General features: G+C 37.5%; 126 protein-coding genes, 1 pseudogene and 1 riboswitch (2 of these 128 only partly in view). Of the genes and pseudogenes, 99 read left to right on the top strand and 28 right to left on the bottom strand.

All coding sequences use genetic code 11. The features are described from left to right. Together LIS78_RS11940 and LIS78_RS11945 are read left to right on the top strand one after the other, a co-directional pair. Positions 1-517 carry the 3' portion of a DUF6449 domain-containing protein gene (locus tag LIS78_RS11940; protein ID WP_195780111.1) on the top strand. The gene continues 1,496 nt to the left of window position 1, outside the view, so 517 of the gene's 2,013 nt are visible here — the last part of the coding sequence; the start codon falls outside the window, past its left edge; it ends in the stop codon at positions 515-517. A 16-nt stretch (positions 518-533) separates the two neighbouring features. After that, positions 534-1,013 carry an RNA polymerase sigma factor gene (locus tag LIS78_RS11945; RefSeq protein WP_098314916.1) on the top strand — a complete coding sequence of 160 codons (480 nt, stop codon included), beginning with the start codon at positions 534-536 and terminating at the stop codon, positions 1,011-1,013. Between the two features lie 48 nt (positions 1,014-1,061). On the opposite strand, the gene LIS78_RS11950 is transcribed toward LIS78_RS11945, so the two are convergent. Next, positions 1,062-1,640 carry a DedA family protein gene (locus LIS78_RS11950; protein ID WP_016764043.1) on the bottom strand — a complete coding sequence of 193 codons (579 nt, stop codon included), beginning with the start codon at positions 1,638-1,640 and terminating at the stop codon, positions 1,062-1,064. 164 nt (positions 1,641-1,804) lie between these two features. Here LIS78_RS11950 and LIS78_RS11955 point away from each other — a divergent pair, with 164 nt between their 5' ends. Together LIS78_RS11955 and LIS78_RS11960 are read left to right on the top strand one after the other, a co-directional pair. Further along, positions 1,805-3,013: a DNA polymerase IV gene (locus tag LIS78_RS11955; RefSeq protein WP_098314917.1), complete on the top strand. Its 1,209-nt coding sequence runs from the start codon at positions 1,805-1,807 to the stop codon at positions 3,011-3,013. Between the two features lie 156 nt (positions 3,014-3,169). Next, positions 3,170-3,589, top strand: a complete 420-nt coding sequence (locus LIS78_RS11960) for an organic hydroperoxide resistance protein (RefSeq protein ID WP_098314918.1) — start codon at positions 3,170-3,172, stop codon at positions 3,587-3,589. Positions 3,590-3,650: 61 nt separating this feature from the next. Here LIS78_RS11960 and LIS78_RS11965 read toward each other — a convergent pair whose 3' ends face one another. Beyond that, entirely contained in the window at positions 3,651-4,100 is a 450-nt protein-coding gene (locus LIS78_RS11965; protein ID WP_098314919.1) for a MarR family winged helix-turn-helix transcriptional regulator, read from the bottom strand. Between the two features lie 144 nt (positions 4,101-4,244). On the opposite strand from LIS78_RS11965, the gene LIS78_RS11970 reads away from it, so the two are divergent. After that, the gene (locus LIS78_RS11970) at positions 4,245-4,454 is read left to right on the top strand and encodes a cold-shock protein (protein ID WP_013056977.1); all 210 of its coding nucleotides are present in this window, start codon (positions 4,245-4,247) and stop codon (positions 4,452-4,454) included. Positions 4,455-4,746: 292 nt separating this feature from the next. Further along, positions 4,747-5,568 carry an MBL fold metallo-hydrolase gene (locus LIS78_RS11975; RefSeq protein ID WP_252285228.1) on the top strand — a complete coding sequence of 274 codons (822 nt, stop codon included), beginning with the start codon at positions 4,747-4,749 and terminating at the stop codon, positions 5,566-5,568. 117 nt (positions 5,569-5,685) lie between these two features. Here the strand turns inward: LIS78_RS11975 and LIS78_RS31370 are convergent, their stop codons facing one another. Continuing rightward, positions 5,686-5,820 carry a hypothetical protein gene (locus LIS78_RS31370; protein WP_268241064.1) on the bottom strand — a complete coding sequence of 45 codons (135 nt, stop codon included), beginning with the start codon at positions 5,818-5,820 and terminating at the stop codon, positions 5,686-5,688. A 226-nt stretch (positions 5,821-6,046) separates the two neighbouring features. On the opposite strand from LIS78_RS31370, the gene LIS78_RS11980 reads away from it, so the two are divergent. Both LIS78_RS11980 and LIS78_RS11985 read left to right on the top strand, forming a co-directional pair. Then, complete coding sequence (locus tag LIS78_RS11980; protein WP_045290305.1) at positions 6,047-6,253, top strand: zinc ribbon domain-containing protein; 207 nt, start codon at positions 6,047-6,049, stop codon at positions 6,251-6,253. A 2-nt stretch (positions 6,254-6,255) separates the two neighbouring features. Continuing rightward, positions 6,256-6,732: a GNAT family N-acetyltransferase gene (locus LIS78_RS11985; protein ID WP_195780109.1), complete on the top strand. Its 477-nt coding sequence runs from the start codon at positions 6,256-6,258 to the stop codon at positions 6,730-6,732. Between the two features lie 20 nt (positions 6,733-6,752). On the opposite strand, the gene LIS78_RS11990 is transcribed toward LIS78_RS11985, so the two are convergent. Next, the gene (locus LIS78_RS11990; protein ID WP_164798088.1) at positions 6,753-7,775 is read right to left on the bottom strand and encodes a LysM peptidoglycan-binding and 3D domain-containing protein; all 1,023 of its coding nucleotides are present in this window, start codon (positions 7,773-7,775) and stop codon (positions 6,753-6,755) included. 301 nt (positions 7,776-8,076) lie between these two features. Here LIS78_RS11990 and LIS78_RS11995 point away from each other — a divergent pair, with 301 nt between their 5' ends. The 3 genes from LIS78_RS11995 to LIS78_RS12005 all read left to right on the top strand — a co-directional run bounded on the left by LIS78_RS11995 (position 8,077) and on the right by LIS78_RS12005 (position 11,929). After that, positions 8,077-10,440: an AAA domain-containing protein gene (locus LIS78_RS11995; protein ID WP_252285229.1), complete on the top strand. Its 2,364-nt coding sequence runs from the start codon at positions 8,077-8,079 to the stop codon at positions 10,438-10,440. Positions 10,441-10,634: 194 nt separating this feature from the next. After that, entirely contained in the window at positions 10,635-11,312 is a 678-nt protein-coding gene (locus tag LIS78_RS12000) for a cobalamin B12-binding domain-containing protein (protein ID WP_286676969.1), read from the top strand. Next, positions 11,309-11,929 (top strand): hypothetical protein, encoded by a 621-nt coding sequence (locus LIS78_RS12005; RefSeq protein WP_252285231.1) that lies wholly within the window; start codon positions 11,309-11,311, stop codon positions 11,927-11,929. Before LIS78_RS12000 ends, LIS78_RS12005 begins: the two co-directional genes overlap by 4 nt. On the opposite strand, the gene LIS78_RS12010 is transcribed toward LIS78_RS12005, so the two are convergent. Beyond that, positions 11,926-15,486 (bottom strand): CheR family methyltransferase, encoded by a 3,561-nt coding sequence (locus LIS78_RS12010; RefSeq protein ID WP_252285232.1) that lies wholly within the window; start codon positions 15,484-15,486, stop codon positions 11,926-11,928. The genes LIS78_RS12005 and LIS78_RS12010 overlap by 4 nt on opposite strands. Before the next feature lie 452 nt (positions 15,487-15,938). Between LIS78_RS12010 and proC the strand changes: the two genes are divergently transcribed. From proC to LIS78_RS12035, 5 genes are all read left to right on the top strand, one after another. Next, entirely contained in the window at positions 15,939-16,781 is an 843-nt protein-coding gene (gene proC, locus LIS78_RS12015) for a pyrroline-5-carboxylate reductase (protein WP_013056987.1), read from the top strand. 86 nt (positions 16,782-16,867) lie between these two features. Then, a complete protein-coding gene (gene proB, locus LIS78_RS12020) occupies positions 16,868-17,974 on the top strand; it encodes a glutamate 5-kinase (RefSeq protein WP_195780102.1) in 1,107 nt (368 codons plus the stop codon). 114 nt (positions 17,975-18,088) lie between these two features. Beyond that, entirely contained in the window at positions 18,089-19,351 is a 1,263-nt protein-coding gene (locus tag LIS78_RS12025; protein WP_195780101.1) for a glutamate-5-semialdehyde dehydrogenase, read from the top strand. Between the two features lie 359 nt (positions 19,352-19,710). Next, positions 19,711-19,908: a cold-shock protein gene (locus LIS78_RS12030; RefSeq protein WP_013056990.1), complete on the top strand. Its 198-nt coding sequence runs from the start codon at positions 19,711-19,713 to the stop codon at positions 19,906-19,908. 38 nt (positions 19,909-19,946) lie between these two features. Beyond that, positions 19,947-20,309: a VOC family protein gene (locus LIS78_RS12035; RefSeq protein WP_195780100.1), complete on the top strand. Its 363-nt coding sequence runs from the start codon at positions 19,947-19,949 to the stop codon at positions 20,307-20,309. Positions 20,310-20,331: 22 nt separating this feature from the next. On the opposite strand, the gene LIS78_RS12040 is transcribed toward LIS78_RS12035, so the two are convergent. Continuing rightward, positions 20,332-20,937: an RraA family protein gene (locus LIS78_RS12040; protein WP_252285233.1), complete on the bottom strand. Its 606-nt coding sequence runs from the start codon at positions 20,935-20,937 to the stop codon at positions 20,332-20,334. Between the two features lie 577 nt (positions 20,938-21,514). Here LIS78_RS12040 and LIS78_RS12045 point away from each other — a divergent pair. After that, positions 21,515-21,970: a hypothetical protein gene (locus LIS78_RS12045; protein ID WP_013056993.1), complete on the top strand. Its 456-nt coding sequence runs from the start codon at positions 21,515-21,517 to the stop codon at positions 21,968-21,970. Continuing rightward, positions 21,958-22,257, top strand: coding sequence for a YxcD family protein (locus LIS78_RS12050; RefSeq protein ID WP_013056994.1), 300 nt, complete (start codon positions 21,958-21,960; stop codon positions 22,255-22,257). Before LIS78_RS12045 ends, LIS78_RS12050 begins: the two co-directional genes overlap by 13 nt. Before the next feature lie 45 nt (positions 22,258-22,302). On the opposite strand, the gene LIS78_RS12055 is transcribed toward LIS78_RS12050, so the two are convergent. Beyond that, the gene (locus LIS78_RS12055) at positions 22,303-24,474 is read right to left on the bottom strand and encodes an MMPL family transporter (RefSeq protein WP_252285234.1); all 2,172 of its coding nucleotides are present in this window, start codon (positions 24,472-24,474) and stop codon (positions 22,303-22,305) included. Between the two features lie 205 nt (positions 24,475-24,679). Between LIS78_RS12055 and LIS78_RS12060 the strand changes: the two genes are divergently transcribed. The 3 genes from LIS78_RS12060 to LIS78_RS12070 all read left to right on the top strand — a co-directional run bounded on the left by LIS78_RS12060 (position 24,680) and on the right by LIS78_RS12070 (position 26,906). After that, positions 24,680-25,540: a dimethylarginine dimethylaminohydrolase family protein gene (locus LIS78_RS12060; RefSeq protein WP_252285235.1), complete on the top strand. Its 861-nt coding sequence runs from the start codon at positions 24,680-24,682 to the stop codon at positions 25,538-25,540. 125 nt (positions 25,541-25,665) lie between these two features. Beyond that, positions 25,666-25,869, top strand: a complete 204-nt coding sequence (locus tag LIS78_RS12065; RefSeq protein WP_013056997.1) for an alpha/beta-type small acid-soluble spore protein — start codon at positions 25,666-25,668, stop codon at positions 25,867-25,869. A 188-nt stretch (positions 25,870-26,057) separates the two neighbouring features. Then, positions 26,058-26,906 carry a YihY/virulence factor BrkB family protein gene (locus LIS78_RS12070; RefSeq protein ID WP_116072339.1) on the top strand — a complete coding sequence of 283 codons (849 nt, stop codon included), beginning with the start codon at positions 26,058-26,060 and terminating at the stop codon, positions 26,904-26,906. A gap of 32 nt (positions 26,907-26,938) precedes the next feature. On the opposite strand, the gene LIS78_RS12075 is transcribed toward LIS78_RS12070, so the two are convergent. Beyond that, on the bottom strand, positions 26,939-27,214 hold the full coding sequence (locus LIS78_RS12075) for a hypothetical protein (RefSeq protein WP_025752355.1): 276 nt from the start codon (positions 27,212-27,214) through the stop codon (positions 26,939-26,941). Between the two features lie 200 nt (positions 27,215-27,414). Between LIS78_RS12075 and lipP1 the strand changes: the two genes are divergently transcribed. From lipP1 to LIS78_RS12105, 6 genes are all read left to right on the top strand, one after another. Continuing rightward, positions 27,415-28,347 (top strand): LipP1 family hormone-sensitive lipase, encoded by a 933-nt coding sequence (lipP1, locus tag LIS78_RS12080; protein WP_252285236.1) that lies wholly within the window; start codon positions 27,415-27,417, stop codon positions 28,345-28,347. Between the two features lie 403 nt (positions 28,348-28,750). Beyond that, entirely contained in the window at positions 28,751-29,752 is a 1,002-nt protein-coding gene (locus LIS78_RS12085) for a tyrosine-type recombinase/integrase (RefSeq protein ID WP_252285237.1), read from the top strand. Positions 29,753-29,935: 183 nt separating this feature from the next. Beyond that, complete coding sequence (locus LIS78_RS12090) at positions 29,936-30,700, top strand: hypothetical protein (protein WP_209151649.1); 765 nt, start codon at positions 29,936-29,938, stop codon at positions 30,698-30,700. A 132-nt stretch (positions 30,701-30,832) separates the two neighbouring features. Further along, positions 30,833-31,384, top strand: a complete 552-nt coding sequence (locus LIS78_RS12095; protein ID WP_195780093.1) for a hypothetical protein — start codon at positions 30,833-30,835, stop codon at positions 31,382-31,384. Between the two features lie 196 nt (positions 31,385-31,580). After that, entirely contained in the window at positions 31,581-31,874 is a 294-nt protein-coding gene (locus tag LIS78_RS12100) for a hypothetical protein (protein ID WP_252285238.1), read from the top strand. A 328-nt stretch (positions 31,875-32,202) separates the two neighbouring features. Then, a complete protein-coding gene (locus tag LIS78_RS12105) occupies positions 32,203-32,385 on the top strand; it encodes a hypothetical protein (RefSeq protein WP_195780091.1) in 183 nt (60 codons plus the stop codon). A gap of 58 nt (positions 32,386-32,443) precedes the next feature. Here the strand turns inward: LIS78_RS12105 and LIS78_RS12110 are convergent, their stop codons facing one another. After that, a complete protein-coding gene (locus LIS78_RS12110; protein WP_252285240.1) occupies positions 32,444-33,079 on the bottom strand; it encodes a hypothetical protein in 636 nt (211 codons plus the stop codon). A 30-nt stretch (positions 33,080-33,109) separates the two neighbouring features. Continuing rightward, positions 33,110-33,856 carry a GIY-YIG nuclease family protein gene (locus LIS78_RS12115; protein WP_252285241.1) on the bottom strand — a complete coding sequence of 249 codons (747 nt, stop codon included), beginning with the start codon at positions 33,854-33,856 and terminating at the stop codon, positions 33,110-33,112. A gap of 177 nt (positions 33,857-34,033) precedes the next feature. Between LIS78_RS12115 and LIS78_RS12120 the strand changes: the two genes are divergently transcribed. Both LIS78_RS12120 and LIS78_RS12125 read left to right on the top strand, forming a co-directional pair. Continuing rightward, positions 34,034-34,885 (top strand): hypothetical protein, encoded by an 852-nt coding sequence (locus LIS78_RS12120; protein WP_195780089.1) that lies wholly within the window; start codon positions 34,034-34,036, stop codon positions 34,883-34,885. A gap of 304 nt (positions 34,886-35,189) precedes the next feature. After that, positions 35,190-35,777 carry a DUF2845 domain-containing protein gene (locus LIS78_RS12125; protein WP_252285242.1) on the top strand — a complete coding sequence of 196 codons (588 nt, stop codon included), beginning with the start codon at positions 35,190-35,192 and terminating at the stop codon, positions 35,775-35,777. 90 nt (positions 35,778-35,867) lie between these two features. Here LIS78_RS12125 and LIS78_RS12130 read toward each other — a convergent pair whose 3' ends face one another. From LIS78_RS12130 to LIS78_RS12140, 3 genes are all read right to left on the bottom strand, one after another. Next, positions 35,868-36,359 (bottom strand): hypothetical protein, encoded by a 492-nt coding sequence (locus tag LIS78_RS12130; protein WP_195780087.1) that lies wholly within the window; start codon positions 36,357-36,359, stop codon positions 35,868-35,870. Next, on the bottom strand, positions 36,349-36,639 hold the full coding sequence (locus tag LIS78_RS12135) for a hypothetical protein (protein ID WP_195780086.1): 291 nt from the start codon (positions 36,637-36,639) through the stop codon (positions 36,349-36,351). Before LIS78_RS12135 ends, LIS78_RS12130 begins: the two co-directional genes overlap by 11 nt. A gap of 381 nt (positions 36,640-37,020) precedes the next feature. Further along, entirely contained in the window at positions 37,021-37,266 is a 246-nt protein-coding gene (locus LIS78_RS12140; protein WP_252285244.1) for a hypothetical protein, read from the bottom strand. Between the two features lie 238 nt (positions 37,267-37,504). Here LIS78_RS12140 and LIS78_RS12145 point away from each other — a divergent pair, with 238 nt between their 5' ends. From LIS78_RS12145 to LIS78_RS12180, 8 genes are all read left to right on the top strand, one after another. Beyond that, positions 37,505-37,894 (top strand): hypothetical protein, encoded by a 390-nt coding sequence (locus LIS78_RS12145; RefSeq protein ID WP_195780084.1) that lies wholly within the window; start codon positions 37,505-37,507, stop codon positions 37,892-37,894. A 108-nt stretch (positions 37,895-38,002) separates the two neighbouring features. Then, on the top strand, positions 38,003-38,170 hold the full coding sequence (locus tag LIS78_RS12150; RefSeq protein ID WP_170943798.1) for a hypothetical protein: 168 nt from the start codon (positions 38,003-38,005) through the stop codon (positions 38,168-38,170). A gap of 91 nt (positions 38,171-38,261) precedes the next feature. Next, entirely contained in the window at positions 38,262-38,498 is a 237-nt protein-coding gene (locus tag LIS78_RS12155; protein WP_252285245.1) for a hypothetical protein, read from the top strand. 652 nt (positions 38,499-39,150) lie between these two features. Then, the gene (locus LIS78_RS12160; protein ID WP_209151652.1) at positions 39,151-39,408 is read left to right on the top strand and encodes a hypothetical protein; all 258 of its coding nucleotides are present in this window, start codon (positions 39,151-39,153) and stop codon (positions 39,406-39,408) included. Positions 39,409-39,866: 458 nt separating this feature from the next. After that, entirely contained in the window at positions 39,867-40,031 is a 165-nt protein-coding gene (locus LIS78_RS12165) for a hypothetical protein (RefSeq protein ID WP_195780082.1), read from the top strand. A 52-nt stretch (positions 40,032-40,083) separates the two neighbouring features. Then, complete coding sequence (locus LIS78_RS12170; protein WP_195780081.1) at positions 40,084-40,236, top strand: hypothetical protein; 153 nt, start codon at positions 40,084-40,086, stop codon at positions 40,234-40,236. A 40-nt stretch (positions 40,237-40,276) separates the two neighbouring features. Continuing rightward, positions 40,277-40,921 carry a hypothetical protein gene (locus tag LIS78_RS12175; protein WP_252285246.1) on the top strand — a complete coding sequence of 215 codons (645 nt, stop codon included), beginning with the start codon at positions 40,277-40,279 and terminating at the stop codon, positions 40,919-40,921. 145 nt (positions 40,922-41,066) lie between these two features. Further along, the gene (locus LIS78_RS12180; protein ID WP_195780079.1) at positions 41,067-41,960 is read left to right on the top strand and encodes a helix-turn-helix domain-containing protein; all 894 of its coding nucleotides are present in this window, start codon (positions 41,067-41,069) and stop codon (positions 41,958-41,960) included. 368 nt (positions 41,961-42,328) lie between these two features. On the opposite strand, the gene LIS78_RS12185 is transcribed toward LIS78_RS12180, so the two are convergent. Continuing rightward, positions 42,329-42,862, bottom strand: coding sequence for a PIN domain-containing protein (locus tag LIS78_RS12185; RefSeq protein WP_252285247.1), 534 nt, complete (start codon positions 42,860-42,862; stop codon positions 42,329-42,331). 7 nt (positions 42,863-42,869) lie between these two features. Then, entirely contained in the window at positions 42,870-43,226 is a 357-nt protein-coding gene (locus tag LIS78_RS12190) for a hypothetical protein (protein ID WP_195780056.1), read from the bottom strand. A gap of 237 nt (positions 43,227-43,463) precedes the next feature. On the opposite strand from LIS78_RS12190, the gene LIS78_RS12195 reads away from it, so the two are divergent. Beyond that, a complete protein-coding gene (locus LIS78_RS12195; RefSeq protein WP_252285249.1) occupies positions 43,464-44,024 on the top strand; it encodes a maltose acetyltransferase domain-containing protein in 561 nt (186 codons plus the stop codon). 246 nt (positions 44,025-44,270) lie between these two features. Further along, positions 44,271-45,248: a ring-cleaving dioxygenase gene (locus LIS78_RS12200; RefSeq protein ID WP_116072311.1), complete on the top strand. Its 978-nt coding sequence runs from the start codon at positions 44,271-44,273 to the stop codon at positions 45,246-45,248. A 149-nt stretch (positions 45,249-45,397) separates the two neighbouring features. Here LIS78_RS12200 and LIS78_RS12205 read toward each other — a convergent pair whose 3' ends face one another. Next, positions 45,398-45,904, bottom strand: coding sequence for a PCYCGC motif-containing (lipo)protein (locus tag LIS78_RS12205; RefSeq protein WP_252285250.1), 507 nt, complete (start codon positions 45,902-45,904; stop codon positions 45,398-45,400). 234 nt (positions 45,905-46,138) lie between these two features. Between LIS78_RS12205 and LIS78_RS12210 the strand changes: the two genes are divergently transcribed. From LIS78_RS12210 to LIS78_RS12225, 4 genes are all read left to right on the top strand, one after another. Then, positions 46,139-46,993 (top strand): STAS domain-containing protein, encoded by an 855-nt coding sequence (locus tag LIS78_RS12210; protein WP_098325346.1) that lies wholly within the window; start codon positions 46,139-46,141, stop codon positions 46,991-46,993. A 296-nt stretch (positions 46,994-47,289) separates the two neighbouring features. Further along, complete coding sequence (locus tag LIS78_RS12215; RefSeq protein ID WP_013083119.1) at positions 47,290-47,487, top strand: DUF3311 domain-containing protein; 198 nt, start codon at positions 47,290-47,292, stop codon at positions 47,485-47,487. Beyond that, entirely contained in the window at positions 47,487-48,980 is a 1,494-nt protein-coding gene (locus tag LIS78_RS12220) for a sodium:solute symporter family protein (protein WP_252285252.1), read from the top strand. Before LIS78_RS12215 ends, LIS78_RS12220 begins: the two co-directional genes overlap by 1 nt. Positions 48,981-49,211: 231 nt before the next feature. Continuing rightward, on the top strand, positions 49,212-49,379 hold the full coding sequence (locus tag LIS78_RS12225) for a Fur-regulated basic protein FbpA (protein ID WP_013057013.1): 168 nt from the start codon (positions 49,212-49,214) through the stop codon (positions 49,377-49,379). A 220-nt stretch (positions 49,380-49,599) separates the two neighbouring features. Here LIS78_RS12225 and LIS78_RS12230 read toward each other — a convergent pair whose 3' ends face one another. Beyond that, complete coding sequence (locus LIS78_RS12230; protein WP_013057015.1) at positions 49,600-50,193, bottom strand: exonuclease domain-containing protein; 594 nt, start codon at positions 50,191-50,193, stop codon at positions 49,600-49,602. Between the two features lie 233 nt (positions 50,194-50,426). Between LIS78_RS12230 and LIS78_RS12235 the strand changes: the two genes are divergently transcribed. The 14 genes and pseudogenes from LIS78_RS12235 (at position 50,427) to LIS78_RS12300 (ending at position 64,712) form a co-directional block, all read left to right on the top strand. Further along, positions 50,427-50,723 (top strand): hypothetical protein, encoded by a 297-nt coding sequence (locus LIS78_RS12235; protein ID WP_252285253.1) that lies wholly within the window; start codon positions 50,427-50,429, stop codon positions 50,721-50,723. A gap of 370 nt (positions 50,724-51,093) precedes the next feature. Then, positions 51,094-53,445 carry an immune inhibitor A domain-containing protein gene (locus LIS78_RS12240; RefSeq protein WP_286676958.1) on the top strand — a complete coding sequence of 784 codons (2,352 nt, stop codon included), beginning with the start codon at positions 51,094-51,096 and terminating at the stop codon, positions 53,443-53,445. 223 nt (positions 53,446-53,668) lie between these two features. Continuing rightward, positions 53,669-55,048: a class II fumarate hydratase gene (gene fumC / locus LIS78_RS12245; protein ID WP_195780051.1), complete on the top strand. Its 1,380-nt coding sequence runs from the start codon at positions 53,669-53,671 to the stop codon at positions 55,046-55,048. A 172-nt stretch (positions 55,049-55,220) separates the two neighbouring features. Next, a complete protein-coding gene (locus LIS78_RS12250; protein ID WP_013057019.1) occupies positions 55,221-55,460 on the top strand; it encodes a hypothetical protein in 240 nt (79 codons plus the stop codon). Positions 55,461-55,486: 26 nt separating this feature from the next. Then, positions 55,487-56,383, top strand: a complete 897-nt coding sequence (locus LIS78_RS12255) for a GH25 family lysozyme (RefSeq protein ID WP_252285255.1) — start codon at positions 55,487-55,489, stop codon at positions 56,381-56,383. Positions 56,384-56,444: 61 nt separating this feature from the next. Beyond that, complete coding sequence (locus LIS78_RS12260) at positions 56,445-56,711, top strand: YbyB family protein (protein WP_014460133.1); 267 nt, start codon at positions 56,445-56,447, stop codon at positions 56,709-56,711. 134 nt (positions 56,712-56,845) lie between these two features. Next, positions 56,846-58,933: a PAS domain S-box protein gene (locus tag LIS78_RS12265; protein WP_252285256.1), complete on the top strand. Its 2,088-nt coding sequence runs from the start codon at positions 56,846-56,848 to the stop codon at positions 58,931-58,933. Between the two features lie 89 nt (positions 58,934-59,022). Then, on the top strand, positions 59,023-59,235 hold the full coding sequence (locus tag LIS78_RS12270; protein WP_013057022.1) for a hypothetical protein: 213 nt from the start codon (positions 59,023-59,025) through the stop codon (positions 59,233-59,235). A gap of 359 nt (positions 59,236-59,594) precedes the next feature. Beyond that, on the top strand, positions 59,595-59,726 hold the full coding sequence (locus LIS78_RS12275; RefSeq protein ID WP_016764087.1) for a YjcZ family sporulation protein: 132 nt from the start codon (positions 59,595-59,597) through the stop codon (positions 59,724-59,726). 604 nt (positions 59,727-60,330) lie between these two features. After that, positions 60,331-61,929 (top strand): annotated as a pseudogene (locus LIS78_RS12280) (M4 family metallopeptidase); the annotation flags it as partial. 307 nt (positions 61,930-62,236) lie between these two features. Then, a complete protein-coding gene (locus LIS78_RS12285; protein WP_195780047.1) occupies positions 62,237-62,977 on the top strand; it encodes a metallophosphoesterase family protein in 741 nt (246 codons plus the stop codon). 276 nt (positions 62,978-63,253) lie between these two features. After that, complete coding sequence (fsa, locus tag LIS78_RS12290) at positions 63,254-63,922, top strand: fructose-6-phosphate aldolase (protein ID WP_013057026.1); 669 nt, start codon at positions 63,254-63,256, stop codon at positions 63,920-63,922. Between the two features lie 164 nt (positions 63,923-64,086). Continuing rightward, positions 64,087-64,305 (top strand): spore germination protein, encoded by a 219-nt coding sequence (locus LIS78_RS12295; RefSeq protein ID WP_028413367.1) that lies wholly within the window; start codon positions 64,087-64,089, stop codon positions 64,303-64,305. Between the two features lie 119 nt (positions 64,306-64,424). Further along, positions 64,425-64,712 carry a 3-isopropylmalate dehydratase gene (locus LIS78_RS12300; protein ID WP_252285258.1) on the top strand — a complete coding sequence of 96 codons (288 nt, stop codon included), beginning with the start codon at positions 64,425-64,427 and terminating at the stop codon, positions 64,710-64,712. Between the two features lie 29 nt (positions 64,713-64,741). Here the strand turns inward: LIS78_RS12300 and LIS78_RS12305 are convergent, their stop codons facing one another. The 3 genes from LIS78_RS12305 to LIS78_RS12315 form a co-directional block, all read right to left on the bottom strand. After that, positions 64,742-65,413: an NAD(P)H-dependent oxidoreductase gene (locus LIS78_RS12305; RefSeq protein ID WP_252285259.1), complete on the bottom strand. Its 672-nt coding sequence runs from the start codon at positions 65,411-65,413 to the stop codon at positions 64,742-64,744. Between the two features lie 301 nt (positions 65,414-65,714). Further along, positions 65,715-65,855 carry a small, acid-soluble spore protein L gene (gene sspL / locus LIS78_RS12310; protein ID WP_013057030.1) on the bottom strand — a complete coding sequence of 47 codons (141 nt, stop codon included), beginning with the start codon at positions 65,853-65,855 and terminating at the stop codon, positions 65,715-65,717. Positions 65,856-65,966: 111 nt separating this feature from the next. Continuing rightward, complete coding sequence (locus LIS78_RS12315) at positions 65,967-66,737, bottom strand: SDR family NAD(P)-dependent oxidoreductase (RefSeq protein WP_252285260.1); 771 nt, start codon at positions 66,735-66,737, stop codon at positions 65,967-65,969. A gap of 306 nt (positions 66,738-67,043) precedes the next feature. Between LIS78_RS12315 and LIS78_RS12320 the strand changes: the two genes are divergently transcribed. The 3 genes from LIS78_RS12320 to LIS78_RS12330 all read left to right on the top strand — a co-directional run bounded on the left by LIS78_RS12320 (position 67,044) and on the right by LIS78_RS12330 (position 70,753). Then, the gene (locus LIS78_RS12320; RefSeq protein ID WP_252285261.1) at positions 67,044-68,540 is read left to right on the top strand and encodes an ATP-binding protein; all 1,497 of its coding nucleotides are present in this window, start codon (positions 67,044-67,046) and stop codon (positions 68,538-68,540) included. After that, positions 68,537-69,244 (top strand): response regulator, encoded by a 708-nt coding sequence (locus tag LIS78_RS12325; protein WP_195780043.1) that lies wholly within the window; start codon positions 68,537-68,539, stop codon positions 69,242-69,244. The genes LIS78_RS12320 and LIS78_RS12325 overlap by 4 nt, the downstream gene beginning before the upstream one ends. A 198-nt stretch (positions 69,245-69,442) precedes the next feature. Next, the gene (locus LIS78_RS12330) at positions 69,443-70,753 is read left to right on the top strand and encodes a CitMHS family transporter (RefSeq protein WP_195780042.1); all 1,311 of its coding nucleotides are present in this window, start codon (positions 69,443-69,445) and stop codon (positions 70,751-70,753) included. A 32-nt stretch (positions 70,754-70,785) separates the two neighbouring features. On the opposite strand, the gene LIS78_RS12335 is transcribed toward LIS78_RS12330, so the two are convergent. Continuing rightward, on the bottom strand, positions 70,786-71,385 hold the full coding sequence (locus LIS78_RS12335) for a DedA family protein (protein WP_098287501.1): 600 nt from the start codon (positions 71,383-71,385) through the stop codon (positions 70,786-70,788). A 336-nt stretch (positions 71,386-71,721) separates the two neighbouring features. Here LIS78_RS12335 and LIS78_RS12340 point away from each other — a divergent pair, with 336 nt between their 5' ends. From LIS78_RS12340 to LIS78_RS12375, 8 genes are all read left to right on the top strand, one after another. Continuing rightward, entirely contained in the window at positions 71,722-73,002 is a 1,281-nt protein-coding gene (locus tag LIS78_RS12340; RefSeq protein WP_252285262.1) for a GntP family permease, read from the top strand. 19 nt (positions 73,003-73,021) lie between these two features. Continuing rightward, a complete protein-coding gene (locus LIS78_RS12345; protein WP_252285263.1) occupies positions 73,022-73,798 on the top strand; it encodes a 3-hydroxybutyrate dehydrogenase in 777 nt (258 codons plus the stop codon). A gap of 195 nt (positions 73,799-73,993) precedes the next feature. After that, the gene (locus LIS78_RS12350; RefSeq protein ID WP_252285264.1) at positions 73,994-75,454 is read left to right on the top strand and encodes an aminoacyl-histidine dipeptidase; all 1,461 of its coding nucleotides are present in this window, start codon (positions 73,994-73,996) and stop codon (positions 75,452-75,454) included. Positions 75,455-75,944: 490 nt separating this feature from the next. Beyond that, positions 75,945-76,418, top strand: coding sequence for a hypothetical protein (locus tag LIS78_RS12355; RefSeq protein WP_098598380.1), 474 nt, complete (start codon positions 75,945-75,947; stop codon positions 76,416-76,418). A gap of 174 nt (positions 76,419-76,592) precedes the next feature. After that, entirely contained in the window at positions 76,593-77,168 is a 576-nt protein-coding gene (locus LIS78_RS12360; RefSeq protein WP_195780040.1) for a GNAT family N-acetyltransferase, read from the top strand. A gap of 162 nt (positions 77,169-77,330) precedes the next feature. Beyond that, the gene (locus LIS78_RS12365; protein ID WP_013057038.1) at positions 77,331-77,660 is read left to right on the top strand and encodes a PadR family transcriptional regulator; all 330 of its coding nucleotides are present in this window, start codon (positions 77,331-77,333) and stop codon (positions 77,658-77,660) included. Positions 77,661-77,678: 18 nt separating this feature from the next. Beyond that, the gene (locus tag LIS78_RS12370; RefSeq protein ID WP_252285265.1) at positions 77,679-78,398 is read left to right on the top strand and encodes a pentapeptide repeat-containing protein; all 720 of its coding nucleotides are present in this window, start codon (positions 77,679-77,681) and stop codon (positions 78,396-78,398) included. Positions 78,399-78,581: 183 nt separating this feature from the next. Then, the gene (locus LIS78_RS12375; RefSeq protein ID WP_195780038.1) at positions 78,582-79,268 is read left to right on the top strand and encodes an O-methyltransferase; all 687 of its coding nucleotides are present in this window, start codon (positions 78,582-78,584) and stop codon (positions 79,266-79,268) included. A 99-nt stretch (positions 79,269-79,367) separates the two neighbouring features. Here the strand turns inward: LIS78_RS12375 and LIS78_RS31375 are convergent, their stop codons facing one another. From LIS78_RS31375 to LIS78_RS12400, 7 genes are all read right to left on the bottom strand, one after another. Then, positions 79,368-79,502 carry a hypothetical protein gene (locus tag LIS78_RS31375; protein ID WP_268241062.1) on the bottom strand — a complete coding sequence of 45 codons (135 nt, stop codon included), beginning with the start codon at positions 79,500-79,502 and terminating at the stop codon, positions 79,368-79,370. Positions 79,503-79,632: 130 nt separating this feature from the next. After that, complete coding sequence (locus LIS78_RS12380) at positions 79,633-80,544, bottom strand: LysR family transcriptional regulator (RefSeq protein ID WP_195780037.1); 912 nt, start codon at positions 80,542-80,544, stop codon at positions 79,633-79,635. A 135-nt stretch (positions 80,545-80,679) separates the two neighbouring features. Next, positions 80,680-80,865 (bottom strand): hypothetical protein, encoded by a 186-nt coding sequence (locus LIS78_RS12385; RefSeq protein ID WP_195780036.1) that lies wholly within the window; start codon positions 80,863-80,865, stop codon positions 80,680-80,682. Positions 80,866-81,019: 154 nt separating this feature from the next. Then, positions 81,020-81,154 (bottom strand): hypothetical protein, encoded by a 135-nt coding sequence (locus tag LIS78_RS31380; RefSeq protein WP_013057043.1) that lies wholly within the window; start codon positions 81,152-81,154, stop codon positions 81,020-81,022. A gap of 138 nt (positions 81,155-81,292) precedes the next feature. Further along, positions 81,293-82,555: a dicarboxylate/amino acid:cation symporter gene (locus tag LIS78_RS12390; protein ID WP_252285266.1), complete on the bottom strand. Its 1,263-nt coding sequence runs from the start codon at positions 82,553-82,555 to the stop codon at positions 81,293-81,295. A gap of 52 nt (positions 82,556-82,607) precedes the next feature. After that, positions 82,608-83,936 (bottom strand): diaminopimelate decarboxylase, encoded by a 1,329-nt coding sequence (lysA, locus tag LIS78_RS12395; protein WP_195780035.1) that lies wholly within the window; start codon positions 83,934-83,936, stop codon positions 82,608-82,610. Positions 83,937-84,074: 138 nt separating this feature from the next. Beyond that, a riboswitch (Lysine riboswitch) is annotated at positions 84,075-84,257 on the bottom strand. 66 nt (positions 84,258-84,323) lie between these two features. Beyond that, the gene (locus LIS78_RS12400) at positions 84,324-84,836 is read right to left on the bottom strand and encodes a CBO0543 family protein (RefSeq protein ID WP_014460105.1); all 513 of its coding nucleotides are present in this window, start codon (positions 84,834-84,836) and stop codon (positions 84,324-84,326) included. A gap of 307 nt (positions 84,837-85,143) precedes the next feature. Here LIS78_RS12400 and LIS78_RS12405 point away from each other — a divergent pair, with 307 nt between their 5' ends. From LIS78_RS12405 to LIS78_RS12555, 31 genes are all read left to right on the top strand, one after another. Then, positions 85,144-86,262, top strand: coding sequence for an NAD(P)/FAD-dependent oxidoreductase (locus LIS78_RS12405; RefSeq protein ID WP_252285267.1), 1,119 nt, complete (start codon positions 85,144-85,146; stop codon positions 86,260-86,262). A gap of 73 nt (positions 86,263-86,335) precedes the next feature. After that, positions 86,336-86,650: a YckD family protein gene (locus LIS78_RS12410; protein WP_116072259.1), complete on the top strand. Its 315-nt coding sequence runs from the start codon at positions 86,336-86,338 to the stop codon at positions 86,648-86,650. Between the two features lie 162 nt (positions 86,651-86,812). Beyond that, positions 86,813-88,537, top strand: a complete 1,725-nt coding sequence (locus LIS78_RS12415; protein ID WP_252285268.1) for a PAS domain-containing sensor histidine kinase — start codon at positions 86,813-86,815, stop codon at positions 88,535-88,537. Between the two features lie 86 nt (positions 88,538-88,623). Further along, positions 88,624-88,887, top strand: a complete 264-nt coding sequence (locus LIS78_RS12420) for a DUF1292 domain-containing protein (protein ID WP_013057050.1) — start codon at positions 88,624-88,626, stop codon at positions 88,885-88,887. Positions 88,888-89,038: 151 nt separating this feature from the next. Continuing rightward, on the top strand, positions 89,039-90,283 hold the full coding sequence (locus tag LIS78_RS12425) for an acyl-CoA dehydrogenase (RefSeq protein ID WP_252285269.1): 1,245 nt from the start codon (positions 89,039-89,041) through the stop codon (positions 90,281-90,283). Then, the gene (locus LIS78_RS12430) at positions 90,261-91,034 is read left to right on the top strand and encodes an SDR family oxidoreductase (RefSeq protein ID WP_252285270.1); all 774 of its coding nucleotides are present in this window, start codon (positions 90,261-90,263) and stop codon (positions 91,032-91,034) included. Before LIS78_RS12425 ends, LIS78_RS12430 begins: the two co-directional genes overlap by 23 nt. 19 nt (positions 91,035-91,053) lie before the next feature. After that, on the top strand, positions 91,054-92,670 hold the full coding sequence (locus LIS78_RS12435) for a long-chain-fatty-acid--CoA ligase (protein WP_252285271.1): 1,617 nt from the start codon (positions 91,054-91,056) through the stop codon (positions 92,668-92,670). Between the two features lie 90 nt (positions 92,671-92,760). Next, positions 92,761-93,324, top strand: coding sequence for a TetR/AcrR family transcriptional regulator (locus tag LIS78_RS12440; RefSeq protein WP_195780029.1), 564 nt, complete (start codon positions 92,761-92,763; stop codon positions 93,322-93,324). Between the two features lie 83 nt (positions 93,325-93,407). Beyond that, positions 93,408-94,289, top strand: a complete 882-nt coding sequence (locus LIS78_RS12445; RefSeq protein WP_195780028.1) for a 3-hydroxyacyl-CoA dehydrogenase family protein — start codon at positions 93,408-93,410, stop codon at positions 94,287-94,289. Further along, positions 94,289-95,071, top strand: coding sequence for an enoyl-CoA hydratase (locus LIS78_RS12450; RefSeq protein ID WP_014460096.1), 783 nt, complete (start codon positions 94,289-94,291; stop codon positions 95,069-95,071). Before LIS78_RS12445 ends, LIS78_RS12450 begins: the two co-directional genes overlap by 1 nt. A 14-nt stretch (positions 95,072-95,085) precedes the next feature. Beyond that, positions 95,086-95,487: an acyl-CoA thioesterase gene (locus LIS78_RS12455; protein WP_116072243.1), complete on the top strand. Its 402-nt coding sequence runs from the start codon at positions 95,086-95,088 to the stop codon at positions 95,485-95,487. Between the two features lie 25 nt (positions 95,488-95,512). Then, complete coding sequence (locus LIS78_RS12460) at positions 95,513-96,571, top strand: phosphotransferase family protein (RefSeq protein ID WP_252285272.1); 1,059 nt, start codon at positions 95,513-95,515, stop codon at positions 96,569-96,571. Beyond that, positions 96,568-97,311 carry a 2-phosphosulfolactate phosphatase gene (locus LIS78_RS12465; RefSeq protein ID WP_252285273.1) on the top strand — a complete coding sequence of 248 codons (744 nt, stop codon included), beginning with the start codon at positions 96,568-96,570 and terminating at the stop codon, positions 97,309-97,311. Before LIS78_RS12460 ends, LIS78_RS12465 begins: the two co-directional genes overlap by 4 nt. Continuing rightward, entirely contained in the window at positions 97,299-99,077 is a 1,779-nt protein-coding gene (locus tag LIS78_RS12470; protein ID WP_252285274.1) for an acyl-CoA dehydrogenase FadE, read from the top strand. The genes LIS78_RS12465 and LIS78_RS12470 overlap by 13 nt, the downstream gene beginning before the upstream one ends. Before the next feature lie 11 nt (positions 99,078-99,088). Further along, positions 99,089-99,850 (top strand): SDR family NAD(P)-dependent oxidoreductase, encoded by a 762-nt coding sequence (locus LIS78_RS12475; RefSeq protein WP_195783192.1) that lies wholly within the window; start codon positions 99,089-99,091, stop codon positions 99,848-99,850. Positions 99,851-99,879: 29 nt separating this feature from the next. Next, positions 99,880-100,653 carry an enoyl-CoA hydratase/isomerase family protein gene (locus LIS78_RS12480; protein ID WP_286676959.1) on the top strand — a complete coding sequence of 258 codons (774 nt, stop codon included), beginning with the start codon at positions 99,880-99,882 and terminating at the stop codon, positions 100,651-100,653. A 14-nt stretch (positions 100,654-100,667) separates the two neighbouring features. Next, positions 100,668-101,651 (top strand): quinone oxidoreductase family protein, encoded by a 984-nt coding sequence (locus LIS78_RS12485; RefSeq protein ID WP_195783190.1) that lies wholly within the window; start codon positions 100,668-100,670, stop codon positions 101,649-101,651. A 193-nt stretch (positions 101,652-101,844) separates the two neighbouring features. Further along, positions 101,845-102,729: a pyridoxal 5'-phosphate synthase lyase subunit PdxS gene (gene pdxS / locus LIS78_RS12490; RefSeq protein ID WP_195783189.1), complete on the top strand. Its 885-nt coding sequence runs from the start codon at positions 101,845-101,847 to the stop codon at positions 102,727-102,729. A gap of 37 nt (positions 102,730-102,766) precedes the next feature. Beyond that, a complete protein-coding gene (locus LIS78_RS12495) occupies positions 102,767-103,015 on the top strand; it encodes a ferredoxin (RefSeq protein ID WP_013057065.1) in 249 nt (82 codons plus the stop codon). 214 nt (positions 103,016-103,229) lie between these two features. Continuing rightward, entirely contained in the window at positions 103,230-103,559 is a 330-nt protein-coding gene (locus LIS78_RS12500) for a DUF3870 domain-containing protein (protein WP_013057066.1), read from the top strand. 179 nt (positions 103,560-103,738) lie between these two features. Then, entirely contained in the window at positions 103,739-104,395 is a 657-nt protein-coding gene (locus LIS78_RS12505) for a CoA transferase subunit A (protein WP_195783188.1), read from the top strand. 1 nt (position 104,396) lies between these two features. Beyond that, complete coding sequence (locus tag LIS78_RS12510; protein ID WP_195783187.1) at positions 104,397-105,059, top strand: 3-oxoacid CoA-transferase subunit B; 663 nt, start codon at positions 104,397-104,399, stop codon at positions 105,057-105,059. Further along, the gene (locus LIS78_RS12515) at positions 105,059-106,249 is read left to right on the top strand and encodes a thiolase family protein (RefSeq protein ID WP_195783186.1); all 1,191 of its coding nucleotides are present in this window, start codon (positions 105,059-105,061) and stop codon (positions 106,247-106,249) included. Before LIS78_RS12510 ends, LIS78_RS12515 begins: the two co-directional genes overlap by 1 nt. Continuing rightward, positions 106,237-107,622, top strand: a complete 1,386-nt coding sequence (locus tag LIS78_RS12520) for an aminotransferase family protein (protein WP_195783185.1) — start codon at positions 106,237-106,239, stop codon at positions 107,620-107,622. The genes LIS78_RS12515 and LIS78_RS12520 overlap by 13 nt, the downstream gene beginning before the upstream one ends. Then, positions 107,606-108,901 carry an aminotransferase class III-fold pyridoxal phosphate-dependent enzyme gene (locus tag LIS78_RS12525; RefSeq protein ID WP_195783184.1) on the top strand — a complete coding sequence of 432 codons (1,296 nt, stop codon included), beginning with the start codon at positions 107,606-107,608 and terminating at the stop codon, positions 108,899-108,901. The genes LIS78_RS12520 and LIS78_RS12525 overlap by 17 nt, the downstream gene beginning before the upstream one ends. A gap of 28 nt (positions 108,902-108,929) precedes the next feature. Next, positions 108,930-110,387 (top strand): aldehyde dehydrogenase family protein, encoded by a 1,458-nt coding sequence (locus LIS78_RS12530; RefSeq protein WP_252285276.1) that lies wholly within the window; start codon positions 108,930-108,932, stop codon positions 110,385-110,387. A 29-nt stretch (positions 110,388-110,416) separates the two neighbouring features. Then, positions 110,417-111,937 (top strand): M81 family metallopeptidase, encoded by a 1,521-nt coding sequence (locus LIS78_RS12535; protein WP_195783182.1) that lies wholly within the window; start codon positions 110,417-110,419, stop codon positions 111,935-111,937. Beyond that, positions 111,925-112,404 (top strand): GNAT family N-acetyltransferase, encoded by a 480-nt coding sequence (locus LIS78_RS12540; RefSeq protein ID WP_195783181.1) that lies wholly within the window; start codon positions 111,925-111,927, stop codon positions 112,402-112,404. Before LIS78_RS12535 ends, LIS78_RS12540 begins: the two co-directional genes overlap by 13 nt. 42 nt (positions 112,405-112,446) lie before the next feature. Then, positions 112,447-113,856 carry a lysine 2,3-aminomutase gene (gene kamA, locus LIS78_RS12545; protein WP_029714300.1) on the top strand — a complete coding sequence of 470 codons (1,410 nt, stop codon included), beginning with the start codon at positions 112,447-112,449 and terminating at the stop codon, positions 113,854-113,856. A 2-nt stretch (positions 113,857-113,858) separates the two neighbouring features. Continuing rightward, positions 113,859-114,137 (top strand): YokU family protein, encoded by a 279-nt coding sequence (locus tag LIS78_RS12550; protein WP_013057076.1) that lies wholly within the window; start codon positions 113,859-113,861, stop codon positions 114,135-114,137. Positions 114,138-114,238: 101 nt separating this feature from the next. Then, positions 114,239-114,991, top strand: partial view of an amino acid permease gene (locus LIS78_RS12555; protein ID WP_116072215.1) — the 5' portion only. 729 nt of this gene lie beyond the right edge of the window; 753 of the gene's 1,482 nt are visible here — the first part of the coding sequence; its start codon is at positions 114,239-114,241; its stop codon lies beyond the right edge, outside the window.

The raw sequence follows: 114,991 nt of genomic DNA on the forward strand, positions 1-114,991 counted from the left end.
GTACAAAAGGTCCGAACCTATTACAATTAAAGATCCAAACAAAATTGAAGATTTAAAAGAGTCAATAAGAAAATCAATACAAAATCAAACGTATGGAGATAGCAAGAGCCACCAACAAAGCTGGTCTAGCATTAATTTTATGGACGAAAACGGACAAATTGTGGATTCCATACCTTTTGAAAAATCATATAAAGAAGTTGAAAAGTGGCTCAAGCACGAAAAAATGTTTGAAGATGCTCGAGTCATGCCAGAAGACGTTTCAAATGTTGTTGTTTTAAAAAATAAAGATCACGAAATTCTTCAGAGTGCATGGATAAACAATCCGTCTATTCTTACTAAAAGAAAAGGTGCATTAACTATTAAAGATTCCAATCAAATAAATTATTTTCTTTCGCATACAACCATTCAAGAACAAGGGGATTATATAGTTGTCTTTCGTTACAAAAATTCAAGTCCTGAAGTTCAAATGTTTGATGCTAACATGATTCCAACAGAACTAAAAGAAAAACTAAAATAACGAAGGAGAACTTATTATGTGCGGCGAGGAATTGCAAGATTATTTAAATCAGGTGCTGGCTTATTTATTAAAAAATGGCGTGAATAGACAAGACGCCGAAGATATTACGCAAGAAGTAGCATTAAAATATTTAGAAAAACAAGAAATGGTCGATCCTGAAAAAATAAAAGCTTGGATGTTTCGCGTCGCATTAAATAAACGGTGTGATTTAGGAAGGCGTAAAATAGTGAAAGACCGCTATACGTCTTCTTACAAAGAAGAGCCTGTTATGTATACGCCTATCCAGCAGGTGCTTAGAAATGAAGAAGCGGCTGAATGTCAGGCGATTTTAAATAAATTGAATCCTAAGTATCGCAATTTGCTTCTATTAAAATATGGATTTGGATTTAAATATGAAGAAATTGCCGATTTATTAAATATGCAGATGACTACGTTAAAATCAGCTCTTTACCGTGCGCGCAAATACTTTGTAAAGGGATATAATGAAGTCATTTAATATAAATGAAACAGCAGTAGTTTGTGAAAAAGAACTTTTTTACACAAACTACTGCTGTTTTTTTCGTATTTTTCTTCTTTGGACGGCATAGATAATCAAACTGATCGCACAAAAAGCTAAAGTGATCTCAATCACATCAGTATAAGAAGATGTCGTATTAAAAAAGGAACCGAAAATAAATAAAGCGAGCGTCCAAATAAAACCGAAAGAAAATGAGACTTTAATATAATGCCGATGCTTCATTCCACTTGCTCCGAGAAAAAAAGGCATCACATGTCGCATTCCTGGTAAAAAGTAGCTTGCGATGATGGCATGAGATCCATATTCTTGAATCGTTCGCTCGACTTTCATCACATTTTTTTCCCATCGCGGGCGTTTTAATAGCGCAAGCGCCTGAGTTGAAAAAAGACTGGCTATCAAAAACTTAAGATATAAGCTAATCATCATGCCGCTATACGTAAGTATAAAAGCTGGAATATACTGAACGGATGGAGATGTAGCCTGACTGCCCGCAAGCATAATATATACTGGGTCAGGAATAGGAGTAAGGTTGGCTCCGACTAAAATGATAAAAAAGAAATATCCGTAGCCTAATTGGTTAATGGCTCCGATAAGCTGATCAATCACGTTTTCTTCCTCCTTTCTTCATTAGAATACGAGAGAGTGACGCACAGTGTTCGCTCAAAATAAAAATAAAGTATAGGTACGCACAACTTAGAAAAAAAGAGTTATAATAAATAAGAATGTACGTTCTTCTTTCGGGGATTAATTATACAAGAAGAGGTGATAGTATGAAAATGATGTACCCTAAAAACGGCAAAGTTATTCTTCATATTGATGCCAATGCTTTTTATGCATCTGTTGAAACCGCACATGATCATACGCTCAAAGATAAGCCTCTTGCTATTGCTGGCAATCCAAAGGAACGAAGAGGAATTGTTGTAACCTGTAACTATATTGCTCGTAAACGCGGAGTATATGCGCCAATGCCTCTTTGGGAAGCGAAAAGAAAATGCCCTGAGCTGGTTGTTATAAAACCTAATTTTCCATTATATCGCCAAGTGTCCAAAAACATGTTTGATTATTTAGTAACCATTTCACCTCTTTTAGAGCCTGCTTCAATTGATGAAGGCTATTTGGATATTACAAACTGTGCTGAATTAGGCTCTCCTCTTGACATAGCAAAGTCAATTCAGCAGCATTTAATACAGACGCTGCAAATTCCTGTGTCAATTGGAATTGCGCCGAATAAATTTTTAGCCAAAACGGCAAGTGATATGCAAAAACCTTTAGGGATTACCGTCCTTCGAAAAAGAGATGTCCAAACAGTTCTTTGGCCAAAAGCTGTAGAGGAAATGCACGGAATCGGTAAAAAAACAGCTGAGAAGCTAAATGCGATTAAGATCGTGACCATCGGTGATCTAGCAAAAGCCGCTCCCGGTCTTCTTAAACAAACTCTTGGAGTAAAAGGAGAAGCTATGAGAGAACGAGCATGGGGCCAAGATGATCGACAGGTGAACCCTGATCGCCAATCACAGTTTAAATCTATTGGAAACTCTACGACGTTATCTCAAAATGCAGTAGATGAACATGAAGTTCTCCCTATTTTAAATAAACTATCGCATTCTGTAAGCTCTCGCATGAAAGCGAAAAAAGTTGTAAGCAAAACGATTCAATTAACGATACGATACAGTGATTTTAAAACCATTACTCGAAGCCAAACCATTTCAAAAGCAATTAGCAAGCCAAACGATCTTTTTCATTACAGTGCGGTATTATTTCAAAAGCATTGGAACGGAGAACCGATTCGTTTATTAGGCGTAGCTGCTCTTCAAGTGAGCCACCATCTCCAGGAAGAAGAACAGTTAGATTTGTTTACATATGGAGAGCAAGCAAAAAAAGAGCCTTTATACAAAGCGGTCGAAAGTTTACGTGAAAAATATGGAGATAACATTATTCAAAGCGGTTTAAAAAAACACAGAGGAAAAAAAGAGAGGTAACTCTCTTTTTTTGTATAAAATAATAGGTTTACACTCATTATAGAAGGGGAAGTACATTACTATCACGGTAATCAAAGTGATTACAAAATGAATTTGATTGCGACTTTTTTGATTGTCTGCAATGAAATTACATAAAATAATCTATGAGGTGATCTTATGTCAGACGTACTATTTACATCTAAAGCAACAGCGGTAGGAGGCCGAGATGGTCGAGTTAAATCAGATGATGGTATTATTGATTTAACCCTTGTAAATCCTTCTCCAAATAACAAAAAAGAAGGAACAAATCCCGAGCAGCTGTTTGCAGCAGGATATTCTGCTTGTTTTGACGGTGCTTTAAATTTAATTGCTAAAAAACAAAAAAAAGACATTGATTCGTCTATTACTGCAGAAGTAAGTCTACTAAAAGACCACACTGATGATGGCTTTAAAATTGGAGTGGTGTTAAACGCTCATATTAAAGGCGTTTCACAAGAAGTAGCTGAGAAGCTAGTAGAAGATGCACATCAATTCTGCCCGTATTCTAAAGCAACGCGTGGAAATGTTAACGTAACGTTAAATACAACGGCTGAGTAAATAAAAAACGCTTGGATTTTTCTTAAATCCAGGCGTTTTTTTATGTGCAATTTTATATGGTCTATTTTTGATTGTACGTATGCAATGATTGCAATAACTCCTGCAGGATTTCTTTTAGCTTTTCTAATTCTCCTTGTGACTTATTCGTCATACTAAAAACTTCTTCTGGAATATGACAAGCTTTATCACGTAATTTTTTTCCTTTTTCGGTTAAACTAATAAAAACAACGCGTTCATCTTCATGAGAACGCTGGCGAATCACTAATTCTTGATCCTGCATTCTTTTTAGCATAGGAGTAAGGGTACCTGAATCCAAATACAGAAGTTCGCCCATTTTTTTCACGCTGAGTGTTTCATGTTCCCATAAAACAAGAAGGGCTAAATACTGCGGATAGGTTACTCCTAATTTATCCAGCAGCGGCTTGTACACCTTTGTAATTTCTCGAGACGTGGCGTAAATTGAGAAACAAAGCTGATTTTCTAGCTGCAGCTGCTTATAAAGTTGTTCCATTCATGTTGCCTCCAGTCTATTGTTTTTTATTTAATTATACACAATTAAATAGTGGTGTCCAATAACGCTGGATGAAAAAGTAATCAAGCTGTAAATAAAAAATGGGAATTTTACATATACTAAGAAAAAAAGGGAGCTGTGCACATGTATTTTGCAAAAAAAGCCGTAGAAGAAGAAGTAGATCAAATGATGGATACGACTGTATATGCGTGTCAATCTGAATCATGTAATGGGTGGATGAGAGAAGATTTTGTTACGGTTGATTATAACTGTCCGATGTGCGGAACGGAAATGTCGCAGGAAGTACGCGAGCTGCCGAAAATTAAGTACGATCACCAATTTTATAATAAATAAAAAAAGAAGCAACTGCTTCTTTTTTTATTTTTCACTAAAATTTCATTAAGCTGCGCTAGACTAAGAACCAACATACTATGAAGGTGAGGAATATCAGAATGAATCAAGGGAACTTTTTGAAAGGTTTATTTTGGGGAACCTTATTTAGTATTCCTATTTGGATTTCATTGTTTGGCTGGTTCCGCATTTTATCACATCTTGCATAGTTTCGTTTTATAAACCGTCATACGCGCCCTTATCTTTCTATTTCCGCTATAATAAAGGTGATAGAAAAAATAAGGAGCTGTTCTCTATGATTCAATATAAAACGGAGCAAATGACGGTTTTTGAAAGCGCGCTATTTCAAACAACATCTGCAGTGATTGAAACAAAAGACTTTGTCATTGTTGTTGATCCAACATGGCTTCCTCACGAAATTAATGAAATTAAACAGCATGTTCAAGAGATCTTAAATCATCGCAAACTGTATGTGTTTTTTACTCACGGAGATTTTGATCACGTCATTGGGTATGGGGCTTTCTTAGAATTAAATGCCACCTTTATCGGCAGCAAATTTTTAGAACATCACCCGGACAAAGAAGAAAAAGTTCAAATGATTAAGCAGTTTGATCATGACTATTATATAAAAAGATCCCATGATATTATATTCCCAGAGTTAGATATTGTTGTAACCGAAAATGAACAGCATATTACTTTAGGTGAAACATCCATTACCTGTTATTTTGCAAAAGGTCATACAAATGATGGCCTATTTATGATTGTCGATGATTCGATATGGATTGCGGGGGATTATTTATCGGATTTTGAATATCCGTACATATATGAAAGTGTAAACGATTACCGCGACACGCTTGCTACTGCGCGACACATTTTAGCTAAGCACCAAAATCTAACGCTAGTTCCCGGGCACGGGAAAACGACACATCACCGAGCTGAAATTCAAAGACGAGTGGAGATGGCCAGCTCTTATTTAGATGAACTGCAAGCTGCAGTGAAAGAAAATAGTAAAGAAGCGCTTGGTAAGCTAAATGATAAACTGGCGTTTCCCTCTGATTTCACCGCACAATGTCACCAAAAAAACGTTGAAATTATGAAAAGAGAACTACTGTCATAGAAACTAAGTGTACAGTTAGAACGTTGATATTAAAAGTAAGAAGAGATTGAGATATAACTAAGTCAATCCCATCTAAAGAAGAATAAATTGGATACATGAGCTAGTACGAATAGCTTGTTACATCGCTGTTGATTTCCATGCAAGGCTTCGCTTTCCGCGAGCGACCGCTGAGCCTCCTCGTCGCTTGCGCTCCTGCGGGGTCTCACCTGTTCCGCTTTTCCCGCAGGAGTCTTCGCCTTGCCCTCCAATCAACAGCTAGAAGCAACGAAACACATGGAACCTACGTTCACCATGACAACGTAAAAATCCAAATTATTAATCGAGAATTTCGATTAATAATTTGGATTTTTCTTCAACTAAACTACTTTTGTCCCAGCCTCTTTTCTTGGTTCCTTTATTTATCAATTAAATGAAACTTTTTCCTTTTATATCCGTTTATATAAATAAGAAATTATTTTATTTATAAAGGAGTATGACAGTGGGGAAAAACGGTTGTGTAAAATGCGGACATACAGAAGCAAAAACAAAAGAAATTGCTACAACGGGAACGGGACTGTCTAGATACTTAGATGTTCAGCACAATCACTTTACAGTGGTATATTGCACGAGCTGCGGGTATTCAGAGCTATATAATAAATCATCTTCAAGAGGCAGCAATATTATTGACTTATTTTTTGGAGGATAAAGATGAGTATGGACCTTATTGAAATTGATAAAGACAGGCGCGCTTCCTATTTAAACCTGCTATTAATAGGGGATGAAGACGAAAAAGTGGTGAATTCGTATATAAATGAAGGTTCCTTATTTACCATTGTGTATGAAAAGAAGGAGATAGGAGTTGTGCAGTGCCTCATCGATGAAAAGGAATCGGCAGTAGAAGTAAAGAATATCGGTTTAAAAAAAGCATACAGAGGAAGAGGAATCGGCAGCAAAGTCATTAAAAAGTTAGAAACATTGTATGAGTGTAACCATTATTCTAAAATGATTGTAGGAACAGCGGACTCCAGTCTTGAAAACATAGCATTTTATAAAAAGGCAGGCTTTTATCAAACTGGTGTCAAAAAGAATTTCTTTTTGCAGTACGTTCCACCGATTTACGAGAATGGCTTGCAAGCTATCGATATGATTATGTTTGAAAAAAAATTAAAAAGCAGAAGCGACTAACACGCTTCTGCTTTTAGTGATTAATCTAAAATTTGAAGTTTTACCGTTTTGCGTCCCCAATTTAAAGCTGAGCTTTGAGATGCCATAAATAAATCAACGCGAGTACCTTTAATGGCACCGCCAGTATCTCCAGCAATTGCTTCTCCGTAACCTTCTACGTATACGCGAGAACCTAATGGAATCACGCGAGGATCCACTGCAATTACTTTTCGATTAGGATTTGACCTTAGGTCGATGCCTGTAGCAGTGATTCCGCTGCAGCCCGCACAGTAAGCAGTATAAGCTGTTGCTTCAACCGTAATCTCTTTCGAAACCGACTTGCTTTCTTGCGCTGGAGCAGGTGCCGGCGTTGAAGTCGACGGTGTTGAAGGAGCAGCAGGTGATGGCGTTGATGGTTTCGCCTGAGCTGCAGCTTGTCCGCCTACTTGTAGCACTTGATTAATGTAAATCGTATTAGACGATAAGTTATTCCACTGTTTTAATTGAGAAATTGAAATGCCGTGTCGCTGTGCTACGCTCCACATTGTATCTCCAGGCTGAACTTTGTAACTTTTACTGTTGCTAGGAGCCGGGGATGCTTGCGTTTCGTTTGTTTTTTCTTGTACAGGTGCTGAAGGTGATGATGAAACAGTTCCTGTTCCGCTTATTTTTAATACTTGATTCACATAAATTAAATGACTAGATAAGTTATTCCACTCTTTTAGCTGCTGTACAGAAGTACCGTTGTTTTTAGCGATACGATAAAGCGTGTCACCTGATTTTACTGTATATGTATGATTTGAAGATGTCGTAGTTGGAGTTGAACTAGATGAAGAGTCAGTAGATGTAGATCCAATTTGTAATGTTTGGTTTGCATAAATTAATGTGGAAGAAAGACCGTTCCACTTTTTTAAGTCTTCAACTGTTACATTATGCTGCTGTGAGATGCTGAATAACGTTTCTCCAGCTTTTACTTTATGCGTGTCTGTGTCAGCTGATGCTGCGTCTGCAATTCCAATTGATACTAAAGCTGTGGCCCCTAATGTAAAAATGTGTTTTTTCATCTAATATTTCTCCTTTATTTCCAATAGTTGTCTCTTATTCTATCAGCAATATGTAACAAACTCATGACAAAATAGTGGGTTTTATATTACAAGTTTGTAACAATACGTCTAAAGTTATAGAAAAAACGCGGTTTTTTTACGATTATGATGAAAAAACTCTTAATTTGTCTGTAGAGATAGAATAGTAAAAAAGATGTTCTGCTTTTATAAAAACGAAGAAGAAAGAAGCTATGCTATATTCAAATGACATGATAGAATAGACAAGTTAGAAATGAACGGATAAAAAGGGAGTTAGACATCTATGGAAAAACGCTCTATCTCTTCATATTTAAAAGCATGGGTGCGCGCACTTTCAATTGAGATTAATTATATGAAGAAACACGGCGGAGAAAAGTATACGGTAGGAAAAGGAGAGTACTTAGGGCAGCAGGAGGATGCGTATCTTTACCGGTTTGAACGCACAGTTGATTTATACCTTTTCGATGGAGCTCAGGTACGCCTTGTCCACCAGCATAAAGAAAGTAAAGGAGAAGTTATCGGAACAGAAGGGTTTGATTTGTACCTTAAAATAGATGCGTTTATTGGACAAGAAGTAGACGAACTCGATATATATAACGAACCATGGGAATTATTGCAGGCTCTCATTGATAGACTCACGGAAGCAAAAGATTACAAGCAAAAAATAGTGAGAATCAAACGTCTTATGACAGGCGATAGTCCTGTTCGTCATAAGGAGTATACGTCTAAGAACGCTCTTCATGAAGTGTTGCTGCGAGCGCGTTATAACCGTACTACTTATATTTGGGGACCTCCTGGAACTGGAAAGACATATACGCTGTCCAAAATCGCGGCAAGCTATTACCGGAAATCAAAGCGGATCCTTTTATTATCTCACAGTAATGCAGCGGTGGATGGTTTGCTGCAAGAAACTGCACGTCAGTTAAAAAAGAAAGAAGCTTGGAAAAATGGAAAACTTATTCGATACGGAGCAACAAAAAGCAGCGGCTTAGAAAATATAAAAGTAGAAGAAGTCATTGGAGAAGATGATCCGGATTTAGCTCAGGAGATGCGTGAGCTACAAGAAGAACGAGTTTACTTAAGCAGGTATCCCAATAGAGCTCACCAGCTTCAGCAAGTTAACAAAAAGTTAAACGCCCTTCGTAACAAGTGGATTGAAGCGGAGAAAAATGTTTTTGATCAAGCGTATATTGTAGGCACTACTTTATCAAAAGCGGCTATTGACCGATTACTTTATCAAAGTGAATTTGATATGGTTGTGGTAGATGAAATTAGCATGGCATATGCACCGCAAATTGCTTTTGCAGCTACGTTAGGAAAACGAATTGTCGTATGCGGCGATTTTAAACAGCTTCCCCCGGTATCCCAATCTTCTCATGCTGAAGTGAAGAAGTGGCTGCAGCGAGATTTATTTGAGCAGACGGGTCTTGTAGAGCAAGTAGAAAGCGGTGAGATACACCCGCATCTTTTTATGTTGACGAAGCAAAGAAGAATGCATAAAGATATCTCAGCTTTTACAAATCGCTATATTTACAGCAATCGAGTAGCAGATCATCCATCTGTCACAACAAGTCGAGAAGTAGTAGCAAGCAGCCGGCCGTTTGCTCATGAAGCAGCGCTTATGCTTAACATTGGTCATTTGCATTCTTCCGCTATGCGAGATGTCGCTTCCGGCTCACGCTACAATGTGATAACGGCTGTTTTGGCGGTAAGTTTGATGCTGCGGGCACGCAAAGCTTCTTCGGCTACTCTTGGCTATGTGACTCCTTATAAGTCTCAAGCTAAATTGATCAATGCATTTCTTCAAGATATTGAACCGGCTAGCGCTATAATTGCAGCAACCGTACACAAATTTCAAGGCGCGGAACGAGATATCATGATTTTTGATACGGTCGATACACAGCCGCAGTCAAAACCGGGTTTACTTTTGACAAATGAAAATAGCGACCGATTGGTAAATGTAGCGGTGACGCGTTCAAAAGGAAAATTTATTATGCTTTCAGACGAGGCGTTTGCCCAACAACGTGTACCAAAGGGGCGGGCGTTATGGAAGTTGGTCAACCACTTTAATGAAAATCAAAAAGTATGCCAACCTCAACAATTTTTAAAAGAAGTCATTCAGCATCCTAAATTGATTTGGTACCATCCATCGAACAGCAGTCAGTTAAAAAAAGACTTATATCAAGCTCGGCAGCAGATTTTATTGTGTATTCCTTATGCTTCCCTTGTCTCTCAAGAAATACGGGATATGTTAAATTCTTTTAATGGTGAAGTGACCGTTCTTACTCGTGAACCAAAAGAAGTTCGAATTGACGGCGCTCATGTCATTTCATCTGCTGTTCCGATGTCACTGCTTATCATCGATGAGTCCACTATATGGATTAATATGCCTTATGGGGGAAAGAATGAAGCGTTTATGACAGCTAGAATTGAGTCAAAGCTAGGCGCTAAACAGCTTATTCGGTCAATTGACTTTACTGAAGATAAAACAAGAAATCAAGAAACGAAAAAGTATATAGAAACAAATAAACCACAATATTCTTTGAGCAATTACCTTCGCAGCTGGGATCGCTGTGAATCTTGTCAGCATATGCGAGAGGTAGAGATAACAAAAAAAGGAAAAGTAAGGTTTATTTGCTATTATTGAGGGAAAACAAGTGGGGCAACACGTTTATTAGTGGAAAAATATTTAAACTACGTACATGCTGTATGTAAAGCATGCAAGCAGCCGATGAACGTAGATTATGATGAAAATAAAGGCGTCTACGCATGTTGTCCATCGTGCAAAAAGGAAGTTTTGCCTAGAGATTTATTGTAACTTTAGGAAAAGGGCGTGATCTTATCGTTTACTCTCGTGATGTAGCGGCTTTAGCTGATTGGTTGCTAGAAGGAGACGTTCAAAAAAGCTGGCTGCTCATTGCTCTATATATAGAAGAAGGCCATTCTTCAACTAGCGTATATACGTTTCTGACAGAAGCGATGTATGAGATAGGGAAAAGGTGGCAAGAAAATAAAATTTCAGTCGCGGACGAGCATTTGGCTACTGCAACCTGTGACTATGTGTTAACTCGCTTTCAGCTATCACAGCATCAATTGCTTCAGCGCCATCGAGCACTTCTTTTTTGCATTGAAGGAGAAGAGCATTACTTAGGCATTAAAATGATTGCAGGACTTATGAGAGAACATGGATGGGAAGTTAAAAACTTAGGAGCAAACTTGCCGCTGCCGTTTGCTCTAAAAAGCATTGAAAGATGGGACCCTGATGTAGTGTGCTTGTCTGTCTCGCAAGTACACCTCTTGCCGGATTTACAAAAGTATATTGCTGTGATTGAAAGCATGTCGCAACACCCACTTGTATTGGTAGGCAGCAGGCTTCTCAACACGCACGATTTGTGGGCTTCAGGATCCTCAAGAACCATATTCATTAATCATATTCAAGCTTTTAAAGACTGGCTTCTAATCAATAATAAAGAAAGTTCGATGCAAGATAAAATGTTAGCAATGGGGGAAGAAATATGATCAGTTTGCCGATTCAACACATTCCGGTTCCAATGTTTTTACTCAATAAAGACAACGAAATAATTGAATTTACACCAAGCGTCACAAAAAATTTTCCGCCTGTTCAGAACTTTTTAGATCTAGTTGATGAAGACAGCCAAGAAAAAGTAAAAAGAGCACTCCAGGGAAAGGAAGAAGTGCAAATCGAAGTAAATATGCGCACGTTTTCTAACCCGGTTGCTCTTTTTGATTTTCATTTTAAGCCTGATGCCTATCATTTGCTGCACGCTGTTTTCTGCTATCCTATTCATGAGCATATGACGAGTGTTCAATCAACTCTTCAACAGTTTCGCTCTATGCTTCTGCAAGACTCATCACAAGTAAACCAAGATTTTTCAGTCAGGGAAACAGATGTAGAAACGGCGAAAAAAATGCAGCTAGTTGATCTTCAGCGTCATTTTCGAGAAATGAAAACAAATGTGCTAACCATTCAAGACCTCCTAAGTATTATCCGCTCCGACGTAATTGAAGCAGGAAAAGGAGAATATATTGAATTGGTCTCTACACATTTGTTTGACATTCAAGATGTAATTAATCAGGAGCTTGAATGTTTAAGGCAGAAGAACAAAGTACATTAAGAAAGCGGCAATCGGATTTCTACCGTTGTGCCTTTTCCTTCTTCACTATCATACGAAATGCTTCCTTTATGATTACTAATGATTTTGTGACTCACCATCAATCCTAATCCTGTTCCTTTTTCTTTTGTTGTATAGAAAGGCTCGCTAATTCGTGTTAATCGATCTTTCGGCATGCCTTTTCCTTCATCTATCACTTGGATGACTACTTGATTTGTATCTGGATCAAATTTAGATACCACTAGAATAGACCCGGGGTCATCCATCGCTTCAATAGAATTTTTCACCATGTTGATAAATACTTGTTTCATATCTTTTTCAATACAATGAACAACAGGTAATTTTTCTTCAAAATCTGTTGAAATAGTAATGTTTTTAAGAATGGCCTGTGTATGCAGTAGTGTACATACGTCTTGAAGAATTAAATTTATCTGTTTATTTTCATATTTTACGACTTCGGGTTTGGCTAGAATGAGCAGTTCGCTAATAATCAGTTCTAAGCGGTTAAACTCGGACATCATGACATCCATATATTCTTTTTTATACGTTTCTTCTTGCATCATAAGCTGTAAAAAGCCCTTTAATGATGTAAGAGGGTTTCGTATTTCATGGGCAATGCCAGCAGCCAGCTGGCCAAGTGCTGACAGCATCTCTGAATTTTTGAGCATCATTTCCGACTGTTTGCGCTGTGAAATGTCTTCGCTTAACCCAATATAATGGATGATTTCATCCTGATCATTTTTAACAGGCATTAAGGCTAACTGTTCCCAAACGGTTTCTCCGTCTTCTTGAACGTAGGAAATTTCTCCGTTCCATTTTTCTCCTCTGTATACTTCATTCCAAATTTTAGGAAATCTTTTAACGCCCAGCTTTTTTGTATACAAGTCATAGAGATGTAGTCCAAATACTTCCTGTGGCGCATGCTTTTGCTCCATGAATTTTTGATTAATGTACTTAATTTTACCTTGATGATCGGTAATAAAAATGCCCGTAGGACTATGAGCTACTGCAAATGATGTAATAGCCAATTCTTCATTTGATCGTTTAATTTCTGTAATATTAATAAACGTAATAACTACACCGTTAATTAAATTCTCATTCGTACGATAAGGCATCATTTTCATGCTGTACCATTGATTATCATAGCTTTGAATTTCTTTTTGAAGGGTATTATTTGTTCTTAAAACGTGCATTGCGTCCTCGATTAGATGGTCATATCTAAAGTTATGCGAAATATGAAAGAAAGGTCTTCCGATATCTTGATGAAGAACGTTGATCACTGTTTTCGTTTCCGGCGTAAATAATTTAATATTCAGCTGCTCGTCTAAAAAGATGGTAGCAATAGTTGTACTGATTAATAAATTATCAATATCGTTGTTTAAGTCCGTTAATTCTTCAATCTTTCGCTCGTACTGATTGTTAACACTAATTAACTCTTCATTAACAGACTGCAATTCTTCATTTGTGGACTGCAGCTCTTCGTTGGAAGCAATCAGTTCTTCGTTCGTGGACTTTAGCTCCTCATTTGCTGTTTCTAGCTCTTCAATCGTCGTTTGCAAATGCTGCTGCGTGTAATGAAGCTCTTGCTCTAAATCTACTACAAGCTCACTAATGGAGCTTGTTTGATTAAGAGACAGGGGCTCTTCTTTATCAATAATGGCACCATCTGTCTGTTCATCAAACATAAGTAAGTAAAGAGAGTGATTTGTTGGAAGAGCAGATATCGTAATATTAAAGCGGCGCTGAACATTGTTTATGACAAACTCAATGTGCTGACAGCATACGCTCATACCTTGCTCTTTTACGCGTTTAATAGCTGCTCCAATGGCTAAAGAGACGTGAACTGGAACCATTTTAAAAATAGTATAGTTAATTTTACCTATAGGAACGTTAATAAGCTGAGTTGCTTCTTTTGAACAAAATATCACTTCATTGTACTCATTTAATACAAGACAAGGGCTCATAAAGTGATCAATCATCGACTGATACATCTCATCTAGTTTAAGTGAAGGAAGTGGCTTATAAAGTTGACTTGGCAGCGGCACGCTAGAAAAATCACTTTCATGCAAGTTTGCTTTTGAAAGATTAAAAGCACCTGTAATCTGCCGGCCTGCCGGCCCGGAACGCTTAAATATTTTCCACTTACTGTTGATAGGACGGAACAAATCAGACAAATTGCCTGTTGTTTCACTAGGGCCTAAAAAAAGTACGCCTTCTTCTGTCAAAGAAAAATGAAAAAGAGACAGAATACGCTGCTGCAGTTCAGCTTGGAAATAAATCATCATATTTCGACAGCTAATTAAGTCGACGTTTACAAAAGGCGAGTCTTTTCCTATATTATGCGGTGCAAAAACAATCATTTTGCGGATTGTTTTTTTTACTTGATAACCACCGTGTTTTGTTTGCTCAAAATATTCATTAATCTGAGCTGCTGAGAAGGAATGAACTTCCGCTTCTTCATAAATACCTTGACTAGCTCTTTTGATTGCATGACGATCGATGTCCGTAGCAAAGATTCGGACATCGAAATAACGGTTGATTGTTGATAAATAGTCATGAAGCAAAATAGCTAATGTGTATGCTTCTTGACCAGTAGAACAACCTGCTACCCAGATGCGGATTTCATCTTCTTGACTATGAATCTTTCTTTCAACTAATTGAGGGATGACTTGTTCTTCAATAATAGAGAATGCTTCTTTATCTCTAAGAAATTGTGTCACTCCAATCAGCAAGTCTCGCTGTAGTTCGACGATTTCTTCGGCTTCTTTACATAAATAGTCCCGGTATTCTTCCATCGTTTGAGAGGGCGGATCGAGTAAAGCCATTCTCTTTTCAAGTCGTCGCAGCACCGTGTTTTTTTTGTACATAGAGAAGTCGATGCCTGTTTTCTTCTTTATTAATGAATAAATGTATTGCAGCGTTTCTTCATTATATGTAAATTCAGTCTGGCTGACATGCGTTTGCACAAGGTCAGGCATATCAGCAGGAGAAAGAATATAATCAGCAAGGTGTGCATCAATAGCGCTTAGGGGCATATCTCTGTACTTTGCTGTGCTTTCATCTTGTACAAGTACAGTTCCGCCATACTCTCGTATCGTTTTTGCTCCTCCTGTTCCATCATTTCCTTTTCCCGATAAAATAATGGCTGTGCACCGGTGTTTTTTTACAGCAGCCAGAGAATGAAAAAAGGCGTCAATCGGATACTTTACCTGATCATTTTCTTCATAAGGACGAAGGCGAAGAGTATGATCAACAACGGTCACATAATGATGAGGAGGATTTAAATAAATTGTGTCTTCTTGTAAAGTCATCCCGTCTTGTGTCAGTTTGATATTCATTCCTGTTTTTTTTGCTAAAAGTTCTGGCATAAAACTTTTATATTTAGAGGAAAGGTGCTGCACAATAATAAACGCCATTCCATTTGGTGAAGGCATATTAGCGAAAAACTGCTCAATAGCTTCTAACCCTCCGGCAGAAGCGCCAATTCCCACAACGTGTAAATCCTGTTTCTCTATTCCTTCTGAAGACGATGGAACTGTAGAAAACGAGTTGTTCTTCATAATAGAACCTCCAATAATGTTTAGACACTTCCTAGATTGTATGTCGTTTTGTTTATTTTAATGTCGACAGCACAGCGTGGTTTACATCAAAAGTAAATTTTTTCAAAAAAACCAAGATGCTGGTACATAGGTTCATTTTAGCAAACCTATTATATTGTTCAAATAACGTTTTCAAAATTCCTCTATTTTTTCGCAAAAAAATTTTAAAGTCCAAACTATATAGTATGCCCCGATTTTCTTTATATAAACGTATTTTTATAAAAAAAATCGGTTTTTTTTGCAGAAAAAAATATTTAAAAAAGTTTTGTTTACGCTTACATATGCATAAGGTGATACGCTCAAGGAGGAAAAAAACGGTTAAATTCAACTTGACACTCTTTTTCAGCATGTTACTATAGGAACCGTTGAAAGAAACGAGAACAAAAATACGAACAAATGACAGGGGAGATTTGATGGATCAAAAACAAAAAGTTGCTTTTTTAGGTGCTGGATCAATGGCAGAAGCGATGATTTCTGGTATGGTCAATGCAAAGAAATTACCTGCTGAAAATATTATCGTAACAAATCGAAGTAATGATGCGCGACTGCACGAACTTGAAAATAGATATGGTATCACAGCAGTAAAGCGCAGCGAGCTGAAAACAGATGACATTGACGTTTTTATTCTAGCGATGAAGCCAAAAGGCGCTGAAGAGGCATTAAACGAATTAAAGCCTCAAATCAACAAAGACCAGCTTGTCCTATCTGTTCTTGCAGGGATTTCGTCTTCTTACATGGAAGAGTTATTGCATGATGAACAGCAGGTCATTCGAGTGATGCCGAATACATCAAGTATGATTCAGCAATCAGCAACGGCTATATCTCCAGGTCAATATGCTGCAATGGATGCTGTGCTAACAGCAAAAGAGCTGCTTTCTGCAATCGGAAAGGTATACGTGATTGATGAGCCTCAAATGGACATTTTCACAGGAATTGCCGGAAGTGGACCCGCTTATTTTTATTTCCTTATGGAGCATATCGAAAAAGCAGCTAAAGAAGAAGGTCTCGATCCTGAGCTAGCACGTGAAATTGGCGCCCAAACCATTTACGGTGCAGCAAGAATGATGATGGAAAGAGATGAAACGCCGACGGAGCTTCGTGAAAATGTGACGTCTCCAAACGGTACAACAGCAGCTGGTTTAGACGCCTTAGCTAAACACGGCGGCGGAGAAGCAATGATGCAAGCAGTCAAAGGAGCATCAAAGCGTTCAAAAGAAATGAGTGCTCAACTACAAAAAGTGGCAAGTACTAATTAATTCGTCACTTATCTTCTTCGTGAATTCCTCACCACAAAAAATAATCATAAACAAGAAAACATACAGAACACACTAGGAGTGATTTGATGAGTCCCGACAATAAGAAGCGGGTTGTAATTAAAATTGGAAGTAGTTCATTAACAAGTTCACACGGTGAAATCAGCAGACGGAAGCTCGAGCGCCTTGTGGATCAAGTCGTAGACTTAAAAGATAGCGGTCATGAAGTTCTATTGGTTTCATCAGGAGCTGTAGCTGCAGGCTACCGCAAGCTTGGCTGCTTAGAGCGACCTAGCTCTTTACCTGAAAAACAAGCAGCTGCCTCAATCGGTCAAGGACTGTTAATGGAGGCTTATTCAGAACTGTTTCTATCCCATGGATACGTTGCTTCTCAAATCTTAATTACGAGAGACGATTTTTCAGACGAAAATCGTTACAACAATGCACGAAATACAATTAACGTGCTGCTAGAACGCGGCATTGTGCCAATTGTCAATGAAAACGATACGGTAACCATCAATCGATTAAAATTTGGCGATAATGATACACTTTCAGCTAAAGTTGCTGGACTAGTGGATTCCGACCTGCTTATTATTTTATCGGATATCGATGGCTTATACAGCGCGGACCCTCGCCAGGATCCAAATGCAAAATTAGTTCCTCACGTAGGGGAAATCACGCAAGAAATCGAAGAATCTGCAGGAGATTCAGGAAGTTCAGTTGGAACAGGCGGTATGCGCTCGAAAATTGACGCGTTCAAAATCGCTATGGCGTCAGGAATTCCAGCATTTTTAGGAAGAGCTGGCGTGCCAAACATTTTAACACAAGCGGTTGACGGAGATGCAACAGGAACGTATTTTGAATCTGAAGATGATTCTGCGAACCTTAATCAGAAAAAGCAGTGGATTGCGTTTAACTCTGGTCCTGAAGGGGAAATAGTAGTCGAAGATGCCGCGAAACGTGCAATTATTGAAGATAAAGAGCCTTTACTTCGCGAGCACGTTAAATATATTAAAGGCCACTTTAGTGAACGAGCAGTTGTACGTATTCTAGATAAAGACGAAAATGAGCTGGCTCTTGGCGTGACAAATTATTCATCTGATGAACTTGCACAGAATGAGCCAATTGATCAACCGATTGTAGACAGCGAAGGTCTAGTGTGTCACTTAGAAATTCCAGTACCGGTCGGTTTGTAAGCAAACATGCTGTAAAGAAAAGGAGCCCTTCCTTTTCTTTGCATGATTGCATTTACCTCTTATGCCTCACACTTTAAAATCAAACAAAACTAAAACGAATCCAGGAGTGATTTGGTGTTACAAACAAATGAAAAGTATTCAGTAGAAGAACAAGCTATTTCAGCAAAAAAAGCAGCTAAGCAATTAAGTTTACTAACAACAGAACAAAAAAACGATGCGCTGTTAACCATTGCTTCTACACTTGAAAGCAACACGGAGTATATTTTAAAAGCAAATGAAGTAGACTTAAAAAACGGGAAAGAAAAAGGTTTTGATGAAGCGCTGATGGATCGCCTCGCTCTTTCAGCGGAACGTGTAAAAGAATTTGCAAATGGCCTTCGTGAGGTTGCTGAGTTAGATGATCCAACAGGAGATATTTTATCAAGCTGGACATTGGATAACGGTCTAGATGTAAAGCAAGTACGCGTGCCTCTTGGCGTTATCGGAATGATTTATGAAGCACGTCCAAACGTAACGGTAGATGCAACAGGGCTAGCGTTGAAATCTGGAAATGCCATTGTGTTAAAAGGCGGCTCTTCAGCTATTTCATCTAACCAAGCTATCGTGGACATTATTCATAAAGCTCTTGATGAAACTCCAATTCCTAAAGAAGCGGTACAGTTTATTTCAAGTACAGATCGTGCGGCTACGCAAGAACTATTTACAATGAAAGAGCATATTGACGTGCTAATTCCGCGCGGAGGGGCTTCATTGATTCAAGCGGTCGTCAATAACGCAACGGTTCCCGTGTTAGAAACGGGAGTCGGAAACTGCCATATTTATATCGATGAACAAGCTGACGTTAAGAAGGCCATTCCGATTTTGATTAATGCAAAAACAGATCGACCAGCGGTGTGTAACGCAGCAGAAACGGTTCTTGTACACAAGAACTGGCTCGATTCTCATAAAGATGAATTGATTCAAGCATTCAACGATCATAATATTGAAGTATATGGTGACAAAGTGACAGTAGGTGAAATTCCTGGAGCAAAACCAGCGGCTGAAAAAGACTGGGCTGAAGAGTATTTGCGCTTAGCAATCGCGATGAAAGTAGTAGAGAGTGTGGATGAAGCGATTGACCACATCGAAACATATGGAACAAAACACTCTGAAGCCATCATTTCAGAAGATGAACAAGCCGTTTCACGCTTCATGTCTTTAGTGGATGCAGCCGCACTGTATCATAATGCATCTACGCGTTTTACTGACGGAGGAGCTTTAGGATTTGGAGCTGAAATTGGGATTTCAACTCAAAAGCTTCATGCACGCGGTCCAATGGGACTTCCTGCGCTTACGACAATTAAATATATTATGAGTGGAAACGGACAAACTCGATAAGAAATGAAAAGCGAGCCTAATCATGTGCTCGCTCTTTTTTTTATGAAAAGCAAAACAAGTAAATGGAAGCTGATTTGTAAAAAAATATAAACTCTGTTATAATAGTAAAATATATAATTTTTGTGATCTTCATTTTTGTTCTTTTCAGACTATCCCGTTGTTTAAGAAAAGCAACTGCTATCTGCTTTGTTATAACTTCATTTTTATTTTAGTCTTTCAAGACGCCGTATGTATTCCTCAAAGATTGATTTACGGATGTATAGTATCACTTTATCTTGCACCATTTACCACATTTACACGCTAAGTTAATCTTCATTTATTATCCACTTAAAAAGTACTGTTTAAAGGAGACGATGTGTATGTATAATCGTAAAAATTTAGAGCCGGCTGTTATTGAAGAAACAAAAGTTTGGGAATGTACATCAGATACGTGTAATTGTTGGGTTCGAGATAACTTTAAAAGCGGAGATCAGCCAACTTGTCCAATTTGCAAAAGCGAAATGAAGCAAGCTGTAAAAGAACTGCAGGTTATTCATAATCCTAGAGTCATTGATTAATAACTTTTAGGAAGACGTTTTTTGAAAGGGGTTTGTGGATGTTTCTAGGAATTGATCATGTTCAGCTTCTTGGTCCAGAAGGATGCGAGCAAGAAGCAAGAAATTTTTATGAAAATCTTTTAGGAATGAAAACTGTTCTTAAGCCGGAAAATTTAAGGCACAGAGGCGGCATATGGTTTCAATGTGGGACTCAAGAAGTGCATATCAGTATTCAAGATGACTACATACCTGCTAAAAAAGCGCATCCAGCTTTTGTCGTGGAAGATATCAAGACGCTTAGACGTAAGTTGGCACATTGGGGCTGCGTTCTTTCTGAAGAAGAGCCTATTGCAGGGAGAGAGCGTTTTTTTGTCCACGACCCGTTCGGAAATCGATTAGAATTTTTACAATATGACAAATAAAAGACCTCCAAGCGGAGGTCTTTTATTTTAGGGCGTTATCTAAATACGTATATACCGTTTCTTTGCTAATTAATACTTCGTTCTCTCGGTCTTTATCTTTTTGCCACTTTTCCCGCGCTTTTGCTAATACCTTCTCGGCGTCATCCTTAGGAATGACAATGACTCCACCGTCGTCACCTGCAATAAAATCACCAGGATAGATTTTCACGCCCCCGCAGGAAATGGTTTCATTTACTGTTCCTTTTTCTTTTTTGCTGCTTGCTGCGATCGTAGAGCCCTTACAAAATACAGGGAAATTGAGCTTTTCAATGTCTTCCTGATCTCGTATAACACCATCTAGTACAATACCGCTTATTCCAACAAGCTTCGCCATGGCTACTACGAAATCTCCTGCTAAGGCACGGTTACAATAGCTTTTTCCATCAATAACGAGCACGCTTCCGGGCTCCGCTAGTCGAATCGCTTCAAGCACTGAGTAATTATTGCCAGCAGGCGTATTTACGGTAAGAGCCGGCCCAAATAGTTTGTAATGACGCTGCAATGGCTTAATAGAAAAGTCTAAGTGGTTGGCACCTTCCATTGCATCTGATAAATTTGCTGTTGATAATGGGAGCTGTTCATTCAACATCGTATCTCTCCTTTTTAACTTTAGTCTATCTATACATATTCATATAAGAGAAAGCTCTTATTTATGAGAGGGCAAGTAGATAACGTGAAGCATTGACCATCAATTAACTGCAAACGTACAGTATTAGAAGCTTTCAGAGCCAATTTTTAATGCATTGTCCTATATCTTTGAGGCGCTGTTTCCCGTATGGTATTCGTCATATAAGCACATATATCCTTTATTAGTAATAAAGGCGAAGGTTAGCCTATAAAGACATTATTAAAGAAGTGGAGAAACCAAAGAACTCTGCAAAAGTTACTTTAGATAATATTTTCGGCAAAGTATAAAATAAGCTGTATTTAACGAGGATGAAGGAAAGACCTTTGTTAGTTTTATGAATGTCTTTGATTTATACTTAAATGGTCTTATATACACACGAAATACGTGCAAATGTTTAATCCTGTGAACATTTGATGGAGCTTGATGCATTTTTATATAAAAAAGTGAAACCTTTTGGTATGATGAAACGTAGGAACATATATGGAAATCATATATGAAAAAACATATGTGACGTTAGTCATTTAGTGGAGGGAAAACAATGGTAAAAAAATTATTGGCCGCATTTATCGCATTAGCGGTTGTGTTTTCACCAGTCGGTGGATCACTTATTCATGACGGTTCAAACGTAGCAAGCGCAAAAGGGTATAAATCAGGAAAGCGCTCTTTTGACAGCGGAAGCAATAACCAATCAAGCTTATTTAAAAACAATAACAGTAATTCGGTTAAGCAAAACAATACGTCTAAAAACTCATCATCTAAAAGTACAGCGGCTAGCTCAAAGCGCGGCGGCTTAATGAAAGGTCTTTTAATGGGAGGAATTGCGGGCTTATTATTTGGAAGCTTACTATCTAGCTTAGGACCATTAGGCCCAATTTTAGGCTTTATGGTAAATATGCTTGTGATTGTAGCTTTAATTCTTCTTGTAGTAAAGTTATTCCAAAGCGTACGTAGCAACAAGCGTAAAAATGAGGAAGTGAAATCTTGGAGACAATAAAAATTTCTGAACAAGATATTATCAATGCGATGTGTTTGTATATCGCAGAAAAAAAACAAGTTCAGCCTCAAGAAGTAGAGATTGAGCTAATGTATGATGATGACTACGGTTTTTCAGCAGAGTCATACGTGCATGATCGTAAGCAGGTTCATATTACTTTGAACATCATTGAAGCGCTGCGCTTTTGGCTGGATACGGAAATGAACGTAGACCCATACGCAGCAGGACTAGAACTGGAATTAGACGATGAAGAAGGTATTATCGCTTTTGCTAAATTAAGTCGATAAACGAATCTTCAATGCAAAACCCGCTCAAGTGAGCGGGTTTTTTTATTATGATTTTAACTGTTCGTTGGAACTGGACTTATCGCGTTTTTTAGTGAAAAACCACCAGTTGGCATCTCCAAGTAATTTCATAAGAGAAGGGACAAGAAGCATTCTGACAATCGTTGCATCGATAAATATAGCTAAAGCAATTCCTACACCCATTTGTTTAACAGGTGTTACATCTGTAAAAGCAAAGGCTCCTGTAATCACAATCATAATTAAAGCAGCGCTCGTAATAATTTTACTAGTGGAAGCTAAGCCTTCTACCGTTGCCACATTATTATCGCGGGTTTGATGATACACTTCGTGAATGCGCGAAATCAAAAAGACTTCGTAGTCCATGCTAAGTCCAAATACAAGGCCAAAAACAAAGACCGGCAGCACTAAAGCAATATTGGATTGGGTAAGACCTAAATGTCCATTTTGAAACAGCCATACAAGTAAACCAAACGTAGCTGTTAAGCTTAAAATATTCATAATGATAGCCTTTAAAGGAATGAGGACAGAACGAAAAGCAATCATTAAAATGACATACGTTGAAAATAAAACAAGAGCCAAACCATACGGAGCTTTTTCATAAATTTCATCGAATATTTCTTGTTCAAATTTTGGATAGCCGCCAATATGAACGGTGAAAGGTGAACGTTTGTCTTTCCATTTTCGAACAAAATCTTTTGCTTGATCTGAATTTTGGTCTGTATCTAGCGTAGCTTTTATGAGCATATAATGTCCGTTAATGAACGAATCTACAGCTGGCTTTGTCTGCGCGCTTATCTGCGGGTTTTCCAGCATAGCTTGAAGCTGATTGCTTGATTTTACGTTTAAAGCGGTAGAAATAGAATCGACTTGCTTAACTAACGAATCTTCTTTTAATTGTTTTATAAAAGTAAAGGCATTTTTTAAAGGCTTTTCATTCAGCATATCTTGCTTAGCTTCTAACACAAAATAAACGTCTGCCGTGTTTTTATTTATAAACGTATCGTTATACGTGTCAAAAGCTTGACGGGACTCATATTTTGTTGGCAGCGCTTCTGAAGACGGTATTTCTAGATGCATGTCTCGAACGGGAATAAGTGCTACTAACAGAATGATAAGAGAAACAATAGTCATAGTTACAGGCTTTTTCATGACAAATGTAGCGAATGAACGCCACCTAGACTGACCGCCTTGTTCACTGACTTTTAAGATGCGTAAACGATTAATGCGTGTACCTAATATAGCCAGTATGGAAGGAAGCAGCGTAAGAGCTGAAAACACAGCAATAAAAACAACAGCCATTCCTCCAAGAGCGACGTTTTGAAAAATATCCACTTGAATAAACAGCATTCCTGCTAATCCAATAAATACGCATAATCCTGAGAAGATGACTGAGCGTCCCGCTGTTTGAATGGTGATTTTGATTGCTTGTTCTACCGATTTTGTTTGAATTTCTTCTTTAAAGCGATTAATAAACAAAAGGGCAAAGTCAATACTAAGAGCTAATCCAATCATTGGAATCACATTTAAAATAAAGATGGACAGCTCTGTGTACGGATGAAAGAAATACACAACACCCATGGTGGTAACGACGGTTACAATTCCTATCATAAGAGGGATTGCAGCGGCTACCACGCCGCCAAAAGCTAGAAGAAGCACAACTAAAGCAACAGGAATACCAATGGCTTCCGCTTTTGCTAAATCAGCTTGGCTTGCTGTATTCATATCTTTTTCAATAATAGGACCACCGGTTAATTTTACACTAACTTCTTTTTCTTCAGCTGAAAGAGTTCTGATCTTTTCCACTCGTTTATCCATCGTTCCATCATCGTGATTAAAGTGGATAATTCCATACGCTGTGCTTCGTTTTATCATCTTGTTAGAAGCCGTTGGTATGTCGACTTTCGACGCGTCTGATTTGTCCTTTGCTTTTTGCATATACTGAGCGATCGTTTGCTGGAATTTGGAGTCAGAAACTCCGTCTTTTTTTTCAAACAAAACGATGATCTGAGATTCGCTAACATCAAATTTATTAACTAAAAGCTGCTCGGTATCTTTATACATTCCTTTCATTTCAAATCCGTTTCCTCCTAGAACAGAAGGAAGCTTAGCCGCATAAAAGCCAAATCCGACAATTAGGATGACCCACAGTATTAATAAAATTTTTCTGCCCGCATATAATGCGTTCGCTACTTTATTCATATTAACCTCCAATTTTTTGTACAGTTACTAGACTATTTTATACTAACAGTTATTGTAATTAGAAGAAGTATTGTGTTTTTTGTTTTTCTTGCCTGAAAAAGCATTTTAGATAGATGAGCAGGGTTGTTTCCTCAGCAAAATCGTGTTTATGTTTCAAGCGATTTAGGGAACACTGTACATAAATGCACGAAGGGGGATAAAAAAGATGCAAATGAAACAGCCAGCTAAAATGACGAATAGTTATGGGTGTAAAAATGAGTATGATACATTAAAACGTGTGATTGTTTGCCCACCTACATATATGAAAATTGAAGAAATTATTAATGAAACACAAAAGCATTATGCGGACGAAAACATTGATGAGAGCTTGGCTTCAAAGCAGCACCGTCAATTTGTCGAATGCCTTCAAAAAGAAGGAGTGGAAGTCATCGGGCTATCTGCACAAGAGCCATTTCCAGAACAAGTATTTACGCGGGATATTGGCTATACGCTGGGAGAGACCATTATTGTCACGAAAATGGGAAGCGAAATTCGAAGTGGAGAAGAACAAGTGTTAGCAGAGTGGCTGCAGCGGCAAGGTATTCCTTTCCATCAGGTACCGGACCATCCCATTGAAGGTGGAGATGTGCTGATTGATGGACAAGCTATTTTTATAGCGCTCAGCGACCGTACAAGTAAAGAAGGCGTGGACCATATTCAAGAGCTGCTTCCAGCGTATGAGGTTGTTCCGATTCCTATTGATCGGTCTTATCTTCATCTTGATTGTGTGTTAAATATTTTATCACCTACAGAAGCGCTTGTATTTTCACCAGCTTTACATGAAAAAGAATTAAATTTACTTCGCATGAAATATGACTTAATTGAAGTAACAAAAGAAGAGCAGTTTACGATGGGAACCAATGTATTATCAATCGGTAATCAGCGGGTGATCAGCCTACCAATGAATACAGAAGTAAATGAAGAGTTAAGGAAACGAGGCTATAAAGTAATTGAAGTTGATATATCTGAAATTATTAAGTCCGGCGGTTCTTTCCGCTGCTGTACAATGCCTCTTGAACGAGTGTAAAAAAGCTTAAAAAGAAAAAAGATCTCGGCGATAGCCAGGGATCTTTTTTTGAAGGATGTTGTATAAAATTTCAAGTGAAAGGAACATTAACCTATATAAGCTGTTGAAGGAAAGGAGTGATAAACATGGCAAATCGTAATCCTATTTTAGTTCAAGGTGCTGAACAGCTTCTTGATCAGTTAAAAACGGAAATCGCAGGAAGACTTAACGTTCAGCTTGGCGCTGAGCAAACGGCTCGTGCAAATGGTTCTGTTGGTGGAGAAATGACGAAGCATCTTGTTGCAATGGCCCAACAGCAATTAAGTGGTGCACAAGGACACATTCGCTAGTCTGCTCTACATAAACACTCTGATGAAAAGTTCTGGCTCTTTTGAGCTGGAACTTTTTTGTGTAGGAAACATCATTCTACTTTCTCTTGGTCGTTTGATTTGAGATTTTGCTTGAAATTCTCCACTTTCAAGGTTGAAAAGTGCATAAAATGGGAAAAGAACAAAAAAAGAGAAAGTAGAGGTTTATCATGAAAAAGCTATTATCATTTGGAAAAAGTCTTGGTAAAGAAATTCAAGAAGACCAAGCAACGGGACTAGCGGCTGAGCAAGCGTATTATTATATGCTATCATTATTCCCTATGCTTATTTTACTGATATCGATTGTTCCGTATCTATCTATTAAACCGGAAGAGGCAATCGATGTCCTTCAAAGCGTTATGCCGGGAGAAACGGCTGCAATCTTTAAAGATAACGTAGCTCAATTTGTAAGCCAACCAAACGGCGGGTTACTGACTGTAGGGATTTTAGGAACCATTTGGTCCGCTTCAAACGGTATGAACGCCTTTATCCGTGCAATGAACCAAGCCTACGACGTGAAAGAACAGCGCTCGTTTATTAAAGTAAGAGGCTTGTCCATTCTTTTAACGATCGGATTAATTGTGACAATTGTTGTATCGCTTCTTTTACCAGTGTTTGGAGGGATTTTGTTAAATTGGATAAGCGAATGGTTTTCTCTCCCTTCAGGTACAACAGTGATTTTAAATATTCTGCGCTGGATTATCGGTGTCGGCATTATGGTACTTGTTTTATCCGTATTATACAGATTAGCTCCAAACAAAACGTTTCCTTTTGCTCATGTATGGCCCGGAGCACTCGCTGCTACGCTATTATGGCAGCTGACATCTTTAGGGTTCTCATTTTACGTAAGCAACTTTGGCAATTATTCTGCTACTTATGGAAGCTTAGGAGGCGTGATTGTTCTGATGCTTTGGCTATTTTTAACGGGGTTAATTCTCGTTATTGGAGGAGAGATTAACGCTATATATCACCGAAACAAAACGGCTGCCCCTCCTAAAGATACGTCTCAGGCGATGTAATAAAAAAGGAAACCTTTATAGAGGTTTCCTTTTTAACGTTTAAAGCTATTAACAAGCTGTTTAAATGAGTTGGCTGTATATTTGACCGAATCTTTTTTGTACTGTACATCGGTTTTAATAGCTGCTTGTGTTACTTTTAAGTGATTTGTTTTTTCTTTGATATGATCAGTTTCGTTTTGAAGATGTTGAGAAGTGGCATTTACAGAGTTCACAGTTGGCTTGATTTTTTTATTAAATGATACGCCTGCGTAAATAAGATACGCAAGTGATGCCAAAACAACAGCTAAGCTTATATACACAATAATCATCGTTGTGCCTCCTTTGTACGTATTTATATTTATATAGGTGAGAATAAAATATATATGAATATCATCCTCTTTATTTAATTGTTATACCCATTTTTAATAAAAACAAACAAAAGCCTGATGAGAAGACAATATATTGGATTTTTTCTGAAATTTCATTCATCATTACATATAGAGTTACCTTGAAAGGAGAGAGAAGAAGAATGCCGTTAGATCCGCATATTCAAATATTTCTAAATCAATATAATGAAATGCCCCGTCCTTCTTTAGAGGACGTTACACCCCCTCAGCTGAGAGAAATGGAAAAGATGTCTTTAACTCCTTCCAAAGAAGCAGTTAAAAAAGTATATAATCAAGAAATCCAATTAAATGAACGTCCGCTCACTATACGAGTGTATGAACCTGAAGGAACAGGGCCATTTCCCGCTCTTGTTTATTATCACGGAGGAGGCTGGGTATTAGGAAGTTTAGATAGCCATGACTCCATATGCAGATCGTATGCAAATGAAACAAACTGTATTGTGGTTTCTGTTGATTACCGCCTTGCTCCTGAGTATAAATTTCCCGCTGCAGTGAACGATGCCTATGATGCCTTGGAGTGGATTTCAGCTCACGCGTCTCAATTAAATATCGATTCAAACAAAATTGCCGTTGGAGGAGATAGCGCCGGTGGCAACCTTGCTGCGGTTGTGAGCATTTTAGCAAAAGAAAGACAAGGTCCATCCATTGTTCACCAGCTGCTTATTTATCCGTCTGTAGGATTTAAAAATCAGCACCCTGCCTCTATGAAAGAAAATGAGGAAGGATATTTTCTTTCAAAAGATCTCATGGATTGGTTTCGCCTTCAGTACTTAAATAATAAAGAAGAAGAACAGCATCCCTATAACGCTCCGGTATTACTAGAAGATTTATCGAGTCTACCAAGCGCTACCATTATTACAGCACAGTATGATCCTTTAAGAGATAGCGGAAAAGACTACGCGGACGCATTAAAAAATCACGGTGTCCCTGTCACCTATGAAAATTATGAAACAATGATTCACGGGTTTTTAGGGTTTCATGAATTTGTCCCACTCGCTCAGCAGGCGATCAATAAAAGCGCAGCTCAACTTCGTCAAGTATTTGACTCTATTTAAGGCGCAAAGATATATAGTGTCATAAATTATATGAACTTGGGAGAAGCAGCACATGGATGTGCTGCTTTTCTGTGTTGATAGGGAGAAAAGATTGAAAAGAGTTTAAAAATAGCCCATTATCCCTTTTAAAGTCATTTTGTTTGGAGTATAGTAGAAAAGTAGGATAAAAACATTTATTGACATTAAGTAAGGTGATTTTTTGAATGATAAAAAACAAGTAGGTCAGCTGATTCAAGATCTGCGAAAGATTGCGGAAATGACAACTGTCGCTTGCTAAATGTTGATACAACAAGGTTTTTAATGTATAGGTAAATAGTCCTCTAGACTAAAACTTGTTCATGATAAAAAAACTACCTAAATTGTTAAGGCAACTTCCACTATTTAAAGAGGAGGTTGCCTTTTTATGTGTGCAAAAAGATTGAGAAAAGGAACAAAGTTAAATCAAGTTAATCTAAGTGATGCAAAGGACAGAATAATAAGGATAAAAAAGCTGGAAGGCGTGGCACAGTCCACTATCAATCAGTACAACATAGTATTTAATGATCTAATCAGATTCTTTGGAGAAGAGAAGTTAATCGTTTTGATTGAGCTGAACAATGCGAGAGACTTTGTAGATTGGTTACTACATGAAAAATCTGATGAGAAGAGTAGATTTAAACAAGTGGCTAAAAAGGGAGTTAAGCCTTCTAGTGCTAATAATTATCTACAGAAATTACGTGCGGCTTTTAACATTCTAATGCGTGAAGGAATATTGAATGAAAATGTTTTTAGTCAAATCAAGAACATTAAATTTCAGAAAAAAAAGGTTGAGGTTTTAACTGTAGAGGAGATAAAGCGAATTTTTGATGCTTTTAATAAGAGCTACTACGCTCAATTTAGATCTTATGTACTCTTACATACCTTGTTAGACACATTAGGAAGAGTTGAAGAAACAGTTCATTTAAAAAAGCAGGATGTGGACTTTGAAAAAAGATCCATAACATTTCAAAATACAAAATCAAAGAAGTTTAGGATAGTTCCTGTTTCGATTAAAACTACACAACTTCTCCAAGAACTCATCGCAGATAATGAGGAGTTATTCAGTAGCGAATATATTTTTCTAACGAATGATGGAAATAGATTGCGACCAAGTACATTCAGAGCGCATTTAGAAAAGGTCTTGAAAAACGCAGGTATCAATAAACGCTTTCATCCTCATCTATGTCGCCATACTGGATCTGAAATGTTTCTACGGCAATCGGGTAACATCAGAGTCTTGCAACAGCTCTTAGGTCATTCTGAGTTATCTATTACAGCTAAGGTGTACGCTCATGTATTGGATACCACAATTAGAGATGAACATAAGAAATATTCGGCAATAAATCTGATAGAAAACCATAAAGAAAAAATTGTTAAACGGAAATAAAAATAGTTAATTTGGACAAAAAAAAAGAGAGCAGATGCTCACAACATCTACTCTCCATCTTGCATAGTCAAATACACAAGATTTACGCAATAAGAGTATATGATAATTATTGAAAAAAATCAATAATGTCATACGCTTATTTGACTATGCCCTAAAAATAAAAACATGGGGGCAATGTTAAATATGAAGTCTGGAAATATAAATCAATTTAAGCATCTATCGAAATTCGATTCACTTAAGCAGTTTAACTCCTCAATGGAACAGTGGTACATTGATATTCATCAACAAAAATTACTTACTAAATCAGAATTAATTGCTTTAAAACGACTTGTGCGCTTTTCTGCAAGTGTATTTGGTGTATGTAACGCAAAGATAAGCACAATTGTTTCAGCAACTCACAACGATGCTGTAGGGATTTCACGCTCGTCATTCAAACGTATGTTATTGAAAGTGCAGGCAATGGAATTACTTACAATTCATCATACCTTTAACCATGGTAAACAAGGTCATTCTGTATATGTATTTAATTACTACCCACCAAAAGGAGAAGGTAATTTAAATCCTTTATCCGATTCAATTGAACCACTGCACCAGGAACAAATTGAACCACCTAAAACTAGTAATCTCTCTAAAACTAATAACAATAATATAAACATACGTACAGATAATACGATTCCTAGTATTCCTACTAAATTTCAAGAGTTAGTTAAGTGTTATTATGAGCCGAAGCAGGTTATTGAACTATGGAAATGTGTTGAAAATAGTACACGTTATTTAACATACTATGATGAACATCAAAAGGTTAATTTAGGTATCAACGCATTCAAACAGATGATATGTAATTTGAAGTTAGGATATAAAGTTAAGAAATCAATCTATTCATACTACTGGGGAATTTTGAATAAAAAGCTTAATAATGAGCATATGGAAATCGTACGTAGTGCTTAATTTAATAATAGTACACTTTTAAAACTTATGTATAACTTTAAATTAGTTGAAATTAAAAAAATGTTAAAAACATAGTAAAATTTAGATAGACTAAAAGTTTAAAATACTCAGCATAGAAAGAGGGTTTTAATAATGAGTCAAGATTTCCGTAATTTTAAATTAAAAGTAGATTGGAAGCCTGCCCCATTCAGAGGATACAGTGTACGAAAAAGTATTTCACAGAGTTTATGGACTAAAATTAGAAAGAAAACACTAGAAGAGAATGAATGTAAGTGCAGAATTTGTGGATACGAACCAGACGAACAAAATCTGAAATACTTAGACATGCACGAGATTGAAAAGTATGATGAAGAAAATTTAATCTGTGTTCTTGAAGGTATAGATCTAATTTGTAGAAGATGTCATGCCTTTCACCATTTAGGTTTTACATATAGTAGAACAACTAAAGAACAGTTTGATGAGTTAGTCCAGCATTTTATCAAGGTGAATAATTGTACTGAAGAAGATTTTAGAAATCATTTTAAAGCTGTTCGAGATAAAAAATTTCAAGGGGTTCTAGGTTTAGCTGAAATGAAAAAGATAAGAGAAGACACAAGAGTAGTTAGATACAGTATAACTGGAGATATACCGTATAAAGAGGATGTAGTAGCCCAGTTAAAGAAAAAAGATTTGTATGTTCATTAGTAAACAAGGGAGATGGACTAACATATCAAGTTTAAGAACATTTATGAAAATGGCTGGATGAAAATTTGAGATTATTAGAAACAATGAGCTTACTAATGAATTTGAAGGGTTACGGAATCGGGAGGCAGCAACAAATATTCCATATGTAGGTTTTTACCCAGAAACGGATGTAAGAGCTGGTGACTGGATAAAAGAGGTGCAATCTAGGAGTCTCTTTTATATTAAGGATATAAAAACTGATATAATACGATCTAAATCTCTTCAATTAAAAGCGTATTATCTTACCAAAGCAGAATATGATAAGAAAGAAGAAGAGAAAAACAGAGAACGGCAACAAAATTTGACTTATTGCTATTTAAACGGTGACAATGCAAAGGTAAACAATAATTCAACAGATCAGTCTATAAATATTGTCAATACTAACTCAGAAGATTTATTTGATAATATTAGAAAAGTTTTAAAAGAACATTTAGCTGAAGAAGAAAGATAAGCCCTTAGAGAAGTCATAAAGAGAATAGAACAGACTCAGGGAACATCACGCTTACACAAAATTTATTACTAGTACAGCTAATCACATGAAAGTTATAACATCTTTCCTTCCAGCATTATCGCAAATGATTCATTCATCTTAAGGCTAACTCATGCTAAAAGATATAAACTATTAAAATGATCTCCATTACTGGGAGGCATTTCTCTTATTCCTAAAAGTATTCGGGCATTATAACAAAATTTAACAGGGTATCTCAACGATTTCTAGAAATATTACTTATCAAAGGTTCATATAAATATTTCCAATTATGATAAAAGCAGGTGATTAAATGGAACGAAAAAAATTTATTGACCACATTGATAAGTTAATAGAACAATCTGATGCGTGGAGAAAAGACGCAGAGAAAAGAGAAGATTGGAATAGTGCATGTTTTTATCAGGGTGAAGTGAAGGCTTATGAACGAGTAAAGAGGGTAATTCAAAGAGAGTTTGATCAACCGTTACATGTATAAATTAAAATAACACTAATCTAGGTTTGTAATAACTTGTAAAAATGCCGTCATTACTTCATTAATCCTTATCCGAGGGATGGAGTTTTGGCGGTATTTTTACGTGTGACCACCTTTTTCCTGTATTAATATCTGTTATTGTTCCCCTAGATACTCCGTACATTTCTGCAATCTGCTTATGAAGGTAGTTGCCTTCTTGTAGTAATATTTTTATCTCAGTAACTTTTTTCTCATTCAGCTTAGTCGATATACTTCTGTGGTCAATAACCCTAAGTTCTGGTGGTGCTTCTACGTGTGACCATCTTACACCACGTTTAATTTGTGAGATGCTTGACTCAGTCACACCAAACATATCTCCAATTTCTCGGTGACTATAAATTCCAAGCTTAAGCATTCCTTTTATCTCGATAACCTTTTCTTCATCAAGTTTAAGTGGAGTACCCTTCTTGCCAGATGAGCGAAGTTCTTGCATTGTCTCTTCATCTAATTCTTTTTTTAGATACTCTGTTACAGTGCCTCTATGTAGCCCTAAAATTTCAGCTATTTCTTTATTTAAGTGTCCTTTATATTTAAGCTCAAATACTTTTTTAATTAGCTCTTGTTTTTTTGGATTATAGACAGAAGAAGTAATTTTGGTATAAGTCGTTTTACTTATCCCAAACATATTGATTATCTCTGCTTTTGGAGTTCCCCTCATAAACTCTTCTCTAACAAGATTGTGAAGGTTTCATCGTTCTGCTTCTTTCTTTTCCAACTCCTTTTTTAATACATTCGAAACTATCTTTGAATCACACTGAAGCATTTTGGCTATGTTAATTACTCTATGTCCCTTTTCCCATAGTTCGAAAATTTTCTTCTCCCTTTTTTCACGCTCCATATCACGCTTATTCATTAGCTCGTCATTTAACTCTGGAAGCACCCATTCCCAATTGGTACACCTTGCAATCTTATTTATTGTTGTGATATCAACCTTGAATATTGTAACTAATTCCTGTGGAACTATGTTTAGTATTAGAGCCATTTTAATCTCTCTCACATCATTAATTGTTAATTTATCACTTGATCCTCTATTTATTAGTCTCATAAATTCAACCATCTCTGGTGACTGCTTCCTTCCAAACATTGGATTACCTGCACCTGTGATTGCCTCTATTCTCTCTTTAGAATATGTTTTCCCTGCATTTCCACCACTCTCTAGATTAAATCCCTTGTCTCTAACCATTGAACCAAATTCTTTGATCCAATATACCTCTCTATCATTCAGATCGCATTGCAGACACTCTTCAATAAGTTCAAATTCAACGTTTTCTATCCCATATTTATTAACATGGTTCTGAAGATATTTATTTTCATGCTTGTTCTGTCTTAGCAATCTTTTATGCGTTCTCAATCTACCCTTAACATCGTTGCTTTGACCAACGTAAACTCTTCCTGTAATCTTACATCTAATTTCATAAATTCCTATTATTATCATTTCTCTTGCTCTCCTCTTGATAAAATAACGGTTTTATTAGGTATTATATATTATAATATCTTCTTCTTAATTGAGGAGGATTTTTTATTTAGTGAATCTTTTACACTATAAAAAGTAAGAAAGTAACATTTTGTATTTCTTTTGTAGTATATTAGATTTTAAAAAGGAGTTTTCTGGGTGAGTAAGAAAATATTAAGTGCAATTTCAATAATTATAATGAGTAGTAGTCTGCTAATTTCATGTAGTAATGGCAATAATGCTGGACAAATTAGCTCTGCAAGAGAAGAACAAAAAGATAAGGGAATTTTGCTAAAGAAAGAGATTAATCAAGCCAAGCAATACATTAGGGAGAAGGAATATTCTAAGGTTAATGATTTAAGCACCAAGGTATACAATCAGAACGGAAAGGTAAATAAAGATCAATACGAAGAATTTAAGGTGTTAGATAGTATTGCCAGTGTGTTTGGTTCAAATTTAACTTATGTTAAATCATCAAATATCAGTAATATCCCAGTAAATTATAAAGGCGAGTTCAAAGCTCAATTAAATCAAGAAAGAAAAGCGTTAAAGGAATCTCTAATTAATGACCTTGCAAAAAAAGACTTTAAAACTAATAACTATACTTATACCAAGGCTTACCAACCAGAATATTATTTGTCGTTATACTTTACAAGTATGAAAAATTACAATATGGAAGAGTACACTTATGCCTACGACATCATTAAAAAGATACCTAATAGTTATAAAGGTAAATATGCAGAAGACATAGAAATTGCTAAGACTCAAATTAAAAGAAAGTCAGATGGAGTGACAGACGAGTGGGATGTTCAGGAAAAACAAGAAAAAATTCAAAATACTGATCCTCAAATTGGAATGACAAAGGAAGAAGTAATAAATGATACTCGATGGGGTAAGCCGAATGATGTTAATCGTACCATTACAAAACACGGAGTAGAGGAACAATGGGTTTACAACGTTTATGGGTATCTTTATTTTGAAGATGATAAGGTAACTGTAATTCAAGATTGAGAAAATGCGTTGTATCCTAGGAAAAAAGGGAGTTATTTGATTGAATAATAAAATATTGAGATTAATTCCAACAATTATAATATGTAGTAGCTTGTTGGTTTCGTGTAGTAACGGTGATAAGTAAGTTAGTGGTACAAATGAGAAGGTTTCAATACAAAAAGAAATTAATCAAGCTGAAAAATATATAAGCAACAAAGAATATTCTAAAGTTGAAGATCTTAAAAGTCAGATATACGAAAAAGATGGAAAGATAGATTCTAAAGATCAACAGAAATTTGATGGGCTATATAGTATATCGAAGTTGTTGTCAGAAGATGAGGTGTTCTCCAAAACATCTAACCTATCTCATCTTCCTACCGATTACGATGGGGAATTTTCGAAAGAAGTGAAGGAAAGTAGAGAACAACTGAAACAATCATTATTTAAGGATATTCAAAATAAAGACTTTATAACAAATGACTATAATTATCCAAAAGAATATCAACCTGAATATTACTTATCTTTATATGTGGGTGCGATGAGTAATTTTGAAGATGAAGATTACAAACATGCTTACAATAACATTAAAAAAATCCCAAATGATTATAATGGGCAATTTGCAGAAGAAATTAGTTTAGCAAGAAAGAAGTTAAAAGATCGATATGAGGTTGATAAAGAAGAAACAGAAAAAAGTAACGAAATACTGGCAGATGCTCAAAAGCAATACGATCTTCAACATACAAAACCTCAAATAGGTATGACTCAAGAAGAAGTTATTAACAAAACTGGATGGGGTAAGCCTGACGATATTAACCGTACAACAACAAAATATGGCGTCGAAGAACAATGGGTTTATAATATCTATGGTTATGTTTACTTTGAAGATGGGAAGGTTACCGCAATTCAAGAATGAAAGATATTGTTATAAAATAACAATTATAAAATGGAAAAATTATAAGACACTGCATATTCAGTGTCTTTGATTTTCCATTAGGTGAGGTGCTTATCGAATATGAATTATAGGCTGTTTAGCAAGTTGTTGGCTAGGCATTAGTTCTAGGGCGTATGCTGCATTTTTTAATTCTGTACTGTGAGGCAAATCATAAGGATCTATAGACTCAAAATATTGAATTTGTTCATCTGTCAAAAGATTAAGTGGAATGCACACATCCACAACGGCTCTAATAATAGTTATACCTAGCTTCTTTGCTAAATATGGTCTATGATTACCTCCATTACTAACGCAGAAATCACCGTTTGGAAATAATGTTAGATTAATATCCATATGAGAGGAACTAGTTGTTACATATCCATGATTCTCGATCGATTTAAGAAGACGATTTAACTTTTCTACAGACAAAACATTATCATGAGTCAATCCTTTTATTCTTGAAACTGGCACCAACATTGAGCCAACATGATGAATTAAGTAGTTTCTACCATAAATTTCTGTATAGTCATCATAAAATCTCCAGCCTGTGTATTCAATTTTCATAAGAACCTACTTCACGCTTGCCGATGCCTTTCTTGTAATTTTTCATACGTGAAGAAGCAGACGATAATTTTGACACAATATAACCTTGTGGATCAGCACGCAAGTTACTATTCACAAGGTTCTCAATTTTATCATTTGCGAACATGTTAGCAACTCTTGCTAAATGATCAATTGTATCCATAAGTTCTGGATAGTCATGATAATTAGAAATAGCAGTAGAGTGAATTTCTTGTAAATCATCACGAATCTTTTTTAAGGTTTCAATATCAAATCTGCTCATCAATATCATCTCCCGTTGTCTTAAATACAATAAATGATATTAAGTTCATTGTGAAATTAGAACATAGTATCTACTTTTAATAATGTCTAGAAAGGTTGGTTGTATAATAATCGATGAACTTTATCAGAAAATATTAGATGGAGAACTCAGTGATGAAGAAATATTACGTATTACTGAAGGAGATGATGAACCTTTAGCTAGTAATTAACGAGTAATGTTGGTTGAGTATTTAATGAGTTTACAAGGTTTAACCAAGAATGAAGCTTATCAAGTTACTTTTGAATATATCAATTATTAGTTTACATTCTATCAAAAGTGTATGTGAATTATATGTAAATTAAATGTTGTAATAAAAAGCATCCTTATACGTAGCGATGCTTTTCAAAGTGTATTTGTATTTCCACTTCCTAAAGTAGGCGTCTGAGTAGGTGTTGAACTAGGTGACTGTTGAGAAGAAGTGTTTTGAGAGCCTGTTACTGAACTTGAACTAGGACTTGCATTTGATCCCGAACCTGTTTGTGAATTGGATTCTGTACTTGTAACGGGACATACTTGATTTACATTTCCAAAAATAAAAGTTCCTCCAGAAATGTAACCAATCGTAAGTGAATTGATTTTAGCTACCATACGTTCTCATCCTTTCATCGATGAAGAAAATAGAATATACACTAACATATGTTTAGCTTGTCAATTATGTATAGACGGGCTAGAGAAATAGGCGTGGTTATTATTGTTATAACTTCATAAATTGAATTCGGATTTACCTATGTGGGAAAGAATCTTGAAAATTGATTAATATTTAAAAAAGTGAGAATAACTAGCCTTTTGTAGAATAAAATAGTCTACACAAAAGGTGGGAATATTAATGGGGAAAAGTAAAAACTGGATGGATGCTTATGTTTCTAAAGTTTCAGGAAAACATTTCGAATTGTTATCGGTTCGAAGTGTCATTGATTCTTTTATTGACATGTTAAATGTAAAATTAAATGAAAACCAACAACCTGAAGTTGAATTTATTAAAGAGGAAAATAAAATTTCATTTCCAGATTGTTCAGTTCTTTTAAAAGTTCAAGGCTCTATATTGAGTTTGAGTAAAGTTTTAAAATCTAACAATCAAGTTGCTGGTGGAATTAAAATTTTCGATACAGGTTTAGCTTATCAGCTAAAAACTGGTTCAAAGTTGATTGAAGAGGTTGAAACTATACCTGAAGCATTAGATAGGGCACTAAGTTATTTACTTGTAGAGCTGAGGTGAAAGTTAATATTTTTATAAGTTTAAGTCACTCATTTAGAGTGGCTTTTTATTTTGTAGAAGTTAATATGCTGAAACATAAAATCATTATTAAGAATGGAGCTAATATTAATGAATCAAGTACTCTTCGAACAGTTGTTAGAGGGAAATATTGAATATGAAGATGTTCCAGAAGATACGGACATAGAGTTAACTGATGAGCAAAGGCATGAAATGAGATTATGGTTAGTTGGAGTTTATGGTTTTTCGTATGGAGCAGCTAAAAGTTATATTGATTAATGATAGCTGAAAATATTCTTTTAGTAATATATAGAGAAGGATTATTACACTTTTTGTAGAAATTATTAGGTAGAAAGTCGGTGGTTAGAGAATGAAAATTCAATTTGATTTTAAAGTACTAAATGTTGTAGAGGAAAATGGCGTAAAGTCCTACATTGTGCAATGCTCAAGTGAGAATTTCCGACGTGTTATTAAAGCTCAATATGACGGAAGTGTATATATACCAGATTACCATCAACAATTATGGGAAATACAATCTCATGAAAGAACAGTTCTTGATATTGGACTAGCAAGCTTTATAATAAAAAATGAGAAACGCACAGTATAGGTAAATTCACATTCGAGCATAATATTAATGGTCAGTACTTCTTTTGCTGACGAATCGTTTTCTCCTTTAACATGTTAAGTGTATAAAAAGCACTCATAGCTTGGGTGTTTTTTATTTTGTGCAAATAATAAAAAGTTGTTGAAAATGATGATTCACAATAAAAGAAAAGCTCTCATACCTTAATGAAGGATTTTTTTTACATGCTGGAACAAAGTAGGTGATTAAATGTTCTATTCTAATTTTTATACTCCTTTTAACTATGCTTTCTATCCTTATTTCATGCCTTCCTTTGGACGTCCTACTGGATATGTACTGAATTCTAGTGGTGAAGTTGAAAGTTGGTGGGGGAATTATCCATTGGGGTATCCTGCTAAAGCTCCAAAATTTTTGGGTGGGGGACAGACGCCTATTTCAGGACCTGCCATACCTTTTAGTTTCAGGGGTTACTATTGAACTGATTACAAGGGTTACTGCCTCAAAAGGTAAGAAAGATATATACAAAATTAAAGCAGTATTTAAAGTGCCTGGAAGAGATGATATTTAGTTCCGTAAAGAAAGTCGATCATAAGGTCGGCTTTTTATTTTAGGGAGTTAACAAGTTTAATTTGGTTAAAACAGGGAAAATCATAGGTAACTAAAAGGAGATGGAGTTATGAATTATGAACAGAAGGATTATTATATTAGTGCAAAAGAAAATGAGTATTATAAGGTATTAAATGTAGTAGATCATATGTTAGAAGAAGCAAAAAGTAATGACAGATACCCTGTATGGGGTGAAAAGCTAGGAAATGAATTGAAAGAAAGTGCTGGAAATAATCTTACTCCATGGCATTTTAATATGATAATATCCGCACTTTTAGATTATGTACCTGAAGAAGTAAAGAATAAATCTAATGCTAAGTCACTCTGATGAGTGGCTTTTTATTATGTCTATAGTATGTAAATTGAAATATGTGCTAAATAATAAAGAGTAAAAAAGGTGGCTGAACAACATGCCTAAAAAGTCACCTAAGATATGTAACACAGAGGAATGTCGTCAATTAGCTTATGATACATATTGTGACAAGTGCAGGAAAATACTCATAAAGAGTACAAGGGACAGAGAGTAGAGAAGAAAGAGCAAGCCTTTTATTCTAGTAGCTCATGGATTAAATTACGCAATAGGAAGAAGAGGTTAAATCCTTTATGTGAAGTCTGTCTTGAAGAAGGCAGGCTTACTCTTGTTATCACCTTATAGAAATGAAAGAGGATTAGAGTAAACGTTTATTTATTGGTAACTTATAAAGTGTTTGTAAAGAACATCATCATAAGATTCACTTTGGAGTAGATGGTAAGAAGTAAACGAAGATTAAGAAGGTAAGAGAACCTATGAGAGAATGCTCATCTACAGAAGAGAAAGGAAAAGAATTATTAAAAGTTATAGAAAGTATGATGGTGGATTACATTAGTTATAGAGAAGAAGATGCAGAGAATGGGGATGATTCCAAAAGAAAATTATCGAAAAACAAAGAAGAAAAACAATTGAAATTATAACAAAAATAACCTTTTTCGTGGTATCATTTACTTATCAAGGGGGCTGTTTGTTGTGAATGAACAATTGAAACCTGAGGAAATTAGCATAGAAATTAAACTTGAGCTTCTAAAGATATGTAATAACGTAATGAACAATAGTTGCAGCCCTAAAGAATTAATCATTGACTTAGAAAAATTAATTAGTCAAATTAGTTTATCAGTTTAATGTAACACTCTATACAGAGAAAAGTTAAGGGGAGAATGTTGTGAAAAAGTTGTTAGTTGGTAGTGTTTTGTTGTCCTTGAGTTTGACTATGGGAGCATGTGACCAAGTGGAAGAGAAGAACGTTGAAACTTCTAAGAAAGAAACTATTACTAAGTCAGAAGAAAAGAAAAGTACTGAGAAACAACCTAATAAGAAATTAGAAGCCCAACAGATTCAAAATGAGAAAAAGGACTTACGAGCGCAAGCTAGAGAAGTAGAGCTAGAAGAAAGAGAAGCTAAAGAGTTAGCCGAACGCAAACGTCAAGCGGAAATAGCTGAGCAACAAAGACAACAAAAGATTGCCGAACAACAACGTATCGCAGCACAACAAGCAGAAGAACAAAAGAAACAAAAAGCTCAAGTAGCACAGAGTCAACAGCAACAAACAAATGATGAAGAAATATCTCATACTGACCAATATGAAGAACCTGAAGTAAATGAAGATATTTCTGCTCCAGATCAATACGAAGAAGAGATTCGTCAACAACAAGAAGAAAATTTTACGGATGAAACAAAGCAACAAATTAATCAAGAGATGGAAGAAAATGATGGATATAGTTCGACTTTATGGCGATGTGATCAAGTGTTATATGGAGTGCAAGAAGGGTACATTTCAAAAGAAGAAGCAGGAGATTGTTTGAAATAATTTAGTTATAATTAGAAGAATAATTCTTGGAATATTTTTCTTGATTCTATTGATAAAAAAACTATCTAAGTGGTACAATATACGTACAAATATATCATGGAACGTTGTTTTGACAGGGTTTATTGACATTAAGTAAGGTGATTTTTTGAATGATAAAAAACAAGTAGGTCAGCTGATTCAAGATCTGCGAAAGATTGCGGAAATGACAACTGTCGAGTTATCAGAAGGAATTTGTACAGAAGAAGAGCTACATCGATTTGAACAAGGTGAAATTCATGCAAGCAGTGAAGTTCTCTATCATTTATCGAAACGCTTAGGAGTTCCGATGAATTATTTTTTTGAAGCAGGAGAGCTAACGCCCAACGATTATTCAAAAGAAATTAAATCGACCATTAGGCATTATATACGAAAACGCGATTATGAAACCGTGTTACATATGGTGAACAAAGAAAAAGATAATCCTATGTTTCAAGATCCTTTTCACGCACAATTTTTCCTATGGCACGAAGCCATATGTGATTATTATATTGGAAATAAATTTGAACAAGCGCTTCGTAAATTGGAAAAAGCAATTGCGTTCACGCGTACGAGCGAACAGTTTTATTCAGAAAAAGAGATTGCTATTTTAAATAGTATCGCCATTATTTACGAAGAAGAAGGTCATTTAAAAAAAGCGTTCAGTACGTTTATGGAAGGATTGCAGCATATTGCTTTGCTTCCTAAGTTAAAAGATCCTCTTGTCAAAATTCGAATTTTATATGGATTATCGCGTGCGCTTTTGCAAATGGAGCGTTACGAAAAGTCGGTTAAATATGCACAAGCAGGACTAGAGCTATGTATTCAGCATGAGACGCTTTATTTATTAGGAGAACTGCATTATCAAATTGGAGAAGCCCTCTGTCAGCTTGGTGAGCTTAAAGAAGGAATAGCCTACCTAGAAAAAGCTGTTACTGTTTTTGAAATTGAGCAAAATGAAGCGTTTGTGACCATTATTCAAGAAGAGATGTCTAAATATCATGAAATAAAAAAGAAGAGCTGATAGCTCTTCTTTTTTTATCTCCAATACACTGGGTGTGGGTAAAACGGGCGAGGACGAGGGTAAAAGTAAGGGGAATGGTAATAAATAGGACGAGGATAAGGGTAAGGATAAAATGGACGTGGGCGAGGATATGGATAATAACCATAAGGGAATCTTTCGTCAGTTTCATGGGGATTCGAATAATAATCATAGCCATATTGATATTCTTCTAAAGGTTGTTCCGGGTAATATTGATAATTCACTATTTTCACCGCCTAAATTTTTATGCTTTTTACTGTATTCAACATAGAAAGAATTGGAGTATGTACCATCAAACTTTTAATTTGAAAAAGGCGCGAGACAAGGAGTATTTTGAAAATAAAAACAAATTAGCTTTCCTTCTCGTTTTCTTGTGAGTTATCAGTATCGGGAGGGTTGGGAAGTTCGAAGCTTTTAATAAAAGAAGCGTAAGCAATCGTGTCTTTAATAGGATTTACATAAGATAATTGTTGACCTCGATAGCTGAAATTAAATGTAATCCAAGCAAAATCTTTATTATTATTGGAAATCAGTGTTGCATTATGTATAAAAGCAGATGCGGCAATCATCGCATCCGGACCTTTAATTTTTTTATTGGATTCTATTTTAGCTTTTCGGCGGATTTGGGCTGCTAGCTGCGCGATTTCACTTGTAACGTCTACGATCTTATCTGTCATATCGTAAATATAATGATATTTTACTGCTTTGACTTGAGGATTTGTTTCTACTTCCCAATGCGACAGAAGTTCCATTTCTACAACGGTAGGCATTAAAAATTCCGCATTATTTGAAATAAGTTCATTAATATATTCCACAACTTCTGGATAATTAAGCGCATGTGAAGCCCAAATGTTTGTATCAATGATTACTTTTTCATCCAACACAAATCGTTCACTCCTCTCTACTAGCCATTCGTACCAGCTCTTCTAACCCAAAAGGTGAGTAAAGAGCCGCAGATTCTGAAAGCTGATTGCTTAATAGAAGCTTTTCATGTTTAGTTAATCTAGTTTTTGCAGATTTTATGAGCTTTTCTTGTGTGTCATTTAATGTTTTATCTTTTTTATCATACGTGCGTAGAACTTTATTTTGAGGTTTGTATTTAAGATTTTTCTTCTGCATAGGGGGTGAGGAAGGTGATTGTGGCGAGGGTTGTGTATAAATTTTTCCATTTATTTTTAGTTTAAAGTGCTTCTGAACTTCCTTGCTGTATGTTCCTTTTTGGTCATCTACCAAGCGCTGTGCTTTCATGATATCCCTGCCTTTTATATAAATTTATATAGTATATGTGATGAAATTTTCTCTTACTATTCCTTTTATATAAAAAGATTAAAAAAATTAGCTTCCGGGAGTTATTAAATTAACTAATGTTTGCCTGGTGGGTGATAATCTCAGCGAATACCGGACAAAGGTTTAAAAACATGATATCGTATAAGAGAAATAAATCAGTATAGGTTAGAGAAGGAACTACAAAAAAGGGGATGCAAAATGAAAACAGAAAAACAAAAAATGCTGGATGGAGAATTATATCTTTCCGCTGATCCGCAATTAATGAAAGAACGTGAAAACGCTCGAAGATTAACAAGGCTTTATAACCAAACAACAGAAAGGGAAGAAGAAATACGTACAAACTTATTAAAAGAACTGTTTGGTTCTACGGGAAATTCTCTTTACATTGAGCCTACTTTCCGCTGTGACTACGGTTCTAACATTCATGTTGGAGAAAATTTTTATGCTAACTTTGATTGCGTACTTTTAGATGTATGTGAAATAAGAATAGGAGATAATTGTTTTCTTGCACCAGGTGTACATATCTATACAGCAACTCATCCTTTGCATGCCCTTGAAAGAATTTCAGGAGCTGAGTTTGGAAAGCGCGTAGAAATAGGAAATAACGTCTGGATTGGGGGAAGAGCCATTATTAATCCAGGAGTGAAAATAGGCAACAATGCGGTAATTGCTTCGGGTGCCGTTGTGACAAAGAATGTTCCTGATAACGTGGTAGTCGGAGGCAATCCTGCGGTTATAATCAAGCGTATTGAAGATTAAAGAATAAACAAAGAGCTTTTGAATTGTAAAAGCTCTTTGTTTATACGGTGTTTTATTGCGGATTTGGCTCGTCCTCATTTATAATGTTTTGGTTAAATGTAAAAATATACATATTTCCTTCCGAGATCATCCATACTTTATTGACAAAGGAAAATTAATCATGGTATATTATCTTTAATTAAAGATATTTAAATTAAAGATAAATAATGAATGATAAACTAGACGATTTATCCGGAGGAATGTAGAATGAACCACTTAAAAGGAATACACCACGTAACGGCTATTACAAGCAGTGCAGAAAAGAATTATGAATTTTTCACATATGTGTTAGGTATGCGCTTAGTTAAAAAAACGGTCAATCAAGATGATATTCAAACGTATCATTTATTTTTCGCAGATGATAAAGGCAGCGCCGGAACGGACATGACTTTTTTTGATTTTCCTGGCATTCCAAAAGGTTCTCACGGAACAAATGAAATTTCAAAAACATCTTTCCGCGTTCCAAATGATGCGGCTTTAGACTATTGGGTAAAGCGCTTTGATCGCCTAGAAGTAAAGCATACGGGGATTCAAGAGCTATTTGGGAAAAAGACGCTTTCGTTTGTTGATTTTGACGATCAGCAGTATCAGTTAATTTCCGATGAAGGAAATCAAGGAGTTGAATCAGGCACTCCTTGGCAAAAAGGCCCTGTACCTCTTCAATACGCTATTACGGGACTCGGTCCTATCTTTATTCGTATTGCCGAGTTTAATTACTTTAAAGAAATGATGGAAAAAGTCCTTTTATTTAAAGAGATTGCTCAAGAGGGAGATCTTCACCTATTTGAAGTAGGAGAAGGAGGAAACGGTGCGCAAGTAGTAGTCGAACACAATGAAAAACTTCCGCAGGCTCAGCAAGGTTTTGGAACGGTTCATCACGTTGCTTTTCGCGTAGAAAATCGACAGGCTCTTGAGGAATGGATTAACCGAATGCCAAGCTTTGGTTTCCATACGTCTGGTTATGTGAATCGTCACTTCTTTGAATCGTTGTATGCAAGAGTGGCTCCGCAAATTTTATTTGAATTTGCGACAGATGGACCAGGATTTATGGGAGATGAACCTTACGAAACGCTCGGAGAAAAATTATCACTGCCTCCGTTTTTAGAGCCAAAACGTGCAGAAATTGAGAAGCTCGTCCGTCCGATTGATACAGTAAGAAGTACAAAAGAGTTTGTGAAAGAATAGTACACAAAAAACACTCAAATAGCTATTTGAGTGTTTTTTGCTGTTTCGAAGACGAATCAGCTTTCAAAACGCTAAAAAAAACGTGTTTTTGATATCTTCTACTTTTATATATACCTGTCGCGAATGTTTACTTAAAAAATGCCAATGTTCTACAAGGAAGGAGTAGGAGTGGGTTGTGCATAGCCTTCTTTATATTTTTCATCGATGTCTTTGCGAATATCTTTTATTGATTTGCCTCGGTTATAGTCGAGCATAGCTTTAGCTGCAATTTCTATACACAATCCGCATTTTGTTCCATGATCATCCCAGACAACTGCTCCATTTCTTTTGTTTTTAAAAATAAAGCAGTCATAGCTATTTTTGTGATTCGCTTCCATGCCACATCCGCAGTAGCAAGGGATTTTTTCAAGTAGTTCACGGTTTTTAGCAACGGATAGATAAACTAGTTTCATATCTTTAGGCTGGTTCTTCAAAAACTGTGGTAAAACATCTGCTCCTGAAGTCTCTTCTCGAATATCAGCAACTGCAGCTTTATGATGTTCATGACCTGAATGTGCAGAAGAGTTTGTGGCAGAAGAAGTTGTTGCATTGTTTGAACAAGCGGATAATCCAATACTTGTAGCGAGAATCCCCAACAAAATAATTGATTTTTTCAATACAATTAACATCCTTTCATGTGAAAATAAATGATAGTTGCATCATACACGGCAGTTTATCTATGTAGATAATCAAATACCTGCTTGTTTATATCTAATTCTCTATAAGTATGCAGAGCGGTTATCGTGTATGATAGAGATGGACGAGGAAAAAATATGAAGCATGAATTTATCATAAGGTGCGTTTTGTAAGTAATTGGACAGAAGGAGAAAGTGAACGGAGGTTAAACAGTAGTGAGTGAACAAAATCAACGTCTTTTTGAATATATTTTAGAGAATTCAGCCTCTATCAGTGAAGAATGGCTGCGCCAAAGAAGTAATATAAAAGGATCGATTTACTCAAAGGACGCAGATGCTTCAGTTGAGAAAAAGCTGCGCGAGCAGCATCTTTATACGATCGAAACAATTGCGAGCGGCTTTCTTGACGATCAAGAGATTTTTAAACAACGTATGATGAAATGGACGACGGAAGTAGTAAACAGCAGAATTAAATTTGATACGCCGATTTACGAAGTAGTAGAAGCGCTAAGCAAAACAAGAAAAATTATTTGGACGTATGTCAAAACATATAGTCTGATACATTCATCTATTACAAAAGAAGATATACTGTCTTGGAGTGAAGTTTATCATACAACATTTGATAAACTCATTAATGAATTCTCCGAACAGTATTATAAAATCACAAGGCAAAAAATAAGTCTTCAGCAAGAGCTAATCGACGAAACGAGTTTTCCTGTCATTCCAATTGTAGATCACATCGCGGTCTTGCCTTTGGTAGGGCTTATTGATGAAATCAAAGGTGATTCTATTATCGAGGTTGTTCCAAAAAGGTGTGCAGAAAAACATATAAGGCATCTAGTCATTGACTTATCGGGTGTAAATTATGTAGATACGTATGTTGCTCACAAATTTTTTGATTTGATTAACATTTTGCAGCTGCTAGGCATCCATGCGATTATGTCAGGAGTGAGTCCTGACATGGCTCAGACGGCTGTTAATGTAGGAATTAGTTTTAATAAAATTGAAACGTTTGGACATTTAAAACAAGCTCTCTCTTCGCTTGGTGTAAAGAAAAAAGAAGAAGAATAAAGTATAGAAATGCTAGATCGAAACGGAACTGTTTGAGACCTTTACTCTCAGTTCCGTTTCTTTTTGTTTGTCTATATTCTGCTGCATTCAAAATCTTGTAAGCATGCCTTACAAACTCCTTTTCACATGGGGACAAATGGAAGATACTAAGGAGCAAACAAACGGCGGTTTTCTATGCCAAACGTCTCGTTTAGTTCAAGAATGGAGGTGTAAAGAGAAGAATAAGAGAAGTACATAATGAGATAGTTAAAGTTCTAGATAAGCACTGATAAGCCGTGTGATTAAGGAGGAGTTCTATGAAAATAATTTATCTTCTTTGCCTGCTTCCGTTTGTAGGAATATTAGGTTTATTACCTTTTGTTAACAAAGTGACGCCGTTTATTTTAGGGATGCCTTTTTTTCTCTTTTGGATTGTTATGTGGGTAATCCTTACGTCTTTTATTATGGGTATTGTGTACAAGCTCGATCCTGCTGTTAAAGGAGGAGATAAATAATGAATACCGCTCTGATTATTATTTTTGGTTTTTTACTTTTAGCTATTTATCTTGGAATTCGAGCTACGCGAGGCAAAAAAATGGATTTAGAACAGTGGAGCGTAGGCGGCAGAGGTTTTGGAACTATTTTTGTCTTCTTTTTGATGGCGGGTGAAATCTATACTACTTTTACGTTTCTAGGAGGAAGCGCTTGGGCATATGGAAAAGGAGGGCCAGCGTTTTATATTTTAGCCTATATTTCTTTAGCGTACGTGTTAGGGTATTGGATTGGTCCGCAAATATGGCGATATGCGAAGAAACATAAGCTCATGTCTCAGCCGGATTTTTTTGTTTCAAAATACAACAGCCCGTTTCTAGGCATCGTTGTTTCTTGCGCAGGGGTGCTGGCAATTGTTCCTTATATTATTTTACAATTCAAAGGCTTAGGTATTATTGTATCTGAAGCTTCTTATGGCTCTATCTCTTCAACCGCAGCCATTTGGATTGGAGCCATATCATTAACGGTTTACTTAATGATATCAGGCATACATGGTTCCGCGTGGACGGCTATTGTCAAAGATATTATGATTTTTATTGTCGTATTATTTTTAGGAATATATATGCCGTTTCATTATTACGGAGGCTTACAGCCAATGTTTGAGGCTGTGCATCAAGCAAATCCAACGTTTCTTACTCTTCCCAAGACAGGGCTAAGTATTTCGTGGTTTATTTCTACAGTCATGCTGACCGTATTAGGATTTTACATGTGGCCGCATACGTTTAATGCAACGTATTCAGCTGAAAACGAGAATGTATTTCGAAAGAATTCTATTATAAGTCCTATTTATACGTTAATGCTGCTTTTTGTCTTTTTTGTAGGGTTTACTGCTCTTATGCAGGTACCTGGACTACAAGGCGCAGAAGCGGACTTGTCACTGCTTCGTCTTTCCATTCAAACATTTGATCCGTGGATTGTCGGCTTTATTGGCGCAGCTGGTTTATTAACAGCACTTGTGCCTGGATCGATGCTTTTGATGGCAGCTTCTACGTCACTATCTAAAAACGTTTATGGCGTTCTTGTTCCCTCAGCGACGGGCAAACAAATTTCGATACTGGCTAAATGCTTCGTACCGGTCATTGCGCTTGTTTCAGTCTATTTTACGCTTCATGGAGGGAATACGATTGTAACGCTTTTACTAATGGGCTACAGCATTGTGACGCAGCTGTTTCCTGCTTTTATTTTTAGTTTAATGAAAAACAATATCGTGACTAAATACGGGGCGTGTGCAGGTATTGTTGCCGGCATTGCGTCTGTGATGTATATAACGATTACTGAAACAACGCTTGGCACGTTGTTTCCTGCGTTGCCACAAATCATTAAAGATACAAATGTCGGCGTTATTTCTTTATTTATTAATTTAGTTGTATTAATGGTGGTCAGTTTAGCAACGAAAAAAATCACCGCACAGCCGCATTTTGAAAGCGGGGCAGTAGATGGAAAACAAATTTTGTGAAAATCTTTTTCTAATTGCGTTTTAAGAACATCATGAAGGGTATAAAAGTAGTGCATCACCAAAATGTTCAATATGGCTGCAAGACATACAAAAAGCAGCCTTCTCGATAAAATGTAACGATTGCGTTGTTTTTAAACATAGGTAACGAGTGTGAAAAGCAACAAGACGTATGCCACAAGCGGTGTACGTCTTTTCTATGAAAGATATTTACCTAAAAAAGGAGATGATAACATGACATCTGAAAAAGCATTTGAGCAAAAGAAAGATCTTTTAATGAATCAAATTATTGAATCGGGTTACTTTAAAGCAGAAGACGGGAGACATTTGTACGAATTGAATTTAAGTGAACTAGAACAAACGCATCACGATCTTCAAAACCAAAAGATAAGAGAAGTATAATTAAAATCTCCCAGATTATTAGAAATTCAGCTGATTTCGTCCAGCTGTTCAGTTTGTTCCTCCGCGGCTTTTTTGCTTGAAAGCAGGCACTTTTCTTTTTCTTCCGGTGCGTTTACAACCTCGCTGTTTCCAATCATACTCCTCAAACATATAACTCAACACTTAAGAAACATGCGAATAAAAACAAAAAAAGCGCAGAAGCTGCGCTTTTTTTGTTGAGTTAAAAACGAGTGGAAGCCGCTGTTTTTTTAGGTTTGCTCATTGCTTTTTTTAATACTTCAGAAAAATAGGGCTCTCCGCTAGGATTTTGCTGTCTAAGCAAGTCAATGGTTCCTTTCACATCATCCATAGCTCTGTGAGCGTGCTCTCTCTCAATATTATGATGATCAAGAAGCGTTGTTAGTTTTTTATTAGGAAAGCCGTACTCTTTCCATTTGACAGCACGCATAGAGCAGTGCCATTTTTGGTTAAATAAAGATGGATACCGTTTTAAAAGAAAACTGCGGTCGAAAGAAGCATTATGAGCGATGATAGCCGAAACGCTAGTTAACAGCGATTCCACTTTTTTATCGTCTAATGTTTTATTTTTGACCATCTCATTTGTAATTCCCGTTAAGTTTGTAATGTACGGGAAAATGGGAGTTGAAGGCATATTAAATTCTTCATATTCTTCTACAATGTCGATTATTTCTCCGGTAGAAGAATCATAAGAAACAACAGCAATGGCTAGTTCGATAATATCGCATGTTTGAGCACTTAATCCCGTTGTTTCAACATCTAAAACGGCTGCTAATTTCACTTGTTCAGTTGACAACTCGTCGCCCTCCCTTTCTATTTATCATTCTATTAGCTTATCATTTTTTAACAGAAAACGTTAGTAAAAAAGATGAGGGAGCACGTACATGGGTTTATTTTATACGCCCACGTGGAAAAGGAATTTACTTTTTTAAAGGAGATGACGATAGGAAAGGAGAATAGTAATATTTACTCATCTAAATTAAGTCTTCATTGAAAATAATGAAATGAAGGAAGAAGGGGATCGTTATCATGCAATTGCTGTATATGGTACTTTTTCTTGTCTTAATTTTTTGGGGAATTACATCTTTTATTCATTACAGGAATCAAACTATTAAAGTTCGTTTGAACAAACATTATACGAATGCAGTAGAATGGATTGAAGCTGTTAAACAAGAGCTAGAAAAGCAAGGGAAATCCGTGAGTTATGAAGGGGATTTCTTGTTTAAAATTGATGAAAAACCTTATGAAATCGCAGCGCGTAATATATCTATTTGGAGCATGTCACTCTATCATATCTTGCTGCAGCGTCAAAAAGAACATTCTTAAATACAGAGATCATCACTTCTCGTCTATCGAGAAGTGATTTTTTTATCTTTCTGTATCCATAATGGGGAATTTTTGTTTTTATATAATAGTAATACGGAAAAGATGGTTCTAATTTCCTAAAAAAATACGCTTCATGTATTTTTAGTTTTGGTTATCGATTTGGCATGTAATTTGCATATGTAAGAAGGGTTTATCAGACATTTTAATTGTCAGGCAAAGAAAACTAGCTACATACTATAAAACTATTTTACATTATCTACTAGAATAAAAAAATTTTAATAATATAGTAAAATGTAGTTGACCTTCCTAGTTTTAGAATATAAAATAAATCTTGCTAATAGTTTGAAAATTCTAAAATGGAGGGGTTTACTTGAAAAGCTGGAAAAAGATTTTGGGGACATCTTTTCTTGCCACAACTGTTACATTAAGCGGAGTGGGGCTAGTACTTATGAATGGAAGTACTGCTTCAGCTAAAACCGCACAATCGGAGGAACTTCCGAGTTCACCAATTGATATGAATACAGTACCGGAAGAAAGATTGGCTAACGCACTGAAAAACCAAGGAGTTATTTCTCAAAGTGCAACACCGCAAGAAGTGAAGAAAGCCGTTACTTCTTACATAAACAAAAAAGATGCACATAAAGAGAGCATGAAGGGACATAAAGCTAGCAAAATTGATTTGAAAGCTAAAGAAATGCAAACAAAACAAAAAGAAAAGTTTCAACGAGGCGAATTTGCTAATATTAAGTCTCAAGGAAACAATTCGGGGAACGGGGTAAACGTTAAACCTGCAGCTCAGGCAAAATATAAAGGACAAGTGAGAAAAGATAAAGTTCTTGTTCTTTTAGTCGAATACGCAGACTTTAAGCACAACAATGTCGTTCAAGAACCTGGTTACATGTATGCAAAAGATTTTAACCGAAATCACTATCAGCAATTAATGTTTGGAAAGAAAGACTTTACGCTATTTAACGGAAAGAAAATTAAAACGTTTAAACAATATTATGAAGAACAGTCTGGAGGTAGTTACACAGTAGATGGAACGGTTTCTGACTGGTTAACTGTACCTGGAAACGCAAAAGAATACGGAGCAGACAATCCAGCGGGAGGAAACGATAATGCGCCTGGATCTAAAGGGCCCCGTAATCTTGTAAAAGAAGCGCTTGCTGCAGCAGCAAAGAGCGGCATTAACCTTTCAGATTATGATCAATTCGATCAATATGATATCGATGGAGACGGCAACCGCAATGAGCCTGACGGCATAGTGGACCACTTAATGGTCATTCATGCTGGAACTGGGCAAGAAGCAGGTGGAGGTAAACTAGGAAACGATGCTATCTGGTCTCATCGCTCTACTTTGGGACAAGTGTATAAAGTTCCTGAAACAAACATGGCTGCTTATGATTATACAATTGAACCAGAAGACGGAGCAGTTGGCGTTTTTGCTCATGAATTTGGCCATGATTTAGGTTTGCCGGATGAGTATGATACACAGTATACGGGTCAAGGTGAGCCGGTAGGCGTTTGGTCAATTATGAGCGGAGGGAGCTGGGCTGGTGAAGTAGCTGGAACAGAACCGACAAGTTTCTCCCCGCAAAATAAAGAGTTTTTCCAAGCAAATATGGGTGGAAACTGGGCAAATATCCAACAAATCAACAGCAAAAACATTACAAAATCGGGCTCTGTAAGTGTGGTTGATCAAAGCGTCACAAAGTCTAAACGACCGGGTATTGTAAAGATTAATTTACCTAAAAAAGCTGTTCAAGGGATTAAGCCAGAGTTTGGAAGCAATTATTACTACAGTAAACGCGGAGACGATCTGCATACGATAATGACGACGCCAGAGTTTGATTTAACAACGGCCAAAACAGCGACGTTCAATTATAAAGCGTTCTATGAAGTAGAGGCAGAATACGATTATTTATATGTAAATGCGATTCTTCCTGACGGTTCAAAAGTTCTGTTAGATACAATTGGTGATAAAGCGAATAATGCAGACGGTTCCGCAGAAACCTCCGGCGGAAAATGGGAAGATAAAAGCTATGACTTAACGAAGGTTCTAGGTAAAAAAATCAAGCTTCAATTTGAATACGTAACAGACGGAGGACTTGCTCTTCAAGGATTTGCACTTGATAATGCCAGTTTAGTAGTAGATGGAAAAACGGTATTTACGGACGATGCTGAAGGAGCGCCAAAAGTAACGTTAGATGGATTTGAAAAGACAAACGGCATCAGCTATAAAGACAACTATTATTACCTTGAGTGGAGAAACTATGCAGGCAGTGATAAAGCACTTCAATTCGCGCGCGGTGCAAAATATAATACAGGCATGCTGCTTTGGTACGCAGATGAAAGCTATCTTGATAACTGGGTAGGACAACATCCGGGTGAAGGATTCCTTGGTGTAGTTGATTCACATGCTCATAAAGTTCTTTACTTTAATGTGAATGGGATTAGCACTACAGCAAATTCAAGCCGATATCAAATTGCAGACGCGGCGTTCTCATTTGATAAATCACTTGCTTGGTCATATTCTCATAAAACGTGGGGAACTATTTCATCTAAAGAATCAAATGGAGTTACAAGCTTCAACGACAAAAAATCGTATTTAGATGAAAGAATTAAAGATGCAGGCCGCTTGCTTCCTCAAAACGGATTAAAATTAGACGTAATTGGTGAAGCAAAAGACAATTCAGCTGGTGCTGTATGGATTCATAAGTAAAATTAGACGTATTCAAAAAAGATCTGAAGAGCGTATTCTTCAGATCTTTTTTTATGTTAAGAAATCAAAATAAACTATGAGCTAAATAATCAAATTATTTAAGACCGTTTAAAAAATAAAATAAAGGGAATTTTCAACAGTGAATAATTGTTATTATGTCATGAAATTCATCCATATAATCAATACTAATAGGTAAAGAAAATATTGAAAAGGAGTTCTAACTATGAGCTATCGTATCGAAAGAGATTCAATTGGAGAAATCAAAGTGGCAGAAGATAAACTATGGGGAGCGCAAACGCAAAGAAGTAAAGAAAACTTTCCAATAGGGATTGAAAAAATGCCGGTTGAAGTAATACGCGCTTTTGCAGTTTTGAAGAAAAGCGCGGCTATTAGTAATCATAAACTAGGCAAACTATCAGCAGGGAAATCGGAAGCCATCGTACAAGCTGCTAACGAAATTATTGAAGGGAAATGGAATGAACATTTTCCTTTAGTGGTATGGCAGACAGGAAGCGGAACGCAATCAAACATGAATGTAAATGAAGTGATTTCCCACCGAGGAAACCAGCTAATAAATGGCGACGAAACGCTCCATCCAAATGATGATGTCAATATGTCACAAAGCTCTAACGATACTTTTCCTACAGCTCTTCATATTGCAGCTGTACTAGAAGTCGAAGATCAATTATTGCCTGCTCTAAAAACATTAAAAGAAACGTTCGCTGCGAAGCAAGAGCAGTTTAAAGATATTATTAAAATAGGCAGAACCCATTTACAAGATGCTACACCGCTAACACTAGGACAAGAAATTAGCGGATGGCATCACATGCTCGAAAAGAATGAAGAAATGATTAAACAAAGCGTAGAGTATATGAAGGAGCTAGCTATTGGCGGTACAGCTGTTGGGACGGGGATAAATGCACACCCTGACTTCGGCAATGAAGTAGCGAAAGAAATCAGCAGCACGCTTGGAAAAACATTTATCTCAGCACCTAATAAATTTCATGCATTAACAAGTCACGATCAAGTGGTTTATGCCCACGGTGCACTCAAAGCCTTAGCAGCTGACTTAATGAAAATCGCCAATGACGTACGCTGGCTGGCAAGCGGTCCTCGGAGCGGATTAGGTGAAATTACGATTCCTGCTAACGAACCAGGAAGTTCTATTATGCCTGGAAAAGTAAATCCAACTCAAAGTGAAGCTCTAACAATGGTTTCTGCACAAGTGTTAGGGAATGACGTGACGATTGGCATTGCGGCTAGTCAAGGAAACTTTGAATTAAATGTATTTAAGCCGGTTATTATTTATAATTTTTTACAATCAGTCAGATTGCTGACAGATTCCATGCAGGCTTTTAACGATAAATGCGCAGTAGGAATTGAACCCAACAAAGAAAAGATTCAGCATAATCTAGAAAATTCTCTTATGCTTGTAACAGCATTAAATCCGCACATAGGTTATGAAAATGCGGCTAAAATCGCCAAGCTGGCCCATCAGGAAGGAACGACATTAAAAGAAGCAGCGGTCAAAACAGGCCTTCTGACAGAAGAACAATTTGAGCAATGGGTAAATCCAGCTAATATGATTCATCCATCAAAATAAAAAAAGAAGCCAAGCATTCTGAGCTGCTTGGCTTCTTTTTTTAATAAAATAAACATTGTTCTAAATAAACACAAAAAAGAAAATGCGGATTAAAAGGAATTTTACACTTCCTTATACTAGATTCAAGTACATACGATTAGGGTATGTACATGTTTATAAAGGAGGAATTCAAGTGACGTACGAAGTGAAGTTTTATTTTGGAAATGAAAAATCAATCAGTACATTGGTTGAATCAGAAAATGTAAAAGAGCTTGAGGAATCTATTATTCATACGCAAGGATGGTATCGTTATTATGACAAAAAACATGAAGCTTATTTAGCCATTCAAATGAGCAACGTTTTACACATTGTTATAAAAGAATATCAGGATCCAGAAAAAACAGGGGTTTTGAGAGATTCGTCGTATACATAAGGAAGCTAGCAAAAGAGGTGAAAACTATGCAAAGGCGACATTCAAATAATCCTATTATTCTCGACGTTTCTCATCATCAAGGAATCATTAATTGGAAAGAAATAAAAAACACCTCAGTAAAAGGGGTGTATATAAAGTTAACAGAAGGGGGAACTTTTGTAGACCCTAGATCCTATGAAAATTATATAGGTGCTAAAAATGCGGGCTTGAGAGTAGGATTTTATCATTATGCTCACTGTACAAATAGTCCGGAGAAAGAAGCTGCTTTTTTTATTACTCAGCTTGGACAAATGAAACTAGACCTTCCGCCGTGTTTGGATCTAGAAGAAGATAAGAAAAAGTCCAAAGAATTTGTTTCTCGCTTTGCCGTAAGCTGGCTCGAGCATGTTCACAAAACAACAGGGATTAAGCCTATCGTATATACGAACTATCATTTTGCTAAAACTTTTTTTACAAACGAAATAAGTAAGTATCCTTTGTGGGTAGCAAGATATAGTGCAGCCAACAGACAAGGCGGTATGCAACACCCTGGTGAGCTAAGTCAATGGCAGCGATGGGCAATGTTTCAGTATACGGATTCTGGCAGAGTAAAAGGCATTTCTACAAATGTGGATATAAACGAAATGGACTACTCATTTTTTAAAGAAGTTACGACGAATCTCTCTGTGACAAATAATACAAAAGGACCTTTTGTGTATTCCAAAGGTGATAAAGGGATAGGAGTCAAACAAATTCAGCAAAATTTACTTGCACTAGGTTTTTTTCTTCCAAGGTTTGGAGCAGACGGTTTCTACGGAGATGAATTAATCGCTGCAGTGAAAAAATTTCAGGATCGATATGGCCTTTTTTCAGATGGAATAGCAGGAGCGGATACGCTGCTGCGTCTTGTTAAAGAAGTGAATAATCTGAATAATCGGGTTTGAGAGATTACCTGAGGGGGAAAAGTTATTGTAAGATTCAAAAAGGTACAAGGAAGGAGCTATTATGAGAAAACGAAAACAAAAAGCATTGATATCAGGTATTACGCTATCAACGGTAGGAGTCGGCATTACGTCTTATATATTAAGTGATGCTGCGAAACGTCGAAAAGTAAAAGGGCTTGTTCGAAGTGCTAAAGTCAAACTTTCAAGTTTATCTAAAAAACAGCAGGTAAATGCTAGCCTAAATAAAGATGCTCATTCAGATCCTACGTACGTTTCTGAAAGTAATATGATTTCAGAAGGACCTATGTATCAAGACCAACATAGATAATAAAAAAACTAGTCTTGCCTCGGGCGAGACTAGTTTTTTTATTATCTTAGAAAGAGTTGCGTCTATTCATGTTACACTCTCTATATAAGGGAATTTTTTAATGTCTATGTACAAGTAAAGGAGGAATAAAAGGCGTGATTAGTAGCGGATTATTTGTTAACTTATGTATTTTCTCATTTTTGGTTAGCATTATGATTGCAATACGGATATTTTTGCTGCAACGTCTAGCCCAAAAATACAAATTGGTTAGCGGTATTTATGCAAGTATCGTTTCTGCTATTCTCATGGTGTATAGCGTTACCTATCAAGAGGTTACATATGATTTGCGATTTCTTCCTCTTATTTTGACCCTTCTATATTTTGGTTATAGAGCCGGTGCAATTGCGGGTATTAGTATGGCTGTGTGCAGTATCTATTTAGAAAGTCATTGGATACTGACTATTTTAATTTTAATTTTCACCTTTTTGCTTTCCCTTCCTCTTATCCGATATAGAAAGCAGTTTTCTTTTTCAAAACAATCTTTTCTTTATTTCTTTATTCATTTTATCGTTCATGTCTTACTGACAAATTACTTCTGGAATACACCTATTCGGTCGCCGTTTTATACCGAATTAGAATATTTCCTTTTTGGGATTCTTGGACTAGGAGTCGGCGTGGCCACGATAGAATTTTATCGTAAGTTTTACGCCGTAGCAGAAGAAGCTGCCTATGCTGCATCAGATTCATGCAAGGAGAGAGAAGATTCTATATTTGTCAGAATAATAAAAAAAGAGTTAGAGTATACAAAAGAACAGCTAGAGTCTTTTATTAATCATCACATGGATGCGGTGATTATAACTGATTTAGAAGGGCGGATTTTGCGAGTTAATGAAGCGTATGAAAAAGTATATGGGTGGAAAGCCCATGAAGTGATTGGGAAAAAATATTACGATATAGCAGGAGCTTTTAGTGAGGATGTAAGTGAGAATATAAAAAAGACGGTCGCTAAAAAGGAAGCAATCAATCGAGTAGAAGTTGTAAGAGCTCGTAAAGATGGAAGTTTAGTAGACCTTCGCATCACTATTTCTCCAATTTTTAATGGGAAAGATGAGTTAATAGGTCTGTCTGGAGTATGTGTGGATATATCTGAAGCTAAAAAAGCTAGAATAGAGCTTGACTTGCTGCATCGTAAGCTTAAGGAAAGTGAGTTAAAGTACCGCACGTTATTTGAATATGCAAACGACGCAATTTATTTACTTGAAATAGGTTCGAATCATTTTCCTTCTCGTTTTGTTGAAGTAAATGAAGCTGGCTGTAAGCGCTTTGGATATACGAGAGAAGAGCTTTTATCCATGCCTTGCCAAGATATTATACCTAGAGATTCTGACATTGTTCAAAAAACAGTCGAAGAAATTCGCAAAGGAAATCTTTCTTTTACGCTGCAATCGCAGTTTACATTTAAGTCTGGAGAAGTAAAGAAACTAGAATATAGTGGCAAATTGTTCAATATAGAAAACAAAAAAGTGCTTCTTATTGTTTCAAGAGACAGGACAGAATACTTGAAAACAGAAGAGTTGCTGCAGAAATCTGAGAAATTAGCAGCGGTCGGGCAGCTTGCTACAGCTATTGCTCATGAAATTAGAAATCCTTTAACGGCCATCAAAGGGTTTGTGCAGCTATTAACTGAAAAAGCGAGTAAAGAAGAGTTAATCTATATGAACATTATATCCTCTGAAATTGAGCGTATTGAAATGATTACAGATGAATTCATGTCTGTGGCAAAACCACAGGCCGTAACATTTCAGTCGATTGATTTACAGCTATTAATTCAACAAGTGATTTTATTGCTGCAGCCTCAAGCAACCATGAAAAACATCTTTATTGAACTTAACTTATATGGAGAAATGCCTTTTGTATATTGCGAAAGCAATCAAATGAAACAAGTGTTTATAAACATTCTTAAGAATGCGATTGAAGCAATGCCTTCCGGAGGAGAAATTAGAGTTGAGCTGAGAAAAAAGGACAACAATCATATTCATATTCAAATTATTGATGAAGGTGTAGGAATTTCAAAAGAACGCATCAAACATTTAGGTGAACCATTTTACAGTATTAAAGAAGACGGAATCGGGTTAGGGTTAATGATCTGCTTTAATATTATCCAACAGCATAAAGGAACTCTTAGTATTGAAAGTGAAGTAAACAAAGGGACGAGTGTGGAAATTTGTTTACCGTTAGAATAAAAGGTAATCAGTTAAAGGAAGAAGAAATTTTGCAACAAGTTGTTTAGTAAAGTTATAATATTCTATGTTGGAGTAAAACAAGCAAAGGAGTGGTTACGATTAAACAGAAAAAGTGGATTAACATATTTCGTATTCTGTATATTATTTTTGCTATTATTGCGATTGGAGCATCTTTTGGAGACTATTCTTTTGGGCTTAATAATCCCCGCATAGTCAGTTTAACGGCTCTCATTTTGGCGGTTATCTGTATTGTTCCGTATTACATACTTCGCTTTAAAGAACAAGCTTCTAAAAGTAAATAAGTTAATATTTATTATCTTAAAAGAGGCTGGGACAAAAGTATTTTAGTTGAAGGAAGATCCGAACGATTCATCGTTCGGATTTCTTTATTGTTATGGTGAACATGAGTTTCATCTAGTTAGTTGCTTCTAGGGGTTGGTTGGAGGGTAAGGCGGAGACTCCTGTGGAAAGCGAAGTCTTGCACGGAAATCAACAGCGCTGGAACAAGCGATCCTTATCTCATTTGTTCGTCTGTAGATTGGTTTGATTTCGTTATGTCTCAATCTCTTTTTTATCGTCATAAAAGGGCGATAAATGGGCGAGCATTTTTTCTAGCCTGTACATATGCTATAGAGTAAACAGGCTACGGAGGTGAAGTGAAATGGGATTTTACAACTGGGGTTACGGCGGTGGTTATGGCTACGGCGGCTACGGTAGTTACGGTGGCGGTTTTGCATTAATCGTTGTACTATTTGTTTTATTAGTTATCGTTGGTTGTACATGCTTGAAATAAACAGAAAAAGCACGGATTTACAAAGATTTTAATAGATTCGTGCTTTTTTATGTTCATAAGAAGGGCAGTACTATAATAAAATAATGTTGTGCACGTACATAAAAAACATATAAAAAATTTAATTAATAGATTAAAAAAATAAAATAATGAAGAGGAAGAGTAAATTTAAGCCATAAAAACGGTCTGAAATTTATAATTTTCCTTATAAGTAATTTTTGTAAAATGCTTCGCAGGACTGATAGTAAGACCGAATAACACTCCCTAGGCGCTAGCTTTTATAAGCTGACTAGAAGAATTATTTTACTTGTATGAAAATCAACATAAATGATTTTCATATAGTTTAAATAGGTAAAAAAGACTTATTGCAAAAGGTTTATTCTTAATTTCCATAATAATAGGAATATTAAAATAATATATAGACGTAGTAATTTTTAGTTGCTATAATGTTGCTAATTATCGAAATTAACAGAAAAATTGCGGTAATTAAATTTACTAGGGATAGGGAGAAAAAACTATGAAAAAGAAAAAACAGGCTTTAAAGGTATTATTATCAGTTGGTATCCTTTCTTCATCATTTGCTTTTGCACATACGAGCAGTGCCGCGCCAAATAATGTACTTTCAACCGAAAAGTATAACAAAGAAATTAAATCTCCTGAATTTATTTCTGGAAAGCTTTCAGGCCCATCATCACAGAAAGCTCAAGACGTCGTATTTCACTATATGAATACAAATAAAGACAAATATAAATTAGGAAACGAAAATGCTCAAAACTCATTTAAAGTGACAGAAGTAGTGAAAGATCCCGTTAAACAAGCAACCGTTGTACGCTTGCAGCAGGTATATAATAATATTCCTGTTTGGGGATCTACTCAATTAGCACACGTAGCGCAAGATGGAACCTTAAAAGTTGTATCAGGTACAGTAGCTCCTGATTTAGATAAAAAGGAAAAGCTAAAAGGACAAAAGCAAGTTGACAGCAAAAAGGCGATTCAAGCAGCTGAAAAAGATTTAGGCTTTAAACCGACGTATGAAAAATCCCCTTCATCTGAACTGTATGTTTATCAAAATGGTTCAGACACAACGTATGCTTATGTAGTAAATTTAAATTTCTTAAGCCCTGAACCAGGCAACTATTATTACTTTGTTGATGCTACTAGCGGTAAAGTGCTAAATAAGTACAATACGATTGATTCCGTAGCTGGTCCAAAAGCCGATGTGAAGCAAGCGGCAAAGCCGGCAGCGAAACCTGTAACAGGCACAAATGCTATTGGCTCAGGTAAAGGAGTGCTTGGAGATACTAAATCCTTAAAGACAACGTTATCTAGTTCTACTTACTACTTACAAGATAATACAAGAGGCGCCACAATCTATACGTACGATGCAAAAAATCGTACATCTCTTCCGGGTACGCTATGGGCAGATACCGATAATACGTACAATGCAACCCGCGATGCAGCTGCAGTAGATGCTCACTATTATGCAGGCGTGACATATGATTATTATAAAAACAAATTTAACCGCAACTCCTATGACAATGCAGGAGCTCCCCTAAAATCGACTGTTCATTATAGCAGCGGCTACAACAATGCGTTTTGGAATGGCTCTCAAATGGTATATGGAGATGGAGATGGATATACTTTTGTTCCGTTATCAGGAGGATTAGATGTTATCGGACATGAATTGACGCATGCAGTCACAGAAAGAAGTTCTAATTTAATCTATCAATATGAATCAGGTGCATTAAACGAAGCGATTTCCGATATTTTCGGAACGTTGGTAGAATACTATGACAACCGAAATCCAGATTGGGAAATTGGAGAAGATATTTATACGCCTGGAACAAGCGGTGATGCGCTTCGTTCAATGAGTAGCCCAGCAAAATATGGAGATCCGGATCATTATTCAAAGCGCTATACAGGTTCTAGTGACAACGGCGGAGTTCATACAAACAGTGGTATTATCAACAAAGCTGCCTACTTGCTAGCTAACGGAGGAACGCATTACGGGGTTACTGTAACAGGCATCGGCGGCGATAAGCTAGGAAAAATTTATTACCGTGCTAATACGCTATACTTCACTCAGTCTACAACGTTTAGCCAAGCTCGTGCAGGTTTAGCACAAGCTGCTGCTGATCTATACGGTTCAGGCTCTCAAGAAGTAATTTCAGTAGGTAAGTCATTTGACGCAGTTGGTGTTCAATAAGTTATAAACCAAAAGTCTCAAGATAAATGAGGTATCTTACGACTCTCTATACTACCTCACTACCAATAAAGGAGTACTCGTATAAATATATTACAGTACTCCTTTATTTTATGTTAATAAATAAGGAAGACAGATTTCTTCTTGGTCTATAAAAATCCACTTCTTATTCCTCCCTTTTATGTCCATTCGAATTATACCGTTGTTTGTTAAATGAAGAGGACCCGTTTTAGTAAACGGTCTTATTATAAAATGTTATAATAAAGAAAAGAATTGAATACATACATATGAAAAAGGAGTGGAGGAATCAATGGACAAAATTGCTGTTATTTCAGATATCCACGGAAATCTTCCTGCATTAGAAGCAGTTTTAGCTGACATACAACAACGAGATATCCATCGCATCATTTGTCTAGGTGATTTAGTAGGAAAAGGACCGGATTCAAGTAAAGCGATTGATATCATAAAAGAAAAGTGCGAAGTAACAGTCATGGGAAACTGGGATGACTTCATTACAAAGCCTGCGGAATTTGAAGCGTTGAAATGGCATCAGAAGAAGTTAAGTTCAACCCAAGAGGCATACTTAAAAGAACTTCCTTTTTCTGTTGAGTTTATGATGAGCGGAAAATTAATTAGAATGTTTCACGCTTCACCTAGAAGTCTTTATGACCGAATTCAACCCTGGGATTCACTTGAAAAGCGCCTTAGTCTATTTGCTAATACGGAATATACGGAAAATATAAAAGGATCAAGAGAGCCGGATGTCATCTGTTACGGAGATGTACATAATGCATTTATTCAACATATTAAAGGGAAAACGCTATGTAATGTAGGAAGTGTAGGAAACCCGCTTGATTTACCACAAGCTTCCTATCTTATCTTAGAAGGAAAGGATCAAGACGAAAGTCCTTCAGCATTTTCTATTCAATTTGTGCGTATTCCATACGATATTGAAAAAGCGATCGAATTGGCGAGAGCTGTAGAGATGCCGGACTTTGAACCCTACGTTCAAGAATTAAAAACAGCTCGCTATAGAGGACTAAAAAATTAAGAATAGAATGTATCTCAACCTTCAGCATAAATGCTGAAGGTTTTTTAGTGGAGTATATGAGGGGTTTTTCAACATCATTAGTATGATACATGCAAATAAAAGTTATTCCGATGAGTTTAAAGGAGGGAAAACTTGGAGAAAAACATACAGCATTTGAAAGGAAATAAATTTTATTTTATGAAGACAATATGAAGAGGGCAATTCCATTTGAACATAAAGTCATGCAAAAACGCCCCTGAAAAGCTGTTTTTAACATAACGATTGGAGGAATACATGATGAAATTTTTTATTGATACAGCTAACCTAGAAGATATTAAAAAAGCATATAAAATTGGGGTATTATCAGGTGTTACTACAAACCCATCGCTAGTAGCTAAAGAAGGCGTAAAGTTTGAAGATCGCATCGAAGAAATTTTAAAAACAGTCCCGGAAGTAGAATCTGTTTCAGCAGAAGTGACGCCGGATACAGTAACAGCAGACGACATGATTGCTCAAGCAGAAGAGCTTATAAAAATTAATGGAGGAGACAAAAATATAACGATTAAACTTCCTATGACCATTGCTGGATTGGAAGCAACCCGTTATCTAGCTAAAAAAGGCGTAAAAACAAACGTCACGTTAATTTTTACAGTGAATCAAGCGCTTCTAGCAGCCCGTGCCGGTGCCACATACGTATCGCCATTTTTAGGACGCTTAGATGATATTTCAGAAGACGGTGTTTATCTGGTATCTCGAATTGCGGAGCTATTTCGAATTCAACACATTGACTCACAAATTATAGCAGCGTCAGTGAGACACCCGGATCACGTTACACGAGTAGCTCTTGCTGGGGCTCATATTGCTACAATTCCGTATGCCGTAATTGAACAATTAGTAAAACACCCGTTAACAGAACAAGGAATTGAAAAATTTGCATCAGACTGGGAAAAAGCTGTAAAAAGTTAAATTCACTTAAGGAGAAGACATCATTTTAGTGTCTTCTCTGGTTAAAGGGTATACGAAGATTCTTTTTTTGTATTTTGCAGCAAACAACTTATTATTAATAGGCGAACATCCTATACATATATGCAGAGATGACATACGTTAATAGAAACGAAAGAGGTGTTAAAATGGGCTGTATTATTAACATTGAGAATATCGTGACTAACGGGTTAAAAGACAATTCGAATGTAAGCGTAGGCTGTGTTGTACAAAATAGCCACACGGCAAATACAAAATCAGTAGGAGCTTGTTTTTCGTTTGGAAATGGCTCTCCTGCTATTGCGTCTATGACAAACAGTAATATCGACTTTTGTAAAGATGAAGAAAATAAAGAGCAACAATCTTAAAAACAATTCCAGAAAGAGTATTTCTGGAATTGTTTTTTAGTAAGTGATAGAGTTTTGTTAACAAGGTGTTTTGGCTTTTAAAAGAAAAACATTCATGAGGAAGGGGTTTGAGCGGTGCTATGAGCATTATTTCTATGATTCCTTATACATACGTTGAAAGAAAAATAAAACGAACACAAAAGGTGACGATTCAGCATTCAAAAGACATGTGCTTATATACTGATAATATTCAAACAGAGAATGATTGCTTTCACATTAACAGCGTATTTGACATCTCTTACAAATGCGTTTCAAAAGAAAGCGGCTTTTTATACTTACATACAAATCAAGGGATGTTCGCCTATACCATACATACCGATCCTGCCGCCTTTATAGCAGCATATAAAGATATAAAAAAGAAGGGGTAACATTGCTGTCAGCCCTTCTTTTTTTGTTATTATTTTATCCACTGTACAACTTGATCCATACTTCTTCTTGTTTTTCCGCGTTTAGGTTCATGAATTCGGTAGCCGAACGCAACCATAACGGAAATATCAAACTTACCGTCTTCCAGTAATCCTTCTTCTTCTAGAATTTCATGTACTTGGTCATAGTTAAAGCCTTCAATCGGGCAAGAATCAATACCAATTTGAGCAGCTGATGTCATCATATTAGCTAGTGCAATATAAGATTGTTTGCTAGCCCAATCAAATAGCGCTCGCTTGCTTTCGAACAAGTGAAAATCATTTTCTTGGAAATCTTTATAACGAGGCATTAATGTCTCTAATACATCATCTGGCATTTCTTTTACATTTTTCTGAAGATCCAATACATATTCAGAGTCATATCTTGCGTCTGTACGAGAAAGAATAATAACAAAATGACTTGCTGTAGGAATTTGGCCTTGTGCTCCCCAAGAAACAGCTTTTAATTTTTCTTTTAAATCTTCATTTTCAACAACTAAAAATTTCCACGGCTCGTAACCTACTGAGCTTGGAGACAAGCGCCCGGTTTCTAAAATGAATTGGAAATCTTCATCGGAAATTTTCTTCGTTGGATCAAACTCTTTTGTAGCATGACGAAAGTTAAACGCATCTAAAATTTCTTGTTTTTTATCTGTATTGTTCATGTGTAAACAACCTTTCTGTAAAAATATTTAGTAATGAACTGTTCAGAGTATCCTATACCCTGTATAGCTTACAACTAACAGCTAGTTAACATACAATTTGCCATAAAAACCGTTTGCAGATTTATCATAAATCATATAATTTATCTTAACAAGTACGCACATTTTTGTTGTATAGTATACTTTTTTATACCATTGATCCAATTTTATAAGAAGCAGAAAGGAGGAAACGATCTGTGGAGTTTGTTTTTGAAAAAATAGTTAAGAAGGAGAAAAAGGAGAAGAGTACTCTTCTCCTTTTTAATTAAATTTTGGTATTTGATTTTTTCGCTTTGTTTTCAAGTTCACTTTTCGGTTCTGTTGAAAACTCAACATCTTTTCCGTGTCCTTGAGGGTTAACACCAGGAGCTACTTGACCTCGGTTAGCAGATTTTTTTGTACCCATTTTCGTCACCTCCGTTCGGTTAGTATGTGCAAAAAAGTGAAACAAAAATCAGGAAATAAAGAGTGAAAGCAGAGTCCATAAAAAAACACCCCTAAAAGGGTGCTTTTCTGTTTACGAATTTGAGCTTGTTGTTCTTTCTGCATATGGATAGATAGGATCTTTTAATTGAAATTCGTAAGTCACTCCATCTACAAGTCCTACCGTTTTATTGCTATCATAAAGATCTAACATAAAAGCAGCCATCTCTTTTGACGTATGAAACTTAGGTACTCGTCCTTCGTATTCAAAATCACTCATATCCATCGAACGCTGTGCGAATTCTGTTTCAGTAGCAGCTGGAGCTAGAACTTTAGCCTGCATTTTTGCTCCTCTTCCTTTTAATTCTTGAGAAAGACCTTCTGTAAATGCACTTACGTAGAATTTTGTTGCGCAATAAGTGACTGCATCAGCAACAATGGTATAGCCGCCTCCCGAAGAGACATTAATAAGCTGTGTACCTTCAACGTTTTCATAATCTCTTACAAATAGAGATGAAAGAATGGTTAAGGCTTCAATATTTAAATGAAGCATTGTTTCAATTTTAGTTAACTTTTGTTCACCGACAGAAGCAAAGTTTCCGAATCCAGCATTGTTAATCCACGTTTCTAATTCATATTCTTTAAGTGACTCATAAAACGTATGAGCATTTTCTGCCACGGATAAATCAACCGACTGGACAATAACATTTACATCTTGGTTCAGTTCTTCAATCTTTCCTTTTAACTCATCCAGTTTGTCCTCTCTACGTGCAGCTAATATAAGATTTTTTCCGCGCGCTGCGAAAGCTAAAGCTGTTTCATATCCAATTCCCGAACTTGCGCCAGTGATTACTGTATATTTCATGTTGATTCCTCCATTTTCGCTGTTTTCGAATTTATTATAATTGTTAAAGTATACTTTAAGTCAAGCGTTTATTCGGCCTATTTTTCCCTTTTGAAGTCTGTTTATAAACATTTAAAGTTTGGTGCTAAACTTCCTTTTTTTTATGCTACACTTGAAATAACAGCCGGAATTTCATTTCATTAAAAGGAGGAATGTATGCGTTTTCTTCACATGAATAGAAGACCTAGCTTACTTGCCCAAATTACTTTACTCATCACGGTAGTTATTCTTGTTAGTACCGTCCTTGTATGCATTTTATTTTCTGCAATGGTAGATGAAATTGTCGAAAAATATGTGGGTAAGCAAGCTATGACATTAGCAAAATTAGCTTCTGAAGACAAAATGATTGTAAAAGCTTTTAAGAATAAAAATCCTTCTGAGAACATCCAACCTGTTGCAGAAAAAATAAGAAAAACCACTGGGGCAGATTACGTCACCATCGCTAATGATAAAGGAATCCGCTATTCTCATCCCAATAGTAGCTATATTGGAAAACATACCAAGACAAGCAACGAAGCTGCTTTAAAGGAGCATCAATCCATTATTTATAAAGGAAAAGGAATTTCAGGATTTGCAATTAAAGCCAAAACCCCCATATGGGATAGCCGAGGAAACGTAATAGGCGTTTCTTCGGTAGGGTTTCTTGTAAGCAATATAGAAAAACAGATTAATGATTATAGAATAAAAATTATTAAACTGTCCTGTATTCCTTTTCTTATTGGATCATTTGGAGCTTTTTTCATCGCAAGGCGGGTAAAAAGACTAATATTTGGACTTGAACCGGAGGAAATTTCCTTTCTTTTTAAAGAAAAAGAGGCTACCCTCGAATCCATTCGAGATGCTACTGTTACTGTAAATGTCGAAAAATATGTAACGTCGATGAACAGAAGGGCTAGAGAACTATTTGGTCATCTTCAAATAGGAGGAGAGATAAAGAACGCCCGTTTAGGACAGCTAATTGATCAAGCGATAGAAAAGCAGCGGGTGTATTCTAACCAGTCCCTTGTACTAGATGGTCAGCAGTATATTTTAGATTTATCTCCTATTGTAAGAAAAAAAGAAGTGCAGGGTATCGTCCTTACTATAAGAACTTTATCTCAAATTGAAGAATTGACAGAAGAGATTTCTAAAATTAAAATGTTTTCTGATAATTTACGTGCTCAAAATCACGAATTTTTAAATAAGCTGAACGTGATTTATGGATTGTTAAAGTTAAAGAAGTATGAGCATGTCATGCAAATGATTTCATCAGAGGTAAAGGAACGCCAAGATATTATTTCTTTTTTAATGTCTTCTGTAAAGGATCCTTTGATTGCGGCATGCTTACTTGGAAAGATCAATCGTTCGAAAGAATTAGACGTTACTTTAGAAATTGACCAAGATAGTAACTTAACAAGTACTTTAGATATCGAAGACGCAAAAAACGTTGTTTCTATCTTGGGGAATTTAATTGATAATGCGCTCGAGGCTGTGCGAGAACATAAAGGGAACGTGCTGGTATCTTTTACAGATGTAGGAAATGACCTGATTTTTGAAGTTGAAGACAATGGACAAGGGATATCAAAAGAAGTAGAAAATATGATTTTTATAGATGGTTACACAACGAAAAAAGGTGAAAATCACGGAATTGGATTGACTATTGTTAAAAGATCTGTAGAGCTGCTTAAAGGTGAACTATACATAAGCAAAAGTATGTTACAAGGAGCAAGATTCACATTAGTTATCCCAAAGCTATTAAATAATGAAAAGGAAGAATCGATATGACTGAAAATCAAATTAATGTCATGATTATAGAAGATGATTCTACAGCTGCACAAATTTATGAACAGTTTACTAAGAAACTAGAGCATTTCACTGTTGTTGCGACAGCAGGATCTGGAGAACAGGCTTTAGAATTACTAACAATATTTACGCCGCAATTAATTTTATTAGACGTCTTTTTACCAGATATCAACGGAGTGGAACTGCTATGGGAAATCAGAAAGAAGTATCGAGGAATCGACATTATTTTAATAACAGCAGCCAATGATGTTAAGACAGTAGGGGAAGCAATAAGAGGAGGAGCATTTGGTTATTTGGTGAAACCTGTAATTATTGATAAATTTTTATCTACTTTAAAACATTATCAGTCTACGAGAACAGAATTAACTGAAAATAAAATGATTAACCAAGATAAAATAGACCATTTATTTAGAACACATCATAACCGCCACAATCAATCAGCGGCTGCAGTAACAGAATTCCCTAAAGGTATTGATAAACATACTCTTCGTTTAGTAAGAGATAAAGTTCGCGAAGTTCAGAAAAGCTTGAATGTAGATGAGTTTGCTCAATTAGTGGGTATCAGCTATTCAACAATGAGAAGGTATTTAGAGTATTTAGTATCGTGTAAGGAAATGCAGGTGGAAATAGTGTATGGAAGTGTAGGGAGGCCTGAGCGGAAATACCGAGTAACTAATCTTATATAAAAACGAGATAGCGGACAAAGAACCGCTATCTCGTTTTTATGTAGAAATTATGCATGAAAAAAATGAAAAGAATTACTTTTATAAAAGATATTAAACTTATGTTGGTTATCTATGAACCTGTTTTAACAACTGATACCTTTTTAGTAACGTGTAGTAAATAAAAATGAAAACGTTATCGAAAAAGGAGGAAAAATATCTATGCTTTCTTTATTAGGATTTTTAATGGTTGCAGTGTTCATGTATTTAATTATGTCAAAGCGACTTACCCCAATGGTTGCTCTTATAATTATTCCAATCATATTTGGTCTAATAGGTGGTTTTGCTAGTGGAATGGGACCTATGATGCTAGAGGGTGTAAAAGACATTGCCCCTACAGCTATTATGATTTTATTTGCTATTTTATATTTTGGATTAATGATTGATTCAGGATTGTTTGACCCTCTTGTTTCATTTATTTTAAAGGTTGTAAAAGGAGATCCTCTAAAAATCGTTGTCGGAACTGCTGTGCTTTCAATGATGGTTGCTTTAGATGGGGATGGAACTACTACCTATATGATAACGGTCTCTTCTTTGCTTCCGCTATATAAACGTCTAGAAATGAATCCACTTATCCTGGCAGGAGTTGCGATGCTATCTATGGGAGTCATGAATATGACCCCATGGGGAGGTGCTTCTGCTATGGCTATGAGTTCATTAAATTTAGATTCGTCTCAGTTGTTTTTGCCTTTGATACCTGTAATGGGTTTTGGACTTCTATGGGTGCTGCTTGTTTCTTTTGTCCTTGGAAGAAGGGAAAGAAAAAGGTTAGGAGTTATCAATATTAAACATTCTGCAAATGAAATTGCACACGCACATGAATTAGAGGGGACAGCGCAACACCCAGACTATCGACGTCCTAAGTTAGTATGGTTTAATTTTCTCCTTACCGTTAGTCTTATGGTGTGCTTAATTATGGACTTTATGTCGCTGATGCTTTTGTTCATGGTAGCGTTTGCTATTGCATTATTAATAAATTATCCAAACATCAAAGATCAACAGCAGCGAATTTCATCTCATGCAAATAATGCGGTAGCCGTCGTTTCAATTGTTATTGCAGCAGGTATTTTTACAGGAATTATGTCTGGAACAAAGATGATTGATGCTATGGCAAATACACTTGTAGGAATAATCCCAGATGCAATGGGCCCTTTTTTGCCAGTTGTAGTAGCATTTTTAAGTGCTCCTTTTACATTTTTTATGTCTAATAATGCCTTTTATTTTGGCGTATTGCCGATTATTGCTCAAGCTGCCGAAAGTTATGGCATTAGCGCAGCTGAAATTGGAAGAGCTGCTATCTTAGGACAACCTGTTCACGTGATAAGTCCCTTGGTAGCAGCAGCTCACTTATTAATTGGAATGGTAGGAATTGAATTTAGTGATTTGCAACGCTTTTTAATTAAGTGGGCGCTAGGAACTACGGCAGTGATGACAATAGCTGCATTAATTTTAGGCGTTATTTCTATTGGATAAAAAAAGACCCCGAAGGGTCTTTTTTTATACTCTTACGTTGAACTAGACTGTTCGCTGCAGCTGCTTTTTTTAAAATAGAACTTATAAATTAAAAATCCGCATACAGCCACTACCGCTGCAATTAGAATATAGGTTTGTGCATCTGAGATAAAAGATTGAATGGACTTAAAGTTTCCGATTTGTCCTAACCAAAGCATAGCAATATTCAAAGGAAAGATACCAAGAAACGTGAGCAGAGCAAACGGCATAGGTTTTACTTTAGATAGCCCTGAAAGGTAGGAAATGTAGTTGCCGAGCCCTAAAGGACGAGCAATAGCAATACTCCATAATCCGCATTTTTTAAACCATTTTTGTGATTTCTCAAATGCTTTTTTCTTTTTTGATAATTTTTTCTTTACCTTATCTTCTAATTTATAGCCTATCCCATACGGTATAAAGCTAAAAGCTGTATAAACGGCGCTTCCTGCAAAAGCAATTAATAATAATTTCACTATGTGCATGTTTAATAAGTATCCGTAGGTAAGGGTGAGAAGAGAACCAGGAAACGGCAGGGAGGAAGCCTCAATGGCCAGTCCGCTTAAAAGTCCCCAAATTCCAAATTGTTTCAGTAAGTCTGTTATGAAATGTAGCATAAGATCGCCTCTTTTTCTGTGTCATAACATTCAAATACCCATCTATATGTTCGGAAAAACTTATAAGAGAAAAGAAAATAAAGGAAGAAAGCGGGATGTGACAGAAAAAACTTAGCTTGTACAAAGAAAAAGGAAGGAAGTGTATTTTATAGCTTCTACTCAGAGTAAAATTATAGGGGAAAAATAACCGAGTGTAAATTTCAAAATAAAATACGACTTTTATTCATAGTTTTGATTCCTTTTATTCATTTTACTTATAAAACTAACGGGTGTAAACTTGTTGTGTTGTGAAATAATCCATTATGTATAAGTATTAAAAGGAAAGGAGGTTACCGTGTGGTTATTATTGTAGGATTGTTATTGTTGATGTTTTTTGCTTATCTAGGATGGTCTATTATCTGGGTGGCACCTGTTGTAGCTACGTTCGTTGCTTATTTTAGCGGTTTAAAAGTACTGCCTACTTATACAGATGTTTATATGGGAGGGTTTGTAGATTTCGCTGCAAAATGGTTCCCCATCTTTTTATTAGGAGCCGTCTTTGGAAAGCTAATGGAAGATACAGGCGCAGCTAAATCGTTGGCGCAGCGTATTGCTAAATTATTTGGAAGTAAAAGAGCCATTTTAGGGGTGCTGATTGCTTCAGCCATTTTGACATACGGCGGAGTGAGTCTATTCGTTGTTGTCTTTGCGATTTATCCTTTAGCAATCGCGCTATTTCGAGAAGCTAACGTATCGCGAAATTTACTGCCAGCAACCATTGCACTCGGAGCATTTACGTTTACAATGACAGCGATTCCAGGTACGCCTCAAATTCAAAATCTGATTCCGACTGCTACATTTAAAACCAATGCAATGTCCGGTTCGATTATTGGAATTGTCTCGGGTCTTATTATGGCGGTAGGAGGATATTTATGGTTAGCTTATCGCGATAAAAAATTAAAAGCTAAAAATCAAGGGTTTACCGAGCCTAATGAATCATCGGTCGCAGCGAGTGAAGAGCAGGACTCGATGAATGTAATATTAGCTATTTTACCGCTGATTGTCGTTGTCGTGACATTAAACGTTTTAAAATGGGAGCCTATCGTTTCGTTATTAATTGGTATTTTTTCTATTTTACTTATTAATTTTAAACACTATAAGAAGTTTATTTCTTCTATAAATGAAGGAGCAAAAGGATCCGTGATGGCTGTTATTAACACGAGTGCAGCAGTAGGTTTTGGCTCGGTTATTACAGCAGTGCCAGAGTTTAAAGATGTCACGCATGTGTTGCTAAACGTTTCGAGTAATCCGCTCGTTTCAGAAGCGTTAAGCGTTCAAGTGCTAGCGATGATCACGGGTTCAGCATCTGGTGGTATGGGTATTGCACTTCAAGCATTAGGAGATACGTGGTATCACTTGTCTCAAACGACGAATTTAAGTGCCGATGCTCTTCACCGTATTGCAAGTGTTGCGTCAGGTGCATCTATTTTACCGCATAACGGTGCATTGTTAACGCTCTTAGCTGTAACTGGTCTTCGGCATAAAGAAACGTATAAAGACGTATTTGTTGTTGCATTTATCATCCCGACAATCGCTTTATTTGCAGGAGTCGCATTAGCGGCAGCCGGTATTATTTAAAAACAGGAGGAGAATACACATGGTTGAAAATCAAGTAATTGTAATCACAGGAGCAGCAAGAGGAATTGGGTTTGAAATAGGTAAACGATTCGCAGAAAACGGCGGAAAAATTGTGTTATCCGACATTGATCAAGCTGCTGTAGAAGTTGCAACACAAAATCTTCGTGAAGCTGGATTTGAAGCGCTTGGTGTCAAAGCCGATGTAACAAAAGAAGAAGAAATCAAACATTTAATTGAAACAGCAAACGCACATTTTGGAGCGGTTCATACGTTCATTAATAACGCTGGTTTGCAGCATGTTTCTCCAATCGAAGAGTTTCCAACTGAAAAATATGAGTTAATGATTAAAATTATGCTAACAGCTCCATTTATGGCGATTAAGCACGCGTTTCCGATTATGAAAAAACAAGGTTTCGGTCGTATTATTAACGTTTCTTCTATCAACGGTTTAATCGGTTTTGCGGGCAAAGCAGCTTATAACAGTGCTAAACATGGTGTAATTGGCTTAACAAAAGTAGCGGCTCTTGAAGGCGCAGCACACGGTATTACGGTTAATGCACTTTGTCCTGGCTATGTGGATACACCATTAGTTAGAGGTCAGTTAGATGGTTTAGCTAAAACAAGAAACGTACCATTGGAAAGCGTTCTTGAAGAAGTTATTTATCCTTTAGTCCCTCAAAAAAGATTACTAGACGTGAGCGAAATTGCTGACTATGCTATCTTCTTGGCTAGTGATAAAGCAAAAGGTGTAACTGGTCAAGCGGTAGTAATGGACGGCGGATATACAGCTCAATAAAAAATAGAATAAATCATCAAAAGCATAAAGGAGTCTAATGAGTTCCTTTATGCTTTTTTAGGTTATATCTATTCTATTGAGTTAATCAACGTTAGAATATAACTAGGCTATACATAAAAAAGCCTCATATGCTATTTCTACTGTAAAGATAAATAGTATGATAAAAAAGCGTACAGATTAGAAAGGATGATACATATGGTGCAAACAGTAAATGACTTAATTAAACATCCGGTTTTTTATTTCTTTAACGAAATTTCAGCTATTCCTAGAGAATCTGGAAATGAAAAGAAAATTAGTGACTATTTAGTTTCTTTTGCAAAAGAAAGAAGCCTTGAAGTTATACAAGACGAGGCTTTAAATGTAATCATTAAAAAGCCGGCAGCTAAAGGATATGAAGATGCTCCAGCCATCATTTTGCAAGGACATATGGACATGGTATGCGAGTTAAATAAAGGAACTGTCCATGATTTCGAAAAAGATCCGCTTCAACTGCGAATTGTGGAAGATATGCTTTATGCAAATGGTACTACGCTAGGAGCTGACAACGGGATTGCAGTGGCGTATGCACTGGCTTTACTAGATGCTCACAATATAGCGCACCCCCCTCTTGAAGTAGTCATTACTACTGAGGAAGAAACAACTATGGGCGGAGCCATTACTGTAAATCCAGCTCATTTTGAAGGGGAAATCTTTATTAATCTTGATACAGAAGAAGATGGAAAGCTGCTTGTCAGCAGCGCAGGCGGGGTAAAAGGCGTGCTTCGTATTCCTGTAAACTGGGAATCGTCTTCCGATAACTCAGAAACATACAGCTTAAGCATCGGTGGATTGCGCGGCGGACATTCCGGAATGGAAATTGACAAAGAAAGAGGAAATGCTAATAAACTGCTAGGTAGGGTGCTATATGATTTACAACAAGAACTTTCCTACTCCTTAAGCAGCATTAGTGGAGGATTAAAATCAAATGCGGTTCCCCGTGAATCAGAAGCAATTCTAACGGTCGAGCCTTCTGAGGTAGGGAAGCTAGAAGATAAGGTTCGTAAGTGGAACGAAATAGTAAAAAATGAATTACAAGCGGCTGATCCGAGCGTGTATGTGGAAATGAACAAATCTTCTTCCGTTAAGAAATGTTTTACAAAAGAAACAACAGAACGAATTGTACAAGCCATTATGCTAACACCAAACGGCGTTCAAAGCATGAGTATGAATATTGAAGGATTAGTAGAATCTTCTACCAACTTAGGTGTGATTACGACGACAGAGTCTGAGATTGTTTTTCAAAATGAAATCCGCAGCTCAGTAAAAAGCTTAAAAGAAAAAATAGTAAGCCAAGTGCGCATACTTGCTCAAGTAGTCGGAGGAAGAGTTGAAACAAAAGGTAATTATCCTGAATGGGCGTACAATGGAGATTCAAAAATTCGTGAATTATGTAAAAAGGTTTACAAAGAAAAGTATGGAGAAGAGGCGGAGATCATAGCCATCCATGCTGGAATTGAATGCGGTATTTTTCTAGAAAAAATCCCTGGATTAGACGCCATTTCGCTCGGACCCGATATGTACGACGTTCATACACCTGATGAACACCTGAGCATTCCGTCTACTATTAAGACGTGGGAATATTTATTAGCAGTATTAAAAGAAGCAAATAAGATATAAAGTCATCATCATTCCTATAGTTTTTTTTAGAGGCTGGGACAAAAGTCGGTTCGTTAACGTTAACCACGAACTATCTATTAAAAATGGATAAATAGTTCGTGGTTTTTTATGATCATGGTGATCGTAGATTTCGTGTATGCAGGTCCTTCTAGCTGTTGGTTGGAGGGCAAGGCGAAGACACCTGCGGGAAAAGCGGAGCCATGCACGGAAATCAACAGTGGTGTCACAAGCAGTCCAGCTCATTTATCCCGATTTTCCGTCTTTAGATTGGATTCATTTCGTTATACCTCACTCTCTTTTTTCATTCGTCATTTATCAGATAATAAGCAGGGTTCCGTCAACATGTCAGGCAATTGAGAACATTTATGTAAGCGTTTTACAAATAAAGGTTTTAAAACGGGCCTAAAAGAGGTAAACAATTACTAAAACGATAGACAAATGAATTCAAAACAAGCTCTGCAACTAATAAATTAGTAGGGAGAGAATGTATATGAATGATAATAGTCTTATCAAGGATCCCTTTTTGGAAAAAGGAGAAATTGAATTTTTAGAATTAAAGAAAGACGAAATACGTTATCTAAAGTTCGATCGGTTTTTGAAAGTGATTAAAGCACTTAATCAACGCAGTGATAAAGGCTACCAGAGTCTTATGCTTTCCGTTGATGGCTTTAAAGGTAATTCAAGAGAATTATATGAGATAGAGGAGTTTCGCAGATACGTAAATTTGTTAATTAATCAAGTTCCTCAAATATTATTTTATATTCATGATAAAAACAAAATGACTAATCAAATTTTGAAAAGTCTATCAAACAATAGCAGCCAACCGGCCTCTATAGATCCTAAAAGAGCACGTTTAATGATTGATGCCATACAGGAGCAAGTAGAGAAAACAGAGGATAAAGAGATAAAGGAGAATCTTTCTGAATTCGTATGTAAAATCCAGAGCTTTGTGAATCAGTATTAACAGTTCCCAATAGAAAAGCAGAATCCATATTATAAAAAAGTACGAGAACTCAAAGTTTCTCGTGCTTTTTTATTGGAAAAACTGTAGAAAGAGAAAAGGATTATCAACATATATTGATAAATAATAATGGTAAAGCTTCATATTCTGCCGTGAAATAACAAGGAGGAATGAACATTGCATCATATTGAAATAAGAAGACCAAAAATAGAAGACAGCGCAGAACTCCACGAGCTTTTTAATGAAGTGATCACAGATACCTTTCATAGAGAGGGTCTATCTGACATGGTGAACGATATACAAATAGAAATTGAAAGTAAAGAACAATATTTAAAAAGCGACCTTGATAGCGATGGAAAACATCGATTCTTTTGGCTCGGAATAGATACGTGCACCAATAAGATTATTGGTTGTATTGAATATGGTCCTGCTAGTGAATTAATTACGGCGTGTACAAAAGGAGAGCTGCAAGGATGGATTGAAATCGGCACAGTTTTTGTTCATCCAAAGTACCAAAGAAAAGGTGTAGGGACACTGCTTTTACATACTATGCTGCTTACGCTTCAAAGCAGAGAAATTAAAAAAATTTGTTTGGACAGCGGATACAAAAATGCTCAGGAAGTATGGAAAAACATATTTGGAGCACCACATTATTTAGTAAAAGATTACTGGAGTAAAGGATACCATCACATGATTTGGAAAATAGAAACAGAACGTATCCCGATAGTATTTAAGTCTAGTCATAACGAATAATAAATTGTCTTCTAGAAAATAGCCGGTAAAAACGTACCGGCTATTTTCTACTGGTTGAGCTGTTTACATATATGCGCAATTATAAATCAAAGTAGTTTATTAAATATAATACCTTTACTGTCATAGTAATATGATTTAAATTATACATAAAGAGGTGATACTTTGGTATATGCAAAAATGTCTTCAGATTTACTTCGGGGACATACAGATACAATGATTTTGAAATTACTTCTCAGCGGCGATAAGTATGGTTATGAAATTAGTAAGCTTATTTATACCTACTCTAAAGAGCAGTATGAATTAAAAGAAGCCACAATGTATTCAAGCTTGAAGCGCCTGGAAAAAGACGGTCATATTCTTTCTTACTGGGGAGATGCTGTACAAGGCGGTCGCAGAAAATACTATAAAATTACAGAACAAGGAAAAAGCGTATATAAACAAAACAAAGAAAACTGGGAGCAAGCGAAAAAAATTATTGATTTATTGTTGTAAGAAAGGATGATGTTATAAATGAACGAAAAAATAAAAAATCATGTGCATAACATTTTGGCTCCTTATCAGGATGTAAAAAATGTTCAAGATCTAGAAGAAGAATTATCACAGAACTTGCAGGAAAAATTTACAGATTACAAAAAAGACGGACATAATGAAGAACAGGCTTATTATATGACAATCAATTCTATCGGTGATATCACAGAGCTTATTCAATCAATGAATGTAGAAACAAAGGAATTGAAGCAAACCGTCCCTATGGATTTTTCAAAGACCGAGCTTACAAAATCTGATTTTCGTTCTGTATCGGTGTATAAAGGGAAATTTAATGCAAGTAATTTGAATGAATCTGATTTTAGCTACGCAGATCTTACAGACTGCATGTTTAAAAGCAGCAATTTAACGAAAGCAATATTTCATCACGTTAATTTGACAGGCGTACAATTTAAATGGGCAAATTTTAAACAGGCCAGTTTTAAAGACTGTATCTATGACAGTACGTACTTTAAGCAATGTAATTTAACAGACATTGTATTTGACGAAGAAATATTTAACGGAACAATCTTTGAAGGAACATCATTAAAAAAAGCCTCATTTCGCAACGCAACTTTGCTAAATGTACAGTTTCGAGGATCAGATTTAAAGAAATCCGATTTTGAAGGTGCAAAAATGGATAAATTGACATATAACTTTTTAAAAAGTGCCAAGATAGATCTTAGTAAAGTTACGATGATTTAAAGATAAAAAAGACCTCTCTGAAGGTCTTTTTTTTATGGACATATAACAATTCTTTTTAAGAGCGAGCAGGATAGTTTATTAGAGAGCTAGAACACATTCATAATACGAACGATTACGGCAACAAGCTGGATATGAGAAGAACATATTCGTATCTTTGAAACAATAATAAAGCTTTTATCACTTATGTGGAGGAGTATGGAAATGTCTATATATGAAATTTGGAATGAAGTGGATCTTTATATGAATGATAAGCTTATACAACCTGACCCCATTCTTGATGAGGTATTGAAGGCAAATCAAGAGGCTGGATTACCTGCCATCGACGTATCGCCTAGTCAAGGAAAGTTTCTGCATTTGTTAGCTTCATTAAAAGGAGCTAAACGCATTTTGGAAATTGGTACTCTTGGAGGGTACAGCACGATTTGGCTAGCCAGAGCTCTTCCGAAAGACGGACAGCTGATTACACTCGAGTTAAGCGCTCAGCATGCGGAAGTAGCAAGAGCTAATTTAAAAAGAGCGGGAGTAAGTCACTTAGTAGAAGTCATTGTCGGCCCCGGGCTTGATACATTAGCTGTATTAAAGGATAGGGGAACAGAGCCGTTTGATCTTATCTTTATTGATGCTGACAAGCCGAATAACCCAAATTACTTAAAGTGGGCTCTAGAATTATCGAAAAAAGGAAGTCTGATTATTTGTGATAATGTTGTTCGTCAAGGGCATGTGGTGAACTCAGAAAGTAAAGATGAAAATGTAAAGGGGATTCGCCAATTTATGAATGCTCTGGCTCAAGAAAAACGAATCAGCGCCACAGCTATACAAACCGTTGGAAGCAAAGGCTATGATGGATTCATTTTAGGGATTGTTGAATGATAAAATTTGTATTACACATAAAAAGAGACGGAGACATAACTAAATCCATCCAATCTAAAGATGAACAAATGGGATCAATGAGCTCGTATGGATTACTTGTCACAACGCTGTTGATTTCCGTGCAAGACTTCGCTTTCCGCGGGCGGCCGGTGAGCCTCCTCGTCGCTTCCGCTCCTGTGGGGTCTCACCTATTCCGCTTTTCCCGCAGGAGTCTCCGCCTTGCCCTCCAATCAACAGCTAGAAGCAAATACATACATGAAACCTACGTTCATCATCACCCTAAAAAAATCCGAACGAGTTGGATTCTCAATCAAACTCGTTCGGATTGTCCTTCAACTAACATACTTTTGTTCCAGCCTCTTTTTTAAATGGGCCTCAATTTATCTGTCATTTGTTTTTCGGTTAAAAAATTAATCAATTCTCGTACAGCGAATGAACTGTAGCGCTCTTTTAACAGAATAATTCCAAGTTCCCACATCATTTCAGGATCTGCAATAGGTATCGTAATAATATTAGGATCTTTCACTTTGGCATAAAGCGATTCAGGTAAAATAGCAATACCTAGTTCTGCCGCTGTTAATTCAATAATTAAATCCCATTGAGAACTTTTATACGCTATAGAAGGCACAAAGCCTGATTTTAAAGCATCTTGAATTAACCGGTCGTGCAGCGTAAATTCTTCACTGAACATAATGAATTTTTCATGCTCCAATTCTTTCATCCAAACGGAAGAACGTTTTGCTAAAGGATGGTTTTTATGCGCGTATAAAAGGAATCTCTCCTTAACGAACGGGTATACGTGAAAATGTTCATCATGACCGCTTGTGAGAGGAAGCATAACAATCCCCATATCTACACCAGCCTCCTCCACAAGTGCTTCAATTTTTTTTGCTCCAAATTCAATAAGCTCTAGAGATACTTTAGGGTATTGTTCATTAAATGCTTTTGCAATCTTCGGGAAAAACAAGGTCCCGATGAGCGGAGGGACTCCCATCTTGATTTGCCCTGTTTGCAAGTTCATTAAATCTCCCAACAAGTGAGGCATGTCTTTTAACACCGACAGAGCTTTAGTTGCCTGATGATACACAACTTTTCCTGCATCGGTTAGCTTTAATTCTCTTGTCGAACGATCAAGAAGCTCAAATCCTAGTTCATTTTCTACTTTTTTGACGGCTTTACTTAAAGCCGTTTGTGACAAATGAACTTGCAGCGCTGCCTTTGTAAAATTTTTATGATTTGCTACCTCTATAAAGTATTCTAAGTCTCTGATTTCCATGTGAAACTCCATTTCTGCAAACTGCTTATCCTTTTTCTTTACTCTTTATTTTAACCATTAAATTATTTACTGTAAATGCGCTGATTAAAAAGAGGGGGATGTATCCAATGAATAAAAACAGGGAAAGGAAATGAACTAAAGTTTCTGTCGAAATTGATTTATAAAACGAATAATCTTTTTAGAGAGAAACATAGATTTTGCTACTAGCTGATGAGGGATATAAAGATTTTTGCATGGACGTTCGGGCAAAAATGCAAAACTTATCAAAATAACTGAAAGTCCAAAGGCTGCGGCTGTAATCTCTAGCCAGGAAAACACCATACTATTCCTCCTTTTACAAACCTATTAATAGAATATGTAAAAGTTTAAAAGGAGGTTGTACGATATACCTATAACGAGCGGTGTTATGAAGCCTTGTCTAAAAAAATTACGTCAAAGAACGCAGGGGTTGTGCCAAACGTTCTTTGACGTAATTTTATTTTCGCTCTTCAGCCTGATGCTCTTGTTTGTTTTGCTCAGTGAGACGTTTTTGATGAGCTTTTGTTTCTGCACTTACGTGATTTGCATCATTCGGTTGATTCTTCTTTGAACCTCCTGCAGCGTTACTCATTAGACGACACCTCCAGTCCGGTTATGAAACATACCTATAGAATGTGCGTATTTACAGACTTTATACACCGCTATCGATATTACTGCACAAGAAAAAAGCAAAGGGAGAGTCACTAAGACTGTTCCTTTTGCTTTTTTACTAGGCGACTTTATCGGTGGTGATAATTTTGTTAATCCAGTCTTTTCCTTCTGTAAACCTTGTAACAAGCATCGCTGTTACTGTATTTCCCGTACTGTTTAAGAGCGTAGCAGGGGCGTCAATAATTGTGGAAATGACCGCAATAATGGGCAGAACTTCTGGCGAAAATCCGTAAATTGTAATAATTAACATTTCGCCAATCATACCGCCTCCAGGGATTGCTCCCATTACGGCTCCAACTAAAAAGGCTACGCCTAAAATGCTCAAAATACTCGTAGCAGAGGTCATATCTTTGCCAAACAAACTGAATAAGAAAACAATTTTTAGAATACCACCGATAACAGAACCATCTTTATGCGTGTTTGCTCCTAATGGAATCACCGTTTCAGCAATATCCAGCGGCACACCCATTTTCTTTGTTGCATCTAAGTTGACTGGAATAGATGCAGCAGAAGAACAGGTAGCAATAGCGGTGATAGAAGGAGCAGCTGCATTTTTCCAAAACAGCTTAATTCCTGCTTTACCGCCAGCAATCCATGCGTATAGCGTAAAGAAGCCAAAATAGTAAACGATTGCAATTAATAAATAAAGAATAAATGCTCTAGCGTACCCTTGTAAGATCTTTGGTCCAAGTTCTCCTACTACAGTAGCAAAATAGCAACCTAAACCAATTGGAGCATAGTACATCACAATTTTAACAACCTTCATCGATACTTCTTGACCTGAAGTCAGAAATTTCGCCATAGGCTGTCCTTTTTCACCGGCCATTGTGGTAGCAATACCGAAAATGACGGCAAAGACAATTAATTGTAAAATATGCTCTTTCGAAAATAACTGAACAAAATCAGGTACAGTAAATGTGCTAACAAGCTGAGTTAAAAACGTCATTTTTTCAGCTGTATTTTCACTGTCACCCATTAATTCTTTAATGGCAGAAGTATCTACGTTGTGCAGCGGATTGTAAAGTGATGCACCTAAAAAGCCGAGAACAGCTGAAACAGCAGCAGTAGCGATAAACACAACGGCGATACCTAGCATAATTTTACCGAGACGTTTCATTTCGTTCATGTTTGCAATTGCCGAAGCCACACTAAAAAAGACAAGGGGAACGATAATCATGAACATTAAATTAAGAAACAAATCACCAAAGGGCTTTACGACTGCCACATCGGGCCCGATAGCATATCCTGCTATCCCGCCAATTAAAATAGCGAGAAGCAGAATAAGCGATGATCTGTACGTTTTAAACACACTTAAAACCATAGTTAGATTTCCTCCAAACAACAATAGCTTCTTTACTACGCAAGAACAGCTATTATTTGCTCATTGCATACGTAGTAACGACTGGTCTTACATCTTTTCGCACCAAATCTTCGTATGTTTCTCGCTCTACAGCAAGACGAGCTTCTCCATTTTTCACAAATACAACAGCAGGGCGCGGAATGCGGTTGTAATTGCTAGCCATTGAATAGTTGTAGGCACCTGTAGAGGACACTGCTAATAAATCTCCTTGATTAACGCGCGGTAAATCGATATCCCAAATAAGCATATCTCCTGATTCGCAGCATTTCCCCGCAATCGATACCGTTTCATCTTTTTTATCCGTCACTCTATTAGCTAAGACAGCTTCATGCTTTGCATCATACAGAGCAGGACGAATATTATCGGTCATGCCGCCGTCAATTCCCACGTATTTGCGTACACCTGGAATCTCCTTCGTTGAGCCAATTGTATAAAGCGTTGTACCTGCTTCTCCTACGATGCTTCTTCCAGGCTCAATCCAGACTTCCGGAAGGGTATAATTTTGTTCAGTTAACGTACGGCTTAGCTTTTCTGTCAGTGCATCTACATAATACTCAACTGGAAGAGGAGAGTCGCTTTCGGTATAACGAATACCAAAACCACCACCTACGTTTAAAACTTTTACTTCAAATTCCATTTTATCACGAATGCTGAATAAGAAATCAGTTAAAATATCAATGGCGCGAGAAAAACCATCTACTTCAAAAATTTGCGAACCAATATGACAATGAATGCCTAAAAGATCATAGTAAGGTTTTTCTAATGCAGAACTTACTGCTTTCATGGCTTGGTCATTGGAAAGACCAAATCCAAACTTGGAGTCTTCCTGTCCGGTCATAATATATTCATGTGTATGGGCTTCAATCCCTGGAGTAACACGCAGAAGAATAGATGCTTTCTGTTTTCGCTCAGCTGCTAAGGCATGCAAAACTTCAAGTTCGGTGAAGTTATCTACAACAAAACAGCCAATATTCGCATCAAGTGCCATTTCAATTTCTTCAATCGTTTTGTTATTTCCGTGAAAATGAATGCGTTCAGCTGGATATCCAGCTTCAAGAGCTGTAAATAATTCGCCTCCTGAGACCACATCTAATGACATATCAAGCTTCGTTAAAAGGCTAGCCATTTCCATACAAAGAAACGCTTTCCCTGCATAGGCGATTTGATATGAAAATCCGCTTCTTTGAAAGGCTGAATGGAAGGCCTTGCATTTCGTCTCAATTAATTCTTGATCGTAGATGTATAGGGGAGTGCCGTATTGTTTTTTCAGTTCGACCGTATCGCACTGCCCAATTTCTAAATGATTGCTGCTGTTAATTTTACTCGTTCCATGTAAGTACATAATCCGTATCCCTCCATTTGAATCATTCAACTATAACTTTGATGGTCAGTAGAAAAACACAAAAAAGACCCGTGAAGTGATGTTCACGCGTCTTGGTTTCATAATAATAAAGTATTATTACATTCTAGGCATCAACATCTCTTCAATAGCTCTCCACAAACCAAATGGTTTGTGACAGCTCAGCATTTATTCAATACTGAACCAGTATATGAACACAATGGATGTTTATATACTTCGGCACGAAATCCCTTTTACTTATCTTCACAGACTCCATTAGTCTCCAATAAGTGACTCTTGATTTCATGCACCTCTATTCTCAGAGAGGAAAATTATATTTAAATGTAACTCCTATTATATTTCCTTTTCCTCCGTCTAGTCAATGAAAAGTTAAGGCATAGGAATATCAAAGAAAATAAATAAAAAAGCTATGAAGCTTCCAGATAGTATCCAAGCAGCCAGCGCTGTCTTCTGATGAATTACTAAAAGTGAGAACGTGACAATATTGAAGAGAAAAGAACACAGCAGCGACCATCCATAATGATGAGTGATACTGTGATTAACATAAGCAATGAACTCAATCACAGTAAATAAAAGCGCCCACAAAAGAATCCACCACAGCCGGCCGCTTACATGCAGCGGCAGCCTTCCTAAAAATACCGGTATGACAAACGGATAAATAATTAAGGTTATTCCAAGGGAAACCATTAGGTGATCGGGTAGAAAAAGGTGATCAATACCAACAGGGTGAAATACCCATACCCGGTGATGAAACAGCAGCACTTCATAAAGCAAATTCCCCGTAATCCAAAACAGCAAAGTAGGATAGTATTCTTGATACCTTCGCCACTTGCCAAATAGTAAACCAAGAATGATAAAAAATAATACAAATGAAGATTGCATGCGCTCTCCTTAAAATAATGGTTATTTCTTTTTATTTACATATTATAGTGGTTTTATTCTTTTATCTTTTTATTCAGAACCTATAATAGAAAAGCGTTAAAAATGTACTATCACTATTTATGTTTCGCTTCATCCTGCTATAGTCTCGGTAAAGGAGCTTAAATGAAAGGAGCAATACGTCAAATTCAGCAAGATTCAAAAATAAGCTAAAAATAGCTTCGCCTAGTATGTGGCTTCTTTTTTTGCTATGCTAAAATTGCATACATATAGCATGAGAATACTAGAAGAAAGAAAAGGGTGTTTTGGTATGAAAACATACATCGTAGTTGGAGCTGGGATACTTGGAGCTTCTACAGCATATCATTTAGCAAAAGCAGGGGCAGATGTGACATTAATAGATCGCAAGGATGCCGGTCAAGCTACTGATGCAGCAGCAGGAATCGTTTGTCCATGGCTTTCACAGCGTCGAAATAAAGCATGGTACCGCTTAGCAAAAGGCGGCGCCAAGTACTATCAAACATTAATTCAGCAATTAGAAGAAGATGGAGAAACGGATACGGGATATAAGCGAGTAGGAGCAATTAGCTTACAAACTGATGAACAAAAGATTAAAAAAATGGAAGAAAGAGCATATAAGCGTCGGGAAGAAGCTCCCGAAATAGGCGAGATTACACGTTTATCCGCTAAAGAAACACAGGCTTTGTTTCCGGTTCTTTCGGAAGAATACAGTTCAGTTCATATTAGTGGAGCCGCTCGCGTTAACGGAAGAGCTCTTCGAAACGCACTTGTGAATGCAGCGAAGAAAAACGGTGCAAAAATAATAGAAGGAAACGCAGAACTACTTTATGAAAATAATCAAGTAACGGGCGTTGCCGTAAATGGACAAACCCTTCTAGCAAGTACAACAATCGTGACAGCAGGAGCGTGGGCAAATCAATTACTAGAGCCTCTTGGAGTGAAATTTTTAGCAAGCTTTCAAAAAGCGCAAATTGTCCACTTGCATCTTCCTGATTTAGATACAAAAGACTGGCCCGTTGTGATGCCTCCAAGCGACCAATATATTCTTTCGTTTGAACAAGGTCAAATTGTCATTGGAGCAACACATGAAAACGACACGGGTTATGACTTGAGAGTAACTGCTGGAGGGCTTCACGAAATTTTTTCAAAGGCCTTATCAATTGCTCCCGGCTTAACAGAAAGCACGATCTTAGAAACAAGGGTAGGGTTTCGACCATTTACTCCAGGCTTCTTGCCAGTCATTGGGGCTCTTCCGGCTTACGAAGGAATACTAGTAGCGAATGGTCTCGGAGCTTCAGGCTTAACGTCGGGCCCTTATCTTGGTTCAGAGCTTGCTAAATTAGCACTTGAAATGGAAATGGAAATTGATCTTAGCGACTATGATGTAAGAGGAGCTATCGAGTCTTAAGCAAATAGAATGAATGAAAACAAATAGAAGTTCGCAAACTATAACTACTATATGATGAAAGGAAGTAGATTGTTTGCGAAAGATTATGATAAGTGCAGCAGCAGCTTTTTTATTTATGAGTGCGACGCCTGTATTAGCGGAAAACAATCCTCAGCCAGAAACAAAAGACGTGCAGCTGACTTCTCAGCAAAAGCAGGAACTGTCCGTGCTGTACAAAGAAATGTTCGAAAAAAAGAAAGAAATACTTTCAAAATATGTCGAGTACGGCGTGCTAAGCAAAACGGAGAGTCAAAAAATTTCTTCACATATGGAAAATCGCTATCAGCATATGGAGCAAAATGGTTTTATCCCGAAGCGGCACTGTCATAAAACACATCATCCAAAGTAATTCATATTCCCATAAAGAAAGCGCCTATACAGGCGCTTTCTTTGCGTGAGTGAATGGAAAATATCCGCTTCTTTATCTAGTAAATTCTAAAATCCTCATGTAAAATTAAGAGAATGAGAACGATTAGGAAAGATGCTAGTGAGGGGTAGGTAAATATGAACGATGAACGAAAATAAAAAAATAGTTCGATTACATGCAGAAAATCATTCAGCTGAGGCGCTAGGAATCATATTTGCTTACAAACAAAAAGACGACCATCTTGTTTACAGTATGTATCAAGGTGAAAGCGTTCATGAGCAAAAAATACCTCTAGAAGAATGGGTCTCGTATGAGCATTTTTTCGAAGCACTAAATAAAAAGAAAAAGCTTATGTACGAGCTTCAAATAAATGATAAACGCTATGTAGTAAACTTAACCCCTTTATCTTACACAGAAAAGCCTGAAATTATGGGACATTGCGTGAATATAACTAGTTATCAGGAGAAAAAAGAACAGATTCAGCCTTTTATTTATCATAACGCAGATGCTGTTGCAATCGTTGACTTAGAAGGGAAAACACTTCAAGTGAACCCTGCGTTTGAGAATACATTTGGCTGGACGTTTGAAGAAATTTATCAAAAGCCCCTTCCGATTATACCTTCGTTTTTAAAGGAGCCAGTGTGCGAACTTCATAAAACTATTCAATCAGGGGAATCGAAAACGGAATTTGAGACGGTCAGACAGCATAAAGACGGGCATTTAATTAATGTAAGCGTCACACTATTCCGCGTTGAAAATATGAATGATTGGCCGCTATGCATTGCTTTTGTCTATCGAGATATAACATCGCGCAAGCAGGATGAGACGGCTTTAAAAGAAAGCGAACAACGCTACCGAAGCTTGATTGAGTTATCCCCGGAAGCGATTATCGTTCATAGTGAAGAGAAAATTGATTATATCAACCCTGCAGGAGCCAAAGCGCTAGGATACAAGAATCCTCAAGACGTATTAGGAGCTTGTGTTTATCAATTTGTTCACCCTGATTACTATGATGTTGTAAAACAGCGAATTTATCGAATGAAAACAGAAAATAAATCTGTAGACCTACAGGAAGAAAAGTTTATTCATAAAGACGGTCATACGATTGATGCCGAAACCATTGCTTTTCCTATTCCCTATATGGGAAAGCAGGCCATTCAAGTTTTGTTTCGTGATATTACAGAACGTAAAAAAACTGAAAAATTGCTGCGTGAATCTGCTCAGCTTTCCTTAGTCGGACAGTTAGCAGCGGGTATCGCTCACGAAATTCGAAACCCTCTGACGGCGGTAAAAGGATTTATGCAGTTATTAAAAGAAACGAGCGATCAGCCTTACTATGTAGAAATGATAAATCATGAGTTAGATAGAATTGAATTGATTGCCGATGAGTTCTTGAGTCTTGCAAAGCCTCAGGCGAAAACCTACAAAGACAAGCGCGTCCAAGATATTTTAGAGAATACTTTAAAGCTAGCTGAGGTGCAGCGGATTACAGAGAAAATTCACGTAAAAAAAGAAATTGATCTTCATCTTCCTCTCGTATTATGCGAAGAAAATCAGTTGAAGCAGGTATTTAGCAATATATTTAAAAATGCAGTCGAATCTATGCCAAGTGGAGGAACCGTAACGATTCAATTAAAAAGATTTAATCAGGAGAACCTTGTTGTCCGGTTTAGCGACGAGGGGCCTGGCATCACGCAGGAAAGAATGCAGCATTTAGGAAAACCTTTTTATAGTACCAAAGAGAAAGGAACGGGGCTTGGACTGATGGTGTGCTATAAGATCATTCGAGAGCATAGAGGAGAAATTAACTTTGTAAGTGAACTTGGAAAAGGAACTACCGTAGACATTCTTTTGCCTTTTAAAAAGTAGATTCTACTTTTATAAGCATGAAACCTTTTCTAAAGGGGAATACATGTTAGTGAACGAATAATGAGGTTAAAATAGGAGGGAATAAGATGGAACGCATTGAAACGGGAGAGATTTTTACAATTTTAGATGAAAATGATCAAGAGCAAGATATTGAAGTGCTTGGAAAAATGACGATTGAAGGGCACGATTATATTGCTGTTGCGTTTGTGGAAGAAGTTTTAATTGAAACAGAAGAAGAAATTGATGTTTTCTTTTTAAAAATTGAAGATGATGGTGAATGGTCTTCAATTGAAGATGATGATGAGTTTGAAAAGGTATCAGCCGTATTTGAGGAAATGACATCCGCGTAAAAAGAGAGGTTAAAACCTCTCTTTTTTTATTTTTAAATAATATAATATTTAGAATTTTTCTAAAAATATCTTGCTGAATTATTTCCCTTCATTTATGATGAATATGTAACATACCAACCGGTTAGTAAGTAAATGAAAGCGAGGGAATACCGTGTATTTTTCTTACTCTGACAAAGTAGTGAAGCTGCAAAAAGAATTGAACTCTTTTATGGAAGAGCATATTTACCCAAATGAACAGCTATACGAACAACAGCTGAATGAACAGCCGTCTAGATGGTCAGCTGTTCCTCCGATCATGGAAGAGTTAAAAGAAAAAGCAAAGCAAGCTGGATTATGGAACTTATTTTTGCCAGAAAGCGAATACGGAGCGGGTCTAACAAATGTCGAATATGCCCCCCTTTGCGAAATTATGGGCCGTTCTATTATTGGACCAGAAGCTTTTAACTGCGGAGCTCCTGACACCGGCAATATGGAAGTACTGGTTCGATACGGAACGCCCGAACAGAAAGAAAAATGGCTAAAGCCGCTGTTAAATGGAGACATTCGCTCCTGCTTTTCTATGACAGAACCAGATGTAGGTTCTTCTGATGCCACAAACATTCAGTGCAGTATTGTAAGAGAAGGCGATGAATATGTAATCAACGGAAGAAAATGGTGGTCTTCAGGTGCGGGAGATCCTCGCTGCAAAATTGCTATTGTCATGGGAAAAAGCGATTTTACCGCATCTAAATATGAACAGCAGTCTATGATTCTAGTTCCATTAAATACTCCAGGAGTTAAAATTGAACGAATGATTCCAGTTTTTGGATACGATCACGCTCCTCATGGACATGCTGAAATTCATTATGACAATGTGCGTGTGCCAGCATCCAATATGCTTTTAGGCGAAGGAAAAGGGTTTGCTATTGCTCAAGGCAGATTAGGGCCTGGACGTATTCATCACTGCATGCGTCTAATAGGAGCAGCTGAAAGAGCGCTTGAAGAATTATGTAAGCGTATTCAAAGTCGTTCTACATTTAATAAGTTGCTTTCCCAGCAAGGGGTTATTCAAGAATGGGTGGCAGAATCGCGTATTGAAATTGAGCAAGCTCGCTTATTAACATTAAAAGCTGCTTATATGATGGACACAGTTGGAAATAAAAAAGCGCGGAAAGAAATTGCTATGATTAAAGTAATGGCTCCTGCTATGGCTTTAAAAGTCATTGATCGCGCTATTCAAGCATTTGGAGCAGCAGGTGTTTCAGAAGACACGCCGCTTGCGGCACTTTGGGCAAATGCCCGCACTCTTCGCCTCGCTGATGGCCCAGACGAAGTGCACAAAGCACAGCTTGCAAGACTTGAGCTAAAACCCTATCAAGAAAAGGAGGCAACATATGCACATAAAGGATTTGTTTGATTTAACTGGGAAAACAGCTATTATTACCGGCGGAGGCAGAGGATTAGGAGAACAAATGGCAGAAGGGCTTGCAGAGGCAGGGGCAAATATTGTTCTATGTTCGAGAAAAAAAGAAGCATGTCAGCAAGTGGCCGATCGATTGGCCACAATGGGCGTAAAAACCCTCGCTCTAGCATGTAACATCAGTCAGCCTGAAGATATTAAAAATGTCGTGCATGAAACGATTGAAACATTTGGACGTATTGATATTTTAATTAATAACAGTGGAGCTACGTGGGGTGCTCCAGTTGAAGAAATGCCTCTTGAAGCATGGCAAAAAGTGATGAATATTAACGTTACAGGAACGTTTTTAATGTCCCAAGAAGCTGGAAAAGAAATGATTAAACAAAAAGCTGGTAAGATTATTAACATTGCTTCAATTGCCGGTCTTGGAGGAACAGATCCTCAGTATATGGATACAATCGGGTACAACACGAGTAAAGGAGCGGTCATTACGTTTACGAAAGATTTAGCTGTCAAATGGGGACAACATAATATTCAAGTTAATGCGATTGCTCCGGGATTTTTCCCTACTAAAATGTCAGGTGCTATTATGGAACAAGGCAAAGATTATTTTCTAAGTCAAACCCCTTTAAAACGCTTTGGCTCCGAAGCTGATTTAAAAGGAGCGGCTGTTTTTCTTGCTTCTGCAGCGTCTAATTATATTACGGGAGATATTCTGACTGTAGACGGTGGAGTTCATGCTATGTGAATAAGAAAGGAGTAACTTGATGGAAGACGTTAAAAAGTGGTTTACACCTTATCCAGAAGCCTACACTCATGACATTCACATCGAAGATATTTCACTATTTGATATGCTGAAAGAAGCAGCCGAACGTTATCCTGCTCACACGGCAACGCGCATGTATCAGCATACGTTAACGTACCAGGAGCTGTATCACTCAGTTCGCGTATTTGCAGGAGCACTACAGAAAAAAGGGATTAAAAAAGGGGATCGTGTAGCAATTATGCTGCCAAACTGTCCGCAATATATAATAAGCTATTTCGGCATTGTAGCAGCGGGCGGCATTGTTACTCAGGTCAACCCTATGCTTGTCGAACAAGAGCTAGAGCATATTTTAAACGATTCCGGGGCAAAAAAAATAATTCTACTCGATGATTTTTATACGAGACTTCAAGAGATAAGAAACCGCGTTGATATAGAAGAAGCGATAACTGTCAGCTTGCAAAAACCTTTTGTTCCTACATCACCAGACCTTTCCTTCCTAGATTTTCTAACCATCAAGCATGAATTTAATCAGCCGGTCATCCATCCAGCACACGATATTGCTGTTCTTCAGTATACGGGAGGAACGACCGGACCATCTAAAGGTGCGATGCTTACACATACAAACATTTACACAAACGCAGTTCAATCATACGAAATATTTAAGCATGATATTGAATTAGGAAAAGAAAAATGCTTAACCGTTATTCCATTGTTTCACGTATTTGGCATGACTTCCTGTATGCATTTATCGATTCTTTGCGGAAATGAAATATTGCTATTGCCGCGTTTTGATTTGGAAGAAGTACTAAATACAATAAAAAAAGAGCAGCCTAGTATTTTTCCTGGCGTGCCAACTATGTATGTTGCTATTACAAATCATCCGCGGGCAGAAGAATACAACATCGAAAGTATTCGCATCTGCAACAGCGGCAGTGCGCCGATGCCTGTTGAGCTGATGAAAGAGTTCGAACGAAAAACGGGCGCTAAAGTGTTAGAAGGGTACGGCTTATCAGAAGCATCCCCCGTGACGCATTGTAACCTGCCGTTTTGTGAGAGAAAGCCAGGTACAGTCGGACTTGGCGTTCCGCAAACTGCTTATAAAATTGTAGACGTGGCTACAGGAACAAAAGAACTGCCAAGAGGAGAGCTTGGAGAAATAGTGATTAAAGGCCCTCAAGTTATGAAAGGCTATTGGAATCAGCCTGAAGAGACAGCTCACGCGCTTAGAAACGGCTGGCTGTACACCGGAGATATTGGACAGATAGATGAAGACGGGTATTTATCCATTGTTGATCGCAAAAAAGATATGATTATTGCAAGTGGGTTTAATGTGTACCCTCGAGATATTGAAGAAGTTTTATATGAACACAGTCACATTAAAGAAGCCGTTGTAATTGGTGCGCCGCATCCTTACAGAGGAGAAACAATTAAAGCGATTTTGGTAGTGAAAGAAGGGAAATCTCTTTCCGAAGAAGAGCTTACTTCTTATTGTCGACATCACCTTGCAGCTTACAAAATTCCGCGAATCTTTGAGTTTCGCGCTGAGCTTCCTAAGACCAATGTAGGAAAAATTTTGCGACGGGCACTACGAGAAGAAGTGGTGAAAGAAACGATGTAAATAAGCTGAACATAAACAAACTTTTTCAAAACCTCCCTCTAAGCCATGGTATAATTTGTGAAAATGAGAAAAGACAGAGAGGGTTTGACGATGAAAGATTTGATGATGGAACGAAGCATTCAGCTTTTTGCTCAAAAAGGTTTCAAAGAAACGTCTATTCAAGATATTGTAAATGAATTAAACGTCACAAAAGGAACGTTTTATTATTATTTTAAAAGCAAACAAGAGCTTTTAATGGATATTCACCTTCAATATATTGAAAGATTAATAGAAAACCAAGAGACGATTCTTGCAGATAAGACAACATCTTATCCAGAAAAGCTGCACAGCATTATTTTTAAACTTGTTCATGATATTGAGAAAGAAGGCCTTCGAGCTAAAGTGTTTTTTCGAGAGATGCGTCATTTGAGTGAAGAACACTTAGAACAAATCATTCCAAAGCGCGATCGTTTTAAAGAAAACGTACAGGAAATTATTGAAAAAGGAATGGAAGCAGAGCAATTCCGTTCAGATTTGCCTTCAGATATCGTGACGCTAGGCATATTAGGAATGACAAATTGGAGCTATTTTTGGTTTCAGCCGGATGGAGAAAAATCAGATCGAGAAGTTGCGGCTATTTTTTATAAGATGCTGATGAAAGGTATTCAGTCATAGTAGCTGCTAGGCTAGACAGTGCTCGTACAAGGCGGGAAAGTATAAGCTCTTTCTCTCCTTTTATATTAAAAGGAGGCTATAACATGAATAGTAAAGATATACAGCGTATTGCTGTTATTGGAGCAGGACAAATGGGACATCAAATCGGTATGCTTTGTGCACTTGGAGGATATGAAACAATTATTCAAGATATGAATGAACAATCACTCATTGATGCAAAAAATAAGCTGGAAGCAATTATAGGCAAGTGGGTTCATAAAGGCAAAATCTCTTCTGATGCTAAAGAAGCCGCATTTCGAAGATTGTCTTTTACAAACATATTAAGGGAAGCGATTTCAAATGCTGATTTTGTGATTGAAGCCGTGGTAGAAAAGTTAGATGTAAAACAAAGTGTCTTTAAAGAAATAGATGAGTACGCACCAAGTCACGCCATTTTAGCATCGAATAGTTCAACAATTGTTAACTCGCTTATTGCAAGTGCCACAAACCGTCCGGAGCAAATCGTGAACATGCATTTCTTTTTTCCTCCCCTTGTAATGGACTGCGTAGAAGTTGTGATGAGTGAAAAGACAAGTGAACAAACAGCTCAAACGACAATGCAAGTTTGCAAACAAATTAATCGCACAGCAGTCCTTCTGAAAAAAGAAATCTCAGGTTTTATTGCTAATCGAATCTTAGGAGCGTTGCAAAAAGAAGCCGTTTTCCTTTACGAAAATGGATACGCAGATTTTGAAGACATTGATACGATTTGCAAAAAAGCGCTCAATCACCCGATCGGTCCTTTTGAATTGATGGATCTCTCGGGAATTGACGTCGGATATTTTGTGATGCAGCAGCGCTATAGCGAAACGGGGGATCCAGAGGACAAGCCAGCTGCGTGCATTGAAGAAAAAGTTCAAAAAGGCGAGCTTGGACGCAAAACAGGAAAAGGTTTTTACACATACCACACACAAGGAGTGAAGTAATGATGAAAAAATTTGTGCGTATTGAAAAAGAAGAGAAAACGGCAATTGTAACCATTGATAATCCGCCTTTAAATGTAATGAGCCAGGCTGTTGTGCAGCAGCTTGAAGAAACGTATGAAGAGCTTAGTAAAGATCCTGATGTAATTACAATCATTTTAACAGGAGCAGGCGACCGGGCGTTTATGGCTGGAGCTGATATTAAAGAGTTTCCTCAGTTAATGGGGCAAAGCGGCATTAAAGAAGAGTTTATGAAAACCCATCGTGTTTTGCAAAAACTTGAAAACATTGAAAAACCAACAATTGTGGTGTTAAACGGTTTAACGTTTGGAGGAGGATGCGAACTTTCGCTCACTGCTGATATACGTATTGCCGAAGAACATGCTCAAATCGGTCTTCCAGAAGTGAAGCTCGGATTGTTTCCTGGAGGCGGCGGAACTCAGCGCCTTCCACGCGTAATCGGCGTTTCTAAAGCTAAAGAGTGGATGTTTGCCGGCAGTCCTGTTTCTGCAGAAGAAGCGCTTCATGCAGGCTTTGCCAATCATGTAACGCCTAAAGGAAAAGGGCTCGAAAAAGCAAAAGAGCTGGCTAAGAAATTTAACCGTCACTCTCTTCCGTCACTTTCTCGAATTAAGACAGCGGTAAACGAAGGAATGAATCGTACATTATCTGAAGGCCTTGAACTTGAGGCAGAGCTGTTTGAAGAAGTCTTTCAAACAGAAGATATTAAAGAAGGAGTATCAGCATTTATTGAAAAGCGTCCCGCTGTTTTTTCACATAAGTAAAGGAGGAGAAGATCATGTATGAAACACAGGTCAAAGTGCGCTTTTGCGAAACAGACGCACTGGGTCACATTAACAATACGAGCTATTTCATTTATTTAGAAGAGGCCCGGATTGCTTTCTTTGAAGAAATGGGAGCATCTATGCATACAAAAAAGTGGGAGTATATTTTAGCGTCTACTAAATGTGATTTTGTTGCGCAGGGTTATTTTAATCAAGTGCTAATGATTAAAACCTTTGTATCTAGAGTCGGCAATAAAAGCTTTACAATTGGCCATGAAATTACCGACAGCAAGACGGGATCATTGATTGCTAAAGGAGAAGCTGTCATCGTGTACTTTGATTTTGATGCACAAAAAAGCGTTTCTATTCCAGCGGACATTAAGCAGTTTTTGATGAATTATAAAGTAGCTGTTTAACTATAAAAAAGCAGGTGGTAAAAGAATGTCACAAATCATTCCTGTACGAAAAGGAGAGGAATTAAACACGGAAAAACTGCATCAGTTTCTCCGTGTTTCTATTCCTGATTTACCTAAAGAGCCTCTTTTAATCAAGCAATTTGGATCAGGTGCGTCCAATTTAACCTACGCTCTTTCAGTCGGAGAGTGGGAGGCGGTGTTGAGACGCCCTCCCTTTGGGCCAGTTGCGCCAAAAGCGCATGACATGCAAAGAGAATACAAGATTTTATCTGTTTTATCGAAGTCTTTCCCTCTCGCTCCTAGGCCGTATGTGTTTTGTGAAGATGAGACGGTGGTCGGGAAACCCTTTTTTTTAATGGAGAGAAAGCACGGTGTTCTCATCGACACAGCGTTTCCAAAGGAAGTGAAAGGAACTAGCGAACTTTGCCGTCGTATTTCAGAACAAATGGTGGATGTCCTTGCTCAACTTCATGATGTTCCTTATAAAGGCACGCTTCTTGAAAAAATCAGCAAGCCCGAAGGATTTTTAGAACGTCAGGTACACGGCTGGATTCATCGTTATGAAAAATCAAAAACAAGTGACATACCGGAAGTAGAAGCCCTAAAAAAATGGTTGATCACACACATCCCCACTTCACAGCACTCGACCATTATTCACTATGATTATAAGCTTAACAATACGTTATTTTCACCGGATGGAAATAAAATTGTAGGATTATTTGACTGGGAAATGACAACCGTTGGAGACCCGCTTGCTGATTTGGGAGTGGCGCTGAGCTATTGGATGGAAGACAGCGACCCTGAACTTTTAAAAAGAGGACTCGGAAATCCACCTGTTACTGTGCAAAAACGCTTTTATTCCCGTCGAGATTTTGTAGAAGCATACGCTAAAAAAAGCGGACGGGATGTTTCACACATTGACTTTTACCTGAAATTTGCGTACTTCAAACTTGCTGTCATTTGTCAGCAAATTTATTACCGTTATAAAAAAGGCCAAACAAATGATAAACGGTTTTTACAATTTGGAGATTATGTAAAAACACTAATTATTCATGCTCTGCACACAGAACGAGGACATATATGAAAGGAAAAGTTCACGTAATACTCAAAAAAGAAGAGCTTCTTGCCAAAAAGCTAGAAGGAAAAGCGGTTGTTATATTTGACGTCTTATTAGCTACATCAACAATTGCGGCTGCTTTACAGCAAGGAGCAATAGAAGTTATTCCGGTAAAAAATGAAGAAGAGGCGCGTAAAAAAGCAAAAACGTATAAGCCTGATGAAATTGCGCTTGTAGGCGAATATAGAGGGAAAACGATTGAAGGCTTTTTTGATCCAAACCCCAGCACGTTAAAGGAGCATGTTCAAAATAAAGCAGTTATTTTGTCTACCACTAATGGAACGGTAGCCATCCATAACGCCGAGAAAGCAAAACATGTATATGCAGCTTCACTGTTAAATGGAGAAGCGGTTGCGAGTGCTGTTTGTCAGCGAGGTCAAGCTGAAACTGTTTTATTGGTTTGTTCAGGTTCATCCGATCGCTTCTGTCTAGAAGATTTATATGGAGCAGGGTACTTTATAAGCTGTCTGCTGCAACTAAAAACATTTCATTTAACGGATGCTGCAAAAGCTGCACTGCTCTTGTATGAGGCTTATGAGCATTCACCTGTTGAAATATTGAAGCGCTCAGCCGTAGGGGAAATGCTCACTCAGTATGGCTTTCTAGACGAAATTGGCTTTGTAAGCCGGAAAAACGTCTATTCCGTAATTCCTAAGGTAGTGAAAAAAAAGCTAGTAAACGGGGAGGAAACGATATGTCTGAAATGAAAACCGAAGCAAAAGGCGGATCATTTTTACTAAAAAAAACATCTATGCATCACGTTTATACACCCGAAGACTTAACGGATGAGCATCGTATGATTGCTCAGACAGCAAAGCAGTTTATTGAAAAAGAAGTAGACCCTTACCATAATGACATTGAGCAGCAGGATTTTAATAAAGTAGTAGAATTGATGCATAGAGCAGGCGAGCTTGGACTTCTTGCTCACAGTATTCCAGAAACATATGGAGGACTAGGTCTTGATAAAGTAAGCAAAGGACTCGTCGGTGAAATCATTGGCCGGACAAGCGGATATGGAGTCGCTCATTCTAATCATACATGCATTGCGACCCTTCCTATTACGTATTTTGGCACCAAGAAGCAAAAAGAAAAATACTTGCCTAAATTGGCAAGCGGCGAATATATTGGCGCCTACTGTTTGACAGAGCCAGAAGCAGGTTCTGATGCTCTTGCAGCCCAAACAAAAGCCGTATTAAATCCTGAAAAAACGCATTATGTATTAAATGGAACGAAGCAGTACATTACCAATGCTGCCTTTTCAGATACGTTCATCACGTATGCAAAAGTAGACGGTGAACATTTTACCGCTTTTATTGTAGAAAAAGGTTTTGAAGGACTCTCTCTTGGGCCAGAAGAAAAGAAAATGGGAATTAAAGGGTCGTCTACTCGTCCGGTTATTTATGGAGATTGCTTAGTACCCGTAGAAAACGTACTTGGACAAGTAGGAAAAGGTCACTTGATTGCGTTGAACGTCTTAAACCTTGGACGTTTTAACTTAGGTTCTGCATGTATGGGCGCAGCGAAATATGCGTTTGAACTTGCTTTAGCTTATACAAAAGAACGCAAGCAGTTTAAAACAGCTATTGCGGAATTTAATGCTTCAAAAGAAAAAATAGCAAAAATGGCGGCTCGTATTTTTGCATCTGAATCTATTCAGTACCGTACAGCTGGTTTACTAGAAGAGGCGCTTGGTGGCTTATATGAAAGTGAAAATCATAAGTTAGTAGCTAAACAGCTGGCTGAATTTGCAATGGAATGTTCAGTTTGTAAAGTGTATGGATCGGAAACTCTTGATTTAATTGCCGATGAATCGCTGCAGCTTCATGGCGGCGCAGGGTTTATCCAAGAATATAAAATAGAACAAGTATATCGTGACTCACGCATCAATCGTATTTTTGAAGGTACAAATGAAATCAACCGCCTTTTGCTTCCAACTCAGCTTCTAAAAAAAGCAGGCAAAGGAGAAATAGAGCTGAGCAAACAAGTAGAACATGCTGTTAGTGAATTGATGAGCGGTCAGTGGGAAACACCTTCAAATGAACTTCTAGCAAGAGAAAAGCAGGCGGTTATTACGACAAGACATTTATTTCTTGCTTTGTTAGGAATAGCATTCCAAACGTTTAACGCCAATCTAGCACAAGAACAAGAAACGCTGATGAAGCTCGCAGAAATTGCTGTTGGACTATTTGCCATAGAGTCGTCTGTGCTGCGGGCGGAAAAAGCCGTAACCAGAAATGGAGAAGAAAAAGAAAAGTTAAAAAGTAAGCTGACAGCAACGGTTGTTAGTGAAACGCTCTTTGAAATTGAAAAGCAGGCTCGACAATTAATAAACGGGATGTTAACGGGTGAAAAACACCGACAGTACCGCACAATTCTTGGAAAATGGATGAATGATTTGCAAAATGAAGGAGAGTTCACGCGCAATCGAGACATCGCCCGTGAATTTATTGACAGCGGGCGATATGTTGTATAAGGAGGGATATTATGCGTTTTGAAGGGCAAATAGCTGTTATTACAGGAGCTGGAAGCGGCATTGGAGAAGCGACCGCTCAGAGAATGGCAAAAGAAGGAGCTCGCGTCATTCTTGTCGGGCGAACGAAAGAAAAACTAGTACAGGCTGCATCGGCTATTGACACACGGTGCGAACGAAAATGCACAGATATTTTTTCAGCTGATGTAACGAAAGAAGAAGACGTCAAAGAGCTGGCTGAGTTTATAAAAGAAAAGTACGGACAAATTCATTTATTAATTAATAACGCAGGCGGATCAGTTAATTCAACAATTAAAGAAACAACTCTTGAACAGTGGAAACACGTGCAGGACGTCAATTTAACAAGCGTATTTCTTGTAACAAAACATTTGATTCCTTTTTTAACTGAAGAAATAGGAGAAAATCGATCTATTGTTAACATCGCTTCTCTTTCAGGACATAAAGCAGGTGCACAAATTCCTCACTACAGCGCTGCTAAAGCTGCTTTAATTAACTTTACAAAAGCAATGGCATTTGAATTAGCACCTTATGGAGTGAGAGTAAACTCTGTGTCTCCTGGATTCGTAGAAACACCTTTAACACAGCCTGGACTTGAAAATGAGCGCTTCACTAAGGCAATCGAAAAAAATACGGCTTTAAAACGTGTTGGTAAACCAGATGAAATTGCAAACGTCATTGCTTTTGCAGCGTCTAAAGAGGCATCGTATATGACGGGAAGTGATTTATTAGTAGACGGCGGGTGGCTTATCGTTTAATGCAAATTAAAGAGGAGGGAATCCGAACTATGAGTGATTTAGTAGTAGAAAAGCAGGGGACTATTTTATCTTTAACGTTAAATCGGCCGGATCGTTTAAATGCATTCAGTGAGGAAATGATTGAAAAGTTAACAGCTGAAATAAAACAGGCACAAAGTGACGGTTCTATTAAAGTAGTTATATTAAATGGAGCAGGGCGTTCGTTTTCTGCCGGAGGCGATGTAAAAACAATGGGCCAAGCATCCGGAGCTGATGTTTATGAACATATCGGCCGTTTAAATGAATGTATTTTAGCGATGCAAAATCTAGAGAAGCCAATTATTTCAGCAGTTCATGGGTTTGCAGCAGGAGCGGCTTTTAATTTAGCTCTCGCTTCTGACTTTATCATTGCGTCAGAAGAAAGTCGGTTCGTATTAAGCTTTTCTCAAGTTGGATTGATTTCAGACGGAGGAGGCCTTTACTTTCTTACAAAGGTCGTTGGCCCCCACAGAGCTAAGGAACTGTTATTTTTAGGAGAGCCTATGGATGCCGACACGGCTTACAAAGCTGGTTTTTTAAACCGTGTAGTGCCGTTAAATCAGCTGAAAGATGAGGTCAGATCCTTTGCAAGTCGCTTATCACAAGGACCAACGAAAGCGTATGGGAAAATGAAAAAGATTGTCAATGATTCCTTTCATTTAACATTAGAACAAGTCCTTGAACAAGAGAGGCTAACGCAAGTTCTTATGGTAGAAACGAGGGATCATCAAGAAGGAATCTCCGCGTTTAAAGAAAAAAGAAAGCCACTATTTCAAGGGAAATAAGAGGGGGATATAAGATGAAAGCCATTCAATTTACGCAGTACGGAGGACCTGATGTTCTTCAAGTTATCGATATTGCACGCCCTATACCGAAAAAGAAAGATGTGCTCATTAAAGTTGCGGCAATTGGCGTTAATTATGCCGATGCTGCGCGGCGTGAAGGAGCATACGTAGTCGAAACACCGCTGCCTTTTATTCCAGGCTCTGAAGTTGCGGGAGAAGTGGTCGAAGTAGGTGAAGACGTAAAAGGGATAAAAGTAGGTACAAAAGTCGTGACGCTGCTAGGATCTAATCGAGCAACAGGATACGCTGAGTACACGCTGGCAGATTCAAGAGGCCTTATTCCTTTACCAGAGGATGTGGATTTAACACAAGCAGTTGCTTTGCCTCTTCAAGGGCTAACAGCTTATCATATTTTAAAAACAATGGGTCGCCTTGAAAAAGGAGAAACCGTCATCGTTCATGCGGCAGCAGGCGGTGTTGGAACTTTAGCTGTTCAACTTGCTAAAATGTTTGGAGCTGGAAAAGTCATTGCTACAGCGAGCTCCAAAGAAAAGCTTGAGCTTGCAAAAAATCTTGGAGCTGACGAAGCGATTAACTATACAGAAACAGGCTGGGAAAAACAAATTTTAGAAGTAACAGAAGGAAAAGGAGCCGATATTATTTTAGAAATGGTAGGAGGGCATATATTCTATGAATCTCTTCAATGTCTTGCACCGTTTGGGCGCCTCGTTTTTTACGGAATGGCTAGCGGAAAACCTGTAAAATTTAACCCTGCCCGCCTAATGGAAAAAAACCAATCGGTTCTTGGCTTTTTCTTGCCTCAAATGATGGCAAAACCAACGCTTTATCAGCAAAGCCTGCATGAGCTATTAAACTACGTAAATGCTGGTCAGTTAAAATTAATGCTGGGCGGCACATTTTCACTTGATGAAGCGGCAGATGTACATCGTCTGCTTCAAGGAAGAAAAACGACTGGAAAATTAGTGTTAGTTCCTTAACAAAACAGCTTCCGTCTCTAATAGGGGTGGGAGCTATTTTGGTTTAAAAAATTGGCTTTTACCTGCCAAATTTTTAAAAACCGCTGAATAATTTGGCATAAAAATCAATATTTTTTACTAATTTCTTCTATATTTTAACCCTGGCATGGAAGTTGCATGATAAGTACTTGAACATATAAAGGAGGAATTAGATATGATGAGAAATGGAACGGACCGCGTGAAGCGGGGAATGGCAGAAATGCAAAAAGGCGGCGTTATCATGGACGTGATCAATGCAGAACAGGCAAAAGTTGCAGAAGCAGCAGGCGCTGTTGCCGTTATGGCATTAGAGCGTGTTCCAGCTGATATTCGTGCAGCAGGCGGCGTGTCTCGTATGGCAGACCCAACAATTGTTGAAGAAGTGATGAACGCTGTATCCATTCCAGTTATGGCGAAAGCCCGTATCGGCCATATCGTTGAAGCACGTGTGCTAGAAGCAATGGGTGTAGACTACATTGACGAAAGTGAAGTACTCACTCCAGCTGATGAGGAATATCACCTTAACAAAAGTACATTTACGGTTCCATTTGTATGCGGATGCCGTGATTTAGGAGAAGCAGCAAGACGAATTGGTGAAGGTGCTTCGATGCTTCGTACAAAAGGCGAACCAGGGACAGGAAACATCGTCGAAGCAGTGCGTCATATGCGTCAAGTAAACGCTCAAGTACGTAAAGTTGTGGGTATGGACGAAAATGAGTTAATGACAGAAGCAAAACTATTAGGTGCGCCTTATGAGTTATTACTGCAAATTAAGCGTGAAGGCCGTTTACCGGTTGTAAACTTTGCAGCAGGCGGCGTAGCAACACCAGCAGACGCAGCGTTAATGATGCAGCTTGGAGCAGACGGTGTGTTCGTTGGATCAGGAATCTTCAAATCAGACAACCCTGAAAAATTTGCGCGAGCAATCGTGGAAGCAACAACGCATTATCAAGACTATGAACTTATTGCAAACTTGTCAAAAGGATTAGGAAGTGCAATGAAAGGAATTGAAATTTCATCATTATTACCAGAAAATCGTATGCAAGAACGCGGCTGGTAATGAGTAATAACTTTTAAACTTAGTTAGGAGAATGATCATGGGGAAATATACGATAGTCGATAAAGAAACGTGTATTGCGTGCGGTGCATGCGGAGCTGCGGCACCTGATATTTATGATTATGATGATGAAGGAATTGCGTTCGTTATACTTGATGATAATCAAGGCACGGTTGAAGTACCCCAAGAGCTGGAAGACGATTTAATAGATGCGTTTGAAGGCTGTCCAACAGAGTCCATCCGTATAGCGGATGAAAAGTTTGATGGAGACTCGAATAAATTTCAATAAAGCGGAATAAATAAAAAAATAGAAAGTTTTTTTAAAAGAAAAGAAGGATTTTGCCTAGAAAAGGCGAAATATTAGTTGTGTAAGAACATATCTTTTTAAAAATGAAAGCACTTACATAACTAAAAGCATATGAGTTAATCTCATTTGACCTTTCAGAATTATTATTGTAAAAGTGCGGAGTAATTAAATAGTTTTTAAAAGGAGATTAAGGGGCATGCAAATACTGAATACAGTCATTGTGACAGGATATGCAAAAGCTCCACAGGGAACTTCCATGTATGAAATGTATAAGCATGCGGGAATTGTACTAGAAGTGGATCTGACAGAGCATAAAATTGTAAATGCTGAGTTTACGTTTATTACGGAGCTGACGCAAAATTTTTTCCGGAAGCTGCTTATTGGTTACTGCCTTGCAGATGGAATTGAACCTCTTATTGAACGTATTCAAAATTATTATTTTGCTCCATCTCAACAGGCGATTATCGTAGCGCTCCAGGCTGCAATCCAACGTTACTGGGATAATGTGAATCAAAAAATTACATAGCGTTTGGTTAGAATAAAGTGAGAAGACAACCTCTTTTCATGGTCTTATTAAAACCAAGCAGACACACACACTTTACAAAGAGTGGGGGACATCCCTGTTTCTTTTGGGAGTCATTGTGTCCTGCTTGGTTTTTTTCGTGTAAAGCGCTGTGAAATATAAAAAGAAAAGGAGGAAACAAAATGAACAAAATCATCACGCGCGAAGAAGCAATAGAAAAAATAACAGATGGCGCACGCATTATGGTAGGTGGATTTGGTCTTGTTGGAAGCCCGCTTAGTCTGATTGAAGCGATTGCCAAATCAAACCTTAAAGATTTAGAGATTATTAGTAATAACCTCGGTGAACCTGGAAAAGGATTAGGTGTATTGGTTCAAAAAAAACAAGTAAAAAAAGCCATAGGGTCTTATTTTACTTCCAACCCTGAAGTTGTACACGCTTGTCAACAACAAGAACTTCAAGTGGAGCTCATCCCACAAGGAACAATGTCCGAGGCTATTAGAGCAGGAGGAGCAGGCATCGGAGGATTTTATACGCCTGTGAGCGTAGGGACCCAGCTGGCGGAAGGAAAAGAAGAACGAGTATTAAAAGGAAAGAAATATGTTTTGCAAGAATCGTTGCACGCAGATGTAGCTCTTATAAAAGCTAAAAAAGCAGATCGACTCGGAAATCTTATTTACAGCAAATCAGCAAGAAACTTTAATCCAATGATGGCAACAGCCGCTGATATCGTGATTGCCGAAGTAGAAGAAGTTGTTGAAGTTGGACAGATTTCTCCTGAAGAAATTGTAACTCCTCATTTATACGTTACTTATATCGTAGTGAAAGGAGAAAAATAAGATGAACGTCAAACAATATATTGCTGCGCGTGCTGCAAAAGAGCTTTGTCACGGAGATGTAGTGAACCTAGGAATAGGCATTCCTACTCTGGTTGCTAATTATATTTCACCCGATGTTCACGTGTTTTTACATTCAGAAAACGGGATTCTCGGCGTTGGGCCTACTCCTAAAGAAGCTTATGTAGATCCAGAACTTGTGAATGCTGGAAAGCTGCCCGTCACGGTTTTGGAAGGTTCCTCATTTTTTAACAGTGCCGATTCCTTTGCCATGATACGCGGAGGCCATGTGAATGTATCCATTCTTGGAGTGCTTCAAGTAGATGAAGCAGGCCGAATTGCAAACTGGGCTGTTCCTGGGAAAAGCGTTCTTGGCGTAGGAGGAGCAATGGATTTATTAGAAGGTTCAAAAAAAGTGATTGTGACGACTCTTCATACGAATAGTCAAGGAGAGTCAAAGCTAGTTGGGAAGTTAACCTATCCGCTCACTTCAGAGCGACGAGTCGATATGATTATTACGGAATTAGCTGTCTTTTCGGTAACGGACCTTGGTCTTGAACTTCTTGAAACAGCTCCCGGTGTTTCTTTAGAGGAAGTAAAACAAAAAACACAGGCTTCTTTTCACGTTTCTAAATTGTTTAGTAAAGACAATGAGGTGACGGCATAATGACAGTGATTGTAAATGCATTTCGAACTCCTATCGGAAAGTTTGGCGGTTCGCTTGCAGATACGCTTCCGGAAGAACTAGTCTCTCTTGTGATGAAAAACAATTTGTCTTCAGCCGGATACACGTCAGAGATTGTCGATGAAATTATCGTCGGACAAACGAAACAAAGCGCTCATGCTCCTAATATAGCAAGAGTAGCTGGACTGAAAGCTCAATTCTCTGAACGTATTCCAGCTTATACCGTGCACCGCCAGTGCGGCTCAGGTATGCAGGCTGTGATGAATGGAGCTATGTCCATTTTATCGGGTCAAGCCGAAGTGGTATTAGCCGGAGGAGTGGAAAGCATGTCTCAAGCACCGCACTATACGGTAGGCACTCGTTTCGGTTTTCACGTTGGTGATTTAACACTCTATGACTCTAATACAGAAAGTCAGCCAAAATCACAGCCTGAAACTTTATACGGAACGTTTACAATGGGACAGACGGCCGAGTGGCTCGCTGAAAAGTATAGTATTAGCCGCGCGGAACAAGATGAGTTTTCTTTTTATAGTCAGGAAAAAGCTAGGCGGGCTATAGAACTTGATTTGTTTGAAGAAGAAATTATCCCAGTGCCTGTAAAAGAAGGAAAAAAAGGAATGGGGCATTTTGCAACAGATGAATTTCCGCGGCTTACTAGTAAAGAAAAGCTTGGTGCGCTTAAGCCAGTTTTTCAAAGGAATGGAACGGTGACAGCGGGCAATTCATCCGGCAGAAACGATGGCGCTTCGATGATGCTGCTGATGTCGGAAGAAAAAGCTGAGCACCTCGGATTAACACCTATGGCAAAGATTGTGTCATTTGCCGCGGCCGGTGTCTCTCCAAAGGAAATGGGAATTGGCCCTGTTTCTGCTTCACAAATTGCTTTAAATAAAGTCGGTTTACGCTTAGGTGATATGGACTTGATTGAATTAAACGAAGCATTTGCCGCCCAAAGTATTGCTTGCTTAAGAGAATGGAATATCACATCAGAAAAAGTGAATGTAAACGGAGGAGCGATTGCGCTTGGACACCCTTTAGGCTGCTCCGGGGCAAGAATTATAACAACTTTGTGTCATGAGCTCCAAAAGCAAAAAAGACGATACGGCCTCGCAACTATTTGCGTTGCAGGAGGATTAGGAATGGCGATGGTGGTGGAAAGATGGACGAAATAAAAAGAGACTATGTTTTTCATAGAGATCTAACAAAAAAGTACCCTATGATTACACACGGTGAAGGAAGCTACTTAATAGATGAACAAGGAAAAAAGTATTTAGACGGCTGCTCCGGGGCCGTGGCGGCAAACTTAGGGCACGGCATTGTAAAAATAGCCGAGGCGATGGCTGATCAGGCAAAAAAAGCGGCGTTTGTTCATACATTACGTTTTGAAACGGATGTTTTGCATAAGCTTGCAGGTGTAATTGGTAAAATGGCGCCACCTCATTTAAACAAAGTCTATTTTACATCAGGAGGATCAGAAGCAAATGAAAGTGCATTAAAATTAGCAAGGCAATATCACAGAGATGCCGGAAAGACGCAAAAACACATCGTAATCGGAAGGTGGCAGTCTTACCACGGAAATACGATAGGTGCACTATCAGCTGGAGGGGACGTAAAAAGACGATATCCTTATACACCTAATCTTTTACATTTTGCGCACGTCTATTCTCCGTATTGTCATCGCTGTCCGTATAATCGCAATCAAGAGGACTGCATGGCAAATCAAAACTGGAGCTGTATCACCGATATCGAACGCACCATTTTAGAGCTTGGTCCAGAAAATATTTCAGCTTTTATCGCAGAGCCCATCGTAGGAAGTCAGCAAGGAGCTGTTGTACCTCCGCTTGACTATTTCAAAAAAGTACGTGAGCTTTGCAGCCGCTATGACATTCTTTTGATTGTTGATGAAGTTATGACAGGCTTCGGGAGAACGGGAACTGATTTTGCAGTGGAACAATTCGGAATCGAACCGGATATCCTAACGTTTGGTAAAGGAGTTTCAGCTGGGTACGCTCCTTTAGGAGGAATGATTGTCCATGACCGTCTGATTCAAGGCCTGTTAGAAAATAGCAGCGGGAAATTTCTTCATGGCTATACGTACAGTGGACATCCTGTTTCAATAGCAGCAGGTCTTGCTGCTTTGGATATGTATGAAGAAATGAATATCCTTCAAAACGTTGAAACTCAAGGCGCGTATTTAATGGAATGTTTAGTAGCGCTGCAGCGCAAGCATCCTTATATTTCAGATATTCGCGGCCGCGGCCTTTTAATTGGATTAGAATTAATGAAAGACGCCAATCAACAGATATTTTTCGAGCCAAGTGAAGCAGCCAGCGAAAAGCTCAATGAAATTTGTATGGAGCTTGGAGGCGTATTTTATCCAGGATCCGGATCTGTAGATGGACATAAAGGAGAACATATCATTATCAGTCCTCCTTTAAATATAACGAAATCAGAAGTTGATGAAATAGTGAGATTGCTAGATCAAGCGTTTTCTATTTTTCATCAGCACATAAGAAAGGATGAGTCATATGAAAGTGCAAAATAAAACAGAAGAGCTTCAAATCAAAGGAAAAAAACATTTATCACCCGTGATGACAAGAGTAACAGAGCTTGTTATTGAAAAAGCGCAAGGTGCGAAATTTTGGACAGCTGATGGCACGGAATACATTGATTTTGTATCAGGAGTAGCTGTCAATGCAGTGGGTCATACGCATGAAAAGATGGTAGAAGCGATAAAAAAACAAGCAGATCAGCTGCTTCACCTAGGCTTAAACTACGGCTATTACGAAACAGCAGTGAATTTAGCAGAAAAGCTTGCGCAAATTACTCCTGGAAACTTAGACACGGTGTTTTTTTCAAACTCAGGCGCAGAAGCCATTGATGGTGCGCTCAAATTAGCAAAAGCGGCCACTGGCAGACCAGCGATCATTGCTTTTGAAGGTTCTTTTCACGGCCGTACACTAGGAGCTACAGCTATTACGGCTTCAAGCTCAAAATACCGCAGCTACTACGAGCCGATTTTAGGAGAAGTGTATCACGCTCCTTATCCGTATCCAAGTCAGCTTCCTAATGTTGACGAGGAAGAAGCGGAAGCATATTGCTTAAATCAACTGCAAAAGCTGTTTGAACTGCGAGTAGATCCTTCACGCGTAGCAGCGATTGTAATTGAGCCAGTCATGGGCGAAGGAGGCTATTACCCTGCTCCTTCTAGCTTTTTACGCGCACTGAGAGACATAGCGAATGATTACGGAATTCTGCTTATTTTTGATGAAGTGCAAACGGGATTTGGCCGCACTGGAAAAATGTTTGCCGCAGAACATGCTGGAGTTACACCAGATATTTTAGTTTTAGCAAAAGCTCTTTCCGGTGGCATGCCATTAGGAGCTATTGTAGCAAGCCGAGAACTGCATGAGAAATGGCCAACAGCTGGACATGGTTCTACTTTTGGTGGAAATCCAGTATCGTGCGCAGCTGCTTTAGCTAATATTTCAATCATTGAAGAAGAAAAGCTTGTAGAGCGCAGTGAAAAAGTAGGTACTGATATTGTTAAACGCCTTCAGCATTCTATCGGACATTTATCGGCTATTAAAGAGGTTAGAGGAATTGGTATGATGATTGGTATTGAATTTCATGCTGAAACAGCAGCTGCTTATGTCCCTGTTATTAAATCAAAAGCGCTGGAAAAAAGACTGCTTATTATGAACTGTGGAGTCAAAGGGCAAACCATTCGTTTAATGCTGCCGCTAAATATTGATAAAGACGTGCTGAATCAAGGGCTGTCTTTACTAGAAGAAGTCATCACAGAAGCAGTTTCAATTAACTAGCTTTTTAAATGAAAAGGAGGGTAACAATATGAGTCACACTAAAACCGAACTGTTACAAGGAAATTTATATATTAACGGCGAGTGGGTAAGTGAAGAGGAGCAAACCTATTTTGAAAGTATAAACCCTGCAACACAAGAGCTCGTCGGAACGTGCGCAGCCGCTACGGCTAGTCAAGTCGACGATGCGGTAAAAGCGGCTAGTACAGCCTACAGCCACTGGAAAAATACATCTATTCCTGAACGTGCAGCATTTTTAACAAAAGCAGCTGAGCTTTTTGAAGACAGAAAAGAAGAGCTAGCTCAAGTGATGACAAAAGAGATGGGAAAACCGCTGACAGAATCCATAGGGGAAGTTGGTGTCGTCATTGCAACAGCTCAGTATATGGCGGGAGAAGGAAGACGTTTGTTTGGCGAAATAGTGCCCGCTGGCTTTCCTGACCGAGATATAAAAATGGTTCGCGAACCGCTTGGAGTTGTGGCATGTATTACACCTTGGAACTTTCCTGTTTCTCTCGCTTCTTATAAAATGTTTGCCGCTTTAATCGCTGGCAATACCGTTGTCTGGAAGCCGGCTTCAGAAGTGGCGCTCTCAGCGAAGATTTTTATGGAAGTATTGCACGCTGCGGGACTTCCAAAAGGAACAATTAACTTGCTTACGGGATCCGGTAGAATTGTTGGACAAAAGCTTGCTACGCACTCTGAAGTGAAAATCATTTCATTTACGGGCTCTACGGAAGTTGGGCAGCAATTAGCAGAAATGAGCAGCAAAACCTTAAAACGAATTTCATTAGAGCTAGGAGGAAAAAACGCGGTTATCGTATTAAAAGATGCTGATTTGGATAAAGCAGCAGAAGGAATTGTTAAATCAGCATTTACAACAACGGGACAGCGCTGTACCGCAGCTAGCAGAGTGATTGTAGAACGTTCAGTAAAAGAAGAGCTTTTGAAAAAAGTAGTAGCTCTTACAAAGGAAATGAAGATTGGAAATGGTCTTGATGAAAGGGTTGTGATAGGCCCGCTTGTAAATGAACAGCAGTGCCGTTTAGTAGAAGATTACGTGCAAAAAGCGGTGGAAGAAGGCGGAAATATTGCGCTCGGAGGTCATGCTCTATCAGAGTTAGGGACTTGTTATTACATGCCTACGATTATTGATAACGTTCGTTCGAACCACACCATTGCTCAAGAAGAGATTTTTGGCCCCGTGCTTGCTTTTATTGAAGTAGATGGCTATGAAGAAGCAATGAGGGTCAATAACGGGACGATGTATGGACTTTCCACTTCTATTTATACAAGCAGCTTACATTATGCCAGCCGAGCAGCCAAAGACGCTGTTAGCGGATTAGTCTATATCAATAATGGAACATCTAATGCTGAAATGGGGGTAGCATTCGGAGGAATGAAGATGTCTGGCAACGGTCACAGGGAAGTTTCTCATCATGCATTTGATGTGATGACAGAATGGAAGTCTGTCTACACCAACTATTAATCTCGCACCTTAGCGAAAAGGAGGAGCACATGTCTTCATATCGCATTGGCATTGCCTTTTTTTATCATGAATCTCACAGCTTTAGTCCATTAAAAACAGAAATAGAACAGTTTGTACAAGAAGGCTATTTTGTTGGAACGGAAATATATAAAGCATACTCAGGAACCAAAACAGAAGTAGGGGGATTTTTAGATGTATTAAAGCAAGAAGAGCAGGTAGAAATCGTTCCCCTTGTTTGTGCAGCTGCAGTTCCGTCCGGGATTGTATCTTCTGAAGCTTATCACATAATTGAAAAGCAAATGCTGCACTCACTTACTCATGCGGGACCGTTAGACGGTTTGTTAATCGCTTTGCACGGTGCAATGGTCGTAAAACATCTTTTCGATCCTGAAGCTCATTTGTTAAATCAGATAAGAAGCTGTATAGGAAGCAACGTTCCTATTGCTACTACGCTCGATATGCACGCAAATATCAGTGAAGATATGCTTACGTACACGCCGCTTCATTTCGGGTTTAAAACATATCCTCATGTTGATATGTATGAACAAGGAGTGAATGCAGCGCGAGCGCTTTTAACACAAGTAAAAGAAAGCGCTATCTATTATGCATCTTTAAAAAAATTGCCTATGCTTTTGCCGTCGATTAATATGCGAACAGCAGAAGGGCCGATGAAAAAAATGATTGATCTTGCTAAACAAGCCGAGCAAGAAGTAGACGTATACAATGTGTCCGTTTTTGGAGGCTTTCCGTATTCTGATATTCCAATTGCCGGAGCAAGCGTGCTCGTAACAGCTTTGAATCCTGAAACAGCAGAAAAAACAGCAAAGAAACTAGCTTCTCAGTTTTGGAGTATAAAAGAAGAGTTTATCGTAGATTTGCCTACCGTTGAAGAAGGTCTGCAAACAGCGTTAAAACTATCAAACGAACAGCCAATTGTGCTCGCTGATATAGCGGACAATCCTTTAAGCTGCGGAAGCGGCGATACAACAGAGCTTTTGGAATACATGCTGAAGCTAAATATGCCGGGGACACTGTTTGGAGGTCTTTATGACCCTGACTCTATTAAACAATGCGTGCAAGCAGGAGTTGGGAATTACGTCTCTCTTTCCTTAGGAGGAAAAGTTTCTCCTGAGTTCGGAAAGCCTGTTGAAGTTAAAGCACAGGTCATTGGTTTATCAGAAGGTGAGTTTTACAATTCGGGACCGTTTAATCAGCATTTGAAAGTAAATGTAAAAGGTGCAGCTCATATTCGAGTAGGAGAATTGGATATTTTGCTGATTGGAAGGCCGGTATCAGCAAACGATCCTGAACTTTTTCGCCATATCGGTATTGAGCCAGCGACGAAAAAAATTATCGGTTTAAAAGCTAAAAATCATTTCAGAGCCGCTTTTGAACCGCTTGTAGGATCTATCATCTATGTGGATGCTCCAGGCGTAGCATCAAATCGCTTAACGACCTTTAATTATCAGCACATTCCAAATCCAATATGGCCGCTGCAAGATGCAAAATATGAAAGTGAAAAAAGGAGGAAAGAAAAATGGATGCATTAAAAGAGCAGTACTATATCGAAGTGCCGGAATCGTTAAATCCGGAGCAGCAAAAGATGATGATTGAACTTGAAAAAGATGCGTTTCCGGGCATGGGAGCTGTTGATGAACAGACGCTTGTACCTTTAGCACGCTACGGAAAGCTTATTCAATATTTCCAGGAAAATGACGCAAGGCCAATTGCCATTTGTGAGCTGCTTCGAGATTACAAAGATATCACAAAAGCTTATATCTTTGGGTTCTACGTCCGCTCTGATAAACAAGGAAGTGGAATTGGACAACTGTTTTTAGAAGAAATATTTTCGATTCTAAAAAGAGATAATTTCGAAAGCGTTTGTTTGACTGTGAATGTAAAAAATGAAGGGGCTGTGAAGCTGTATAAAAAAATGGGCTTTATGATTAAAGAAACGCGAGCAGGAGAGTTTGGCGAAGGAGAAGATCGCTATTATATGGTGCGGTCAATTTCTTAGTAGAACATCTATTCAAAAAATGAACTTTGGAGGGAATATAAAATGAAAAATACATTATATAAAGCAAGCAGACATTGGAAAGAAATCGAGCTTTGGAAAGATGTAACGGATGAGCAGTGGAACGACTGGGTATGGCAGCTGACAAACACGATTAAAACATTGGAAGATTTAAAGAAAGTGATAAATTTAACACCTCAAGAAGAAGAAGGTGTTAAAATTGCAACCAAAACGATTCCGTTAAACATCACTCCTTATTACGCATGGTTAATGGATGAGAACGATCCGAAATGTCCAATCAGAATGCAGTCCGTTCCTATTTCAGAAGAACTGCATAAAACAAGGTATGATTTAGAAGATCCGCTTCACGAAGATGAAGATTCACCGGTTCCTGGCTTAACGCACCGTTATCCCGACCGCGTGCTGTTTTTAGTTACAAATCAATGCTCTATGTACTGCCGCTACTGTACAAGAAGACGTTTTTCAGGACAAATTGGCATGGGCGTTCCCAAAAAACAGCTGGATACAGCTATTAATTACATTGCAGCCAACCCTCAAATTCGTGATGTATTAATCTCCGGAGGAGACGGCCTATTAATCAATGACAATATTTTAGAATATATTTTGAAAAATTTGCGCGATATTCCGCACGTAGAAATTATTCGTATCGGTACAAGAGCGCCGGTAGTATTCCCTCAGCGCATTACAGAAAATCTGTGCAACATCTTAAAGAAATATCATCCGGTTTGGCTAAATACGCACTTTAACACATCAATCGAAATTACAGAAGAATCAAAACGCGCCTGTGAAATGCTTGCAAATGCAGGAGTTCCAGTTGGAAACCAAGCGGTTATTTTAGCCGGAATTAACGACAGCGTACCAATCATGAAGCAGCTTATGCATGATTTAGTAAAAATCCGCGTGCGTCCTTATTACATTTATCAATGTGATTTATCAGAAGGAATCGGCCATTTCCGTGCGCCGATCAGTAAAGGGCTAGAAATTATGGAAGGACTTCGCGGCCATACGTCCGGCTATGCAGTTCCTACGTTTATCGTGGATGCTCCTGGAGGAGGCGGTAAAATTCCGCTGCAGCCAAACTACATTATTTCTCAAAGCTCCAATAAAGTGGTGCTTCGAAACTTTGAAGGTGTTATTACATCTTATCCGGAGCCGCAAAATTACCAAAGTGGAAGCGCAGAAGAATTTTATAAAAAAGTATATCCTGAAGTGTTTGAAAAATTTGAAAGCAACGGTGTTCTTTCGATTATTGATGATACAAAGTTCAACTTAACGCCGGAAGGTCTAAACCGTCTTGACCGCCGGAAAACGTATGACCAAAATCCAGAGCATAGCTCTTTAAAAGACAAGCGTGAAAAGCGCGATCAATTAAAAGAGAAAAAATTTGAAACGCAAATGAAAAAATACGAAACGGCGGGAGCGAAGGAGGAATAATATTGAAATGTCAATGGTGCGAATCCTATGAAGCGAAAGAGACGGATGCAACGGTTTATTGGGAGCTTCCTGACGGCACAAAAGCCATAGAAATTAAAGAGACGCCTTCCATTACATGTTCAGAATGCGGAATTACGTATCAAACAGATGAAACGGTTGGACACATTGAAGATCAACTGTTTTTAATCAACACCTCTGCCTTAGAAAAAAGTGTAACGTACGAACAGCTTATGAGCCTGCCTCGTCTATTAAAACGAAACTACTTTGATTTTTCAAAGTAAGCAATGAAGGGTCCATCTCCTACTTTTTATAGGAGATGGATATTCTTATACGCTTTACGTTAAACATGTGCGCATAGTTCATTTATAAAGGTGGGATAAGTATGGAAGCGGTCGATATAAATCGTAATGAAGAAGAAAAAAAGCAGGACGATAAGCATATAAAACGCCATTTAAAAGCACGTCATATGACCATGATTGCCATTGGAGGGTCAATAGGAACTGGTTTATTTCTAGCCACGGGATCATCCATCCAAACTGCTGGACCTGGAGGAGCGCTGATTGCTTACGGGGCCATTGGAATTATGGTTTACTTTCTCATGACTAGCCTTGGAGAAATGGCTACGTTTATGCCGGTATCAGGTTCTTTTTCAACGTACGCCAGTCATTATGTAGACCCAGCTCTCGGCTTTGCGCTCGGCTGGAACTACTGGTTTAACTGGGCTGTTACGCTCGCTGTAGAAATAGCTGCTTCTGCTATTATCATGAAGTTTTGGTTCCCTGATGTGCCAAGTATTATCTGGAGCGCTTTGTTTTTAGGCTTAATTTTTTTACTTAATTTCCTATCTGTAAAAAGCTATGGAGAATCTGAATATTGGTTTGCTCTCGTAAAAGTAGTGACCATCATTGTGTTTATCGGAGTGGGCCTTCTGACGATCTTTGGCATTTTCGGCGGTGAATATATCGGCTTTAAAAACTTTACATTAGAAGAAGCGCCGGTCAACGGCGGATTTCTGTCCGTACTAAGCATTTTCTTTATAGCGGGATTTTCTTTTCAAGGTACAGAGCTAGTCGGCATTGCGGCGGGGGAAAGTGAAAACCCTCAAAAAAATATACCTAAAGCCATTCGTCAAGTC

This window comes from Priestia megaterium (assembly GCF_023824195.1).
In the GTDB taxonomy this organism is placed as follows: Bacteria; Bacillota; Bacilli; order Bacillales; family Bacillaceae_H; genus Priestia; species Priestia megaterium_D.

What these genes read in the sequence shown, in the direction of transcription:
- LIS78_RS11945 (WP_098314916.1), top strand. Translation starts at nt 534, where the DNA reads ATGTGCGGCGAGGAATTGCAAGATTATTTAAATCAGGTGCTGGCTTAT.
- LIS78_RS11955 (WP_098314917.1), top strand. Translation starts at nt 1,805, where the DNA reads ATGAAAATGATGTACCCTAAAAACGGCAAAGTTATTCTTCATATTGAT.
- LIS78_RS11960 (WP_098314918.1), top strand. Translation starts at nt 3,170, where the DNA reads ATGTCAGACGTACTATTTACATCTAAAGCAACAGCGGTAGGAGGCCGA.
- LIS78_RS11965 (WP_098314919.1), bottom strand. Translation starts at nt 4,100, where the DNA reads ATGGAACAACTTTATAAGCAGCTGCAGCTAGAAAATCAGCTTTGTTTC.
- LIS78_RS11970 (WP_013056977.1), top strand. Translation starts at nt 4,245, where the DNA reads ATGTATTTTGCAAAAAAAGCCGTAGAAGAAGAAGTAGATCAAATGATG.
- LIS78_RS11975 (WP_252285228.1), top strand. Translation starts at nt 4,747, where the DNA reads ATGATTCAATATAAAACGGAGCAAATGACGGTTTTTGAAAGCGCGCTA.
- LIS78_RS11985 (WP_195780109.1), top strand. Translation starts at nt 6,256, where the DNA reads ATGAGTATGGACCTTATTGAAATTGATAAAGACAGGCGCGCTTCCTAT.
- LIS78_RS11990 (WP_164798088.1), bottom strand. Translation starts at nt 7,775, where the DNA reads ATGAAAAAACACATTTTTACATTAGGGGCCACAGCTTTAGTATCAATT.
- LIS78_RS11995 (WP_252285229.1), top strand. Translation starts at nt 8,077, where the DNA reads ATGGAAAAACGCTCTATCTCTTCATATTTAAAAGCATGGGTGCGCGCA.
- LIS78_RS12005 (WP_252285231.1), top strand. Translation starts at nt 11,309, where the DNA reads ATGATCAGTTTGCCGATTCAACACATTCCGGTTCCAATGTTTTTACTC.
- LIS78_RS12010 (WP_252285232.1), bottom strand. Translation starts at nt 15,486, where the DNA reads ATGAAGAACAACTCGTTTTCTACAGTTCCATCGTCTTCAGAAGGAATA.
- proC (WP_013056987.1), top strand. Translation starts at nt 15,939, where the DNA reads ATGGATCAAAAACAAAAAGTTGCTTTTTTAGGTGCTGGATCAATGGCA.
- proB (WP_195780102.1), top strand. Translation starts at nt 16,868, where the DNA reads ATGAGTCCCGACAATAAGAAGCGGGTTGTAATTAAAATTGGAAGTAGT.
- LIS78_RS12030 (WP_013056990.1), top strand. Translation starts at nt 19,711, where the DNA reads ATGTATAATCGTAAAAATTTAGAGCCGGCTGTTATTGAAGAAACAAAA.
- LIS78_RS12035 (WP_195780100.1), top strand. Translation starts at nt 19,947, where the DNA reads ATGTTTCTAGGAATTGATCATGTTCAGCTTCTTGGTCCAGAAGGATGC.
- LIS78_RS12040 (WP_252285233.1), bottom strand. Translation starts at nt 20,937, where the DNA reads ATGTTGAATGAACAGCTCCCATTATCAACAGCAAATTTATCAGATGCA.
- LIS78_RS12045 (WP_013056993.1), top strand. Translation starts at nt 21,515, where the DNA reads ATGGTAAAAAAATTATTGGCCGCATTTATCGCATTAGCGGTTGTGTTT.
- LIS78_RS12055 (WP_252285234.1), bottom strand. Translation starts at nt 24,474, where the DNA reads ATGAATAAAGTAGCGAACGCATTATATGCGGGCAGAAAAATTTTATTA.
- LIS78_RS12060 (WP_252285235.1), top strand. Translation starts at nt 24,680, where the DNA reads ATGCAAATGAAACAGCCAGCTAAAATGACGAATAGTTATGGGTGTAAA.
- LIS78_RS12065 (WP_013056997.1), top strand. Translation starts at nt 25,666, where the DNA reads ATGGCAAATCGTAATCCTATTTTAGTTCAAGGTGCTGAACAGCTTCTT.
- LIS78_RS12070 (WP_116072339.1), top strand. Translation starts at nt 26,058, where the DNA reads ATGAAAAAGCTATTATCATTTGGAAAAAGTCTTGGTAAAGAAATTCAA.
- LIS78_RS12075 (WP_025752355.1), bottom strand. Translation starts at nt 27,214, where the DNA reads ATGATTATTGTGTATATAAGCTTAGCTGTTGTTTTGGCATCACTTGCG.
- lipP1 (WP_252285236.1), top strand. Translation starts at nt 27,415, where the DNA reads ATGCCGTTAGATCCGCATATTCAAATATTTCTAAATCAATATAATGAA.
- LIS78_RS12085 (WP_252285237.1), top strand. Translation starts at nt 28,751, where the DNA reads ATGTGTGCAAAAAGATTGAGAAAAGGAACAAAGTTAAATCAAGTTAAT.
- LIS78_RS12090 (WP_209151649.1), top strand. Translation starts at nt 29,936, where the DNA reads ATGAAGTCTGGAAATATAAATCAATTTAAGCATCTATCGAAATTCGAT.
- LIS78_RS12095 (WP_195780093.1), top strand. Translation starts at nt 30,833, where the DNA reads ATGAGTCAAGATTTCCGTAATTTTAAATTAAAAGTAGATTGGAAGCCT.
- LIS78_RS12105 (WP_195780091.1), top strand. Translation starts at nt 32,203, where the DNA reads ATGGAACGAAAAAAATTTATTGACCACATTGATAAGTTAATAGAACAA.
- LIS78_RS12110 (WP_252285240.1), bottom strand. Translation starts at nt 33,079, where the DNA reads ATGAGGGGAACTCCAAAAGCAGAGATAATCAATATGTTTGGGATAAGT.
- LIS78_RS12115 (WP_252285241.1), bottom strand. Translation starts at nt 33,856, where the DNA reads ATGATAATAATAGGAATTTATGAAATTAGATGTAAGATTACAGGAAGA.
- LIS78_RS12130 (WP_195780087.1), bottom strand. Translation starts at nt 36,359, where the DNA reads ATGAAAATTGAATACACAGGCTGGAGATTTTATGATGACTATACAGAA.
- LIS78_RS12135 (WP_195780086.1), bottom strand. Translation starts at nt 36,639, where the DNA reads ATGAGCAGATTTGATATTGAAACCTTAAAAAAGATTCGTGATGATTTA.
- LIS78_RS12140 (WP_252285244.1), bottom strand. Translation starts at nt 37,266, where the DNA reads ATGGTAGCTAAAATCAATTCACTTACGATTGGTTACATTTCTGGAGGA.
- LIS78_RS12145 (WP_195780084.1), top strand. Translation starts at nt 37,505, where the DNA reads ATGGGGAAAAGTAAAAACTGGATGGATGCTTATGTTTCTAAAGTTTCA.
- LIS78_RS12150 (WP_170943798.1), top strand. Translation starts at nt 38,003, where the DNA reads ATGAATCAAGTACTCTTCGAACAGTTGTTAGAGGGAAATATTGAATAT.
- LIS78_RS12155 (WP_252285245.1), top strand. Translation starts at nt 38,262, where the DNA reads ATGAAAATTCAATTTGATTTTAAAGTACTAAATGTTGTAGAGGAAAAT.
- LIS78_RS12160 (WP_209151652.1), top strand. Translation starts at nt 39,151, where the DNA reads ATGAATTATGAACAGAAGGATTATTATATTAGTGCAAAAGAAAATGAG.
- LIS78_RS12165 (WP_195780082.1), top strand. Translation starts at nt 39,867, where the DNA reads ATGAGAGAATGCTCATCTACAGAAGAGAAAGGAAAAGAATTATTAAAA.
- LIS78_RS12190 (WP_195780056.1), bottom strand. Translation starts at nt 43,226, where the DNA reads ATGAAAGCACAGCGCTTGGTAGATGACCAAAAAGGAACATACAGCAAG.
- LIS78_RS12195 (WP_252285249.1), top strand. Translation starts at nt 43,464, where the DNA reads ATGAAAACAGAAAAACAAAAAATGCTGGATGGAGAATTATATCTTTCC.
- LIS78_RS12200 (WP_116072311.1), top strand. Translation starts at nt 44,271, where the DNA reads ATGAACCACTTAAAAGGAATACACCACGTAACGGCTATTACAAGCAGT.
- LIS78_RS12215 (WP_013083119.1), top strand. Translation starts at nt 47,290, where the DNA reads ATGAAAATAATTTATCTTCTTTGCCTGCTTCCGTTTGTAGGAATATTA.
- LIS78_RS12220 (WP_252285252.1), top strand. Translation starts at nt 47,487, where the DNA reads ATGAATACCGCTCTGATTATTATTTTTGGTTTTTTACTTTTAGCTATT.
- LIS78_RS12225 (WP_013057013.1), top strand. Translation starts at nt 49,212, where the DNA reads ATGACATCTGAAAAAGCATTTGAGCAAAAGAAAGATCTTTTAATGAAT.
- LIS78_RS12235 (WP_252285253.1), top strand. Translation starts at nt 50,427, where the DNA reads ATGCAATTGCTGTATATGGTACTTTTTCTTGTCTTAATTTTTTGGGGA.
- fumC (WP_195780051.1), top strand. Translation starts at nt 53,669, where the DNA reads ATGAGCTATCGTATCGAAAGAGATTCAATTGGAGAAATCAAAGTGGCA.
- LIS78_RS12255 (WP_252285255.1), top strand. Translation starts at nt 55,487, where the DNA reads ATGCAAAGGCGACATTCAAATAATCCTATTATTCTCGACGTTTCTCAT.
- LIS78_RS12260 (WP_014460133.1), top strand. Translation starts at nt 56,445, where the DNA reads ATGAGAAAACGAAAACAAAAAGCATTGATATCAGGTATTACGCTATCA.
- LIS78_RS12275 (WP_016764087.1), top strand. Translation starts at nt 59,595, where the DNA reads ATGGGATTTTACAACTGGGGTTACGGCGGTGGTTATGGCTACGGCGGC.
- LIS78_RS12285 (WP_195780047.1), top strand. Translation starts at nt 62,237, where the DNA reads ATGGACAAAATTGCTGTTATTTCAGATATCCACGGAAATCTTCCTGCA.
- fsa (WP_013057026.1), top strand. Translation starts at nt 63,254, where the DNA reads ATGAAATTTTTTATTGATACAGCTAACCTAGAAGATATTAAAAAAGCA.
- LIS78_RS12295 (WP_028413367.1), top strand. Translation starts at nt 64,087, where the DNA reads ATGGGCTGTATTATTAACATTGAGAATATCGTGACTAACGGGTTAAAA.
- LIS78_RS12300 (WP_252285258.1), top strand. Translation starts at nt 64,425, where the DNA reads ATGAGCATTATTTCTATGATTCCTTATACATACGTTGAAAGAAAAATA.
- LIS78_RS12305 (WP_252285259.1), bottom strand. Translation starts at nt 65,413, where the DNA reads ATGAACAATACAGATAAAAAACAAGAAATTTTAGATGCGTTTAACTTT.
- sspL (WP_013057030.1), bottom strand. Translation starts at nt 65,855, where the DNA reads ATGGGTACAAAAAAATCTGCTAACCGAGGTCAAGTAGCTCCTGGTGTT.
- LIS78_RS12315 (WP_252285260.1), bottom strand. Translation starts at nt 66,737, where the DNA reads ATGAAATATACAGTAATCACTGGCGCAAGTTCGGGAATTGGATATGAA.
- LIS78_RS12320 (WP_252285261.1), top strand. Translation starts at nt 67,044, where the DNA reads ATGGTAGATGAAATTGTCGAAAAATATGTGGGTAAGCAAGCTATGACA.
- LIS78_RS12325 (WP_195780043.1), top strand. Translation starts at nt 68,537, where the DNA reads ATGACTGAAAATCAAATTAATGTCATGATTATAGAAGATGATTCTACA.
- LIS78_RS12330 (WP_195780042.1), top strand. Translation starts at nt 69,443, where the DNA reads ATGCTTTCTTTATTAGGATTTTTAATGGTTGCAGTGTTCATGTATTTA.
- LIS78_RS12335 (WP_098287501.1), bottom strand. Translation starts at nt 71,385, where the DNA reads ATGCTACATTTCATAACAGACTTACTGAAACAATTTGGAATTTGGGGA.
- LIS78_RS12345 (WP_252285263.1), top strand. Translation starts at nt 73,022, where the DNA reads ATGGTTGAAAATCAAGTAATTGTAATCACAGGAGCAGCAAGAGGAATT.
- LIS78_RS12350 (WP_252285264.1), top strand. Translation starts at nt 73,994, where the DNA reads ATGGTGCAAACAGTAAATGACTTAATTAAACATCCGGTTTTTTATTTC.
- LIS78_RS12355 (WP_098598380.1), top strand. Translation starts at nt 75,945, where the DNA reads ATGAATGATAATAGTCTTATCAAGGATCCCTTTTTGGAAAAAGGAGAA.
- LIS78_RS12370 (WP_252285265.1), top strand. Translation starts at nt 77,679, where the DNA reads ATGAACGAAAAAATAAAAAATCATGTGCATAACATTTTGGCTCCTTAT.
- LIS78_RS12375 (WP_195780038.1), top strand. Translation starts at nt 78,582, where the DNA reads ATGTGGAGGAGTATGGAAATGTCTATATATGAAATTTGGAATGAAGTG.
- LIS78_RS12380 (WP_195780037.1), bottom strand. Translation starts at nt 80,544, where the DNA reads ATGGAAATCAGAGACTTAGAATACTTTATAGAGGTAGCAAATCATAAA.
- LIS78_RS12385 (WP_195780036.1), bottom strand. Translation starts at nt 80,865, where the DNA reads ATGGTGTTTTCCTGGCTAGAGATTACAGCCGCAGCCTTTGGACTTTCA.
- LIS78_RS31380 (WP_013057043.1), bottom strand. Translation starts at nt 81,154, where the DNA reads ATGAGTAACGCTGCAGGAGGTTCAAAGAAGAATCAACCGAATGATGCA.
- LIS78_RS12390 (WP_252285266.1), bottom strand. Translation starts at nt 82,555, where the DNA reads ATGGTTTTAAGTGTGTTTAAAACGTACAGATCATCGCTTATTCTGCTT.
- lysA (WP_195780035.1), bottom strand. Translation starts at nt 83,936, where the DNA reads ATGTACTTACATGGAACGAGTAAAATTAACAGCAGCAATCATTTAGAA.
- LIS78_RS12400 (WP_014460105.1), bottom strand. Translation starts at nt 84,836, where the DNA reads ATGCAATCTTCATTTGTATTATTTTTTATCATTCTTGGTTTACTATTT.
- LIS78_RS12405 (WP_252285267.1), top strand. Translation starts at nt 85,144, where the DNA reads ATGAAAACATACATCGTAGTTGGAGCTGGGATACTTGGAGCTTCTACA.
- LIS78_RS12415 (WP_252285268.1), top strand. Translation starts at nt 86,813, where the DNA reads ATGAACGAAAATAAAAAAATAGTTCGATTACATGCAGAAAATCATTCA.
- LIS78_RS12420 (WP_013057050.1), top strand. Translation starts at nt 88,624, where the DNA reads ATGGAACGCATTGAAACGGGAGAGATTTTTACAATTTTAGATGAAAAT.
- LIS78_RS12430 (WP_252285270.1), top strand. Translation starts at nt 90,261, where the DNA reads ATGCACATAAAGGATTTGTTTGATTTAACTGGGAAAACAGCTATTATT.
- LIS78_RS12435 (WP_252285271.1), top strand. Translation starts at nt 91,054, where the DNA reads ATGGAAGACGTTAAAAAGTGGTTTACACCTTATCCAGAAGCCTACACT.
- LIS78_RS12440 (WP_195780029.1), top strand. Translation starts at nt 92,761, where the DNA reads ATGAAAGATTTGATGATGGAACGAAGCATTCAGCTTTTTGCTCAAAAA.
- LIS78_RS12445 (WP_195780028.1), top strand. Translation starts at nt 93,408, where the DNA reads ATGAATAGTAAAGATATACAGCGTATTGCTGTTATTGGAGCAGGACAA.
- LIS78_RS12450 (WP_014460096.1), top strand. Translation starts at nt 94,289, where the DNA reads ATGATGAAAAAATTTGTGCGTATTGAAAAAGAAGAGAAAACGGCAATT.
- LIS78_RS12455 (WP_116072243.1), top strand. Translation starts at nt 95,086, where the DNA reads ATGTATGAAACACAGGTCAAAGTGCGCTTTTGCGAAACAGACGCACTG.
- LIS78_RS12460 (WP_252285272.1), top strand. Translation starts at nt 95,513, where the DNA reads ATGTCACAAATCATTCCTGTACGAAAAGGAGAGGAATTAAACACGGAA.
- LIS78_RS12465 (WP_252285273.1), top strand. Translation starts at nt 96,568, where the DNA reads ATGAAAGGAAAAGTTCACGTAATACTCAAAAAAGAAGAGCTTCTTGCC.
- LIS78_RS12470 (WP_252285274.1), top strand. Translation starts at nt 97,299, where the DNA reads ATGTCTGAAATGAAAACCGAAGCAAAAGGCGGATCATTTTTACTAAAA.
- LIS78_RS12475 (WP_195783192.1), top strand. Translation starts at nt 99,089, where the DNA reads ATGCGTTTTGAAGGGCAAATAGCTGTTATTACAGGAGCTGGAAGCGGC.
- LIS78_RS12480 (WP_286676959.1), top strand. Translation starts at nt 99,880, where the DNA reads ATGAGTGATTTAGTAGTAGAAAAGCAGGGGACTATTTTATCTTTAACG.
- LIS78_RS12485 (WP_195783190.1), top strand. Translation starts at nt 100,668, where the DNA reads ATGAAAGCCATTCAATTTACGCAGTACGGAGGACCTGATGTTCTTCAA.
- pdxS (WP_195783189.1), top strand. Translation starts at nt 101,845, where the DNA reads ATGATGAGAAATGGAACGGACCGCGTGAAGCGGGGAATGGCAGAAATG.
- LIS78_RS12495 (WP_013057065.1), top strand. Translation starts at nt 102,767, where the DNA reads ATGGGGAAATATACGATAGTCGATAAAGAAACGTGTATTGCGTGCGGT.
- LIS78_RS12500 (WP_013057066.1), top strand. Translation starts at nt 103,230, where the DNA reads ATGCAAATACTGAATACAGTCATTGTGACAGGATATGCAAAAGCTCCA.
- LIS78_RS12505 (WP_195783188.1), top strand. Translation starts at nt 103,739, where the DNA reads ATGAACAAAATCATCACGCGCGAAGAAGCAATAGAAAAAATAACAGAT.
- LIS78_RS12510 (WP_195783187.1), top strand. Translation starts at nt 104,397, where the DNA reads ATGAACGTCAAACAATATATTGCTGCGCGTGCTGCAAAAGAGCTTTGT.
- LIS78_RS12515 (WP_195783186.1), top strand. Translation starts at nt 105,059, where the DNA reads ATGACAGTGATTGTAAATGCATTTCGAACTCCTATCGGAAAGTTTGGC.
- LIS78_RS12520 (WP_195783185.1), top strand. Translation starts at nt 106,237, where the DNA reads ATGGACGAAATAAAAAGAGACTATGTTTTTCATAGAGATCTAACAAAA.
- LIS78_RS12525 (WP_195783184.1), top strand. Translation starts at nt 107,606, where the DNA reads ATGAAAGTGCAAAATAAAACAGAAGAGCTTCAAATCAAAGGAAAAAAA.
- LIS78_RS12530 (WP_252285276.1), top strand. Translation starts at nt 108,930, where the DNA reads ATGAGTCACACTAAAACCGAACTGTTACAAGGAAATTTATATATTAAC.
- LIS78_RS12535 (WP_195783182.1), top strand. Translation starts at nt 110,417, where the DNA reads ATGTCTTCATATCGCATTGGCATTGCCTTTTTTTATCATGAATCTCAC.
- LIS78_RS12540 (WP_195783181.1), top strand. Translation starts at nt 111,925, where the DNA reads ATGGATGCATTAAAAGAGCAGTACTATATCGAAGTGCCGGAATCGTTA.
- kamA (WP_029714300.1), top strand. Translation starts at nt 112,447, where the DNA reads ATGAAAAATACATTATATAAAGCAAGCAGACATTGGAAAGAAATCGAG.